The organism is Brucella thiophenivorans, from assembly GCF_002252445.1.
GTDB classification, from domain to species: Bacteria; Pseudomonadota; Alphaproteobacteria; order Rhizobiales; family Rhizobiaceae; genus Brucella; species Brucella thiophenivorans.
In genome coordinates, this window is record NZ_NNRJ01000019.1 from 284,272 (window position 1) to 399,614 (window position 115,343).

Consider the following 115,343-nt stretch of genomic DNA (forward strand, 5'->3'; position numbering starts at 1 on the left):
AGCACGACGACCCAGGTCGCAAGTGCTGCAGGCACGGCAGTTAATGCAAATTCCAAAGTTTTGGGACAATTGCCATCGACTGCAGACGGTGTGCCACTTCCTGCTGCTAGTCATACTCCGGCACCTCAGGTGCAATCGCCAGTTGCAGCTCCACAGACTGCTGCGGCAGGTGGGGGGTACACGGTCAAGTCGGGCGAATCGCTTTTCTCAATCGCGCAGAAGCATAACGTGCCGGTCGAGCAGCTTAAGCAGGCCAATGGTCTAACCAACGGTGCCATCCGTGTCGGTCAGAATCTGGTCATCCCAACCGCAGCAGGTGCAGCTACTCAGGTTGCAGCCACGTCACCTCAGTCGGTGAAGCCAGCCGCAGCAGCCCCCGTGCAAACCGCCTCAATTGCTCCAAACGAAGCATCAAACGTGAAGCCTTACACGCCGCCGCAGGCGAGCAACAAGGTCATCGAAGATGCTGAAAAGGATCAGGCCGCAGCTCCATCCTCGACAGGCATTTCGCAGATGCGCTGGCCGGTGCGTGGTCGGGTGCTCACAAGCTTCGGTCAACGCGATGGCACATCGGTTAATGACGGCATAGACATTATGGTGCCGGAAGGCACGGCCGTTAAAGCTGCCGAAAATGGCGTCGTCATCTATGCCGGCGATGGTTTGAAGGAATTCGGTCAGACTGTTCTGATCCGCCACGACAATGGCCTTGTGACTGTTTACGGCCACAACAGCCAGATCTTGGTGCAGCGTGGCCAGAAGGTCCGCCGCGGCGAGGATATTGCGAAGTCCGGCATGAGTGGCAACGCAAAATCACCGAAGCTGCACTTTGAAGTGCGTAAGAATTCGTCGCCGGTCAATCCTTCCAAGTACTTGGAAACCTGATCGAATTGAAATCTAAGAAGTAAAAAAAGGCGGGTCTCAGACCCGCCTTATTTGCATTAGAACGTTTGCCGCGCGTCTGATCCGAAAACCGCCTCACACTTTTCGGGATGCGCTCTACATCGCCTTGCCAAGTCGGCCAGCGAGATCCTGAATATATTGCCACGCAACACGTCCCGAACGGTTTCCGCGTGTGGTAGCCCAGGTCAGTGCTTCTGCATGAATTTTCTGCGGGTCATAGTCGAGCTTGTAATAGGTGACATAGCCATCGACCATGGCCAAATAGTCATCCTGACTGCACTTATGAAAACCGAGCCACAGGCCAAAGCGATCTGACAGCGATACTTTTTCTTCAATCGCTTCTGATGGATTGACCGCCGTTGAGCGTTCATTGTCGATCATATCACGTGGCATCAAATGCCGACGATTGGACGTTGCATAAAAAATCACATTGTCTGGGCGACCTTCGACCCCCCCTTCCAGCGCTGCTTTAAGCGATTTGTAGGACGTGTCATCATGATCGAATGAGAGATCATCGCAAAACAGGATGAAACGATAAGGCGTTTCCTTAATGAGGTTCATCAGGGCAGGCAGGCTGTCGATGTCTTCACGATGAATTTCGACAAGCTTGAGAGGCAGTTTGTCGACCTGTTCGGCATTGACGCTAGCCTGTGCGGCTTTGACGAGCGATGATTTGCCCATACCGCGTGCGCCCCAGAGCAGAACATTGTTCGCTGGAAAGCCATTGGCAAAGCGGCGTGTATTATCGACAAGCTGGTCTCGCACCAGATCGACGCCGCGAATAAGCCCAATATCGACGCGATTAACACGTTTAACGGCATCAAGCGTTAGTCGCTCCGGCGCCCAGACGAAGCAATCAGCCGATTCAAGATCGGGTACGCTCGGTTGTGGCGGTGCAATACGCTCAATTGCTGCGATCAGGCGGTCGAGTTTCTGGCTGAGTATGTTTTCGGTCGTCATTCCATCCCCTCATATAATGCGGAGGAGGGCTTAACATGCCACAGCTGGCAGGAAAAGTGTGCGACCTTGGCGCAGGAGTGGCTTCGCCGGTTGCAATTGGTTCACTAACCATTGTAATGCCATGAAGAATTTGTCTTCAAGACTTCAGAGGAGTTCCTAATGTTTGTAACACCGGCTTATGCACAAGCCTCCGGCGGCCTTGGCGGGCCAGACATGCTCATGAGCATTCTGCCTTTCGTTCTGATTTTTGTTATCATGTATTTCCTGATCATCCGTCCACAGCGGACTCAGATGAAGAAGCGTCAGGAGATGCTCGCAGCAGTTCGTCGCGGGGATACGGTTGTGACGGGTGGTGGCATTGTGGGTAAGGTCCAGAAGGTCCACGAAGACGGCGAACTCGACGTTGAAATCGCTGAAGGCGTTAAGATTCGCGTTCTGCGCAGCGCTCTTTCGGAAGTGCGCGTTAAGGGCGAACCAGTCGCCGATAACAAGAATAAGTAATTTTTTACCATAAAACGAGCCCCGGTAAGGATTCCATAACCGGGGCTTGTTCATTATCGTGATGCAAATTCGAAGCGATTTGCATTCATTAGGGTCAGATGGCGTCGAATAGCGATGCAGTCAGACATGCGTTCTTCCAGCCAAAACGGAATTGCTGCTCGATGCTTTATTTTTCACGTTGGAAATCGGCTCTGATCTGGTTGGCAATCATCGCCAGCTTCATCATCGCTTCGCCTAATTTTTTCTCGCGTGAAACACTGGCAAATCTGCCCGGATTTTTGCCAACGAAGCAGGTGGCACTTGGGCTTGATCTGTCCGGTGGTTCCCGGCTTGTCCTTCAGGTGCAGACTGCTGGCAGGGGCGACCTTGATCGCACCAAAGAAATTATGCGCCAGCGCCTTGAAGAACTGGGCTATGGCGATCCGATTGTTGAGGAAGAGGGACGCAACCGCATTCGTGTTGAAGTACCCGGCCTTTATGATGCGCAGCTTCTCAAAGATATTCTCAGTATTCGTGGCAATCTTTCGTTCCGTGCGGTTGATGACAGCATGTCACCCGACGACGCGATCCGCGGTACACCTCCTGCTGATAGCACCATCATCTATTCCTATGATGATCCGCCTGTCGGCTATCTCGTTAAAAACGAGCCTGTTTTCACTGGTGAGGATGTCACCGACGCTAAAGCCACACTAGCCGAAGACGATAACGAGCCCATCATTACGCTAACGCTTGATGAGAAAGGACGCAGTGCACTTGCTGCTGCGACCGCTCAGGCGACAGAAAAGACATTTGCAATTGTTGTCGATAACCAGGTCGTATCGGCCCCGGTTGTCAATGAACCGCTTGATACCGATGAATTACAGATTTCTGGTGCGTTCGACCTGCAATCAGCCAACAATATGTCGGTTGTTTTGCGTTCGGGTGCGTTGCCCAAGGCAGTAACGGTTCTTGAGGAACGCACAATCGCGTCGGCCCTCGGTGATGATTACGCAAGTGCAGCCGTTTCTGCAGCGCTTCTGGCTGCGCTCCTTGTCGGCCTGTTCATGGTGCTGTCGTATGGCATCCTTGGCGTGATCGCCATGGTCGCACTCGCAGTCAATATGATCATTCTGGTCGCGATCATATCGCTGATCGGCGCATCCATTACACTCGCAAGCGTTGCCGGTATTGTACTGATCATCGGCATGGCAGTTGATGCGAATATCCTGATTTATGAACGCGTGCGCGAAGATCGGCGCAAAGGCTATTCCGTTGTTCAGGCGATGGAATCAGGCTTTTACCGCGCGCTTTCAACGATTGTTGACGCCAATCTCACAACGATGATTGCGGCATTGGTGCTGTTCCTGATGGGGTCTGGCCCGGTTCATGGCTTTGCACTCACCGTGACGATCGGTATTCTGACAACGCTGTTTACAACGCTTACCTTCACACGCTTGCTGATCGCGCAATGGGTGCGCACGGCAAAGCCAAAGGAAATCCCCAAGCGTCGCCTGAAATTGGTGCCAACCGTCACACATATTCCGTTCATGCGTCTTCAATTCGTAACGCTTGGTATCTCGGTTCTGGCTTCCGCAATCGTTGTCGCACTTTTCGTCAATATTGGCTTCAATTACGGCATTGATTTCCGTGGTGGTTCGATGGTCGAATTGCAGGCGCGTAGCGGCGATGCAAATCTGCCCGATATTGAAGAACGCATGAGCGAACTCAATATCGACAGCGCGCGCGTTCTGCCCGCCAAATCGCCACGCTCTGCCCTTGTCATCATCGGCAGTCAGGAAGTGGGCGACGATGCCGAACAGACGGTTGCAGTGAAACTGCGGGGCGAGTTCGAGCAGGATTATTCGTTCCAGCGTGTTGAAGTGGTTGGCCCCACGGTTTCAGAGCAGCTTTCACAGGCCGGGCTTCTGGCGCTGTTCCTGTCGCTTGCCGGTATTTTCGTCTATGTCTGGGTGAGATTCCGCTGGCAACTGGCACTTGGTGCGGTGCTATCCACTTTGCACGACGTTATTATTCTGGCTGGCGTTTTCATTGTTTTCCGAATGGAATTCAATCTGTGGAGTGTCGCAGCTGTCCTCACGATTATTGGTTATTCATTGAACGATACCATCGTGATCTATGACCGCGTGCGTGAAAATCTGCGCCGTTATAGCAGTGCGCCATTGCCCGCGATTATCGATGCCTCGATCAATCAGACCCTGTCGCGTACCTTGCCGACAGCCTTTGTGACTTTCATTGCGCATATTCCGCTCTATATGTTTGGTGGAGCCGATATTCGGATGTTCGCGCTCGCATTGAGCGTCGGTATTATCGTTGCGACTTATTCTTCGATCTTTATTGCAGCACCTCTGCTTGTGCAGTTTGGCCTCAAGCCGCGTGTAGCCGATGGAGATGATACGATGGGCGATGACCTTGCGCAGTCGCTCAATCTGGAAAATTAGAGCGCATCCCGAAAAGTGTGAAACGGTTTTCGGATAAGATGCGGGTAAAATCAAAGCGCATCCCGTAAAGTGTGAAGCGATTTTCGGACAAAGATGCGCGCAAAACAAATGGATAGAGCATTTCTAATGACTCAATCTAAACTGGAAATGCTCTGAGATGGCCAAAGGCATAGAAATCCGCGAAGCCCATTTTCCGGGCCGTGCACCCATTGATGCGTATGGCAATGGCGGTTTTCGCTTTGCCGATATGTCGCATATTGGGTCTATACTTTGCCTGCCGTCTGGCATTCATGGCTGGGAGCCGCAGACACCACCGATTATTTCGCGTCACGACCTTGGTGCTATTTTAGAACAGGCAAGTGACATCGAAATTCTGTTGGTTGGCACTGGCATGGATCTGCGACGCATCCCGGAAGATGTACGTGCTATCCTTCGCGAACATCGTATTTCGTCTGATCCGATGAGCACGGGTGCAGCAGTGCGCACTTATAATGTGCTGCTCGCAGAAGATCGCGCGGTTGCGGCGGCACTGATTGCGGTAGACTGATATTCATGAACCAGAATGAGGAACATTGCCTTGCGCTTCTGCGCGAAGCGGACAAGGATCGTTATCTTTCAGTGCTTTATGCGCCGGAAGAGAAACGCGGCGCGCTCGCAGCCCTTTATGCATTCAATGCAGAAATTGCCCGCATTCGCGATCTTGTGCACGAACCATTGCCCGGCGAAGTGCGTTTGCAATGGTGGCGCGATCTCATCAATGGTGAAGAGCGTGGAAGTGCGGATGCCCATCCGGTTGCAGCAGCGTTGGTTGAGACGATCACCCGTTATGAACTGCCACGCAACGCTTTCGACAATTATTGCGAAGCACGCATTTTCGATCTCTACGACGATCCAATGCCAAGCCGCAACGATCTTGAAGGTTATTGTGGTGAAACTGCTTCTGCTCTTATCCAGCTTGCGGGCTTTATTCTCGACCGCGATGCAGCACAATCGCATACCGAGACGGCAGGTCATGCAGGGGTTGCACAATCTGTGACGGGTCTGCTGCGGCTTATGCCAATCCATCGTCGCCGAGGACAGGTCTATGTTCCAGCCGATATGTTGCAGGCCGTGGGCGTCACGCGTGATGCGTTTCTCACCAATGATGACAAGTCCGCGCATCAGCGTGTTATCAGCGTTATGACGGCTTTAGCGCGCGAACATCTTTCGGTTTTCGAGACGGCCAAAAAGGATTTGCCAAAAACTCTGGCACCGGCCTTTTTGCCAATGGCGCTTGTACCGGCATATCTGAATGCGATCGAACGAATGGGCGAAAAAGCAGTCGATGAAGTGGCCGATCTCTCGGCGTTGCGCAAACAATGGCTTATGTTTAAGGCTGGATTCTAAAAAATAGGGCCGATTTCTCGTTTAAGGAAACGGCCCTATTTTATAAATCATGATTCACTTTCAAGCCATTGCCTGAAATCTGCTAGCGCACGTGCAGACAGAGCGCGCTTTTTCGCAATCGTCTTTTCCTTGCCGCGAAGACGCTTACCTTCGGTCTTAGGAACTTCGATTGGCGGGAACAGGCCAAAATTCACATTCATCGGCTGGAACGAACGCTTGCCAGGTTCGGCATCGTCGGCAACGATGTGACCGCCAGTAATGTGGCCGAGCAGTGCGCCAAAAGCAGTGGTTACCGGTGGTGCAATTGGTGTTTTGCCAAGCTTTTCAGCCGCTGTGAAGCGTCCAGCCAGAAGACCAATGGCTGATGATTCGACATAGCCCTCGCAGCCCGTAATCTGACCTGCAAAGCGCACGCTCTCACGTGATTTGAGACGGAGCACATTATCAAGCAGCACTGGTGAGTTGAGGTAGGTATTGCGGTGCAATCCACCGAGACGCGCAAATTCTGCATTTTCCAAACCGGGAATCATCTTGAAAATGCCGGTCTGCGAGCCGTATTTAAGCTTCGTCTGGAAACCGACCATATTATAGAGCGTGCCCAACGCATTATCCTGACGCAATTGCACGACCGCATATGCTTTCACTGTAGGATTATGCTCGTTGGTGAGACCCATCGGCTTCATCGGACCATGACGCAAGGTTTCAGCCCCGCGTTCGGCCATCACTTCAATTGGCAGACATCCATCGAAATAGGGCGTACCTTCCCATTCCTTAAACTCGGTCGTGTCGCCCTCAATGAGGGCAGCAACAAAAGCCTCATACTGCTCCTTGTCCATAGGGCAGTTGATATAATCCTTGCCAGTGCCGCCCGGTCCGACCTTGTCATAACGCGACTGGAACCAGCAGACATCCATATTGATCGAATCAAAATGCAAAATCGGTGCAATAGCATCAAAAAATGCCAGCGCATCGGCGCCGGTTTGTGCCTGAATTGATTCTGCCAGTGACGGAGCGGTCAAAGGGCCGGTCGCGACAATCGACGTGCCCCATTCTTCCGGTGGCAGGCCGGTCACTTCCTCGCGCTCAATGGTGATGAGCGGATGCGCTTCGAGTTTCGAAGTCACTGCCTGCGAAAAGCCTTCGCGATCAACTGCCAGAGCACCGCCGGCCGGAACCTGATGCGCATCGGCACAAGCCATGATCAGCGAGCCTGCTAGGCGCATTTCGGCATGCAACACGCCAACGGCGTTGGTTTCAGCATCATCCGAGCGGAAAGAATTCGAGCAGACAAGCTCGGCAAGCTGCTCTGTCTTATGCGCATCGGTGCCGCGAACGGGGCGCATTTCATGCAGAATGACCGGAACGCCGGCTTGCGCGATTTGCCATGCGGCTTCCGAGCCTGCAAGGCCGCCGCCAACGATATGTACGGGGGAGAGATTTGTATCTTTTAACATGGCAAACCCAATACCGTTTTTGCCTGTCGCCTTCAATGGGAAGAGAAGCACAAAAACAAATGGCATCCGGCGCGGGAGGAGGTGCGACGGATGCCATTATTGTCAGACCGAAACTTGGGAGGGAATCCGGTCTTGTTACCGCAAAGCTTGGGAGGAGGAGTGCTTTGCGATAAACTAGGCCTGATGGGAGGAGGATTCAGGCCTAGCAAATCTGAATTTCGTTTAGCGTCCCTTGGACTTAACGACCTTTAGACTGGCGCGCTACATATGGAATGTCTGCGCGGGAAATGCCAAGGTCGTTGAGTTCGCGAGTCGAGAGCTGGTTCAGCTCGTTGACAGTATCGCGGTAACGGCGCCAGTTGTTGTAAGAGCGTACGAGGTTCATGGTATTATTCCTTCATCGTTGAGGAACTGGTTGTTCAATTCATCTTGTCTGCTGCACATTATATAACCCATTGTTTTCGCTACTTGCAGACACGAGTTTGCATAGCTGCCTTGCGGGTTCTGCACGACACGTTAAATCGATTAGACTAGTCGAGCACAAAATTGCCTTAAACTGACTTGAGCTAACTCTTTGCCGGCTGGTGAGTTTCCTATATGTTCCCAGCAACTTAAGTTTGCCTTGGTGTCAACGGATAGATTGATCGGGAGTTGTTTTGTCGTTTTCAGTTTCTGTAGAGCGCTTGGTTAAGCGTTGGCAGCAAGAAGGCCTTATCGATGCTGAAACCGCATCACGGCTGAATGCTGATCTTGAAAAACGTGGCCCCCGGTTCAGTCTGGGCTCGGTTCTTGCAACCCTTGGCGGCTTGTTGTTGGGGGCTGCAGTTATCATGCTGGTCGCTGCCAATTGGCAGGATATGCCGCGCATCATGCGCATCGGTTTAATCTTTGTGCTGATCTGGGGCTGTTATCTGGGGGGCGCGTGGCGCGAGCTGCGCGGCGACAAGGTGCTCCCACAAGCGCTCTATATAGTAGCAGCAGCATCGTTTGGTGCGGGTATTGCACTCGTGGGGCAGATGTATCACCTGTCAGGCGACGTGCATTCCGCAGCCCTTGTGTGGGCTGGTGGCGTTTTGGCCTCTGCCTTTTTGTTGCGTTCTCCGGTTTTGGCGGCTTTCGGAGCAGGCGTTGCGTGCTTTTACCTCTCCACCTTTGCATTTGATAATGATTATGGCGACATGAGCTACCGCTGGATTGCACCGATATTGGTGCTGGCTGGCGCCGGGGCTGCACGATTTACAAGGTCACGGAACGCGGCACATATCTGGTGCCTGTTCGTTCTTGGCTGGGCTGCTCTTCTTTATGCTGAACATAACAGTCGAGAAGTTCTGGGAATGATGCTGGTTGTCGGCATAGCTTTGATGCTGGCAGATGCATTCGCCCATCAAGCGCTGCAAAAGCTAACGCGTTTTGCGCATCCGCTCGCTTCGTATGGACTGTTGCTGGCATTGCTTGCGCTTGGCATTTTGCAGGTGGATATTATGGTCTCATCCGTTTTCGACCAAAATATCGCCCATGACGTTATCTATGGCATTCTCATTCTGGCGCTTTCAATCGGCGCACTTGCAGTCTGTGGGCGCGATAATGGTAGCTTGCGGGCAATCGCTTATATCGCATTCTCATTTGAGGTGCTTTATCTCGCATTCTCCACCGTTGGTTCGATGATCGGCACTTCCGGCTTCTTCCTGACAGCTGGCGTGCTTGTGCTGCTGCTTGCAGCCTTTGTGCGCCGTATGGAAAACCGGTTTGGTAAAAAACGCGGCTTGGAGGTGCGGCCATGAGTTTTGTCAAAAGCAAATGGCTCTATGCTGGTGCCGTCGCTGCTGCCGTACTCCAGACTGGTGTTCTGTATGCAAGTATCGAAAAACGCGCTTCGGTGCTGCGATCCGGTCATGAAGTCGTCCTGCAGACGCGACCGATCGATCCTCGTGATCTGATGCGCGGCGACTATGTGATCCTTGGCTACGATATTACATCAATTGACCGCAAAGACATTCAGGGCACTCCTGAAGCTGGGTCACGCACCGTCTATGTGGCGTTGAAAGCGGATGCCAATGGCATATGGCAAATCTCGCGGGCGTCTTTTGTATCATTCCCTGATCTTGGCTCGAACGAAGTGCAGATCCGCGGGCAATCAGCTTATGCAATTTCCGATTATCCCGATGGAAGTATCAATCTCCTCTATGGGATAGAGCGCTACTATGTACCGGAGGGTGAGGGGCGAGAAATCGAAGATAGCCAGCGCGATTTTGACATTACCGCGGTGGTTTCCGTCGATGATGAGGGCACGGCGGTCATGAAAGCTTTGCGTGATAATGGTCAGCAACTTTACCAGGAACCACTCTATTAATAGGCTTATAAGAAAAGGGGCTTGGCTAAGTCGCCAAGATCGCTATATAGGGGCGCAAAGCACGGAAGCGCTTCGGCTTGAATGAGCTGGCAAATCTAAGCTGGTAAAACGAGTTTTTTCCTTTGAACCGGAAAAATTGAGTGTTATAGAGACGCGCGCTTTCGAGAAGGCGGTTCAATATCTGAGACGAATTCAGTGCGTTCGGTTGAATGCACTTCGGCTTAGAAGCGGATATGGCGAAATTGGTAGACGCACCAGATTTAGGTTCTGGCGGGAGACCGTGGGGGTTCGAGTCCCTCTATCCGCACCAACTGCCTTAAGGCAAAGAATTTTTCTCCCGCGACGAGGCATATAAGGCCGGAAACGGCGGGACAATGACAAGAAGTGAAGGTTTGAACATGCAGGTTACCGAAACGCTCAATGAAGGGCTGAAGCGCGAGATTAAAGTCGTGGTTCCGGCCGGAGATCTCGAAGCCAAGCTCTCCGAGCGGCTCGAAACTGCCCGTGGTCGCGCCAAGATCAATGGTTTCCGTCCGGGAAAAGTGCCAACGACGCACCTGCGCAAGACCTACGGTAAGTCCTTCATGGCTGAGATCGTGAACGAAATCCTCAACGATTCGTCGCGCTCGATTCTTGCTGACCGCAACGAAAAATCGGCAACGCAGCCTGTTGTTTCGATGTCGGAAGACGAAAAAGAAGCTGAAAAGGTTCTCGACGGCAAGGCCGATTTTGTTTTCTCGCTGAGCTACGAAGTTCTGCCAGCAATTGAAGTTAAAGATTTCTCCAAGATCGCTGTGACTCGTGAAGTTGTCGACATTTCGGAAGAAGAAGTTGACGAACAGGTTAAGCGCATTGCGTCCTCGACCCGCACCTATGAAGCCAAAAAGGGCAAAGCCGAAAACGAAGATCGCGTAACGATCGACTATCTCGGCAAGATCGATGGCGAAGCATTTGAAGGCGGCGCAGACACAGACGCGCAACTCGTTCTTGGTTCGAACCAGTTCATTCCTGGCTTTGAAGAGCAGCTCGTTGGCTTGAAGGCTGGCGACGAGAAGGTTATCAACGTAACTTTCCCTGCTGAATACGGCGCAGCACATCTTGCTGGCAAAGAAGCGACCTTCGACATCACCGTTAAGGGCGTTGAAAAGGCTGGCGAACTCGTTCTTGACGATGAAACCGCAAAGAAACTCGGCATCGAGTCGCTTGAGCGTCTGCGTCAGGTTGTTCGTGAGCAGATTGAAAGCCAATACGGCCAGATCACTCGTCAGAAGGTAAAGCGTCAGATTCTTGACGCGCTTGATGGCGATTACGCTTTCGAAACCCCTGAAAAGCTGGTTGAAGCCGAATTCAACAACATCTGGCAGCAGATCAACTTCGACCTGCAGCAGGCTGGTCGTACGTTTGAAGACGAAGAAACCACGGAAGAAGCTGCTCGCGAAGAATATCGCAAGCTTGCTGAACGCCGCGTTCGTCTCGGTCTGGTTCTCTCCGAAATTGGTGAGAAGGCTGGCGTAGAAGTGACAGAAGAAGAACTGCAGCGCGCAGTTTACGATCAGGTACGTCGCTATCCAGGTCAGGAAAAGGAAATCTACGAATTCTTGCGCAAGACGCCGGATGCAGTTGCTAACCTTCGCGCACCGATCTTCGAAGAAAAGGTCGTTGACCACCTGCTCGCAAACATCAACGTGACCGATAAGAAGGTCTCGAAGGAAGAGCTGACTGCAGAAGACGAAGACGGTTCGGAAGCAAAGCCAGCTAAGAAGGCAGCAGCCAAGAAGAAGGCCGCTCCTAAGAAGAAGGCAGAAGAAAAGTCCGACGAGGCTTAATTCTTCCTTTGATATGATTACGAATTGGCCGCGCATTGCGCGGCCTTTTCTGTTTGACCGCACTGAATTGACTGGCCGAAAAGCTTGCATCCTATGGGGGTTTGCTCTAGCCAGTAAACAATCAGTTTTTAGCTCAATCCGAATATTTGCGAGCCAGCATGACCCTTATTGATACGCGCACACCAGAACCGAAACGATTCATCTCTGGCGCCACCGGCGACTGGGAAGTCGTCATTGGCATGGAAGTCCACGCACAGGTCACGTCCGAATCAAAGCTCTTTTCTGGTGCTTCCACATCGTTTGGCGCCGCGCCAAATGCCAATGTCTCTTTAGTCGATGCGGCCATGCCTGGCATGTTGCCGGTCATCAATATTGAATGCGTCAAGCAGGCAGTTCGTACCGGCATTGGCCTTAACGCACAGGTCAATCTGAAGTCTGTTTTTGACCGTAAGAACTACTTTTATCCTGATCTGCCGCAGGGCTATCAGATTTCGCAGTTCAAGCAGCCGATTATTGGCGAAGGCAAGATCATGATCTCGGTTGGTCCTGACAATAAGGGCCAGTTCGAAGACGTCGAGATCGGTATTGAACGTCTCCATCTGGAGCAGGATGCGGGCAAGTCGATCCATGATCAGCATCCGACTATGTCCTATGTCGATTTGAACCGTTCTGGTGTGGCGCTGATGGAAATCGTGTCCAAGCCGGACCTGCGTTCGTCTGACGAAGCGCGTGCTTATCTGACTAAGCTGCGCACGATTGTCCGCTATCTCGGCACGTGTGACGGCAACATGGACGAAGGCTCGATGCGTGCTGATGTGAATGTCTCGGTTCGTCGTCCGGGCGGTGAGTTTGGGACGCGCTGCGAAATCAAGAACGTCAATTCAATCCGCTTCGTTGGACAGTCGATTGAATATGAAGCACGTCGCCAGATTGCTATTCTGGAGGATGGAGGCTCCATTGATCAAGAAACGCGCCTGTTTGATCCGGTAAAGGGTGAAACTCGTTCGATGCGCTCCAAGGAAGAAGCGCACGATTATCGTTATTTCCCGGATCCTGATCTGCTGCCGCTTGAATTCGATCAGGCATTCGTTGATGCACTTGCTGCTGATCTGCCGGAACTGCCAGACGTCAAGAAAGACCGTTTTGTCGAAAAGCTCGGCATCTCGGTTTACGATGCGTCGATTCTGGTGAGTGAAAAGGCGATTGCTGACTATTACGAAGTCGTTTGTGACGGTCGTGATGGCAAACTGGCTGCAAACTGGGTCATCAACGATCTTCTTGGCGCACTGAATAAGGCCGGCAGAGACATTGAAGAATCGCCTGTTTCGCCAGCGCAGCTTGGTGCGATTATTGATCTGATCAAAGACGGAACAATTTCCGGCAAGATTGCCAAGGAACTGTTCGAGATTGTCTGGAACGAAGGTGGCGACCCGAAAAGCCTCGTTGAAGAACGCGGCATGAAGCAGGTTACCGATACCGGCGCGATTGAAAAGGCTGTTGACGACATCATTGCAGCCAACCCGGAAAAGGCTCAGCAGGCCAAGGAAAAGCCAAGCATGGCTGGCTGGTTTGTTGGTCAGGTGATGAAGGCAACGGGTGGCAAGGCCAACCCGCAGGCCGTCAACGATCTGGTCAAGGCCAAGCTGGAGATTGAAGAATAATGTGGGTTCGCAGCGCCAGTGAAGCCGATTTGAAGGCCGTACATGAACTGCTGGTTTCAACCTGGCATGCGACCTTTGATGACGTTCTTGGTCGGGAGACAGTGAATGCTGTTACCGGAAAATGGCATTCGATTGCGGCTTTGAAAGCCAATCTTAAGAAGCCATATTCAGAGTTCATCGTCGCCGATAACGGCGAGGGCGGCATCAACGGCATGGCATTTGCGAGCCAGACTGGTGATGGCAAGGCCTCGCTGCATCAGCTTTATGTGCGCCCTGAAGGGCAGGTGCAGGGCATAGGCACTATGCTTCTCGCGGAAGTCGAAATGGCTTTTCCGGGTGTTAACACGATGCGGCTCGAAGTCATCGAGCGCAATGCAAAGTCTATTCGCTTTTACGAGCGTAAAGGTTATGTGCAGGTTGGCCGCAGCGAAGATTGGGGCGATCCCAATTGCAAAGAACCCGTGCTGATTATGGAAAAGTCCCTCGAAGGCTGGAGTATGTAGCAACTCTTTGCTGCTGCATCATACTCTTGTGACAGCGGCAACTTGCCCCTTGCCTTGGGCCTTTGATAGGGCCATAAGCGTTCAAAACCCGGCAGTTATTCTGCCTGTGGCAATAACGGATCTGGATAGGTCATGAAAACATTTATTACGCAAGTCTTCACATGGTGGAACAGCCAGACACTCGGTACCCGCCTGCATACCTGGCGCAAAGGCGAACGGGTTGGCGAAGACGAGTTTGGTAATATCTACTATCAGGGCGGCAAAGACTCTGAAGGTCGCACGCGCCGCTGGGTCATTTTCAACGGCTATGCGGAAGCAAGCGCCATTCCTCCGGGCTGGCACGGTTGGATGCACCATCGCGTCGATACGCCGCCGAGCAAGGAAGACTACAAGCCACGCGATTGGCAGAAGCCTCATTTGCAGAACCTGACTGGTTCGCCGCTGGCCTATCGTCCAAAGGGTGCGATTGCAATTCCGGGAACGACGCCTGGGGAACGTCCGCGCGTGACGGGCGAATATGACGCCTGGACACCGGGTAGCTAAGTTTTCTGCGAAGACCGGCATGAGTTTTTCTGCCGGTCTTTTTCTTTTGCACCATAACGCAAAAGGTTTGAGGATAGATGCGCTGCACAGACGGTTGTAAAGCATTGTTGCTTGCGACCGGGCCACGAATCGTCACAATTGATGATTAGGAATTGTTGCGGCTCTATATTTAACCAGATTATACGGATATCCGTTTTGACGAAGCATTCTCCCGGCACGGTTGTTAACGGAAAGAACTGGATTACAAGCGCTGCGAAACTCGCTTTGCTTACCGTTCTCGCCGGAACATTGAGTTTCAATTCGGCCTTTGCAGAACGCATTTCTAATCCGGTTGCCGAATTTTCCGGGCTCGACAAGATCACAGGCCGCATCACGACATTCGATGTCTATATCAACGAGACTGTGCAATTTGGTGCGCTTCAGGTTACGCCAAAAGTTTGCTACTCGCGCACCGAGAATGAAGCGCCACGTACAGATGGTTTTGTAGAGGTTGATGAGATTACGCTCGACCGTAAAATTCGTCGTATTTTCACAGGCTGGATGTTTGCCGATAGCCCGGGTCTCAATGCTGTCGAACATCCGATTTATGATGTGTGGCTGAAGAACTGCAAGCAGTCGTCTGACGTTCCGCCGCCTAATCAGCGTCAATAATCAAACTTCAGAATGTTGCGCTGCCCTGAAGCGCTTCATCAAGAAGAACTTCATATTTTTTGCGCTTCACTTCAATTGCACCAAACCGTTCAAGATGCGCTGTTGTAAACTGTGTATCCAGCAGCACAAAACCTTGCTTATTCAGATGCTCGACCAGAAAAGCAAGGCAGACCTTTGATGCGTCGCGTTTACGCGTAAACATGCTTTCGCCAAAAAAAGCTCTACCAAGTGTTACGCCATAAAGCCCGCCAACGAGTTGCCCCTCGTGCCAGGCTTCGACCGTGTGGCAATGTCCGGCATCAAAGAGCTTGCCATAGGCCTCACGGATGGGAGCATTGATCCATGTTCGCGCACGTTCGCCAGAGCCACTCGCACAGCCGTCGATGACGCCCTCGAAATCACTGTCGAGCCTAATTTCAAAAACTGCTTGTCGGATGGTTTTTTGCAGGCTTTTCGGAACGTGAAAGCCGTCAAGCGGGATGATGCCGCGCTTATCAGGTCGAACCCAGAAAATCTCGGGATCGTCTGCTTCTTCTGCCATTGGGAAAACCCCGGTGGCATAGGCCCGCAGGAGCAATTCCGGGTCGATTGTATGGTCGTCCGGGGAAGCTCCTGCGGTCACTTTATTTATGCGCCCATGTTCTTATGCATTTGGGGTTTCTGACTGCTTAGCCAGATATTTTTCCAGCCAATGGATGTCGTAATCACCATTGGCAATGTCCTGATTGGAAATCAGGTCCTGGAACAGCGGTAGGGTCGTTTTCACGCCATCAACCACGAACTCATCGAGTGCACGACGCAAACGCATCATGCATTCAACGCGGTTGCGGCCATGAACAATGAGCTTGCCGATGAGGCTGTCATAGTAAGGCGGGATGCGGTAGCCGGAATAAACGCCCGAATCCACGCGGATACCAAGGCCACCCGGGGTATGATAATGGGTGATCAGGCCCGGTGAAGGCGTGAAGTTGCGTGGGTCTTCAGCATTGATGCGGCACTCAATGGCATGGCCAGAGAAACGCACGTCATCCTGCTTGACCGAAAGGCCAAGGCCAGCTGCTACGCGGATCTGCTCGTGAACAAGATCGATGCCGGTAATGGCTTCAGTGACCGGATGTTCCACCTGAAGACGGGTATTCATTTCGATGAAATAGAACTCGCCATTTTCATAGAGGAACTCGATTGTACCTGCACCCCGATAGCCCATGTCAGCAACAGCATTGGCACATATCATGCCAATCTTGTCACGTGCTTCAGCATTCAGCGCTGGTGAATTGGCTTCTTCCCAGACCTTCTGGTGGCGACGCTGCAAAGAACAATCGCGCTCACCCAGATGGATTGCATTGCCAGCGCCGTCACCCATGACCTGCACTTCGATGTGACGCGGCTTTTCGAGATACTTCTCGATATAAACAGCATCATCGCCGAAGGCCGCGCCTGCTTCGGTACGCGCAGTTGCAAGGGCAACGGCCAGATCGTCTTCGGTCTTCGCAACTTTCATGCCGCGACCGCCACCACCGGCAGAAGCCTTGATGATGACTGGATAGCCGATTTCTTTTGCGATGCGCTTGGCTTCGTTTTCGTCCGTCACGCCGCCATCTGAACCCGGAACGACTGGAATGCCGAGGCGCTTTGCGGTGCGCTTGGCTTCGATCTTGTCGCCCATGGTGCGGATATGCGCAGAGGTCGGTCCGATAAAGGTAATGCTGTGTGCTTCAAGAATCTCAGCAAATTTAGCATTTTCCGATAGGAAGCCATAACCCGGATGGATTGCATCAGCGCCGGTTATTTCACAGGCTGCAACGATTTGATGAATATTCAGATAGCTGTCGCGTGATGGAGGCGGTCCAATGCAAACGCTTTCGTCCGCAAGGCGAACATGCATCGCATCGGCATCGGCTGTGGAATGGACTGCGACCGTCTTTATGCCCAGTTCTTTACAAGCTCTGAGCACACGAAGAGCGATTTCGCCACGATTGGCTATGAGTATCTTTTGAAACATTGCGCTTTGCTGCCCGTTCATTGAATAAGCCCGGATTCTATTGACCAGATGGTCATCTTATTCGATGACGACAAGCGGTTCGCCGAATTCAACAGGCGCTGCATCTTCAATCAGAATAGCCTTGACCGTACCGGCGCGTGGTGCCGAAATCTGGTTCATGGTCTTCATGGCTTCGATGATGAGAAGGGTCTGACCTTCTTTGACCTGCGTACCAACTTCGATGAAGTTGCGTGCGCCGGGTGCTGGTGCCAGATAAGCGGTGCCGACCATTGGCGAAGGAACTGCGTTCTTCGAAATTTCTGCCTTGGTTGGCTCTGCTGCAACAGCAGCGACAGGTGCAGCAGCGACAACGGGTGCTGCCTGCATCACGGTGGCCGCAGCCTGAACCGTTACCTTGCGCGAAACGCGAATACGCAGATCGCCATGCTCGACTTCGATGTCGGTCAGGTCGGTTTCATTGAGGATATCCGCGAGATCGCGAATAGTTTCCTTGTCGATGACGGAGGTTTTGCTGGACATATTAGGCCCCTTTTAAGCTTTGCCCGTTGTTTTCTTCTTCTTTGGCAATTGCCGCGAGTGCGCGCAGGCCGAGCTGGTATCCCTCCGCGCCAAAGCCGCAGATAACGCCCTTGGCGACTGCGGAGACATAAGAGTGATGCCGGAAAGCTTCACGCGCATGAATGTTCGATAAATGCACTTCCACGACCGTAACCTTGGCCGAGCGAATGGCATCTTGAATAGCAATCGAAGTGTGGCTGTATGCAGCCGGATTGATCAGGACATAAGCGTTTTTTTCACCCGCTTCCTGAATCCAGCTCACAAGATCACCCTCATAATTGGTTTGGCGAAATTCGACGAATAAGTCCAGTTCTGCAGCGACACGTTTGCAGCTCGCTTCGATATCATCGAGCGTCGCTACACCGTAAATGCCTGGCTCACGTCTCCCAAGAAGATTGAGATTGGGGCCATTGAGAACAAAAACCGTTTTTGTCATATTCGTCCGTGATCGATAACGGGCCTATTACGAAAGTTCAATTACACTTCGCATTTCATATAGAGGGCTTGGAGGCAAGTCGAAACCCTCTAATTCAATGCATCTGATTTACCACAGCGTTTTTCCCGCTATTCTTTGTGGAATGAACACAATTTGTGGCAAAAATAGATATTCTCAGCTTTTGCTGGCAGCGCGTGCAGCGGCGATTCTTTCAATCAGACCTTCCGCACCAATTGCACCGGGAATAAGTTCGTTTCCGATGATATAGGATGGCGTGCCGGTGATGTTGAGCTTTTGAGCGAGCTGATATGTGTCCTGAAATGAACCCGTGATCGCCGGATCCTGCATCTTTTCACGAAGCTGCGCTTCATCGGCTCCGAGCTTGACTGCATCGGCAATCGCAGAAGCTTCGGTCGCGCGTTCTGGTGCGCCAAGCAGCAACTGGTGAAACTCAGCATATTTTTCAGGCACAAGCGCTTTGAAGGCCTGTGCCACGATATGCGCGCGGGTGGAATCTGGTCCCAGGATCGGCAGTTCCTTCATCACGAAACGCACATTTGGATCATGCTTGATGATCGCCTGCATATCGGGCAGAGCGCGTTTGCAATAGCCGCAATTATAATCAAAGAACTCGAATATAGTCACATCGCCCTTTGGATTGCCGAAGACGGCATCATGAGCGGGGTTGAAAAGCTGGTCCTGACTTGAGGTCAGAACATTCTTGACGTGCGCCTCTGCTGCTTCGGCCTGCTTTGTTTCAAGCGCCGTCTGCACCTCAATCATGATCTCTGGGTTTTGCAGAAGATAGTTTCGAACAATATTCTCAACGGCCTGTTCAGACGTGGCTGTTGAGGCGGCGGCCTGAATGGGCGCTGGCTGATTGACCGTGCCTGCATAATAACCCAGAGCAAGGGCTGCGGCACCAACGATCCCACCAGCCAACGACCCCAAAATCACATTCTTCATAGTCTTCACTTTCATACGTTCTGAAAAGCCGTATCGGTATTCGCTAGTATCGCGTCTTAGAGTATTCCCTGTTTTGATTGAATCATAGGAAACGCTCTAATTATTTGTCTTTCGCATTATCCCACGCAAAAAGCACACGCACTTTTGCTGGGAATGCTCAAGCTTATTACTTTTTTGTCTTCGCATTGATAATATCTTGCGCACGTAGCCAGTCCGGCGTTCCCCGTTTTAACTGCTTTTGCGCACGTATCGCAAATATCTGAGCCTGTTGTATTTTCCCGGAATAATAGTTCATGTCTGCGGTTGCAAGGTCTGCGCGTGCCATGTCGCCCGACTGACCATAGGCCTGTGCGAGAAAACCGTATCCGCCTGGAAATTCCGGGTCGGCTGCAATACCTGCTTTCAACTCTCTGATTGCTGTTGGCATGTTGGCTTTCGTGCCGGTGAGCATCAAAGCGCGGCCATAGCTCATGCGAAGGAGCGGTGATTTGCGCGTATCAAGTGAAACTGCACGCTGAAAAGCCTTGGCCGCCCCTGCAGGATTATTTGCCTTGATCAGAACTTCTCCCATCATTTCCTGAAAATACGGGTTCTTGGGCTGCTCTTTAATCAGTGCTTCGAATTTCGGCATTGCGGAGCGTGCCGAGCCGTTCAGATAAGTTGTAATTGCGCTGCCATAACGGGCAGGCAATCCTCCGGGACTGCTTCGAGATATGCGTTGCAACGCGCCCATATTGTTGGAATAGGCAGCGATTTTAACCCGCGCCATATCATGTCTAAGCTGGAGAGCCGCAGAATCCGTCTTATTATAGTTCGGGCTTTTTCTGGCAAGTTCCTCAAGATTGGCAATACGTTCACGCGGCAATGGATGGCTTATCCGATATTGATCGATTTGTGTGCCTGACAGGGAAAGGGCTGAAGCGAAACGCTGAAAGGTGTCAAGCATGCCCTTTGTCGATTGACCAGTGGCATTAAGATAGTTCACCGCCAAACGGTCCGCAGTTATCTCTTCGGTGCGCTGATAGCTAAGCAAATTGCGCATCGCCATTTCGGTACTTCCCATGGCGATACCACCACCAGCGCTTGCAGCTGCACCGCTGCCTGCCGCAGCCCCTGCAACGCCAGCGCCGACGCCAAGAAGCATACCGATGACCGCCATGGTGCGTGCGCGGCTTAGCTGCTCGCGCAAGCGATCCTGATGACCACCTGCAATATGTCCGGCTTCATGGGCAATGACACCGATGATTTCATTAGGCGTTTCTGACTGCATGATCGCGCCGGTATTGATGAAAATGCGGCGACCATCGACGAAAGCATTGAAACTTTGAGAGTTGACGAGAATGACGCGAACACCGCGCCCACCCAATCCGGCAGCTTTGAGGATTGGGGCTGCATAATCTGCAACAAGCGCTTCAATTTCTGCATCACGAACGATGGGAACGCCCCCGCCACGTGATTGCGCCTCGGCGGGCACTATGCCAGTTATAGCAATAGTGAGGGCTGCAAATGCCGCAACCGAGCGGCGCATCATATTTTGAAAAGAAAAAGCTCTGGCCGAGAAAGTTGCAGTCATGCTTCTCATAGTGCTCCTCATCTTCCCCAAACCAGACTGACGCGAATCTTAATGTCTGCCGCCACTGTAAGGATTTTACAGCAATCTTCATCGTCGTTTTTACGAAAGCATAGGCTCAAAAATCGCTTGCGATTTTTGGAAGACACGATGCGTATTTAAACTAGTTTAGAACATCTTTTATGCGTCCAATGGGACGCTTGGTACTCTATCTATCTGTTTTGCCGCATTGTCCTACGCAAAACCGCTAAGCACTTTTGCAGGAAATCCTCTAAAGCTGTTGCTTTACCAATCCGGCGATTATAGGGCGGGGGAGTTGCATCGCATTCCCTGCTTTTTGGAGGCCAAGTTGAATACTCTTTCCAACCGTAGCGCAGTCGAACCATTTCACGCTATGGATGTTCTGGCGGAGGCCAATCGTCGTCGCGCTGCGGGCCATCCGATTATTTCTATGGCAGTCGGGCAACCGGCAGATCCTGCACCACAAATTGTGCGGCTGGCTGCGGAACGCGCTCTGAAAGATGGGCGTATTGGCTACACTGATGCGCTTGGTCTTATTGAATTGCGCGAGGCAATTGCTGCGCATTATGCGCAAAATTATAGTGTAAGCGTGTCGCCTGAGCGTATCGCAATCACCACAGGGTCGTCAGCGGCGTTTAATCTGGCATTTTTGGTTTATTTTGATCTGGGTGATCGTGTTGCAATCACGCGTCCCGGTTATCCTGCCTATCGTAATATCTTGACGGCGCTTGGTCTTGAAGTGGTGGAAATAGCCAATGAAACCGGCGCATCTGGTGCGTTGACGGCTGAAGCCTTAGCTTCGGCCCATGCCGAAAAGCCGCTCAAAGGCGTGCTTTTCGCAAGCCCTGCGAACCCAACGGGCGCCGTCATCGACAAGCCGGAATTGCAGGCGATTATCGAGACTGCACGCGATCTCGGCATTCGCGTTATTTCGGATGAAATCTATCATCGTCTTTCCTATGAAGCGGAAGATGTGACCGCATTGCAGATTTCCAATGATGTTACCGTCATCAATTCATTCTCAAAATATTATTGCATGACCGGTTGGCGTATTGGCTGGATGGTTCTGCCAGAAGCCGATGTTCGCGCTGTCGAATGTCTCGGTCAAAGCCTATATATTTCTGCCCCTGAACTCTCGCAGCGCGCAGCAATCGAAGCATTCCATGCGACAGCCGAACTGGAACTTGTAAAAGACCGTTACCGTCAAAACCGCAAAATTCTGCTTGAGAATCTGCCGCACATGGGGCTAAGCCTTGCTGCACCTATGGATGGTGCATTTTATGCGTATTGCGATGTGTCGCGCTTTACCAATGACAGTATGCAATTCGCACGCCGCATGATTGCCGAAACCAATATCGCAGCCACACCTGGACGCGATTTTGATCCAGTCGACGGGCACCGCACCATGCGATTTTCGTATGCGGGCAAGGTCGAGGAGATCGAAGAAGCGGTACGTCGTCTTGAAGAGTGGCTTCCACGGCAAAAAGCCTGAAATCATAAAGCAAAAAGAAAACCGGCGTTTCCGCCGGTTTTCTTGTGTCTCAAATGAGAGATGAGCTTGGCTTAGAAGAAGCCCTTTTTCTGCCACCAGCCGCCGCGCTTCGTCTTCTTTTCCTCAGTTTCACTTGAGGTAACAACAGCCTCGGTAACTTTCTGTGGTTCTATAACTTTTTGTGGCTCAACAACCTTTTGCGGTTCTGCAACAGGTGCAGTTTCCTCTACGGTTTCTTCCACTTCAACCTTGGTTGCAGCCTTGCGAGTACGGCGCTTTGGTTTTTCCGCTTCGGCTTCTTCCTCGGCTTGAACCGCTGCTTCCACAGACGCTTCTTCTTCAACAAGCTTCTTACGTGAGCGTCCCCTGCGAGCAGGCTTTGCAGGCTCTTCGCTCGGATCAGCCGCAACGACATCGTCGTTCGCTGCTTCTTCGCTTTTCGCGGTCTTGCGACCACGTGGCTTGCGAGCTGGCTTTGACGGCTTTTCGTCTGTCTCGACAGCCACTGGAGCCTCAATCACCTCAACGCTTGCGGTTTCAACAGCAACATCCTCCGTTACGGCAGGCTTTTCTTCTGCCTTTACCGGTATCACTGGTGTGTAACCGACGAATTCAGGATCAGGCACTTTTTTGACCTGAATTTCGTCTTCACGACGGTTCTTGCGTCCACCACGACGACCGCGACGACGCTTCTTGCGACGATCTTCTTCACTCAGCGAAGCATTGCTCTGAGGGTTAGTATCCTCATCGCCTTCGTCGTCGGTACCTTCCGAACCCGCTTCGGTATTTTCGGTCTGTTCGCCGTTTTCACGATCGCGACCACCACGACGACGACGACGGCGACGCTTGTTGCGATCACCTTTTTCGCCATTCTCTTCGCGAGGCTGTGCATCGGTTTTGATTTCCTCTTCGGCCTCGTCATCCTCTAGTGGAATATCAGGGTCGTTGAGGTCATCTTCATAAACAATAGCCTGAACCGGCTGTATAGTCACAGGACGTGTCGATGGTGCGCCCTTGTCGATGACAAAATGCTGGTGACCAACACTATCGTCAGCATCAATGCTGATGTCGAGGCCGAAACGACCTTCCAGATCAGCCAGCAGCTGCCGCTTGTTGTTGAGCACGTAAAGTGCAGAAGCAACAGGCGTACGTACGGTAATATCGTAGCCCGTATGACGCAGCAGATAATCTTCAATGCCGCGAATAATATGCAGCGCCATTGAGGAATCTGAACGGACATGTCCGGTGCCGCCGCAATGCTGGCAAACCTGCATTGTGCTTTCGAGAACGGATGCACGAATACGCTGGCGCGACATTTCGAGAAGACCGAAATGCGAAATGCGGCCAACCTGAATGCGCGCACGGTCGTCTTTCAGGCAGTCCTTCATCCTTTTTTCGACAGCGCGATTGTTGCGCTTTTCTTCCATGTCGATGAAGTCGACAACGATTAGACCGGCGAGATCGCGCAAACGCAACTGACGCGCAACTTCTTCAGCCGCTTCCAGGTTGGTCTGGAGTGCCGTGTCTTCAATCGAATGTTCACGGGTCGAGCGACCCGAGTTCACATCGATGGCAACCAGAGCTTCGGTCTGGTTGATGATCAGATAACCACCGGATTTGAGTGTTACCTGTGGCACCAACATGCGATCAAGCAGCGCTTCCAGGCCGTAACGTGTAAAGATTGGAACCTGTTCGCGGTAGGGTTGAACAACTCTGGCATGGCTCGGCATGAGCATACGCATGAATTCTTTTGCTTCGCGATAACCGGTTTCACCTGAAACGAGAATCTCGGTGATGTCCTTGTTATAAAGATCGCGGATCGAGCGCTTGATCAGGCTGCCTTCTTCATAGACGAGCGAAGGTGCCATCGACTGTAGCGTTAGTGTGCGCACATTTTCCCACATACGCATCAGATATTCATAGTCGCGCTTGACTTCGGCATTGGTTCGGTTTGCACCAGCCGTACGCAGGATTACACCCATGCCCTGCGGCACTTCGAGATCCTTGACGATGTCCTTAAGACGCTTGCGATCCTGTGGACTGGTAATCTTGCGTGAAATGCCGCCACCGCGAGCAGTATTTGGCATCAAAACCGAATAACGGCCAGCCAGCGACAGATAGGTAGTCAGAGCAGCGCCCTTATTGCCGCGCTCTTCCTTAACCACCTGAACCAAAATGATCTGACGGCGCTTGATCACTTCCTGAATATTATACTGACGGCGATTGGTCCGACCATGCGAGGGAAGCTCTTCCATGGCATCTTCAGAACCAACCGATTCAACGATGTCTTCTTCGTTCTCTACGTCCGAATCATCATCATCGTCATCATCAGAGTCAACGGCTTCCGAAATGACGTTGCCGCTCTGCTTCATCAGCGCGATGGCAGGCGTGCCCGGAATGTAGTTTTCAAACGCCGGGCCAACAGGTTCTGCCGCAGGCAAACCGTTATTGGCTTGCTGATCACCATTTTGACCATCACGGCGTCCGCGACGGCGATGACGGCGCGAGCGATCGTTGCTTTTAGCCTTTGGTTCGTCTTCATCGTCTTCCGCGCGGGCAGCTTTCGCTTCCGCTTCAAGAAGGGCTAAACGATCCGCAGCCGGGATCTGATAATAATCAGGATGAATCTCGGAAAATGCGAGGAAGCCATGGCGATTGCCGCCATACTCCACGAACGCAGCCTGAAGAGATGGTTCGACGCGGGTAACGCGTGCGAGATAAATATTACCTTTTAACTGCTTCTTGTGTTCCGACTCGAAGTCGAATTCTTCAATTTTGTTCCCACGCGTTACGATAACGCGTGTCTCCTCCGGGTGGGAGGCATCTATAAGCATTTTGTTGGACATTATAATCTTTCTTACCGGCGCAAAGACGCAAGCCGCTTAAGCCTGACGAGGCCGCGAAGGCTGTCGTTCTGGCTGGGGTGCATCTGCCGAATGATATTGGGTTCGTCGGAATAAAAGCTGCTGTCCTTGCGCGCGATGGCCTCATGGCAATCACGGTCTCCAGGCTTGCAATGGTCAGTCTTGCTTGACCCATAGCTGTTCCGAACGAAACGACCTCGTATATGACCCGAAAAAGCCGGGCCGACCTGTTTGCTCTTTCAGAGCGCTGGCGACAGCGCGTATCCATGCGCAGTCGGCCGATTAAAAAACGGAGGCGGCGGGGAGCCGTATTCCGCTGAATTCTGTGCGGGTTAATGGGTGGAGATCTTACTACGCCACTGTTTTTGCTGACTTTCCTCGCGCTCCGTTTTAAAAACCGGCAAACGATTCTGGTAGCTAATCCATAACCTACCTTAGCTTTTATGGCGTAGTTCGAACTATGACAAGTATGAATATCAGTTGACACCTTGATCGTAATTTTGCCGAAAGGTGTTTATAGAGCTTATTTGAGCTCATCGTTAGCTCGGAAAGTCGGCCGAGAAGTCTTCGTTAACCATAATTTTGTACGGATAGATTTATGAAAGACATGCAATCACTGTTCGAAGTGCAAATGTCTGATCGAAAATTATTCCCTAGAGTTTAGATCGCGATTACGGATGTCTTGCGTGAACCAGAAAAGCGGCTTCAAAAAAATATTGGTGGCACCAAAACTCATCATGCTTCTGGCAATGATGTGCGCTGCTGTTTTTCACATTGGTTCCGCTAAAGCCGAAGATACTGCTCCGCTTTCAGCATTAACATATCGCATGGCAGGCGATGATTTGCGTATGCGGGTTGTGATCATGTTTGATCGCGAACCGAAATTTTCGACGCTGTTGCTAGCCAATCCGCATCGACTAATTTTTGATTTACCAGAAACCCGTTTCGGCTTTGATGACAAAAGCCTTGAGGCGAGGGGCATTGTTTCGCGTGTGCGCTATGGGTTGGTCGGCGAAAATCGCTCCCGTCTCATTCTGACACTGCGTGGCCCATTCAACGTTGAAGATATTCAGGTGCTCAAGAATGAAACTGCGCCTGGCTACCGGCTTGTCGCTGATATAGTGGCTTCATCGGATCGTGAGTTTTCTGAAAAGCTTGCTTCTCAACATGAAGTCACAGGATCGACTGAGCGCAAACAAACTGCTGGAACGGCGGTTCGAACGCCCGGTGCCGACACTACGCATCCATTCATCGTGATGATTGATCCCGGTCATGGTGGCATCGATAGCGGTGCGGAGAGCCTGAGCGGTATCAAGGAAAAAGATCTGACACTGGCTTTTGGTAAGGAATTGCGGGATCGTCTGGCGAAAGAAAAGAACATCAAGGCTCTGATGACGCGCGATGACGATACGTTTCTGCGTCTTTCAGAGCGTGTGCGCCTTGCTCGACAGCAGTCGGCAGATCTCTTTATTTCGATTCATGCAGACACGATCAATCAGGGCGATATTCGTGGGGCGACCGTCTATACAATCTCCGACAAGGCGTCGGATTCCGTTGCTCGCGCTATGGCTGAGCGTGAGAACAAGTCGGATAGTATTGCAGGCGCTGCTCCGGAAGCATTACCCGAAGTTGCCGATATTCTGCTCGATCTGACCCGCCGCGAGACGCATACATTTTCATTGAGCTTTGCCGAAAAAGTCATCCACTCGCTTCAGGGTGAAGTGAATCTTATCAACAATCCGCATCGCTTTGCTGGGTTTCAGGTTCTGCGGGCCCCGGACGTACCGTCAGTTTTGATCGAAATTGGCTATTTGTCTAATGCCGAGGACGAGAAGCTTATCAGCAATCCGGAGTGGCGCCGAAAGCTCGCAGATCGCATAGCTCTGGCAATTCGAGCGTTTGAAATTCAAAAACATCCAGATATTTTGTCAAAAGGCTGAAATAGTGTAGATTTCAGTGGGATTTAATTTCCGCGGTTACTTATAAGATGCACGCTTGCAACAGCGTTAAGTATTTTTGTCGGCCTTTTCGTATTGTGTGGGTTTAATTGGTAAAAATTGGGAAACGATCTTGCCTTTGACGCATTTGGTGGTCACTAAACCATCTGTTGGTTAAAGGGTTTTGATCGGCGGGAGATATTAGTATTGCTCCCTTGTTTTACGGATAATCTGAAGGCGGGATTCCGGGTTCATGGTAAGGCTTATCGGATATTTCTTTGGAATTGGAACGGTTCTGGCGCTTATAGTTGCCGGAGGTGTTGCCATTTATATTGGAAGTCTCACCAAGGATTTGCCTGATTACGAGGTGCTCGCAAAATACGAGCCCCCGGTGATGACGCGCGTTCATGCGTCGGACGGTAGCCTAATGGCGGAATATGCGCGTGAACGCCGCATGTATTTGCCAATTCAGGCTATACCGAACCGCGTTAAGGCGGCTTTTATCTCTGCTGAAGACAAAACTTTTTATGAGCATCATGGACTGGATTTTGGTGGTCTCGCCCGTGCAATAGTTACAAATGTCAAGAATATGGGATCAGGTCGTCGCCCGGTTGGTGCTTCCACCATTACGCAGCAGGTCGCAAAGAACTTTCTTCTCTCATCGAACCAGACTTATGACCGCAAGATCAAAGAAGCAATTCTTGCGATGCGTATTGAGCAGGCCTATTCCAAGGACCGCATTCTCGAGCTCTATCTCAACGAAATTTTCTTCGGCCTGGGTTCCTATGGTATCGCCAGTGCTGCTCTTACCTATTTCGATAAATCCGCAGGCGAACTCAGCATTGCAGACGCAGCATATCTTGCTGCTTTGCCCAAAGGCCCGAACAATTACCACCCGTTCCGTCACCCTGAACGCGCGATTGAACGCCGCAACTGGGTAATCGATCGTATGGCTGAAAACGGGTACATTACGACACAAGAAGCAGATGAAGCCAAGAAAGAGCCACTTGGTGTTAAGACGCGCACAGCGACTCATTATCTTTTTGCGTCTGAATATTTCAGTGAAGAAGTGCGCCGCCAGATAATCCAGAAATATGGCGTTGATGCGCTCTATGAAGGTGGCTTGTCTGTCCGTACGACGCTAAACCCTACTTTGCAGGTTGAGGCGCGCAAGGCGCTGCAAACCGCAATGCTCCGTTATGATGAAGCGCGGGGATGGCGTGGACCTTTGAAGCACGTTGAACTTGGCAGCGATTGGGCCGCCGCTTTTGGCGATATGCAATCTTACGAAGATGTACCGGAATGGCAGCTTGCTGTGGTGCTCAACGTTTCTGCTGCGGGCGCTGATATTGGTCTTCAGCCCGCCATTGAGGGATCAGGATCACGCAGTAGAGAGCGTACACGCGCCTTTATATCAGCCGATGATATGAAATGGGCAATGCGCGTCACCAATATTGATGGCAAGCGCGGCAGTGCGAAATCGCCGGAAGGCGTTCTGAAAGCCGGTGACATTATTTACGTCTCGAAAGCTGGTGAGGGCGACTCGCGTTTCCGTTTGCAGCAGCCGCCAAAGCTACAAGGCGCACTGGTTGCGATGGACCCGCATACGGGTCGTGTTCTGGCAATGGTCGGCGGGTTTTCCTATGGCCAGTCAGAATTCAATCGCGCCACGCAGGCGTATCGCCAGCCAGGCTCATCCTTTAAGCCATTCGTTTATGCAGCAGCCCTTGATAACGGCTACACACCTGCCTCCGTCGTTCTTGACGGTCCGTTGGAAGTCAATCAAGGCGGCGCACTTGGCGTCTGGGCTCCGAAGAACTATTCCGGCAAATTTTCCGGCCCATCGACGCTTCGCTATGGTATCGAGCAGTCGCGTAACGTTATGACTGTGCGTCTTGCTCAGGATATGGGCATGAAGACGGTTGCGGAATATGCAGAACGTTTCGGTATTTATGACAAGATGATGCCGGTTCTGTCGATGGCGTTGGGGGCTGGTGAAACCACTGTTCTGCGCATGGTGACGGCGTACTCGGTTATAGCCAACGGCGGACAAAGCATCACACCGTCAATGATCGACCGTATTCAGGATCGTTACGGTAAAACTGTTTTCAAGCATGATGCCCGTAAGTGCGAAAACTGCAATGCTCAGCAATGGTCAAATCAGGAAGAGCCGACACTGATCGATGATCGCGATCAGGTGCTGGATCCGATGACCGCCTATCAGATCACGTCAATGATGGAAGGCGTTGTGCAACGCGGTACCGCACAGCTTTTGAAGAGCCTTGATCGCCCGATTGCTGGTAAAACTGGTACGACAAACGACGAAAAAGACGCTTGGTTCGTCGGTTTCACGCCGGACATGGTTGTCGGTGTATTCATGGGTTATGATACGCCGACCCCGCTTGGTCGTGGTGGTACGGGCGGTGGATTGGCTGCGCCGGTATTCAAGGATTTCATGAGCGAGGCTCTTGCCGGAACGCCTAAGGTCGACTTCCGTGTGCCGGAAGGCATGACGCTGATAGCGATCAATCGTAAGACTGGTATGCGCACAAACCAGGGCGATCCGAACTTGATCATGGAAGCATTTAAGCCGGGCACCGGTCCGTCTGACACTTATTCGGTTATCGGTATGGATCAGTATCGTGAAGGCTCGCCCGTTCAGCCGCAGTCGCCCCAGGCCACACGGGCTATCAACTCTGGTTCGGGCGGACTTTACTAATTTACCCCCCTTTACACTGCGCCGCGTGCTAATTATGGTCCGCGGCGCTTGGATGGCTTCACGCCAGTCCAATTCAGGGTGTGAGGTTGGCTCATTTTGAGCCTCTGTTTTCTCCACATATACGCGGAATAATGAAGGAACGATTTGCCCATGCGCGCGGAAATCGAGACGTTGGTTGACGAAATTCAGCAGGCCATAAGCCTGCTGAGGAGGCATCTTTGACTGGGATCAGGCAATCAAACGTCTGGGCTATCTGAATCAGAGAGCTGAAGACCCGACCCTTTGGAATGATGCACAGGAAGCACAGAAGTTGATGCGCGAGCGCCAGCAACTGGAAGACAGCATCAACGGCATTAATGCACTCAGGCAGACGCTGAACGACAGTATCGAACTCATCGCTATGGGCGAAGAGGAAGATGACAAGTCGATCATCGCGGACGCTGAAAACACCATTCGCGAATTGAAGAAAGACGTCGATACCCGCCAGATCGATATGTTGCTTTCAGGTGAAGCAGATTCCAACGATACCTTTCTGGAAGTACATGCCGGTGCAGGCGGTACGGAAAGTCAGGATTGGGCATCGATGCTTCTGCGCATGTATACCCGCTGGGCTGAACGCAATGCGCGCAAGGTCGAAGTGATGGAAGTGCATTATGGCGAAGAAGCTGGCATCAAGTCTGCGACCATTCTGATCAAGGGCCATAACTCCTATGGCATGGCAAAAACAGAATCCGGCGTTCATCGTCTGGTTCGTATCTCGCCTTATGATTCGAATGCCCGCCGCCACACGTCCTTTGCAAGTATCTGGGTTTACCCGGTCATTGATGATAATATTGATGTTCAGGTAACGGAAGCCGATGTTCGCATCGATACATATCGTGCGTCGGGCGCGGGTGGTCAGCACGTCAACACGACGGACTCTGCTGTGCGTATTACGCATATCGCCAGCGGTATTGTTGTGCAGTGTCAGGCTGAGCGTTCGCAGCACAAGAACCGCGAAAAAGCGTGGTCTATGTTGCGTGCTCGTCTTTATGAAGCCGAGCTCAAAAAGCGTGAAGAGGCGACGGATGCAGCCAATGCCAGCAAGACTGACATTGGCTGGGGTCATCAGATTCGTTCTTACGTGTTGCAGCCCTATCAGCTCGTCAAAGACCTGCGTACGGGTGTCGAAAGCACCAATCCGCAGGAAGTGCTTGACGGTGCTGTTACACCATTTATGGAAGCGGCCCTTGCACATCGCATCAATGGCAGCGCTGAACTCATCGAAGATATTGATTGAATTTTTTAAGAGAAAACCTAAAAAACCCGGCCGTGAGCCGGGTTTTTTGTGTGATTTTAAGAATCTTTGGACGCAGCACGCAGCTTATATGTTCGCGGTCCGGTTATAATCGGATCGACCTTCTGGATCATGAGCGCGTCTTGAGGTGTAAAAAGTTCTGGCTGGGCGGAGATGCCGGGAGGTAATTCTGAAGGCATTTCTGGCAAGGGCTGCATGCGTGAAGGTTTTTTCAGCATTGCTGCAAGCTTGCTGGTGGCTTTATCAAGGCTTGGCTGATTTTCAGGCGCCTTTTCAAATCCGATATAGAGGCTTGCTCCAACGCCGAGGAAGGCAACCATAGCGCCAAGCATTGTCATGCGTGCCCATTTCGTCAAAACAGGACTATTCAAACGCGTACTGCGTTTAGTTTTATCTGTTCTGTCCCACTTTTGCGCCATGCCAGCAGTCTTCGCATCCTGGTTCTTTGATTCGATTGCATGCTAGCATGGTTAACAAAACTTATCCGAAGCTTTCGTGCTTGAAGCGTATTTCGATCTGACTGCATCAGATCGATGCTTTAAGCCTTTGCTTTAACGTGCATCTTATCTAATCGGAGCGGGGTCGAAAATTAGTCCAGTGGACTAATTTTCCAGCGTAGGCGATTCACACTTTTCGGGATGTGCTTAGAGCGCCTGAGCTGTTTCAAGCACGGCTTGCGCATGACCGTCGACTTTTACTTTTTCCCAAACCTTGGCAATTTTGCCCGCGGAATCGATCAAAAAAGTCGTGCGCTCAACGCCCATATATTTGCGGCCATACATGCTTTTCTCGACCCAAACGCCGTAAGCCTCAAGTGCTGTCTTGTCTTCATCCGCTGCCAGATCGACTGTTAGCTCATGTTTTTTACGAAATTTGGCGTGTTTTTCTGCACTATCTGGCGAAAGGCCAACGATACGTGCGCCGATTTTGTCGAATTGTGGCTTTAGCTGGGAGAAGGCAATGGATTCCTTCGTGCAACCTGAAGTGTCATCCTTTGGGTAGAAATAAAGTATAACCGGTTTGCCTTTAAGCGATGACAAAGTGATCGTATCGCTGTTGTCGGACGGCAATGTGAAGTCAGGTGCCTGATCTCCAACTTGGGGACGAGCCATATCTGCGCCTTTCTTTTATGGATAAACGGGGAAGCTGCCTGTTACACTTACATTTAAAGCTATCGCATTCGGGCTAGGCTTGTGCAACTGTTTGAGCCCGCTCAAAAGGGCCGGACTTCATCTGACGATAAAGTATCGAACAGGGTTATCAACGGTTTGGGCGATATGCAGAAATATAATAAAAGCAGGAAGATACAGAGTTTTTATCATCTGCCTTTTAAAGGTGAGTATTTGCGGAAATTAAGTGTTCGGCTGGAATATTGACAGATAAACCACGCAAAATCCGCTTCACGAAGCGGGAGATGGACAGAATCGAGCGCCTCGCTGCCGAAGGCGGTGAGAGCGGCGTGCCTGCACTCATGAGGCCCCAACGCTCAATTTTGCGATGGTGTTCGCACGCTATTCTATCCTTATGCATCATCGTTGTTCTGGTTGGCGGCGTGGCTTTTGTTATCCTTCGCGGCGGTGTGAATAGCGATCTTTTGCGTGACGAAGCTCAAAAGAGCATAACCCGAATGCTGGGCAAAGACGCTTCTGCCACCATAGGAAGTGCCGGATTATCACTAGATCAGAACAGCCTGGTTGCGATGGAGGCAAATGACGTCTCAATTGTTGATCCGCGACAGGGCATAGAAATCAAGAATATAAAATCGGTGCGGCTCGGTCTGGCACCATTACCATTGTTGACTGGAAATGTTCGTGTTGCTGAACTGGAAGTGGATGGTGCGGCTTTCGATTTGCCAGAGCAGGAAGGTGCGGGTTTCTGGAAATCGCTACCCTACGACAGTCGTGGCTATGTTGACTTCGATGCGGTTTCGGAAGAGCTTTTTTCCGCCATGCGACGCAATCTAGAATTGTTGCAGGACCAGAACACACAGGCCATCGGACTGCTCAACACCACAATCCGCTTTAAAACAGGCGATGAGCAGCAAAGTATCGAGGTTAAAAAGCTTCGTCTTGTTGAAGATTCAGGGAAAATCTCGGTCAAAGGCAGTGTCGTCTGGAAAAACAAGACAATTACGGTTGATGGCAGCATAGATCGCAAAGGCCGTCAGAATGATCTCGATGCGTTTCAGATCAAGATCAGCAATTTGCCGATTGATATGGGTTCGCCGGAGGAAGTTGCTCCGATCATTGATGGCAATCGTGCCAATCCCGCGCATTTCGATCTAAAAGGTAATGCTAGCCTTGCTCTGTCTGGCAAGGTGGCCAGTGGGGACACGCCTGAGCGCGTTACAGCGCAACTTGCTGTCGATAACATCAACATGGAACTTGGCCGCGTTACCGATCTGCGCGGCAATGCGGTGCTGCTTATTGAGCACTCGGTTGGTAGCGGCAAGATCGAAATCAAACCATCTCGCTTGCAGCTGGGCGGATTAAACGCGGTGTTTCATGGCGCTTTCGGGCCGGAGCCAGATGCAACCAACAATTCAGGTGGTCCCGATTACCGCTTTGAAGTGGTAACAAGTTCAGCCACCAGCATGCCCGCAGAATCAATTGATCCGCAATTGGCTTTTGGCGTGAAAATTGCTGGTCATTTTCTGGCTGACCAACAGCGCCTGCAATTTTCCAACCTCGATGTTCAGACCAGCAAAGGCGAACTTTACGGGCAGGGCAGCATGGGTTTTGGCAATGGTTCGCCAGAAATGATCTTCATGCTTCGCATTCCTGAAATGCCGGTCGCGGATGCCAAGCATCTATGGCCCATCGATGTTGCAGATGGTGCGCGTGAATGGGTTCTGAAAAACCTGTTTGGCGGCACGTTGAAAGACAGCCGCATCGATATTTCGCTCGCAGGCGGGCGCTTTAATGGCCCGGGTCTGCCTCCGCCACTGACAGGCGAGGAGATCAAGGCAGACTTCAATGTGACCGATACGCGTTTCGACGTGATTGGTGAATTGCCGCCCGTTCGTGATGTTGCGGGAAACATCTCTGTGCGCGGCGCACATACGACAATCAAACTGGCAAATGGCATTTCCTATACTCCGGATAATCGCAAAGCGACGGTTTCCGACGGAACATTGATTATTCCATGGGGTCCGCAGCGCCCCGTCATTGCAAACCTTGATCTGCTTGTTTCGGGCGATGCCGCGGCAATCGCCGAGATTGCCGGTAAAAAGCCGATCGACGTTTTGAAAAACGTGCCTTTTCTTCCGGAAGACGCGACAGGTGATGTCAAAGCACGTGTGAAAGTCGGTTTTGCCGTTTCCAAAGGCGCACCACCAGGAACGCTGACATGGGATGCAGATATTGGATTTACGAATCTTGCTATTTCCAAGCCCGTTGGCGGTTCGACCGTCAGCGATGCAAATGGCAGCATCAAAGTCAATCAGTCGGTAGCGCTTATCACAGCAGATGCAAAGCTTGATGGTGTTCCCGCTAAAATCTCGATGACAGAGCCTGTTGATCGTTCTGGCCCTGCCAAACGTGAACAGAAGATCAAGCTTGAGCTGGATGACGCGGCCCGCAACAAGCTGCTGCCAGGATTGAAAGACCTGTTCTCCGGCCCGATTTCCATTGATCTTGGCATGGAGGACAGTGGCAAGCGGCACGTCGTGGCCGATCTAAATAAGGCCCAAATCGATCTACCTTGGCTCGGTTGGCGCAAAGGGAGCGGTGTTCCAGCTAAAGCGACATTCGATCTGATTGAAAGCAAAGACAGTGGAGGCAAGCTCGATATTCGCAATCTGGATTTAACGGGCGATACATTTGGCGCGAAAGGCAATCTGTCCATTGTTGGTGGTGATTTTCAGTCGGCAGATTTCAGCGATATACGCCTTACGCGTTCAGATCGCATGAGCGTGAAAGCCGCTAAGGCCTCGGGCGGTTACCGCGTTACCGTGCGCGGATCGCAATTTGATGCGCGCTCAATTATTAAACAAGTATCTGATCTGCAGAAAAAAACGGAAAACTCTGGTGGCGGCAAAAGTCCACGCGTTGTCGTCAGCGCCCAGATCGATGAAGTCAGCGGCTTTAACGATGAGAAATTGCGCAACGTGGCGGTTTCATACGAGAATGCGGGAAGCAAAATTTCCGGCGTTTCGGTCAACGCGGTCACGTCTTCTGGGCAATCTTTTGTTGCAACAAACAACGATCAAGGTGATGCCAGATCTGTATCACTGCAATCTAATGATGCGGGTGCAGTGCTGCGATTCTTTGACTTTTACGACAAGATGCGCGGTGGTAAGATCACTGTCGGTCTTGCAGGGCAGGGCAATGGCCCCTTAAGCGGCCAGATCGATGCGCGTAATTTTTCAATCATCAATGAACCGCGGCTGGCAAAAATTGTTACGAGTTCTCCGAATACCGGCGGTACCAGCCTTAGTCAGGCAGCCAAACGCGATATTGACGTGTCGCGGGTTGATATTGAGCGTGGTTTTTCTCTGATCGAAAAAGGCGAAGGCTATATGAAGCTCGCCAAAGGTGTTGTGCGCGGCCCCTCGGTTGGGACCACTTTTCAGGGAACGCTGTACGATCCGCGTGGAAATATGTCCATTACCGGCACATTCATGCCGGCCTACGGTGTGAATCGTATTTTCGGAGAAGTACCAATCTTTGGTGCGCTCTTGGGTAACGGACGTGATCGCGGTCTTTTGGGCATCACGTTCAAACTTGAGGGAACTGCCAAGGCGCCGCAGGTGATTGTGAACCCAATCTCTATTATCGCGCCGGGTATTTTCCGTTCGATCTTTGAGTTTTAAAGCGCAATAAAAAAGCCGGGCTGAACCCGGCTTTTCTTAGTTTTCAATTTCGATCACGCAGGGCGGATGAGCACATGGCGCTTCTTGCCGAGTGATACCTTGATCACGCTTTGCTCATTCAAAGCCGTTGCATTGATGCTCAGGCGCGGGTCAGTGACTATTTCATCATTGATGCGAACCGCGCCGCCTTCGATGTGACGGCGTGCTTCGCCATTGGTGGCGCAGAGTTCTGCAAGCACCATCAATGCCAAGACCCCGATGCCGTCATTAAGCGTTGCCTTATGCACGCCAACGGTCGGAAGATTTTCCGAAAGTTCACCGTCTTCGAAAGTCTTGCGAGCAGTATCAGCGGCTTCTTCGGCAGTGTCGCGGCCGTGCAGAATTGCAGTAATCTCGGTTGCGAGGATTTTTTTCGCTTCGTTGATTTCTGAACCGCCGAGCGCTGCAAGCTTCGCAATCTCATCCAAAGGCAGCGTTGTGTAGAGCTTAAGGAAGCGTTCGACGTCTGCATCTTCCGTATTGCGCCAGTATTGCCAGAAGTCATAGGCGCTGAGCATATCGGCATTGAGCCAGATAGCACCGCCCAGCGATTTACCCATCTTCTGGCCTGATGCTGTGGTGAGCAAAGGCGAGGTGAGGGCGTAAAGCTGTGGCGTACCCATACGGTGACCGAGATCGATACCGTTGATGATATTGCCCCATTGATCTGAACCGCCCATTTGCAGGCGCATGTCGTAGCGCTTGCTGAGTTCAACGAAATCGTAGGCTTGCAGGATCATGTAGTTGAATTCGAGGAACGACAATGACTGTTCGCGATCAAGACGGGTCTTAACCGAATCAAACGACAACATGCGGTTGACCGAGAAGTGGCGTCCGACATCACGCAGGAATTCGAGATAATTAATATCCCGCAACCAGTCGGCATTGTTGACCATAAGCGCGTCGGTTGGGCCATCGCCAAAGGTCAGGTAATTTGCAAAGACACGTTTGATACCCGCTATGTTTTCGGCAATGGTATCTTCAGTCATCAGCTTGCGTGCTTCATCCTTGAAGGACGGATCGCCAACCATGCCGGTCCCGCCGCCCATAAGAGCAACTGCGCGATGGCCAGTCTGCTGGAGCCAGTGCAACATCATGATCTGGATCAGACCGCCAGCGTGAAGGCTCGGCGCTGTCGGATCAAAGCCAATATAGGCCGTCACGGTTTCCTTGACCAACAATTCATCGAGGCCGCTTTCATCAGACATTTGATGAATAAAGCCGCGCTCGGAAAGCGTGCGAAGAAAATCGGATTTGAAACCGGACATGCCCTTTTCCTGACTGATTAGGCGAGAATGGAAACAACGGTAAGTAAGTGCTTACCACCTTATGATAATTTGCCTTTAGCATCATTCAAGCGGGAATAACAAGGAAACTCCGGTATGGTCGATTTGAAACGCGCAATTGGATTGATGAGCGGCACGTCGATGGATGGTATCGATATTGCGCTTGTCAACACCGATGGCGATAATTTCGTCGAACGCGGACCATCAAGTGCAGTTTCTTATTCTGATGGATTTCGTGCGCGGTTGAGGGCAGCACTTCTTGATGCGCGTAGCATTAGTGATCGCAATGAGCGTCCTGGCATTCTCAAGCAACTCGAACATGATCAGACGCTTCTGCATGCGATAGCTATTCAGGACTTTCTCTATGAACATTCGTTGAAGCCGGAAGAGATCGATGTGATAGGGTTTCATGGTCAGACCGTGCTGCATCGCCCGCGCGAGGCGCTCACGGTGCAGATTGGAGATGGAGCATTACTTGCTGCCGAAACAGGCATTGCGGTCGTTTATGACATGCGTGCTGAAGATATGCGACATGGCGGAGAGGGCGCGCCATTGATCCCGGCTTATCATGCGGCACTCGCTGCCAACTTGCCTTCAAGTCTTGAAGGTCCGGTCGTCTTCGTCAATATCGGCGGCATATCCAACCTCACTTATGTCGATGAAGCAGGTAGGCTGATGGCTTATGATAGCGGGCCGGGCAACATGCTGATTGATCAGTGGATGGAACTGCACGAGCAGGGTAGCTTTGATCCGGCCGGCATAACGGCAATGAGCGGTGTCGTCGATGAAGCTTTGGCCGCTCACTATCTCGATCATGAGTTTTTCAAAGGGAATCACCGTCGGTCACTGGATCGTGGTGATTTTATCGTGCCCGCAAAAGGCGCTACGGATTTGGCAACAGGTGCGCGAACGCTGGCTTATGTGAGTGCTGCGGCCATTCTGCGATCAGCTTCGCATTTACCGTCACGACCGCGTAGCTATGTAGTGAGCGGCGGTGGGCGTAAGAATGCAGCGATCATGGCTGAACTAAGCGCTTTGGCAGAACGCGAAGGCGCAAGTGTGCTTGATGCTGACAATGCTTGTTTTGATGGTGATGCAATGGAGGCGGAAGCCTGGGCTTATCTGGCTGTGCGTTCCATGCGCGGATTGCCGCTGACTTATCCGACGACCACCGGCTGCGATAAGCCTGTGTCGGGTGGTGTTCTGGTCCTTTCACCAAAATAAAAGCCCGACGAGGATACGCGCCGGGCTTGTATAAAGCTAATTTTGTAAAGCGTTTAACGTAGACGCTTCTGGCGCACTTCAACCAGTTCGCCAGCGAGACGGCGATCCAGATATTCGGTGCACTCATCGATCAGAAGATCACCTTGGCCAGTGAAGAAGTGGTTCGCGCCCGGCATTGTGTTCTGGGTGATCGTAATCCCCTTCTGTGTCTTGAGCTTATCGACAAGCACCTGCACATCCTTTGGCGGAGCAACCTTATCCTGATCGCCATGAATGATCAGGCCTGATGAAGGACAAGGTGCGAGGAATGCAAAGTCGTAAGTATTTGGCTGCGGTGCAACCGAGATAAAGCCCTCGATTTCTGGGCGGCGCATCAAAAGCTGCATACCGATCCATGAACCGAAGGAATAACCGGCAACCCAGCAATTTTTGGAATCTGGATGAAGTGCCTGCACCCAGTCGAGTGCGCTTGCCGCATCGGACAATTCGCCCGCACCATGGTCGAACTCGCCTTGGCTGCGGCCGATGCCGCGGAAGTTGAAGCGAAGCGTAGTAAAGCCGCGGCTCTGGAACATGTAAAACAGATCATAGACGATCTTGTTGTTCATGGTTCCACCGAACTGCGGATGCGGATGCAGGATGAGCGCAATCGGTGCGTTCTTTTCGCGGGAAGGCTGATAACGGCCTTCAAGGCGTCCGGCTGGGCCGTTGAAAATGACTTCTGGCATGTATACTCCGCTGGTGATCGGAAGGCCGGCTCTAGATTGGCGAACTTGACGTGGCAGTGCGCCGCTTCTAGAACCGATTTGAAATTTCGTTAGACTGGACCGTAGTTCAGTACCTGATGTGGCTTAATAGGCTTTTCCTGACTGAAAATTCAAGAAAATTGCGCTTAACGCCACTTAAAGGCTTCGCTTAGGAGATAGTATCGGTGATCGGAACCGGCAAGAGGCTCTATCTGGACTATAATGCCAGTGCGCCGTTGCTCGATGAAGCACGCAATGCGGTCATCGAGGCATTAGGCATTACCGGAAACCCGTCATCTGTGCACCTTGAAGGTCGCGCCGCTCGTGCACTGGTCGAATCGGCGCGGCGCAGTGTTGCTGTACTTGTGAATGCTAAGTCAGATCATGTCTTCTTCACATCGGGTGCTACGGAAGCCGCATCCACACTTCTGACGCCAGTTTACATGATGGGGCGTTCGCCGGTGCGTCTGTCGCATCTTTATGTAAGCGCGACTGAGCATCCCTGTATGCTTGCAGGTGGACAGTTTGCGCCGGACAACATCACGGTTCTTGCCGTTGATGAAAATGGAATTCTGCGGCTTGATGCTTTGGAGCAGGCGCTGAAAGCGCATGACAAGAGTGCGGGCTTGCCACTTGTGGCTGTTCAGGCAGCCAATAATGAAACCGGCGTCATTCAGCCGATCCGCGATATTGCAGCAGTTGTCAAAGCGTCCGGCGGCGTATTCGTCGTTGATGCGGTGCAGGCCGCAGGTCGTATTAAATTAGATATTACAGATAATTGTGGTGATTATCTGATAATCTCGTCGCATAAGATCGGTGGACCCAAGGGGGTCGGTGCTGTGATCACAATCTCTGATCTTATGATGCCAAAAGCGCTGGTTCGTGGTGGCGGTCAGGAAAAAGGCCATCGGGCTGGCACCGAAGCACTGCCACTTATTGCAGGCTTTGGTGCTGCCGCAGATATTGCGCATGCACGTCTGAACGGCAATGGCTGGTCGTTGGAAGCGCGAGACCGGCTGGAGGCCGGTCTTATGGAGATCGCGCCGAGTGCGACAATCCATGGCAAAGCTGTTGATCGTTTGCCGAACACGACGTTTTTCTCGCTGGATGGGCAAAAGTCTGAAACCGTTCAGATCGCATTCGACCTTGGCGGAATAGCTCTCTCAGCAGGATCAGCATGCTCTTCAGGGAAGGTCGGTCCAAGTCATGTGCTGGCTGCTATGGGCCTTGTGGAAGGGCCGGGCGCGATCCGTGTTTCGCTCGAACCGAATGCTCCAATAGAATCTGTTGATCAGTTTCTCGACGTTTTGCGCAAAATCGTCGCTCGCCATGAATGCTCCAAAGCCAGTTGAAACTGAAATCAGCCGTAAGCTGTAAATTATTCTTGAATTTTACTGGCAAATTTAAAGCTGGGCTTGAAATTGAGTTTAGAAAGGTTTTAAAGAAGCGTCACGCACACTATATTGTGGCGACGATAACAGCTATCATCGCCCTGACGTTTGCAACTGTCGGACCTTGAATTCGACGAGGATGGAGAACGCCAATGCCTGCAGTGCAGGAGACCATTGATCAGGTTCGCGGCTTGGACGTGGACCAGTATAAATACGGATTTGAAACAACTATCGAATCCGAAAAAGCCCCTAAAGGCCTTAACGAAGACATTATTCGCTTCATTTCCGCAAAAAAAGACGAGCCGGAATGGATGCTGGAGTGGCGTCTGAAAGCTTATGAACGCTGGCTTACCATGGAAGAGCCAACGTGGGCGCGTGTCGATTATCCGAAGATCGACTTCCAGGATCTTTATTATTACGCAGCGCCGAAGAATCAGACCGGCCCGAAGTCGCTCGATGAAGTCGACCCGGAACTTTTGCGTACTTACGAAAAGCTTGGCATTCCTTTGCGTGAGCAGGAAATCCTTGCTGGTGTGCGCAAGCAGGGCGATCCAAGCGAAATCGACGGCAATCCATCGGACAATGTCTATGCATCGGGTCGCGTTGCTGTTGATGCCGTGTTCGACAGTATTTCCGTTGTCACGACTTTTAAGGCAGAACTTGCAAAAGCTGGCGTGATCTTTTGTTCGATTTCGGAGGCCATCCGCGAGCATCCTGAACTGGTTCAGAAGTATCTTGCTTCCGTGGTTCCTGTTTCAGACAACTATTATGCGACGCTGAATTCGGCTGTCTTTACAGATGGTTCGTTTGTTTATGTGCCGAAGGGCGTTCGCTGCCCAATGGAGCTTTCGACCTATTTCCGTATCAATGAAAAGAATACGGGTCAGTTTGAACGCACGCTGATCATCGCGGAAGAGGGCGCTTACGTGTCCTATCTAGAAGGTTGCACAGCGCCACAACGCGACGAAAACCAGCTTCACGCAGCGGTTGTTGAACTGATCGCGCTTGATGATGCCGAGATCAAATATTCAACCGTTCAGAACTGGTATCCGGGCGATGTCAACGGCAAGGGCGGCATCTATAACTTCGTGACCAAGCGTGGCGATTGCCGTGGCGACCGCTCCAAAATTTCGTGGACACAGGTTGAAACCGGCTCGGCTATTACCTGGAAATATCCTTCCTGCATTCTTCGTGGTGATGATTCACGCGGCGAATTCTACTCGATTGCTGTTTCCAACGGCTATCAGCAGATCGACAGCGGCACCAAGATGATTCACCTCGGCAAAAACACGTCGAGCCGCATCATCTCCAAGGGTATTTCGGCTGGTAACTCCAACAATACCTATCGCGGACAGGTTTCAGCGCATCGCAAAGCGTCCAATGCCCGCAACTTCACCCAGTGCGATAGTCTCTTGATCGGCAATGATTGTGGAGCGCATACAGTGCCCTATATTGAGGCAAAGAATGCCACGGCACAGTTTGAGCACGAGGCAACCACCTCTAAGATTTCCGACGACCAGCTGTTTTACGTCATGCAGCGCGGCATTCCGCAAGAGGAGGCAATTGCCCTCATCGTCAATGGTTTTGTGAAGGAAGTTATTCAGGAACTGCCAATGGAATTCGCCGTTGAGGCGCAGAAGTTGATTGGCATTTCGCTCGAAGGCAGCGTCGGTTAACCCGACGCTTGCCTGACTGCTTTATCGCATCCGATTTTCTGGCCAGCTCTTTAACTGGCAATAGCAGCCCTTCGATGAGGCTGCGTTGAGAGACAAGGTTATACCCATGCTTGAGATCAAAAACCTTCATGCAAAGATCGCTGACACGGATACTGAAATTATCCGTGGTTTGAACCTCACCGTGAATAAGGGCGAAGTCGCCGCCATTATGGGCCCGAACGGCTCCGGCAAGTCGACACTGTCCTATATCCTTGCAGGTCGTTCTGACTACGAAGTGACCGAAGGTGACATTCTTTACAACGGCGAATCGATCCTTGAATTGGATCCTGCTGAACGCGCTGCTAAGGGCATTTTCCTTGCGTTTCAATATCCTATGGAAATCCCAGGCGTTGCTACGATGGAATTTCTCAAAGTTGCGATGAACAGCCAGCGCAAGGCACGTGGCGAAGCTGAATTGAAGATTCCTGAATTCATCAAGCGTGTCAAAGACGTTGCTGGCGGCCTTAATATTGATATGGCCATGCTCAAGCGTCCTCTGAACGTAGGCTTTTCGGGTGGCGAAAAGAAGCGCGCTGAAATTCTTCAGATGCAGCTTTTAGAGCCAAGCCTCTGCGTGCTCGACGAAACCGATTCCGGCCTCGACATTGATGCGCTGAAGATCGTTTCGGATGGCGTGAACGCGCTGCGTTCGCCAGATCGCGCGGTCATTGTGATCACCCACTATCAGCGTTTGCTCGATTACATTGTGCCGGATAGCGTGCATGTTCTTTACAAAGGACAGGTCATCAAATCAGGCGATAAGACTCTTGCAAATCATCTTGAAGAAAATGGCTATGCCGACATCATCGGCGAAGTAGCCTAAGGAGGCGGATTATGAATATCCAGACCTCAAAGCCAAGAACTCCGGCTGAAAGCGCACTGATCGACAGCTTTGCCATTCGTATGGGCGAGCTGCCGGGCAATGGTGACGTTGTCATTGCACGTGATAACGCGCTTGAAGAGTTGAAAGTTCACGGCCTTCCGTCGCGCCGCATTGAAAGCTGGCACTACACGGATTTCCGTACGCTTCTGAAAAGCGTGCCGGATTTCAATCCGACTGCTGGCACTAATGCGCTTCCAGCGTTGCTTGCAGGTTCGACAATTCTTGCTGCAAGCAATGGTGCAGCGCTTACTGCAAAGGCTCCCGAAGGCGTGACGCTGACTGCAGTGCGTGATGCGCTGGCTGATGGATCTCTCGTTTCAGGACTGGCGGTTCGTGGCACGGACGACACGATTGGTCAGATCAACGCTGCCTATGTTAGCGATGGCTGGGCTGTTTCGATTGCTGATGATGTTGAGCTTGAAGCACCGCTTGAAATTCAGAACATCCAGAAGAGCGGCCAGAGCCATACACGCTTTCCGGTTGAAATTGGCTCGAATGTCAAGGCAACTATCATTGAGCGTCAGACGGGCGGCGAGGGCGATGCTTTCTCGACTTCTGTCAGCCATGTGACCGTTGGCGATGGCGCCGATGTCATATGGGTTATTTTGCGTGATTTCGGACAGTCGACACAGCTTGCGCAGTTCAATGCAACGATTGGTGCAGGCTCCAAGCTTACGCTTTTCATCGTCAATGCTGGTGGCAAGCTGATCCGTCAGGAAGTGCATCTCAATGTTGCAGGTGAAGATTCGGACTTCGAACTCCGTGGTCTCAATCTGCTCGCAGATGATTCCCACACTGACATCACCATGACCGTTGCGCATCTGGTTGAGAACACACGTTCGACCCAGATCATCCGCAACGTGGTCAAAGATCGCGCGCGTGGTGTGTTCCAGGGCATGATCCGTGTCGCACAGATCGCTCAGAAGACCGACGCCCGCATGGCTTGCAACACGCTGCTGTTGTCTGACGATGGCGAGTTTGATGCAAAGCCTGAGCTGGAAATCTTTGCTGATGACGTGGCTTGCGGTCACGGTGCAACGGTTACTGAGTTGTCGAAAGACTATCTCTTCTATTTGATGGCCCGCGGTATTTCTGAAAACGAAGCCCGAGGCCTGCTGATTAAAGCGTTCATCGCCGAGATCATTGAAGAGCTGGAAAATGAAGCTCTGGTCGAGGCGCTGGAAGAAGTGCTTTCGAACTGGCTCTCAGCCCACGCTTGATTGAACAAGGCGGAGTGAGTTTTTCACTTCGCCTTTTCTGCCTGAATGGTAGAAGGAACGATCATGGATCAGAAGAATCCGCTTGTAGCAGCCTATGATGTCGATGCGATCCGCAACGATTTCCCCATCCTGTCACGACAGGTTCATGGCAAGCCGCTTGTTTATCTGGATAATGGCGCTTCCGCGCAAAAACCGCAAAGCGTTATCGACGCCATAAGCCATGCTTATTCAAATGAATATGCAAATGTGCACCGTGGTCTGCATTTTCTCTCCAATGCTGCGACAGACGCTTATGAAAAATCGCGCGAAACAGTTCGCCGCTTTCTGAATGCTGGCTCTGTTGACGAAATTGTCTTCACGAAAAACGCGACCGAAGCGATCAATACGGTCGCTTACGGCTATGGTATGCCGCATATCGGCGAGGGCGACGAAATCCTCCTGTCGATCATGGAGCATCACTCCAATATAGTGCCGTGGCATTTCATCCGCGAACGACAGGGCGCTAAGCTTGTCTTCACGCCGGTTGACGATGAAGGCGTGTTCCATATTGAGGAATTCGAAAAGCGTCTGACCGAGCGCACAAAGCTTGTCGCTATTACGCATATGTCTAACGCGCTTGGCACAGTCACGCCGATCAAGAAGATTGTGGAACTGGCCCATGCACGCGGCATTCCGGTGCTGGTCGATGGCAGTCAGGGTGCGGTGCATCTGCCGGTTGACGTGCAGGATCTTGGTTGTGACTGGTATGTCTTTACTGGCCACAAGGTTTATGGTCCTTCAGGCATCGGCGTTCTTTACGGCCGGGCTGAAATGCTCGAAAAGATGCGCCCGTTTCAGGGCGGTGGCGAAATGATTGAGGAAGTAACGGAGGAAAACGTCACTTACAATCATCCGCCGCATCGCTTTGAGGCCGGCACGCCGCCAATCGTGCAGGCAATCGGGCTTGGTGCTGCACTTGAATATATGGAAAAGATCGGCCGCCATGCGATCCTCGCTCATGAGGAAGATTTGCGCGACTATGCGCATGAGCAGTTGTGCAAGATTAATTCGCTGCGTATTTACGGCAATGCACCGGGCAAGGGTGCTATTATTTCGTTTGCGTTAGAAGGCATTCACGCGCATGACGTTTCGATGGTAATAGACCGGGCAGGCGTTGCTGTGCGTGCAGGCACACATTGCGCACAGCCGCTCTTGAAACGTTTCGGCGTCACCTCTACATGCCGTGCTTCATTCGCACTATATAATACACGCGATGAAGTGGATGCGTTGGCAGAAGCCTTGGAAAAGGCAAGGAAGTTTTTCGGATGACCGAGATCGAACAAAAAGTTCAGGAACAGACTGAAACTAAAGCGGATGATGCGAGCGCATCAACGGAAACGAAGTCTGCGTTCTCCGCTTCTTTGATACCGCAGGAAGAACTGCTGCGCTTAACCGATGACATCATCGCGGCACTCAAGACCGTTTATGATCCTGAAATCCCTGCCGACATCTACGAGTTGGGTCTTATCTACAAGATCGATATTGAAGATGACCGCACGGTGAAAATCGAAATGACGCTGACAGCTCCCGGATGCCCTGTTGCAGGCGAAATGCCGGGCTGGGTTGAGAACGCCGTTGGCACCGTTGAAGGTGTTTCCATGGTCGAGGTATCAATGACCTTTGATCCACCGTGGACTGCTGATCGTATGTCCGAAGAAGCGCAGGTCGCTGTAGGCTGGTACTGATATTCAAAGAAAAGCCCCGCATTGCGGGGCTTTTTATTCGACATCAGTATCCGGTGGTATTCGCATAATGCAGTGAATTCTTGCCGAAGCAGCCTTGCAGCAGGCCGACCAGCCCGCCGAGAGCCGTTGCGGCTGAAACAACGCCCTGACCACCTCTGAATGGAATCGAGAGGGATGCGCCTAAAAATTTGAACGCACGGCCAGCAATTTTAAGCGGCAGCTTTTTCAGTGTCTTGTTTGGATTTTCTCGATAACGCGCACCAAATTCAGTGATGTTATGATCGCGATTACGGCGATAATGATAGCTTAGCGTCAAACGCGACGATGGTACGGTCTCATAGACAATCGCATCACAGGCCCAGCCGGTTCGGGCACCCAGTGATTTCGCCTTGGCCCATAAGTTCCAGTCTTCGCCACCGGTAAGGCCGAAATGGGAATCGAAGCGCAGACCCGTATTGCGGAAAAAATCGAGCCGCCCCATCCAACTACCTGTAGCAACCTTGATCGAATCGCCACGACCTGCCGCACATTTGCGCTGGCATTTCTTTTCAGACTTATATCCGCTTCGCTCAATGCCAGACCAGACAAGTCGCTGCACAAGAGTGAGATTGTCGTCAAAGGGTTTTGGTCTAACAGGAGAGCCAACGATGTCGAGATCAAGCCGGTCGCGTTCGGCAAGCAGTTTTACGAGCCATTCTGGCTCTACGAACTCATCATCGTCTACATAGACAAGAAAATCAAAACCCTGTTCTATAGCGTGATTGAGTGCACGGTTTCGCGCTGCGGATATGCCTGGAATGTCTTCGACTATATAGGCTATCTGATGATCAGGTATAAGTGCGCGGAAACTCGTGACCGTTTCGTCAAGCGTTGCAGAGGCATTATTCTCAACAATAAGAAATGATACATCTGCACTGTCAGGCTTGTGAATAGTAGCCAAAGACAAGAAAAGGTTACAGAGCATCTTAGGTCTGTTTCGAGTGACGACGGAAATGCAGATGCGCCGTTGAGACATGATTTAATAAACCTAAAAAGATCATCTGATATATTTAGTATGCTTAATATGTAATTATCATGAAAGCAATAGTTGTAATATAGCTAAATAGCACTCGCAATAACTAGCAAGTACTGCTGCTATTTTAAGCCTATCACGATTTTATATAAAAAATAATACAGTGTTCATAAACGACTGTTGAAGGTGGTGCCCCCAGAGAGACTCGAACTCCCGACCCCCTGATTACAAATCAGGTGCTCTACCAACTGAGCTATAAGGGCATCACAGGCGTCGAATTAGCATAATTCTGGCGCGTGTAAAGCGAAAATTCACATTGAACGGGTGATAGTCAGCAAGTTTTGCATATGATAGCCATCAAGCCTGTGGAAACTGCACCTTTTTGGGCGCATGGGGACGGATTAATATGAGCGATATATCTTTGGCGCTTCACTTCTTATCATCGGGAACAGAAGAATCACTCGATGCTCAGAAAGAGCTGGTGAAGCGCTATGGTCATGTCGCGGCTGAGGATGCTGATGTTGTTGTGGCGCTTGGCGGTGACGGCACCATGTTGCAAGCATTACGCGATTTCATGAACAGTGGCGTACCCGTTTATGGCATGAATCGCGGTTCCGTCGGGTTCCTGATGAATGAGTTCAGCGTTGAGGATTTGCCTGCACGAATTCTCGCTGCACAGAAAGAAACGATCCGCCCGCTTGAAATGATTGCCGAGACTGAAAATGCTCCGCCGTTTAAAGCGCTGGCAATCAATGAGGTATCACTTTTCAGGCAGTCCTATCAGGCGGCAAAGGTTCGGATCACTATTGATGGCAAGATGAGACTCGAGGAACTTGTTTGCGATGGAGTCATGGTCGCAACGCCCGCAGGCTCTACAGCCTATAATCTTTCGGCACAGGGACCAATTCTGCCGCTTGAGGCGCCCTTGCTCGCGATAACGCCGGTCAGTCCGTTTCGTCCGCGCCGGTGGGGTGGCGCGCTCTTACCGAAGCACGTAACTGTGCGGATGGATCTGCTTGAAACAGAAAAGCGACCGGTGAATGCTGTTGCTGACAATAATGAAGTTAAATCAGTTAAATCGGTAACTGTGCGTGAAGACCCGGATAGTCAGGTTGCTATTTTATTTGATCAAAATCATTCCTGGGATGAACGAATTTTAACAGAACAGTTCAGGCATTAAAACGTGTTGGTTTTATCGTATTCATATCACAGAATTTAATTCTTTGTTTTTACGCATGTCTTTCACTCAAAACCGGTTTCCACTTTTGGAAGACATGCTCTCGTTATTTGTGAATTCAGTAAATTGGCTCATTAGCTTTGGGTGAAACACAATAAAATACAGCTAAATAGGTGTTTCTATATTCTTAGCGGGTATTTTAGTTGACTTTTGCACGCTGGGGACGTAGGCGATGCTACAAGAAAACGCTTATTGCGTTGCAGACGCCTTTTCCTGCCTTGGTTCCTGCGCCGATTGACGCGGCTGTCATTAACAGGATGGGTGGAATTCATTTCCAAAAAAAGAGAGCTGCGCCTCCATTGACGACATTTGCCGAACTCGGTCTTTCCCCGAAAGTGCTCGCTGCTGTTGAAGCTGCGGGATATACTGCACCTACACCTATTCAGGCTGGAGCTATTCCTCCTGCGCTTGAGCGCAAGGATGTGCTTGGCATCGCCCAGACGGGCACGGGTAAGACTGCATCTTTTGTTCTGCCGATGCTGCATCTTCTGGAAAAGGGCCGTGCACGTGCCCGCATGCCACGGACCCTTATTCTTGAACCGACGCGCGAACTCGCAGCGCAGGTCGAAGAGAATTTTGTAAAGTATGGCGTTAATCATAAGGTCAACGTGGCACTTTTGATTGGCGGCGTATCTTTTGACGAACAGGAACGTAAGCTGGAACGCGGCGCAGATGTGTTGATCGCGACGCCTGGTCGACTTCTGGATCATTTCGAGCGTGGTAAGCTACTTCTGACTGGCGTGGAAATCCTGGTTATTGATGAAGCTGATCGTATGCTTGATATGGGCTTCATTCCTGATATTGAGCGCATCTGCAAGATGATACCGTTCACCCGACAGACATTGTTTTTCTCGGCAACTATGCCGCCGGAAATTACCAAGCTGACCGAACAGTTTTTGCATTCGCCAACGCGTATTGAAGTGGCGAAGGCCTCTTCGACGGCAAAGACTGTCGCGCAGCGTCTGGTTAAATCGGGGCGTAAGGATTGGGACAAGCGTGCTGCGCTGCGCGATCTGATCCGCGCCGAAGGCGATGCGATCAAAAATGCGATTATTTTCTGCAATCGCAAAAAAGATGTTTCTGAGCTTTTCCGTTCGCTTGTTCGTCATGAATTTGATGCCGGTGCCTTGCATGGCGATATGGATCAGCGTGCGCGCATGGCCATGCTTGCCAGTTTCAAAGAAGGCAAGTTACGGCTTCTCGTTGCATCTGATGTTGCGGCACGCGGCCTCGATATTCCTGATGTCAGCCATGTCTTCAATTATGATGTTCCGATTCATGCGGAAGATTATGTGCACCGTATCGGACGTACGGGACGCGCAGGACGTTCCGGTCAAGCCTTTACGCTCGTGACGTCTTCCGACACGAAGTACTTATCGGCAATCGAATCTATGATTGCTGAAAAAATTGAATGGCACGATGGCGATCTTTCAACCTTGCCAGCAGCAGACGAATCTGACGATACGTCACGCAAAGGCAAGAATGCTCGTGGCAAAGCTAAAGACGCCAAGGGCAAGTCAAAAGATAAGCAGAAGGTCGAAACACCTGTGATTGTTCAGGCAGATGAGCCGCAGCCGGTAATTACCGAAATCAAAGAGCGCCGCGATGCGATCCGAACGTCAAATGATGATCGTCGGGGCAGGCCGCAAAACGATCATCACAAGCGTCGTCGTGATCGTGATGACGATGATGGTCCGGTACCGATTGGCTTCGGTAACGATATTCCAGCATTCATGCTGATCCCGACAGGGGTATAATTTTAAACAAATAATCAAAACGCCGATCTGATTACTCGGATCGGCGTTTTACTTTTTGGGTTGATGTTCTAAAGTATTTCCAGCAAAAGTGCGAAGCGGTTTTGCGTAGGATAATGCGCTCAAACAAATAGATAGAGCGGTTCTTAAAATTCTATTTAACGAGAACCGCTCTAAGACTTGCAGCAAATGCGAGACGTGCCCAATCCGTCATGATTTCAGGATCGTCATAGGCATTATCCGGTACGCTCCAGTAAGGCATTGCAACAGGTTTTCCGGTTTTTTTACCATTATATCTCCATTGCCTTGAACCAGCTTCCATGAAGGCCGGTGCGGATTCAGCATCGGCCTTCAGCAATAGCTCATCCTGAACGACAAGCGCTATGATCAAACCCTGATGATAAATGCCTTTGCCGCCAAACATGCGGCGAATGCTGATTGCACCCAAACCTTCAAAAAGTTCTCGAAGTGATTGGTCGTCCATTTATATTTAGAGCGCGTTTCGATCTGATTTCACCATATCGGCGCGTCTCAACTCCTTTTACTTTAAGCATAATCTTATCGATCCTCGTTTCACTCCGGTCGGATTATGCTCTAAGCTGCACCCTGAATATGACGCAGGCTTTCGGCGGATGCAGGCTGTATCTCGACAGATTCCCCGCAACCACAAGCCGATGTCTGGTTCGGATTGTTGAAAACAAATCCGGTGCGCAATGTTGTGACTTCAAAGTCCATTTGCGTGCCGAGCAGAAACAACACGGCTTCCGGCGCGATATAGACCTTAGCACCGTCTTTTTCGACGGCATCATCACCGGCTTTTGGCTCTGTGACGAGGTCAATCGTATATTCCATACCGGCGCAGCCACCTTTTTTCACGCCGACGCGAATGCCCAACGCGCCCTCACGGGAGGCCATGATTTCGTTAACGCGCGCTGCGGCTGCATCGGTAAGCGTCAAGACGGAGAAACGGCCCATTTTTATATCTTCCGGTGTTATGCTGGTTTGTGACTGCAGAATCATTCAGTCTGTCTGCAGCAAAGCGCTTTTGTTCGCGATTGCCACGTTTTTACTATAGTTAGTGTTGTAACATCATTACTGCAAGACGCCAAATCGGAGTGCCGCCGTAACGGGCTTACACAACTTGGTGTGCTGCAACAAAAAATTGCTGGAAGAGGAAAAGCGAATGTCGATAAAGCGCATGAAGCCTTTGATACGTGCCGGAGTTGCGGGCGTTTTCAGCACGATTGTTTTGATGTCTGCTGCTTCAGCACAGGATGCGCCGAAAAAGGCGGCTCCTGCTCAGGAACAGGTGAAGCCTGTCGAGGAAACTAAACCATCGGAGCAAACACAGGACGCTTCGGATGGCGTTATAGTGCCTGATTATCGCGATGATCGATCAACACCGCAGGCACTGATCGAGTCCTATTACAATGCGATCAATCGCAAGGAATATACGCGCGCTTACGGATATTATTCGGAAGAGGGGCGGGAACCGGACTTTAAGACATTTGCCAAAGGCTATGAGGGTACCAAGAGTGTTAAGGTAGCTGTGCGCAAGACGGATCCAGATCCGGGTGCAGGACAGATTTACTGGAGCCTGCCAATCGCAATTGAGTCTGAGAGTGAAGATGGCAACAAGCAGGTGTTTACCGGCTGCTACACGATCCGTATGACCAATCCGGGGATGCAGGAAGAACCACCATATAAGCCTATGCAGATTATGACCGGCTCTTTGACCAAATCGCCTATGGAAATCGAAAAGAGTGTGCCGGAAAGCTGCGAAGCTCCTTAGAACCCGTTTCGATCTGATTTTATCAGACCGGCGCTCTAAAGTCTTTTGCGTTGATCACATTCGTGTTGATCCTCGTTTCGCTCAGGTCGGATTATACACCAATGAAAATGTCTGCTTGACCTTACCACGATGGAAAGCTGCATAGTGGCTTCCGTTCAAGCAAGGAGTAATTTGAATGGTCGTTTTTTCTGTTCCTAAGATGAACTGCGGCGGCTGCGCTAAAAGCGTTACGAGTGCTTTGCATCAGATTGATAAAACAGCGTCGGTCACGATTGATCTCGACAAGAAAGAGGTCGCCTTCGACAGCGTTGCGTCGCAGCAAGACGCACTCAATGCGCTAGCCGCTGCGGGTTATTCGGCGACGATCACGCGATAATGTGATTTGTAAGATAGACACTCGAAGCATAATTGCCGGGCTGATAAATGGTCCGGCTTTTTGGTAAAGATTATACGGGACAGGCGACCAAGTGTTGCAGTGCCCAATGGGTTTCTTGTGTTTGATTGACTGCAAGGCTGATTTTTGCCACATCATCGGCAAATCTCATTTATGGTGCTCGTAAAGGGGACCAGATCAAACTCATCGCATGGTTGCGATAAAGAAGGATGTAAGGCATGGCTATGGTAGCCGATTTCCAGGATCTTCGCACGAAGATGGTCGATAATCAGATACGCACCACGGATGTTACGGACCTCCGGGTCATTGATGCTTTTCTGACCGTTCCGCGTGAAGCTTTTGTGCCGGTCAACCGTCAGGTTCTCGCCTATATCGACGAAGATCAGCTGCTTGAAAGCGAAGGCACCGCTCCACGCTATCTGATGGAACCATCACCTTTTGCAAAGCTGGTACAGCTTGCAAAAGTGAGCAAGAACGATGTCGTTCTCGATGTTGGTTGTGGCACAGGATACTCTTCGGCAATCTTTTCTGAGCTTGCAGGTTCGGTCATTGGCCTGGAAAGTGATTCCGCATTATCGGCCGTAGCGACGTCTCGTTTGCAGCAACTCGGTCATGACAATGTTGTGATCGTTTCAGGTGCTTTGAATGCAGGCTACCCTTCGGAAGCGCCTTACGATGTAATTTTCATTGAGGGTGCAGTTGATTTTGTCCCTGAAGTACTTTTCAATCAGCTCAAAGAGGGTGGCCGTCTGGTCGTCGTCGAAGGGCGTGGAAATGCCGGAATTGCGCGGATTTATGTAAAAGAAAACGGGATTGCTTCGGGGCGTACTGTTTTCAATACGGCAGTTCGTCCGCTCCCTGGTTTTGAGCGAATTGAACAGTTCGAGTTTTAATCCAGCGCGTGGGGCAATTCTGCAACGATGCGGAAATTGTTTGTGAAAGCACTGGCGGGAAAGATGGAAATAACGGAATTTACACGTTATTAAGTCTTCCCGAACCGGCTGGTTCGATTATAGATTCGTTTGTTCTGATATGAGGTATACGGTGTTCAAAGCGTGCAAAGGACTTATGGCAGCGGCAATCCTTCTGTCGGGCACCGTATTATCGGGACAGGCTGCTTTGTCAGAGACGCTGACCGGCGCTCTTATCAAGGCTTATAAAAACAATTCCACGCTTAACTCTTCGCGAGCAGGCGTGCGCATTCAAGATGAAAATGTTGCAATTGCAAAATCGGGCTATCGTCCGCAGGTCACCGGCAATTACAATGTTGGTCGTGGCAAAACACCTGTAGGTGGCACGCGAACCACTGGTACTTATGGCATTGAACTAAACCAGATGCTGTTCGATGGCTTTCAGACGAAGAATAACGTCGCAGCTGCAGAAACAACCGTTTTTGCGCAGCGAGAAAATCTTCGCAATGACGAGCAAAACACACTTCTGGAGGCTGTTCAGGCCTATATGAATGTTTATCAGCTTCGTCAGATCGCAGCCCTTCGTGAAAAGAACCTTGCAGCGTTGAACGAGCAAGTGCGTGCGTCTCGTGCGCGCCTTGACGTTGGTGAAGGCACGCGGACCGACGTCGCACAGTCTGAATCGCAACGCTCGACCGCTGTCGCACAGCTTAATTCAGCACGTGCAGACGTGAAGTCAGCCGAAGCAACCTATGTTCAGATTATTGGCGCTCAGCCGGATCGTCTTGCTGTCGCGCCTGCTGCAAAAAACCTGCCACGTTCTCCTGATGCAGCTTACGCAAATGCGGTTTCGATCCATCCAGGCATTCTGGCTACACAATATGCAGTTAATGCGCAGGGTTACAACGTGAAGGCTAAGGAAGGCGCTTTGTTGCCAACTGTTGGCCTGACGGCAAGTGCCAGCCACCTTGATACCTATGCTGGCACAAATGCTGGCGATGGTAACTCTGCTTCGGTTGGCGTAGGCGTAAGCATTCCAATTTATACGGGCGGTCGTTCATCGGCGCAGGTGCGTCAAGCGAAAGAACAGCTTGGTCAGGCGCGTATCGAAGTTGACATCATTCAGGACCGTGTCCGTCAGGCAATTAGTTCCGCCTGGTCGCAGCTTGAGGCAGCGCGCGCTTCCGTCAAGGCAAACCGCGACGCAATTTCTGCAGCACAACTGGCTCTTGATGGTGTCATTGAAGAACGGAAAGTTGGTCAGCGCACCACGCTTGATGTATTGAATGCACAGAATGAACTTGTGACCGTTGAGATTGCACTTGTTCAAGCTGAACATGACTCGATTGTTGCAAGTTATGCTCTTCTGAATGCAAGTGGCCGTATGACTGCGCAGGATATGCAGTTGCAAGTTGCACAGTATAAGCCTGAAGAGCATTACAATGCTGTCAAAGACAAGTGGTTCGGATTGCGCACGCCAGATGGTCGTTAAGGCACAGGTGTGATGAGCAATACAAATACGGCGCCAATGGCGCCGTTTTTTGATTCGTACGGCAACTGGCAATTCTTAATAAAATGATAAAGCTGTGGGTTCGGATTGCACATGCCTGTGCAGGGATTCTCAAATCACCGAAGGTTCTGTACCCTTAATCCATTGATTCTTTGCCTGTGTAGGCAATTGACAATAAGGGAAGACGGACAGCTATGGCACAAACATCGAGCGCAGCGCGTGAACCGTCAATGGAAGAAATTCTTGCTTCCATTCGCCGTATCATTGAAGATAGCGACGTCTCGCGCCATCCCCTTGTTGCTCCGCCTTCGTTTTCGACACGTAGCGAAGTTGCAAAATTTCGTAAGCCCGTAACTGTTCAGGACATTCAGCCAGATACGGGTATCTTCTCTGGGGAAATGACATTGCGCGGCCCGATTGAAGAGCCAGCGCTGAAGGACGTCCTCACAGACGAAGTACCTGAGGCAGATGAAGAAGAAGACGATTTCGTTCTCGACGCACAAAATGACGACAATCGCAGCGAAGTTTTGGAACCTGTGGCGGGAGCTGATAATCCGACGACTCTTGAAACGGAGATTGCATATGAAGCTCCGCAGCCTGATGACATGCGCCAGCAACAAGTTGAAGCCAAACCTGCAGACTTGAAAGCACATATCGCGGCACATATTTTGTCGGAAGGCACTGAGCGCAAAGTTTCTGCAGCATTTCAGGATTTAAATCACGCAGTTCACGCAGAACCGCGTCGTTCTTTTGATGAGATCGCTTCTGAACTGCTTCGCCCGATGCTGCAAGATTGGCTAGATAGCAATCTGCCGCCGCTTGTCGAAAGACTTGTTCGCGAAGAAATCGAACGTGTGGTGCGAGGCGAACGCTAGTCCATCTGCATCATATTAAACCAATTGACCCGTCTGTCTCACAGGCGGGTTTTCACTTTTTGGGTGATTTGTCGGCTGTTAGTTGCTATTGAGCCGTCAATCAATTCATTCCGCATAATGACCGGATATTTCCATGCTTGAGAAGACTTACGACGCCGCGGCCGTGGAGCCGAAAATCGCTGAACGCTGGGAAGACGCTGGGGCGTTCAAGGCGGGTGCGGGTGCAAAGCCTGGCGCTGATCCTTTTGCTGTTGTCATTCCACCGCCAAATGTAACCGGTTCGCTGCATATGGGCCACGCGCTCAACAATACGGTTCAGGACATTATGGTCCGTTTCGAGCGTATGCGCGGCAAAAACGTTCTGTGGCAGCCCGGCATGGATCATGCGGGCATTGCCACGCAGATGGTTGTAGAGCGCCAGCTGATGGAAAGGCAGGAGCCGAACCGCCATGCCATGGGGCGTGAGAAGTTCATTGAGCGTATCTGGCAGTGGAAATCTGAATCGGGCGGCATGATTTCCAATCAGCTGCGTCGTCTTGGTGCGTCTTGCGATTGGTCACGTGAGCGCTTCACAATGGATGAGGGGCTGTCCCGTGCAGTTCTCGAAACCTTTGTCTCTCTCTACAAGCAAGGTCTGATTTATCGTGACAAGCGTCTGGTGAACTGGGACCCGAAGCTTCTGACCGCGATTTCCGACATTGAAGTCGAATCCCGCGAGATTAAAGGTCATCTCTGGCATTTGCGTTATCCTCTGGAGAATATTCCTTTCGATCCCGAGAATCCGCATACCTTTATCGTCGTTGCAACAACGCGTCCTGAAACCATGCTTGGTGACACAGGTGTTGCGGTTAACCCGAAAGATGAGCGTTATCACGCCTCGGTTGGCAACAACATTGTTCTGCCGCTCGTTGGCCGACGAATTCCTATTGTTGCCGATGATTATGCTGATCCTGAATCGGGTTCTGGTGCGGTTAAGATTACACCTGCGCACGACTTCAATGACTTTGAGGTCGGCAAGCGCAACGAACTGCGTACAATCAATATCCTGACGCCTTCGGCTGCAATCACGCTGAAAGACAATGTTGATTTCCTGGAAGGTTTGGAACTGACACAGGAGCTCAATGCTGTCATCAAAGAGTTTGACGGACTTGATCGCTTTGCAGCGCGTAAGCGTCTTGTCGAAATTCTTGATGAGCAGGGTTATCTGGAAAAGATTGAAGATCACACGCACGCGGTCCCGCACGGTGATCGTGGTGGCGTACCGATTGAGCCATATCTAACCGATCAGTGGTATGTGAACGCTGCCGAGCTTGCAAAGCCAGCCATGGCTGCTGTTCGTGATGGACGCACGCAGATTGTCCCCAAAAACTGGGAAAAGACCTATTTCGAGTGGATGGAAAACATCCAGCCGTGGTGCGTTTCGCGCCAGCTCTGGTGGGGACATCAGATTCCGGCATGGTACGGCCCGGACGGTCAGTGGTTTGTCGAAAAAAGCGAAGAAGAAGCCAAGGCGGCAGCGTTTACCCATTATGGCGAAGAAACGACTCTCGAACGCGATACCGATGTTCTGGATACATGGTTCTCGTCTGGTCTATGGCCATTCTCCACGCTTGGCTGGCCGGATAAAACACCGGAACTGGCGACTTATTATCCGACCAGTGTTCTGGTAACAGGTTTCGATATTCTGTTCTTCTGGGTTGCCCGCATGATGATGATGGGCATGCATTTGATGGAGGAAGTTCCCTTCCATACAGTCTATCTCCATGCTCTCGTGCGCGATAAGCACGGCGCCAAAATGTCGAAATCCAAAGGCAATGTCATTGATCCTATCGAGTTGATGGATGAGTATGGCGCGGATGCTCTGCGCTTCACGCTTGCCATCATGGCGGCACAAGGGCGAGACGTTAAACTCGATCCGGCACGTATTGCCGGTTATCGCAATTTCGGCACCAAGCTTTGGAATGCGACACGTTTTGCGCAGATGAATGGCGTAAAGCTTGATCCGAATTTCAAGCCTGATGATGCAAAGCTTGCGGTCAATCGCTGGATTTTGACGGAACTGACGAAGGCAACAAAATCTGTAACCGATGGCATTGTGACTTACCGTTTCAATGATGCGGCCAGTGCTGCCTATCGTTTCGTCTGGAACCAGTTCTGTGATTGGTATCTGGAGTTGCTAAAGCCGATTTTCATGGGCGATGATGAGCTTGCTAAGGCTGAAGCACAGGCAACTGCAGCCTATTGTCTGGATCAGGTCTATAAGCTTTTGCATCCTTTCATGCCATTCATGACCGAAGAGCTATGGACGCTGACCGCAGGTGAAGGAACAAAGCGCGCTACGGTTCTGGCGTTGGCGCAATGGCCGGAGTTGTCGTTTGAGGATGAGGAATCGGCAACTGACATCAACTGGTTGGTCGATCTCGTGATGGGCATACGCTCTGTCCGCGCAGAAATGAATGTTCCTGCGGGAGCTGTGGCTCCAATCGTCGTTCTGGAAGCGAATGCTACGACTGTTGATCGTTTCGCGCGTCACGACGCTGCAATCAAGCGTCTTGCGCGTGTGGAAACTGTGTCGTTTGAACAGGAAGCGCCAAAAGGCTCGGCGCAACTGGTGCATGGCGAAGCAACGATCTGCCTTCCACTTGGCAGCCTGATTGATCTTAAGGCTGAAGCAGCGCGCATGGCCAAGGAAGCAGGCAAGATTGCTGCCGAGATGGAAAAAATCGATAAGAAACTCTCAAATGAGAAGTTTGTGGCTAACGCCAAGGAAGAGGTCGTTCAGGCTGAACGCGAACGTCTTGCAGAGCTAAAAGACGCTGCTGCACGCGTCGCGACGGCTGAAGCGCGTATTCGCGAAGCAGGCTGATTTAAGTCTTCGAGTTGAGAGCATATCGAATCATGCGCCCGGCAATTTTGTATTGCCGGGCGTTTTTAATTAACGCGCCGACAAATATCGCAATTTATAGTTCTCAGGCGCTGATCGAACTGCTGTTTCGATTGTTTTTTAGCGTTGTTGCGCTTTGGCAACAAGCTCCAAAACAGGCTAAAAAGCGGCAAAAAATGGCCTTAAATTTGGGAAGTCAGCTTAGAAAATTAGAAGAATTGGAAATTGTACCTATCTTTTGGGGATTTTCGAATAAACGTGGGTTCTTTACCCATCTGCTGGTCAATTAAAGCATCTTGCAGGGTGCAACATTCCTGTCTTACGTTTGCGTCAAAGTAAAAATAGCGGGTTCACTTTAATTTGTTCGGGAGGACGTTTCATGATGGCTAAGAGCCTGAAAGTAGCAGGTATTGCAACCGCTCTGCTGGGGAGCGCCATCGGTGCGCATGCAGGTGGCTTTGAGCGCAGTTCACAGGACTTCGATATACTGTTTGAACAAGGCACAGTCATCGACACGACGGGCACATTCGTATCACCACAGCGTAAGCTGAAAAATATTCGTGGTCCAATTGGTACCGCGACGGGTGGCATCAACCCGATAACAAGGCAGCCCTATGCTACTGAAGTGGATGAGGCAAAAAGCTATTGGGTACCAAAGTTCTCTGCCAAAGTTGATCTGACAGATGATCTTGCCTGTGCTGCCCAGTATCGCCAGCCTTGGGGCATCGAGACAGATGTTGGCACTGACAACATTCGAATGTTCACGGCCATTGAGCAGAAGATTTCATCGCATGACTATGGCTTGAACTGTTCTTATCGCTTCAACGCGGGCGAAAAAGGCTTTTTTCGTATTCTTGGCGGTGTGAGCTATCAGGAGTTGAAGGGTGAACAGACCCGTATGATTCCAGGCGTAAACCCACTTAATAATCCAACAAACTTCCCGTTCCCAGGTAATTTCCGTATTGCTTCGCTCGATGTGGAAGACAAGGCTGTCGGTTGGCGCCTTGGTGCAGCGTACGAACTTCCTGAATATGCAATTCGCGCGAGTATCGTTTACCAGTCCGAGGTAAAGTACAATCTGTCAGGTAGCATTGACAACCTCGCAGTCAATCCTTTCACCCAGCAGTCGATTTCGATTCCGGTTGAAAGCGACGTTGCGACGCCGCAGTCGGTAGAACTTAAGCTCCAGACCGGCATTGCACCTGATTGGCTTGCTTTTGGTTCGATCAAGTGGACAGATTGGTCGAGCATTGAACGCGTTTCGTTTAATGCTTCGAGCAATGTTCAGGTCGTGCCGGGTAGAGTTGTCCCGCAGGGAGCTAACATTACCAATTTGAACCTGTACTATCAGGATGGCTGGACTGTTAGTGGCGGTGTTGGACATAAGTTCAACGAACAATGGTCGGCTGCTGGAACCATTACGTGGGATCGCGGAACAACCACAGGTCTAACTTCGCAGACTGATATTTGGCTGTTCGGACTGGGGACGAACTATAAGGCTACCGAGAACTTCGAAGTTCGTCTCGCCGGTGCCGCAGGTTGGCTGACCTCTGGCGAAATGGATGATACCGTGATCAATGGCGTACCAAATGCCACTGGTTCTAAAGGTGAATTCGGCAATGACTTTGTAGGCGCATTGTCGCTGACAGCCAAGGTCAAGTTCTGATCTTATAAACAAGATGAGAAAAAGCCCGGTCTCCCGACCGGCTTTTTCGCTTTTTTAGAAGATTATTTCTCAAGACGTTTAAGCAGTGACGAAGTATCCCAGCGTCCGCCGCCAATCGTCTGAACTTCCTTATAAAACTGATCAACAAGGGCTGTTACGGGCAAAAGCGCACCATTGCGGTCTGCTTCATCGAGGCAAATTCCCAGATCCTTGCGCATCCAGTCGACAGCAAAGCCAAATTCATATTTGCCTTCATTCATAGTGTTATGGCGATTTTCCATCTGCCATGAACCTGCTGCGCCCTTTGAAAGAACGGCAATCAGCTTCTCAATATCAAGACCTGCTTTTTTACCGAAATGAATGCCTTCGGCCAGTCCTTGCACAAGACCGGCAATGCAAATCTGATTGACCATCTTTGCCAATTGGCCTGAACCGGCAGGCCCCATCAGGCCGACGGACCGTGCATAGGCGTCTATAATCGGTTTGGCGCGATCAAATGTTGCTACATCTGCACCAGCCATCACGGTAAGAACGCCATTCTCCGCACCGGCTTGACCTCCGGATACCGGTGCGTCGACAAAGTGAAAGCCACGGCTTTTTGCTTCTGCATAAAGTTCACGCGCAACCTCAGCAGAGGCTGTCGTGTTGTCGATGAAAACAGCCTCTTTTTTCATCGTTGAAAATGCACCATCTGTGCCGATTGTCACTTGTCTCAGATCATCATCATTGCCGACACAGCAGAAAATAAAATCTGCATCTCGCGCGGCTTCTGCTGGCGTGGCGGCATGCTTGCCGCCGAATTGTTCTGCCCATTTTACAGCTTTTGCCTGGGTTCGATTATAGACCGTAACGTCGTAGCCGCCCTTATTTTTAAGGTGACCTGCCATGGGATAGCCCATCACGCCGAGGCCGAGGAAGGCCACTTTAATTGTAGTCATTGTCAGATGCCTCCGGAGGAAATGCTTATGCTTAAGAACAGACAAGGTCGCTGTCAGCGCGTGTTGCAGGTGAGGAGAGTCACGATAGCCTGTGCTATAACTCCATATATTTAAAGCAGATCGCCCCCGGTCGCTGCAAGGCTGCTGGGGGCGATAAATTTTCTTTTATTTGCCGAATTCTCAGACCGATTTAACGGATGAGATGTCGTGTCAGCCGCCGTTCGAGGAAGTCCCAGATATGTCTCAGGCATTCGACAATCAGCAGATAGATGACAGCTGCCCAGATATAGGTCTGGAAGTCGAATGTGCGTGAATAGGCACGGCGCGTTTCACCCATCAGATCAAGCACGGTGATAATGGCAACAATTGCCGATCCCTTGATCATCAGAATGATTTCATTGCCATAAGGCCGCAAGGCAACGATGAGTGCCTGTGGCAGGATAACTTTCCAGAATGTCACGCGCTTTGAGATGCCAAGTGCCGCAGCACCTTCCCACTGGCCTAATGCGACGCTCTGAATGGCTCCGCGCAGGATTTCCGCCTGATAGGCTGCAGTGTTGAGTGAGAAGGCAAGAATTGCGCAGTTCCAAGCATCGCGGAAAAATACCCAGAGGCCGACGCTCTCAAGAAACGGTCGGAACGTGCCAAAGCCGTAATAAATCAGGAATGTTTGCGCAAGCAGTGGCGTTCCACGAAAGAAATAGACATAGCCGAATGCAATACCACGCAAGACGGGATTGTGAGACATACGCATCGCTGTGATCGGGAGCGATAACAATGCGCCAATCACGATCGAGATCGCGACCAGTTTTAATGTGACGAGCAATCCGGACCAATAGCGCGGTCCATAGGTCTCAAAGAGATCAATGCGCCAGGTGTTGTAGAGATAAATTGCAAGTCCGACAAACATCAGGGCCCAGAAGGCAACGATGATATGACCGGCAATTCGTGTGCCAGTCCACGCTCGTCTGACGGGAGGCGGTGCTAAAACTTTTACAGAGCTCGGAGAGATTACTTCACTCATGATCAGGCTCCCCGTGACGCATTATTACCGGCATCAGCCCAGCGAGCGATGCGGTTAATAAAATAAGAGGAGATGATTGCAAGTGACAGATAAAGCAGGCAGGCGACGCCAAAAAACAGGAATGGTTCTTTGGTGACGCGTGCAGCAATCGATGTCTGACGCAGAATATCCGAAAGCGTGATTACCGAAACCAGCGATGTGTCTTTGAGCAGAACCAGCCAAAGATTTGCGAGACCAGGAAGCGCAATGCGGATCAGTTGGGGCAGGACGACTTTGAACATTGTCTGCCAATATGAAAGACCAACCGCATAACCGCCTTCATATTGTCCACGCGGGATAGCGCGGAAAGCCGACAAGAAGACTTCGCTCGAATAAGACGAAAACACGAAGCCCAGCGCAATCATGCCTGCCACAAAAGCATTGATCTCGATATTCGCATTGATATTGAAAAAGCTCAGCAATTGCTGAAGCAGGAGCGAGGCACCGAAATAGACAAGAAAAAGCGTCAGAAGCTCCGGTAGGCCGCGAAAAATTGTCGTGTAAATATTGCTGGCCAGTCGCATCGAGGATTCGCTTGATTGCTTACCCAGAGCAACAATGAAACCCAGAATCAGACCTAAGGGCAACGTTGCAAGCGCTAGGCTAATTGTAACGACAAGCCCCCAAGCAATACTTTTACCCCAGCCCTCGGGACCAAAGCTTAATAATGTGGCGTAGTGTTCCATGCGCCTAATCTCTTCCTGAGGGCTTCAAATCGATAGCGAAAACGCGATTTGATAAGTTTTGAAAGTTTCTCATTATAGCCCAAATAATTACGCCGGTTTACGTGGGAGTAAACCGGCGCTTAAATATTAAAAACTCTTAGTTTTCCGCGCCATAGGCATCGAAATCAAAGTACTTGTCGTTGATTTCCTTGTACTTGCCATTCGTGCGGATTGCCTTGATGGCTTCGTTGAACTTTTCAACCAGCTCAGGGCGCCCCTTTTTGAAGGCAACACCTGCACCTGGACCGTGAATCTCGATCACTGGTGGGAATGTGCCAACCATTTTGCAGCATGCGCCATCTGGCGTCTTTAGCCATTCGCCCAGCGTCACGCTATCGTCGTTGACAGCATCAAGACGACCATTTGCGAGATCAAGACGATATTCTTCTGCCGTTGGATAAGACTTGATCGTGCTGTCGGTAAAGGTCTTTTCCGAATAATTGGCATGTGTGGTCGAAACCTGTACACCAATCGTCTTGCCTGCGAGGTCTTCTTTGGTCACACCTTTAATGTCGGTGTCCTTGGGAGCGACAATGCCGGGAGGCGTGTTATAATACTTGTTCGAGAAATCGACCTGCTTCTTCCGCTCATCCGTAATGGACATAGAAGCGATGAAAGCATCGAACTTGCCGGACTGAAGCGCAGGGATTGCACCATCCCATTCTTGTGTCACAAATTCACACTGTGCTTTCATTTCGTCGCAAAGTGCCTTGGCAATATCAACGTCAAAACCGGTCAGCGTGCCGTCGGGCTGGATCATGTTGAAGGGAGGGTAGGCACCTTCGGTACCGATTTTGAGCTTCAGAGGTTCCTGAGCATTGGCAATGCCCGCGTTCATGCCGCTCAGTGTGATTGCAAGTGCTGCTACAGATGTCGCCGCAGCGATACGCTTAATAACGCGCATTCTTAGTCCTCTCGTTTTGTTTTTGGCTGGTTCCCTGATTATTCTTCTGGTTCAGCCGCATTTAAGGAACACTATCGACGTGGAATTTTCGGCCGCAGGTCTGATAATGTGTTCCCTGATTTCTACAACTTATATGAGAGCTGACAACGCGCAATATTTTTTCTCGTCTATGCCCATTCATCCGCCCGTAAAGCTATAATCCCACCATTTTTTACCGAATGGCAAGATGCTTTGCGTAATTTAATTGTGCATGTTGAAAGGGTATTTTCAAAGAAAAGGCTTGATCAAAGCAGGCTTAACCGTGCTTTCTGCGCTCATACGAGCAATCAGTAGTGAAACCCTCAAAGTGCCATGGTTTGTTCAACGAAGTCTGCAATTTTCTCAATTTCGTCGAGTTGAAATACCGGCAATCTTTCGTGGCTCAGTATATGATCACTGGCAATGGCGACAATGTTGGAATCATCATTGCAAAGCAGTGGGCCGTCATGACCACCAGACCGCCTAAGCTCAATCTTCTTATGAGATTCGCGCTTGTAACCTTCAATCAGAACCAGATCACAAGGCGCTACCTTGCCGACAATCGCTTGCAGTGAAGGTTCTTCTTCGCCCAAATTTTCGTGCATGATGGCGTAGCGCGCTGATGAGACGATTGCGACTTCTGCAGCACCTGCATTGCGGTGCCGCCAGGAATCCGTGCCGACGTGATCAATGTCGAAATTATGATGGGCGTGCTTAACCGTCGAGATGCGATAGCCTCGTTTGGTCAACTCCTGAACAAGCCTCTCAGTCATTGTGGTTTTGCCGGAATTTTTCCAGCCGGTGATCCCGAATAGCTTTTGGGTCATTTGATTGCCTCATTTAGCAGCTTTGCTTCAACAAGATCGTCGGGTCTATTGATGTTGAAGAACGGGTCATAGGTTTTGCCATCAGGTGAAATTTCCACCAGTGGAAACTCGACCTCCTCAAATCCAACATGGCGCGCAAAAGCAAATACACTGGCTTTTTCGCTTTGTGCCAGCCAATCAATAAGTGGTTGCAATAGTTCCGTTTTCCAAAGGCCAAAAATTGGATGCACGCGACTATTGGAACTGGCAAGCACAATGCTGGCATTGGTTTTCTCTTGCTGTTCATGAAGTCGCAATACAAGATTGAGCGGCAGGAATGGACTATCGGCTGCAACACTTGATAGCAGCGGAAAATCAGCTGCATATGCGAACGCGGTTTTCAGTCCTACAAGCGGTCCGCCATGCGAAGAAATGGAATCTGCGACCGTTGTGATATTGAGTTTCGGGAGACGCTCATGATGGCTATTGGCATTGAGAAAGATCTGGTCGACCTGCGGTGAAAACCGCTTTGCAACATGCTCAAGGATTGTTTGAGAGCCAAGCTTTTGCAGAAATTTATCACCTGACAGGCCGCCCGCTTGCATGCGGCTGGATTGACCTCCCGCAATGATGACACCAGCGATGCGGGGCATCTTTTCTGTCACGACGGCTCTACTCCGGTCGGCGTGGTGGCTAAGGTGCTCTTGTTGCGCTCACGCTTTTTTAGAATGTTTTCGCGGTAAACCATATAGATACCGCTGCCCACGACAAGAATTGATCCGACGATTGTGTAAGAATCTGGCGCCTCACTGAAAATCACAGTGCTCAAAAGGATCGCCCATAGCAGGCTCGAATAGCGGAATGGCGAAACAAATGATATTTCGCCTTCTCGCATCGCCATGATGATGAAATGATAGCCGATCAACAAAAGCGCTGCCGCTAAAACCATGAACAAAATCGGCTCGATGCCAACGGGTTGCCAGCCGCCCATTGGTATGGTGAGCGCTCCACCAGTAAGTGCAATCGCCCCGGCGGTAAATGTCGAGAGATAAAGTGTTGGGACGTGAGCCGGCACACGGCGTGTTGCAATATCGCGCATGGCTGCAAAGCAGACGCTGGAAAGCAAAATCCCTACGGCTGCAATGCTTGTAGAGGTATCTGCTCCCGGTCGAATGATAATCAAAACTCCGATCAGGCCAAATGAAATGCACATCCAGCGCCGCCAGCCGACCTTTTCGTTCAGAAAAAGCACCGCACCAAAAGTCACGACTAGCGGCGTTGCCTGAAAAACGGCGGAACAGAATGCCTGCGAAAGATGTCCGAGCGAATAAATATATGTGACGGTTGCCAGCACTTCGCCAAGCACACGCAACAGCGTCATCTTATCCATCGACAGGTTACGCAGCGCTCCGTTGCGCCATGCGAGCAGGCCGATTGCAATCGTTGCAAATATTCCGCGAATGAACATGTACTGGCCACTGTTCATATGGATCAGCAAATATTTGGTAATGGAATCGCCAATGGTGAATGTGCCCATGGCGAGAAGCATGAAAACGCTTGCACGAAAATTTGCTGACTGCGGCACGATATAGAATCCGATTTCGAGCATTTCCAGCAAAAGTGCGAAGCGGTTTTGCGCAGGATAATGCGTAAAAATAAGGAGATAGAGCGTTTCTAATGATTCAATCAAATCGGGAAGCGCTCTATTATCCCATATCGCTATCGTATGATTTGGATGAGGTCCAATTCATATGTGTTGCCAATAGATTTAAATTATTTATCCGCCTGTAAGGCTCATGTGGCGCGCAACAGCCGGGCGATTGTGATCGCGGTCGATGATGAAATCGTGGCCTTTGGGCTTGCGCGAGATAGCCTCATCAATGGCAGCGCTCAGCACAGTGTTGCTCTCGCTTGAACGAACAGCACTTCGCAGATCCGCATCGTCATTCTGGCCAAGGCACATGTAAAGCATGCCGGTACAGGTCAGGCGCACGCGATTACAGCTTTCGCAGAAATTATGTGTAAGCGGCGTTATAAAGCCAAGACGTCCACCAGTTTCCTTAATCGTGACATAGCGGGCAGGGCCACCAGTGCGGTAGGAGTTATCAGACAGTGTGAACTGCTTGCCAAGATCAGCGCGAAGCTGTGAAAGCGGTAGATATTGATCCGTGCGATCAAAGTCTATTTCGCCCATCGGCATGGTTTCGATGAGCGTCATATCCATGTCGCGGCCATGCGCCCAACGGATCAGCTCGGGTATCTCGAATTCATTGAAGTTCTTGAGCGCAACTGCGTTGATCTTAACGCGAATGCCAGCCTTTTGCGCCGCTTCAATCCCTTCAATGACGCGATTAACATCGCCCCAGCGGGTTATGGTGCGGAACTTATCAGGATCGAGCGTATCAATAGAGACATTAATTCGCCTCACGCCGCATCCGGCCAACTCATCCGCATAACGCACAAGCTGTGAACCGTTGGTGGTGAGGGTGAGTTCTTCCAAAGCGCCGGTTTTGAGGTGACGCGCCAGTCCGCGGATCAAATGCATGATGTTCTTACGAACCAGCGGCTCACCGCCTGTCAGACGCAATTTACGAACACCCTTGTCTATAAATGCGCTGCAAATCCGATCAAGCTCTTCCAGCGTCAGAAGATCTTTCTTTGGCAGAAACGTCATATGTTCTGCCATGCAATAGGTGCAGCGGAAATCGCATCGATCGGTCACCGAAACGCGCAAATAGGTGACAGCGCGCCCAAACGGATCAATCATTTCTCCGGTTTGAGAAACAACAGGCAGTGTTTGAGAACCTTGCATTAAATAAGCCATTGTTTCCACACGATACAGAGCCCATTCTGCACCTTGGTTATAGAGATAGGTTTCCTTGAACGCTTTGTCCAGTTTATGCGCTTATGAAGCAGCTTCAACCTTTTTGACTTCTCTTAACCGCTGAAGATCAATATCTCATTGATTTGACGCAATTCTGAAGCGTGCAAACGTGATCTATTATTGCGCAAGTCATAGCCGCCCAAATGACGGAGAACAAATATGAGTGATGTCTGGCCGACCGAGTTGCGCGTTTCCAAAGACCGCAGACTTTTGACGGTGGCCTTTGATAGCGGCGAGAGATTTGAACTCACAGCCGAGTTTTTGCGTGTACTGTCCCCATCTGCAGAAGTGCAGGGACATTCGCCCGAACAGCGTGTGACCGTGGGCGGTAAACGCAATGTCGAAATCATGCGCATGGACCCGATTGGCAATTACGCCGTGCGCATTACCTTTGACGATATGCATGATACCGGCCTGTTTTCATGGACATATCTCCACAAGCTTGGCAGCGGCAAAGACGCACTTTGGCAAACCTACCTTGATGAACTTGCGGAAAAAGGTCTGAAACGCGATCCGAGATAGAGAAAGGGGCGGTTTTAGCGCATCCCGAAAAGTGTGAAGCGGTTTTCGGATTAGATGCGCGTTATAATAAAGTCGCCCCTTTTTAGTTAGCCAAGATTGAGTTCTTTGAAGAAGTCATTGCCTTTGTCGTCGATCACGATGAAGGCAGGGAAGTCTTCAACTTCAATGCGCCAGATGGCTTCCATGCCAAGTTCCGGGTATTCAACCACTTCGACCTTCTTGATGCAGTCCTGTGCAAGACGCGCTGCCGGGCCACCGATAGAGCCGAGATAAAAGCCACCATGTCTGCCACAAGCTTCGCGCACCTGTCGTGAGCGATTGCCCTTGGCGAGCATCACCATTGAGCCGCCAAACGACTGGAACTGATCGACATAGGAATCCATGCGGCCAGCCGTGGTCGGTCCGAAAGAACCCGAAGCATAACCGGCGGGTGTCTTGGCCGGTCCTGCATAATAGACCGGATGGTTTTTGAAATAGTCCGGCATGGCTTCGCCGTTTTCCAGGCGCTCGCGAATTTTCGCATGGGCTATATCGCGTGCTACGATGATCGAACCTGTCAAGGATAGCTGTGTCTTTACAGGGTGTTTTGACAGTTCCTTAAGTATCTGCTCCATCGGTTGATTGAGGTCGATTTTGACCACATGCGATGAGAGTTTTTCTTCGTCAATCTCTGGCATATATTGTGCCGGATTGGTTTCAAGCTGCTCGAGGAAAATGCCTTCCTTGGTGATTTTACCCTTTGCCTGACGATCTGCAGAGCAGGAAACACCAAGACCGATTGGCAGCGATGCACCATGGCGCGGCAGGCGAATGACGCGCACATCGTGGCAGAAATATTTGCCGCCGAACTGTGCGCCGACGCCAAGTGACTGTGTCAGCTTATGGATTTCGGCCTCCATTTCCAGATCACGGAAAGCATGCCCCGCTTCCGAACCCTTGGTGGGGAGATTATCGAGATAGCGGGTGGATGCCAGCTTCACCGTCTTGAGGTTCATTTCAGCAGAGGTGCCGCCGATAACGATCGCCAGATGATAGGGCGGGCAGGCCGCAGTACCGAGGCTCAGGATCTTATCCTTGAGGAACTCGATCAGGCGGTCATGCGTCATCAGCGATGGCGTGCCTTGATAAAGGAACGTTTTGTTGGCGGAACCGCCACCTTTGGCTACAAACAGAAACTTATAAGCGTCTTCGCCTTCTTCATAAATATCGATCTGCGCGGGTAGATTGTTCCTGGTATTCTTCTCCTCGAACATCGACAGCGGCGCAAGTTGCGAATAGCGCAGGTTCTTCTTGTTATAGGCATCCAGAACACCAGCAGCCAGAGCATCGGTGTCACCACCTTCTGTCCAGACGCGACGACCTTTCTTGCCCATAATAATCGCAGTGCCTGTATCCTGACACATCGGCAAAACGCCGCCAGCTGCGATATTGGCGTTTTTCAGAAGATCATAAGCCACGAAACGATCATTATCGGTGGCTTCCGGGTCTTTCATGATATTGGCAAGTTGCTGCAAATGGCCGGGGCGCAGCAGGTGATTAATATCGGCAAAGGCGGCTTCCGAAAGAATGCGCAGGCCTTCAGCATCGACGCTTAAAACTTCCTGCCCCTTGAATGTATCGACCGACACGTGATCCGAAGTCAGTTTGCGATAAGGGGTATTGTCTTCGCCAAGTGGAAAAAGATCGGCGGCGCTTGCTTCTGCCATTCCGGTACCTCGCTTGCCCGTAATATAATCTGCGGGGCTTTTAGCGTGATGCAGAAGCGATTCCACTGCGGCACTTTGTGCAGATCGGGAATTAATCGTTTCGTATGTGTCCTCAAAAACGCTTTTCAATAAAAATTGATAAAAGCGCATCCCGAAAAGTGGTTACCGGTTTTCGGATTAGATGCGCGTTAAAACAAATGCTTGCGACGCGTGATCTGATAAAATCAGATCGAAACGCGTCTGAAGCAACATAAAAAAATTGGGAGATTGCGTTAACGTTAAAAGATTCTATACGAGATTCATCAATTCTATGGGCAAAGATTGACGCGACTTCGCGGTCGCACTGAATTGGCGGTTAGAATGCAGTTCTCCAGACATTTCTATCGAGATTTGAATAATCATCGCAAAAGCGGTCCTTATCTGCGCAATGCGTTAGCATTTGCACTCGCTGCATCGACGCTTTTCTCAACAGCGCAAGCGAACGCCGCAAATTCTCTGCTAGAATTGTTTCAGCAGCGCCGTCAGCAACAGGTTCAGCCGCCCGCACAGCCTCCGGTTCAGGTTGCTCCTCCAGCACCTGTCACGAACACAGTGTCTGTTCCGAGAACTGTAGCGCCCACTCAGCGGGTTACTGTCAAAGGACCGCAGGTCTATGATTATAAACCCGATACGCTGATCAAAGTCGATTTCACAGCTCTTGATATGCAGGTGACGGCAGCGGTTGAACCCACGCAGATTGACCCGCTGACATCTGGCATGTCGCCAATCCGTGTGGCAAAAAAAGCGGACGAAACAGAAGGTCGACGCGCCTTTGATGCCGCAATGGATTATCTCAAGAATGTCGATGTGAAGGCCGAAAAGCAAATCGCTGAAGCCATCGTCAGTTTCTATTCTGAAAACCGCGCATTCCTTTGGTCAGCCGATAACAAGGCCGTCGATAAAGCGCGCAATGTCGCTGCCTTCTTTGCGCAGTCGGATGAAGATGGTTTAAATCCCGAAGAGTATGCTGTTTCCATTCCCGGTGATCATTTTGATGAAGCACAGCTTGCAGATCGCCAGCAGAAACTAACAGATTTTGAAATCCGTATGTCGGCGCGCGCTTTGCGTTATGCCATTGACGCAGGCGAGGGTCGTATTGTTGCAGACCGCCTGAGCGGTTTCCACGATCTTCCCCGCAACCGCATCGATCCAAAGGCCGTGCTTGCAAAGCTTGCATCTGAACGCGATCCTGTTGCTTACCTGAAGAGCCTTCAGCCAAATAACGAAGCTTATGCCGCTTTGAAGCGCGAATTGGCCAATATAGAAGCACCAGTGGGCGAGCCGATCCGCATTTCGCTCGACAAGGCAATTCGTCCCGGCGATACCAGTGATCAGCTTTCCAAGATTGTAGCCCTTATCACGCGTCACGCGCCTTCGAGCTACATTGAGCAGCATCGCGGTGTGTTGCAGGCGCATGCCGATCGGAATATTTACGATCCCGAACTGGCAGCAGCCATCAAGGATTATCAAACACTTTCGGGTAGTACGCCTGATGGGATCATCGGTAAGAATACAATTGCAGCGCTTCAGGGCGAACAGGATTCAATCAAGCGAGATCGAATTCTCTATTCGATGGAACGTCTGCGCTGGCTACCGCATGATTTCGGTTCGCGCTATGTGCTGGTCAATCAGCCATCCTATCGCGCTGAATATTTTGAAGATGGCAAAGAAAAACTGGCGATGAATGTGGTGATCGGTTCACCGACACATCAGACCTATTTCTTCTACAACAAGGTGCAAACTGTTGTCTTCAACCCATCCTGGGGCGTGCCGCGTTCAATCATTCTGAACGAAATGCTGCCCAAGGTCATGCGCGATACCAGCTATCTCGACCGCAATGGCTATGAAGTCTATGTCGGTGGCAAGAAGGTTTCGGCCAGTGCAGTAAACTGGAATGCTGTTGCCGCAGGCAAGGCGCATGTTGGCATCCGGCAGAAGCCGAGCCTTGATAATGCATTGGGCGAGCTTAAGATTTTGTTCCCCAACGAGCATGACATTTATATGCACGATACACCGGCGAAATCCTATTTCAGCCGCGATATGCGCGCCTTGAGCCATGGTTGTATTCGTCTGGAACGTCCGCGTGATATGGCAGCCGCAGTTCTCGGTAAACCGGTGGAAGAGTTGAGCAAATATTTCGGCAAGAATGAACGTGGACTGAAAGTTGCCGATCCAGTTCCGGTCTACATTGCCTACTTCACTGCATGGCCTGACGCGTCAGGAACTGTACGTTTTTTTAATGACGTATACGACCGTGATTCAGGCCTGCAAAAAGCATCTGACAAAACCGCTGCATCTCGTTTGGCTGCGCTTTAATATTAGCCGTTTAAAATGGCCTGCTTTGTGTAATCACAGCGCAGGCCATTTCGCTTTTTGACAGCACGAATAGCATTCATAGAATTCAGAATATAAACGGCTGCTTGCGCTAACGCGATAATAGCCCCCGCCTTTATTTTACTTTGTTATTCCCTTTTTCGAGTGAATCCGCAAAAGTGCGCTCGAATATTTATCGTCAGCAAGGTCGTTTGAAATGCATGGTGAATATAAGGTCCACGGTGGTAAGCTCGTCGTTATCGATCTGGAGGTTCAGGACAACAAACTAACCAACGTTCAGGTTGCCGGTGATTTTTTTCTTGAGCCGGCTGAAGCCCTTGACGATATTCGCGATTCACTGTTCGGTTTGCCAGCAACCGCATCCGCTGAAGAGATTGCCGATGCAGTGCGTAAAGGCTTGCGAACTGATGCCTTCATGATCGGTTTCAGCCCGGAGGCAGTAGCAATCGCTGTTCGTCGCGCTCTCGGTGTTGCACGCACATGGCGCGATTACGAATGGCAGATCATCGATATTCCGCCACTAAGCCCTACAATGCATCTTGCACTTGATGAAGTGCTGGCACGCGAAGTTGCTGCCGGACGTCGTGCACCGACTTTGCGTTTTTGGGAATGGGAACGCCCTTCGATCATCATTGGCGCGTTTCAGTCGCTGCGCAATGAAGTGGATATGGAGGCGACTAAAGAAATGGGCGTTGAAACTGTGCGCCGCGTGACCGGTGGTGGCGCCATGTTTGTTGAGCCGGGCAATACGATCACTTATTCGCTTTATGCGCCGGGCGATCTCGTCCGCGATATGAGCTTTGCCGATTCCTATGCATTTCTCGACGAATGGGTGCTGAAATCGCTGAATTCACTCGGAATTGATGCCTTCTATAAACCATTGAACGACATTGCGAGCTCAAAGGGCAAGATTGGCGGCGCGGCGCAAAAGCGCTATTCCGGCGGAACTGTGCTGCATCATGTGACCATGGCTTACGATATGGACGCTGAGAAAATGGTGAAGGTTTTGCGCATTGGGCGTGAAAAACTCTCCGACAAAGGCACGGCAAGTGCCGTCAAGCGCGTTGATCCCGTGCGCAGTCAGACCGGCTTGCCACGCCGCGAAGTCATTGATCGGATGACGGAGACGTTCATCTCACTCAATGGTGGCGTCAGCGGCACCATCACGCCAGAAGAATTTGCAGCCGCTGAGCAACTTGTTGAGGAGAAATTCGCAACGGAAAAGTGGCTGCATCATATTCCGTAAGCAAAGAATGGCCGCAAGCTCCACACCTCTGCGTGACAGCGGCGTCAAGCCATGCCATAGGGAGGCCAAGTTTTCACAAGGCCTCCAGCGCACATGATCCGTATCGACAACGTTAGTAAGTCCAACAGCCATCGCATTTTGTTTATCGAAACCTCTGCCGCTTTAAACCGTGGCGAGAAGATTGGCCTCGTTGGTCCGAATGGCGCTGGCAAGACCACGCTTTTTCGTATGATCACTGGCGAAGATTTGCCGGATGAAGGGCAGGTTACTGTCGAAAAAGGCGTAACGATTGGCTATTTCAACCAGAATGTTGGTGAGATGGGCGGCCGGTCCGCTGTTGCAGAAGTGATGGACGGGGCAGGGCCTGTTAGTTCTGTTGCGGCTGAATTGCGTGAACTCGAAGCTGCCATGTGCGATCCGGATCGTCTTGACGAGATGGATGCCATCATCGAGCGCTATGGCGAGGTGCAGGCGCGCTATGAAGAGCTGGACGGCTATGGTCTGGATGGTCGTGCGCGTGAAGTTCTGGCCGGTCTGAGTTTCAGTCAGGAAATGATGGACGGCGACGTCGGCAAATTGTCTGGCGGCTGGAAGATGCGCGTGGCGCTTGCCCGAATTCTGCTGATGCGTCCCGACGTCATGCTTCTCGACGAGCCAAGCAACCATCTTGATCTCGAAAGCCTGATCTGGCTCGAAGCCTTTCTCAAGAACTACGACGGTGCACTGCTTATGACTTCGCATGACCGCGAGTTCATGAACCGTATCGTGACAAAAATCATTGAAATTGATGGCGGTTCGCTTAATTCTTACAATGGCGATTATGGTTTTTATGAAAGCCAGCGTGCGCTCAACGAAAAACAGCAACAGGCGCAGTTCGAACGCCAACAAGCAATGCTTGCTAAGGAAATCAAGTTCATCGAACGTTTCAAGGCGCGCGCGTCCCATGCATCGCAGGTGCAGAGCCGCGTTAAGAAACTGGAAAAGATCGACCGTGTTGAGCCGCCACGCCGCCGCCAGACGGTAGCTTTCGACTTTGCGCCGGCACCGCGCTCTGGCGAAGATGTGGTCAGCCTCAAGGGTGTCAAAAAAACCTATGGTAGCCGCACGATCTATGACGGCCTGGACTTTATGGTTCGCCGCCGTGAACGCTGGTGCATCATGGGCGTGAACGGAGCAGGCAAGTCGACACTGCTTAAACTCGTGACCGGCGCGACCGATCCCGATCAGGGCATTGTAAACCTTGGTGCGAGCGTAAAGCTTGGCTATTTTGCCCAGCACGCCATGGATATTCTCGATGGTGACAGCACCATTCTTGAGTGGCTGGAACATCGCTTTCCAAAGGCCGGACAGGCACCATTACGCGCATTGGCTGGTTGCTTTGGCTTTTCAGGTGATGACATTGAAAAGAAATGTCGCGTGCTTTCCGGTGGTGAAAAAGCGCGACTGGTGATGGCGGCAATGCTGTTTGATCCACCGAACTTCCTCGTGCTCGACGAGCCTACCAACCATTTGGATCTCGACACCAAGGAAATGCTGATCAAGGCGCTTTCAGCCTATGAAGGCACAATGCTGTTCGTGTCGCATGATCGTCGTTTTCTGGCTGCCTTATCCAACCGCGTGCTGGAACTTACACCCGATGGCATTCAGCAATATGGCGGTGGGTACACTGAGTATGTGGAGAGCACCGGGCAGGAAGCCCCGGGTCTGCATGCAGGATAAAACAAAGGCGGGACATTCCCGCCTTTTCTTTTGCGCCTTTATCCAGAGATCGAAACGGCTCTAACGCAATGGCCTTTTCATTATGAGAGGGCCTTCCGATTTCGGTTCCACATAACGCATGACAATACGCACCGTCCGGGAGCGAACAGAAGTGTTGCTGGCACACTTTAAAATCGCATCTTGAGCCGACACGGCGAAGTCTTCGCCTGCTTTCCTGACCGGCTGAAATTCAACAGTTATAATGCGTGTGAGTTCGCCCTGTCCGTCGTAAGTAACTTCGAACGTTGCGGAGGCTCGGCTGTAGTTCGTGCCTTCCGGCAATTGCCAACACTTTGTCGCCATCTCTGTTACAATTTCGGCGTCAGTTGCCGATCTGGCAATTGTTGGAGTAAGCCAAAGCGCGAAAACTACAAATCCGATTAACTTTTTCATCAGTCTCCCAAGCGGTTAAGTCTCAGCCCTTGATTTAAGATAGGTCTTCAGAAGATAAAATGCCAATTTCAGGCACGTATTTGTTCCTCAGCGGCGAGATAGCATTCGCGCTGGTGAGACCAAGAAGAATTAGTTGATCTGAAAATAAATGATCGCGCTCCCTTGGTTCGTCGCTAGCCGTAAAAGCATCGTTGATTTCACTAATGTTTCACGGCCACCATCGCAAAGGTATCTGCATAGTGATGGCATGCAGATGATGAACTAGGACTTCATCACCCGTATGGCCGTTGCTCATGCGCATTTCGAGGGGTGCATCCGTTCCGCGATGGCAACGGTCGTGTCGGTCGTCTGCTGCTTCCCGTGATGATGGCGGACGAAGGCCACGAGCCCGTCTACCTATCCTCCTTCATTGAGGAGAACAAGCAACGGTATTACGATGGCCTTAAAGCAGCACAGCAGCGCATGGACTACTCACCTCTTGTCGTGTTCATGGCCAACGCAATCAAGGAGTCGGTCTACGAATTGAAGCGACTTCGAAGCGATCTCGCTGAATTGCGTGACGACTGGCTGCAGCGCGACAAGTGGCGCGCAGGATCAACCGCCGTCCGCGCATTGGAAATTCTGCATGAGTACCCTGTTCTGACCGTCGGTCGCCTGGCTTCGCTCCTCGATGTCTCTTTCCAATCGGCCTCAACTGCCATGAAGAACTTGGTCGATACGGGAATTCTGTCGGAGAAGACCGGGTACACGCGTAACCGCGTCTTCACAGCGCCCGAAGCCGTGGCCCTGCTGAACAGACCGTTCGGAGAGTACGAGCCCGATGGTTATGACATGTAGGGTGTCGGACAAATGCGTTGACAACACCGTCATATCTGTTATTCTGGATATATGGATAATACGTCAGCAATCACCGCGCTTTCTGCGCTAGCCCAGACCACACGATTGGAAACCTTCCGGCTTCTGGTACGGCACGAGCCTGATGGCGTCCCCGTCGGTGAATTGGCAAAGCTGCTCGATGTGCCGCAAAATACTATGTCCGCACACCTTGCCACGCTTTCCCGGGCAGGCCTTGTGAAGGGCGAGCGGCAAAGCCGGTCGATCATCTATCGCGCCGATCTCAGTGGGCTCCGGGACCTCACTCTCTTTCTGGTAAAAGATTGCTGTGGCGGCTCAACGGAGCTTTGTGCGCCGCTGATCGCCGAGCTTACAGCATGCTGCACTCCAGTGGAGACGCTGTCATGACATCTGTTCGCTTGGAAAGCATCTCCAGTGACCTCAGTGATCTGACACAGGCGCTATCTTTGTCTGGTTTGCCGACAGAGGATATCACTGAGCCACTCCGGAGGTTCTTCCGAGCGGTCGGGCCAGACGGCAACACGGTCGGTTACTCGGGTGTCGAACAATGCGGCGAGGACGCTTTGCTACGGTCATTGGTCGTGCTGCCGGGTTGTCAGGGAAAGTCGTTCGGTAGGATGATCGTCGTCGAGACTCTCCGGTCGGCTCCGGTAGCCGGTACCGTCTACCTTGCGACGACAACGGCAGCACCATTCTTCTCTAAATTCGGAATTGACGTGGTTGACCGCGTGGAGGTGCCGAGCGCGGTTCTTGCTACCCGCCAGCTTTCGGGCATCTGCCCCGCATCCGCAACAATCATGAAACTGAACAAACCTCCGACCTAACAACGGACGATCACCATGACCGCGAAAATCTACAACGTGCTCTTTTTGTGCACGGGCAATTCCGCTCGCTCTATTCTTGCCGAATACATCCTGAATAAGGAAGGACTAGGGCGTTTCAAGGCGTTCTCGGCCGGTAGCCATCCAAAGGGCGAGGTCAATCCGCATGCCTTGAAGGAGCTTCAGGCACTGGGGTATCCGGCGACAGACTTTTCGTCGAAGAGCTGGGATGTCTTTTCTGAACCTGGCGCTCCCGAAATGGATTTTATCTTCACCGTCTGCGACAGCGCGGCTGGAGAAGCGTGCCCGGTGTGGATTGGCCATCCTATGACCGCACACTGGGGTGTTGAAGACCCAGCAGCCGTCAGTGGTTCCGAGGTCGAAATCCAGCGCGCCTTTGCTCAGGCTGCAAGATTTTTGAAGAACCGCATTACTGCATTCCTCAGCCTTCCCACGGAATCCATCGACCGGTTGGCACTGCAAACCAAGCTCCGACAAATCGGGGCGATGGAAGGTTCTACCAAACCACAGGATCGGAGCGCCTGATGTCGACGTTCGAGCGCTACCTCACGATTTGGGTCTTCCTGTGCATCGTCGTAGGCGTTGCACTCGGTCACCTGATCCCTGGCGTGTTCCAGACTATCGGTGCTGCCGAGATCGCCAAGGTCAACATTCCCGTCGCGATCCTCATCTGGCTGATGATCATCCCGATGCTGGTCAAGATTGATTTCCGTTCGTTGAGCCAGGTCAGCACGTTTTGGCGAGGCATCGGCGTTACGCTGTTCATCAACTGGGCGGTGAAGCCGTTCTCGATGGCGCTGCTTGGATGGCTGTTCATTGGATACCTGTTCAGGCCGTACCTGCCCGCTGATCAGATCGACTCCTACATTGCGGGCCTTATTATCCTGGCGGCAGCACCGTGCACTGCGATGGTGTTCGTCTGGTCCAACCTGACGAAGGGAAACCCGCTTTTCACATTGTCCCAAGTTGCGCTGAACGATGCGATCATGATTGTTGCCTTCGCACCTATCGTCGGTCTTTTGCTCGGCCTCTCTGCAATAACAGTCCCTTGGGATACACTGGTCATATCGGTCGGTCTCTACATCGCGGTGCCCGTGGTGATCGCTCAGGTGCTGCGCAGCAGGCTTACCGCTGACGGAACCACCGACGGGCTCGACAGGATATTGGAGAAGCTGCAGCCGATCTCCCTTCTGTCCTTGCTTGTCACACTGGTCCTGCTCTTCGGCTTCCAAGGTGAGCAGATCATCGCCCAGCCGACCATCATCGCGCTGTTGGCCGTCCCGATCCTGATCCAGGTCTATTTCAACTCCGGGCTCGCCTATCTGTTGAACCGGATGTCAGGTGAGCAGCACTGTGTTGCTGGTCCGTCAGCATTGATCGGAGCCAGCAACTTCTTCGAACTCGCCGTCGCTGCCGCCATCAGCTTGTTCGGATTCCAATCTGGAGCGGCGTTGGCAACCGTTGTCGGGGTCCTCATCGAGGTCCCCGTCATGTTGTCCGTCGTCTGGATCGTGAACCGCTCGAAGGGTTGGTACGAGTCCGCCCCCTCCGTCTCCCAAAACACCGCCACCGAAAGACGCTGAAATGAACGTCACCATCTATCACAACCCCGCCTGCGGAACGTCCCGCAACACGCTCGAACTCATCCAGCACGCTGGCATCAAACCGACCGTGATCGAATACCTGAAGACACCGCCTTCACGTGAGCAGCTCGTCAGAATGATTGCGGGTGCCGGTCTGACGGTTCGTCAAGCGATACGGGAAAAGGGCACGCCCTACGCCAACCTCGGTCTCGACAATCCAGCCCTGACCGACGACGAACTTCTCGACGCCATGCTCCAGGACCCGATCCTGATCAACCGTCCGTTTGTGTTGACGCCCATGGGTACGCGCCTATCCCGCCCATCCGAGGTCGTGCTCGACATCCTGCCTGCCGATGCATTCAAAGGGCCGTTTACAAAAGAATACGGAGAACAGGTTCTTGACGAAAAGGGGCAGCGCATTGTCTGAAACATTTCCTGCGGCATCGCCGGCGCATTTTCGCCAGCCCGATCTCGACGCCCTTCGCCCGACATTTTCGACGCATAAGCCGCGCATCCTGATCCTGTACGGTTCGCTGCGGGAGGTATCCTACAGTCGGCTTCTGGCCCATGAAGCTCGCCGTCTGCTGGAGCATTTCGGGTGCGAGGTCAGAGTATTCGACCCGGCAGGTCTGCCGTTGCCCGATGAGGCTCCCGTCAGCCATCCAAAGGTTCAGGAGCTGCGCGATCTTTCAGCGTGGTCGGAAGGTCAGGTTTGGGTGAGCCCGGAGCGCCACGGCTCGATGACCGGCATCATGAAGGCTCAGATTGACTGGATTCCGCTTTCCCTTGGCTCGGTGCGCCCCACTCAGGGCAAGACTCTGGCTGTCATGGAGGTTTCCGGAGGCAGCCAGTCCTTCAATGCCCTCAACCAGATGCGCATTCTCGGTCGCTGGATGCGCATGATAACGATTCCAAACCAGAGCAGCGTCGCTAAGGCGTTTCAGGAATTCGATGCCGACGGCCGCATGAAACCGTCTTCCTACTACGACCGCGTCGTCGACGTCTGCGAGGAGCTGGTGAAGTTCACGCTGCTGACGCGCGATGCCTCCTCGTATCTGACGGACCGCTACAGCGAGCGAAAGGAAGAGGCAGTGAAACTCGAACAGCGGGTTCAGTTGAAGTCAATCTGACCTCATGTATGCCGCCAGACCTTGACCGCCGAAAGCAGAAGGATGACCGCGAGGGCTGGCAGTAGAAAACCAGTCTGCACAATGCCAAGCAGCCTACCGCCGATGAAGGTTCCTAAGATTGACCCAGCTGCCATGACGACGACAAACGCCTTATTGCGGCCGAGAACAGAGAAGCTCTGATCTCGGCTGTAGCGCGAGAAGCCGACGAGCATAGTCGGCAGGCTTACAGCCAAGGAACGAGAACCTGCCAATTTGATATCCGCGCCAAAAAGCAGAACCAGCGTCGGGATGAGCAACTCTCGCCCGCTACGCCCAACAGGGATGCCACGATCCCGATAATGAAACCCGCGATAACGCCTGCGGTGCGCTGCGCTACGCCGGTCAGAAGAGGCTGTCCGGCACTGGCATCGTGACCAATAACCAAAACCACCGCTATAGTGACGAGCAGCACGGATATCACCTTGTACAGGGTTTCCGACTTCAGACGAGTTGCCCAGCCTGCACCGAACCATGCACCGGCAAGGCTACCTGCCAACAGGTTCAAATATGATCGGCCAATGAGCCGCAATCTCTTGAAAAGGCACGGTCGCAGCGCGGAACGGCAAGGCGGACGCGACCACGACTAAGCTCATTGCTTTGTTGAGGGTTACCGCCTCCAAAGCAGCAAAATTGACGACGCCGATTAAAAGCGGGAGGCGGAATTCCGCACCACCCAGGCCGATCAATCCGCCGAGGGCTCCAATGGCCGCTCCACCGGAGAAAGCGGCGGGCTTGTTGCGCGACAATGGAGCATTCGCAGAAATTGTCATGACCGATGTATTTCCTCGAACATCACGAAGTTGATAGACTTATGCTTGTGATACCGGTCGATGCAAGTGGCAAGGCCCTGCTGATGTGAGTTGCTTGGCAGAGGCTTTCCCCAAGTTCAGTAAACGCAACGAGTATCTCAGCGCCCATTCAAGATCGACGTGGCGCGATGGACTGCCCCTGCGTCATCGGTCGACAATATTCCCTGAGGACTTCAACTCCCTGACCGCGCTTGAAGCTGACATCTTGATCACGCATGAAGCATCGTCGACCCATAAATATGGGCACACTGAAATCGATGACCTCGCGGAGGTGCTGGGCGTAAAGACCATTGTACATGGTCACCTTCACCAGGACTATCGCGCTACGCTTTCCAACGGCATCAAAGTGATCGGCTTGCCGAAAGCGGGCGTTCTCGTCACGTCGTTCTCAGCGCTGATCGGGTAGCAGAAGAGCCATCATCCCCCCTTCGGCTATTGCGACCTGGCCCCGGATTTCAACACCACCATCTGCGAAGTAGCGCTGAACTGGGCAGTCAGCGAACAACCATGTGCCCAAAACCTAATGACGCCGTCAGCCTCTCGGGCCACGTGATCCGCAACTCGGAAATTTCTATCAGAGCGGATAGCCTACGCCAGCGCTCATAGCGACGAACCAAGGGAGAGCAATCAATAAAAGGACGAGATTTTCGTCTAAAAATTGATTTTATGGCGCACCCGACTGGATTCGAACCAGTGACCTCTGCCTTCGGAGGGCAGCACTCTATCCAGCTGAGCTACGGGTGCATCGCCGGGAGGCATACCGCCTCAATCAATCGCGTTTCTAGCCGAACCATGCCATGTCTTCAATGGCTTATTTGGTAAAACAGCCATGAAAAGTCCAAGCCTTGCTATCTGCGCTGTGAAACGCTCTCGATAAATTGACAGCCTCGTGCTTGACCGGTAAATTTTGACTTAATTGAGCCTGTATCTGGGCGCAATATTTCCTCGCGGGGACAAGAGCCAGGCACAGTAAGTGCCGCTATCCTAATGAGGAGGACTTGTCGTGAAAAGAATACTCGCTTCGCTTGCTATATTGGCTTTCACTTCCGTCAGCGCGCTCGCCGCTCAACCTGCAATGATGGGCGATTCTTCGGCGGGCAAAATGCTTGTCACGTCGAAGGGCATGACGCTTTACACCTTCGACAAGGATATGATGGGTAAGTCGGAATGTGATGCGAAGTGCCTGAAAATGTGGCCTGCATTCTATGCCGATAAATCCGCAAAATCTGACGGTGATTTTACGGTCGTAAAAGCTTCTGATGGCAAGAATATGTGGGCTTATAAGGGCATGCCACTTTATCGTTATCATGATGATAAAAAAGCTGGCGATATGATGGGTGATGGCAAAGGTGGAGTTTGGCACATCGTGAAATAAACACACGTTTAATTTCCACATTTTCAATAACGAGCGGCCCTGACAGTTAGTGCGCCCGAATAGTAAGCGCGCAAAGGGCCGCTTTTCTATTACAGAAGCAATAAATCCAATAGCTGAGAATGAAGGAAATTTCGGTCACAAGCATTCCTCTATGAAGAGAGGAATGGCGCGAGTGACGGGGCTCGAACCCGCGACCTCCGGCGTGACAGGCCGGCACTCTAACCAACTGAGCTACACCCGCGCATTGTTCCGATGTCTTTCGACTGGGAACGTTGCTCATGTATGCGGGAACGTAGTCAGCGTCAATCGTTTCCGCACATAAGACGATAAAAAAATCGGATAATTCTAATTTAAGTCCACAACTGTGGAAAACGCTCGGGTTTTGCTGATTGTTGCAATGAAAAGCGGCACCTGAGAGGAGAGTGCCGCTCATTTTGAGTTTCGTTAGCGAACAGATTCGCCGGTCTTAGGATCGATTTTAATTTCGACCTTCGCGCCATTTTTCATGAAATATTCGATTTCATAATAACCACGATCATTCCAATCGACTTCGTCAATATATTGAATGTCCGGTGTTTGTTCGATCTTGGCAATTATTTCCGAAAGCTTCGTCCCTTCCGGCGCGGCGGCAAGTGCGCCTGCGGAAGTTGCGGTGAGAAGAATGGCGGCTAACACTGTGCGCATGAAGAACTCCTTCCATTGTTGCAGCTTTTACTTAAGGCTACAAAACCGGAGATCAAGGTTACGCATTGCTAATATTCTCTATTGCCATGCACCGAAATGCGTCTGCAAAAAGCAGCCGAATACAAGGAAGGCAACGATGGCCAAGGCGAACAAGAGAATCTTCATATTATGATCATCTGCATTATTGAGATCACAAACAAGAAAACTCTATGTGATCTCAACCCGCACAAAGGCTGATATTTTCGTAAGAATCGCAGCGCGTTGCCACCAGAACATTAAAAGCGTTAAAAAGATTTCATAAGCGTTCCCATTGATATCCGAAATTCCATCGCCATTTGCGATGTTCAATATCTCAAATTTAATGTCTCAACGGGTACAAATGGCAAAACCCTCTAAACGCCGCGCTTTGCTGATCGTCAATCCGAAAGCCCGCAATGGTAAAGGGTTCAATTCGGATATGCGCTCAATACTCGAAAACGGAGGCCTCTCTCTCGTAGAAAAGACAGCCAGCGGCGATGAAACTATATCGGATGTCATTCGTGCGAACACCGATGTGGATATGGCTATCGTTGGCGGTGGCGACGGTACGTTGAATGCAGCAGCACAGGGGCTTGTCGAAACAAAGCTGCCGCTAGCCATATTGCCGCTTGGTACTGCCAATGATTTCGCGCGTACGATTGGCATTCCTGCCGATCCGACAGAAGCGACTAGGCAAATGCTGACATATGACAAGCACCCCATCGATCTGGGTGAGGTCAATGGCCATCTCTATTTCAATGTTGCAAGCATTGGATTTAGCGCAGAACTTGCGCAAAAACTTAGCGCTGATGCCAAGAAAAAATGGGGCAAGCTCGGATATGCAATTGCCGCAGGCCGCATTCTCATGCGTTCGGAATTGTTCACGGCTTATCTTGAACACGATGGCATTACAGAGCAGATCAAGACACTTCAGGTCTCGGTCGGAAATGGCAAGTTTTACGGTGGCGGCATGGCTGTCGAAAAAGACGCCGCAATTGATGACGGCAAGCTTGATTTTTACAGTCTGGAAGTTGATCACTGGTGGAAATTGCTGCGTCTGCTGCCAAGCTTGCGTCAAGGAACGCAGTCAAAATGGGATGATGTTCGCGCTTTTCCTACAACGGAAGTGATCATTCGGACAAGAAAGCCTCGTCCTGTCAACACGGATGGAGAGCTTTCCACTTGGACGCCAGCGCATTTTCGCCTGCATCGCGAAGTTATCAGCGCCTATCGCCCTTCTTCTTTTTAAGAACATAAAAAATGGCCCGCTCTGAAAAGAACGGGCCCAATTCATGACGTTAGGTGAGTGGCTCGGAGGTCATAAGAGCCGTATATGTAACGGGCGAGGTGCCCAAACGTTCCATCATCAGAAGAAAAAGTACCAGATAAATAGTACTGCGATGAATGGTACGCCAAGAAGCCAAAGAATGAGTGCGCGGAACATGTTGTCTCTCCTTCATGTTGTAATTTCAACGCTCTGGCGAGATTTTGGTTCCCGAAATTTCATAGATTTGCAGCCGGTCCGGCTCGACTCATTTCAAGCAATTTGCAATACTTTAATGATCCGTCAATAATTCGGTGACATCACTATTTTCTAAAAGATAAGTTCGATCTCTCGATCATAGAAGAATTGCGGGCGTGTGGCGTATGAGTTCTAACGGGTGGCGAAACCGTGCTGAAAGTGCGGAACTGTCGATGAAGCGCGATAAACGCGCACCGGCAGCTATGTTGACTTTTCTGGCGCTGGCTTTGGCGCTTGCGGGTTGTGCAAGTGCGCCGCAGCCAAAATCGAAGAAAAAGCACCCGAAAGAATATTTTGCTGAATCCAAATATGGCGTGAAAGCCAGTCCGCGCGTGACAAATGTACAGGGCAAGCCTTTACCGCGTGGTGGCGGTCGTAATCAGACCGGCAAACCTTATAAGGTCAAAGGCAAATGGTATTACCCAAAAGAAAATAAGAATTACGCCTCAAGAGGCCGCGCCTCCTGGTATGGTAGCGCCTTTCATGGACGCCTGACCGCCAATGGTGAAATTTACGACATGACGCATTTGACTGCTGCGCATCCGACAATGCCGCTTCCAAGCTACGCACGCGTCACAAACATGTATAATGGCAGCTCGGTTATTGTTCGTGTGAATGATCGTGGCCCGTTTGAACGTGATCGCGTTATTGATCTGTCGCAGAAAGCTGCTGAAATGCTGGACTATCAGCATCACGGCACTGCCGATGTTAAGGTCGAATATGTCGGTCGTGCGCCACTTGATGGACAGGATGATGCTTATTTGATGGCATCCTATCAGCCGGGCAATGCTGATCCGATTGGGCAACCCGCCACGGGCGTTATGATGGCGATGAATGCACCAACGCCGACACCGGCGGGCATTGCAGCAATGCCGGTTCCGCAAAACTCACCGTTTGAAGTCAATCCGGCCTATGGTGATGGTGAAGTGCCTCTGCTTCCTGCCAATGTACCTATTCCTTCTCGCCGTCCCGCAGACAGTTTTGGCGTTGCCAATGCTGCCAATGTCAGAGGACTTGCGGGCTACGCGTCTGATCGTCTCGCAGCGTCTGCCTATGCGGAAGAGCGCACCTATGGCAGTATTTTGACTGAAAGTGCTATTTCGGACGCATGGAAGCGCAGAGAAGCAGAAGAACAGCGTGAATATGTCGAGCTCGGCATGTTCAATACGCTTGAAGATGTTGCAAAGCTGGAAAAGGCTCTGTCGCACTTTGCGCGTTTTACACGAACAAAGATTCCGACAGAAAATGGCGATGTTTTTGAGCTGACGGCCTTCGCTGAAAAAGGCAATAATGACGATCTACTGCGCGCGGCATGGAAAGCCGGAGCGACTGATGCTTTTGTCGTTCGTGCGGACTGATTTTCGCGGGAGTTCAGTCCAAGCATCACGGGTGTAACATGGGGCGTAGTTCAATCAGCATAAAATTTGTAGCGGCTGTTTTCGTTGCTGTTTCGTTTGCTATGCCGAGCTATGCACAGACACTGCAGGCAGCTTTCGCCGCCAAAGCGCCACAGGTTCTTTTGCTGGATGATAAAAGCGGCACTGTTCTTCTTTCCAAGAATCCTGACTTAAAAATTCCGCCCGCTTCCCTGGCAAAGCTGATGACTGCGGAAGTCATTTTTGAAGCGCTGGAAAAGGGCGAAACGACACTAGAAACAACTTATCCGGTGACTGAATATGCCTGGCGCACTGGCGGTGCTCCTTCCGGCACGTCGACTATGTTTGCAGCCATCAAATCAACGCCAACGGTTGCTGATCTTCTGCAAGGCATGATCGTGCAGGCTGCAAATGATGGCGCGATCATTCTTGCCGAGGGACTTTCCGGCAGCGAAGACGCTTTTGCAAAGAAGATGAATGAGCGGGCGAAGGAACTGGGTTTGACCAGCTCGACCTTTGTCAACTCAACCGGCTTGCCAGCAGCGGGGCAGGCGGTAACACTGTCCGATCTTATAAAACTGGCGCGTCATATTCATAGCGCGCATCCACAACGCTACAAATATTACGCACAGGACGCGTTTACCTGGAACAAGATATTTCAACGCAATCGAAACCCGCTTCTGCGGCTCGATATTGGCGCAGATGGCATGGGGACGGGATATACGGAAGCATCCGGTTATGCTCTGGTTGGCTCGGCGGAGCAGAAAGGACGCCGACTTTTTCTCGCAATGAGCGGTCTTACCAGTATCAAGGAACGCGAGGAAGAAGCCAAAAGGCTTATCCAGTGGGGAATGACAGCCTTTGATGGGGTAAATATTTATTCGGCTAATGAAGATGTCGGCGCAGCACAGGTTTTTGGCGGTTCGCAGTCGAGTGTGCCGTTGAAAGTCAGGGATGAGGTGGAGTTGCTTCTGCCAAAGGACGGGCGCGATAAGTTGAAAGCGCGAATCTCCTATGAAGGTCCATTGACTGCTCCCATTCAGGCGGATACGCAAATCGGAACTCTGGAATTTGAACTCAATGGCAATATTGTCCAGCAATTTCGGCTTTATACCGCGCAGTCCGTTCCTGTCGGTACACTTTCGCAGCGCGCAATGGGCGCAGTGTTCGAACTTTCGACCGGTTGGTTGAGGAAATATCTTTAAAGTGCTTACCCAAAAAAAGGGGGGCGGTTTTTCGATAAGATGCTCGCTGAAAAATATCCGGAGCGCCGTTCTGATGTAATGAGATCGAAAAGTACGCCAGATACTCGACGTTCCGCATAAACGCCGATAAACAGAACAAAGATTGTTTTATCGGAACTCAATTTTTCGGAAGCCAGTGTGTCTGGATTATTCATTACATTCGAGGGTGGGGAAGGCGCTGGCAAATCAACCCAGATCGCCTTGCTGGCTGAGCATCTGCGTGCGCTTGGCTTTGATCCGCTGATAACCCGCGAACCGGGTGGTTCTGCGGGTGCTGAGGCTGTTCGGCATGTGATTCTCAGCGGCAATGCCGAAAGCTATGGCCCCGCGATGGAAGCTCTGCTTTTCGCTGCTGCCCGCGCCGATCACGTCGATCAGTTGATCCGTCCGGCGCTTGCCGAAAACCGTATAGTGCTTTGCGACCGCTTTATCGATTCGAGCCGCGCCTATCAGGGCGTAACTGGTAATCTCGATGCCATCTATATGGCAGCCATTGAACGCATTGCGATTGATGGCGCCATGCCTGATCTCACCATCATTCTCGATATTCCTGCCGAGAAGGGGCTGTCGCGAGCGAACAAGCGACGCGGGAGTGATGTGGCAGATCGTTTCGAGAAAGAAGCGATAGCGGTACATGAGGCACGCCGCCAAGCTTTTCTCGCTATCGCCAAAGCTGAGCCTGATCGCTGCAAGGTGATCAATGCTGATCGCGATCTAGACGCTATTTCCGCTGATATGATTGCTGTTACTGATGAAATTTTGAAGAAAAGGGGACTTCTATGATTGAAGAACTCGACGTCCCCAAAGCCCATGATTCCATTGAAGGCGTAGCCGAACCTTCCGCCAGTGATTACCTCGCAGGTCACAGTGAAATTGCTTCGTTCCTTGCGCAGGCCTATCGCGAAGGGCGCATGCATCATGCGCTGTTATTTGAGGGTGAGCAGGGCATCGGTAAAGCAACGCTGGCCTTTCATCTGGCTGGCCACATGCTTGCGAATAGTGATCATGTATCCGCGCCTGAAACCATCAGTGCACCTGATTTCAGCAAACCGCTGTGGCGACAGATCGCGGGCGGTATGCATCCAGCAGTCCTGCATATAAATCGTCCGTTTGATCAGAAGACGGGTAAGTTCAAAACTGGCATTCCGGTTGAGGAAATTCGTCGCGTCACGCATTTTCTGACACGCACGGCATCGGACGGCGCATGGCGTATTGTCATTGTCGATCCTGCCGATGACATGAACCGCAATGCTGCCAATGCGCTGCTTAAAACGCTGGAAGAACCGCCAGCGCGCGCGATGTTTATTCTGATTTCGCACTCATCGGGGCGGCTTTTGCCAACGATCCGGTCACGCTGCCAGAGCATACAGTTTAAACCGCTTGGCGATGGGCCACTCACAGATGCGCTTACGCATATCGGGCTAAGTATCGGTCTGGGTGTTGGGGAAATAACGCCGTCTCTTCTCCAACGTTCGGAAGGCAGTGTGCGCAAGGCTTTGCTACTGGTTGCACATGGTGGCCTTGAAATCTCCGATACGGTCGATAAAATTTTGCAAGGTCAGACATTCGATCTTCCGAAAGCGCAAGCGCTTTCCGGTGTTCTGAATGGCCGCGAAGCGGAAGTTCAATATGAGTTGTTCCGCGATTATCTGATGGGGCTTATCGCCGATGAAGCGCGTCGCTATGCAGATTCGGGGCAAACGCGCGAAGCCGACCAGTGGTCGCGCTATTGGAGCGAGCTTACCCGCGAAATTACCAACGCTGAAACCTATAATCTCGACCGCAAACAGGCAGTTATGATCCTTTTGGAAAAAACGCATCGCGCTTTTCGATCTGGTAAGCCTACGCTTACGTGACATGCCGCCTGACATGCGTTATGTCACCGCTAACGTTTTTTGAAAACCACAGTTGAAGAAGCCGGATTTCTGATGAGCCGCGAAAAATTCTACATCACTACCGCAATTGCTTACCCGAATGGAAAGCCGCATATCGGTCATGCTTATGAGTTGATTGCGACCGATGCTATGGCGCGTTTTCAGCGTCTGGATGGTAAGGATGTTCACTACCTCACCGGCTCGGATGAACATGGTATCAAGATGTTGCAGAGCGCGCGTAAGGAAGGCATCACGCCACGTGAGCTTGCAGATCGCAACACCGCTGCTTTTCAGCGTATGGGCGAGTTTCTGAACAGCTCGCACGACGATTATATCCGCACCTCCGAAGAGCGCCATTACAAGGCCAGTCAGGCGATCTGGCAGGCGATGTCGGCCAGTGGCGACATTTATAAGGGCGGTTACGCGGGCTGGTATTCGGTTCGTGACGAAGCCTATTATGGCGAAGAAGAAACCGAAGTCCGTGCCGACAATCTTCGCTATGGTCCACAGGGAACAGTGGTCGAATGGGTTGAAGAAGAAAGCTATTTCTTCCGCCTATCAAGCTATCAGGACAAGTTGCTTGAACTTTATGAAAACAATCCCGGCTTCATCATGCCTGCGGAGCGTCGCAACGAGATCGTCAGCTTTGTGAAATCTGGCCTGAAAGATCTGTCGATTTCGCGTACGACATTCGACTGGGGCATTCCTGTTCCCGGCGATGAAAAGCACGTCATGTATGTGTGGGTCGATGCGCTGACCAACTATATTACTGCGCTCGGTTATCCTGATATGACCGACGAGAAATGGGCTTACTGGCCAGCCGATGCACATATTATCGGCAAGGATATCTCGCGTTTCCATGCGGTTTACTGGCCAGCATTTCTGATGTCTGCAGGCATTCCGTTACCAAAACGCGTCTTCGCGCATGGCTTCCTGTTCAACCGCGGCGAAAAAATGTCGAAGTCTCTCGGCAATGTCATCGATCCGTTTGAACTGGTCGAACGCTACGGCCTTGATCAGCTGCGTTACTTCCTGATGCGTGAAGTGCCGTTCGGTCAGGATGGCAGCTACAGCCACGATGCAATCGTCAACCGCACCAATGCCGATCTCGCTAATGATCTTGGCAACCTCGCACAGCGTTCGCTGTCGATGATTGCAAAGAACTGCGAAGGCAAGGTTCCGGTTCCGGGTGCATTTTCAGATGCCGATAAGGCCATTCTCGATCAAGCTGATGCTGCATTGGAAACCGCGCGCAAGGCCGTCGGCGATCAGGCATTGCATATTGCACTTGGCAGCATTTTTGCAGTTGTTGCCGAAGCTAACCGTTATTTTGCAGGGCAGGAGCCTTGGGCGCTGCGCAAGACCGATCTGGAACGTATGGGCACGGTGCTTTATGTGACGGCAGAAGTAATCCGCCGCGTTGGTATCATGGTGCAGCCGTTCATTCCGCAGTCAGCTGAAAAGCTGCTCGATATTCTGGCAATCCCGGCAGATCAGCGTCAGTTTTCTGACGTGAGCGCGCATCCACTTGTTGGCGGTGCAGAACTGCCAGCACCACAGCCGGTTTTCCCGCGCTATGTGGAACCAGAAGAGCAGAACTGAGTCGAATATGCTTGTCGATAGTCACTGCCATCTCGATTTTGCAGATTTCGAGCCAGAGCGCGATGCGATTGTGCAACGTGCGCTTGATGCTGACATCAAACGTATGGTCACGATCTCAACGCGTGTGCGCAAGTTCGATACGATCCTCGCACTCACCGAGAAATACGAGAGCGTTTATTGTTCGGTTGGCACTCATCCGAACAATGCACATGAGGAATTGGATGTAACAGCCGACGATCTGGTGCGATTGGCTGAACATCCTAAAGTCGTCGCCATAGGCGAGGCGGGGCTTGATTATCATTATGATTATGCGCCGCAGGAAGCCCAGCGTCAGGGTTTCCTTGTTCATATTGAAGCCGCCCGCCGCACACAATTGCCATTGGTGATCCATGCACGCAGCGCGGATCAGGATATGGCTGATATTCTGGAAAATGAGACGGCCAAAGGTGCATTTCCTTTCATCCTGCATTGCTTCTCATCAGGCAAAGCACTGGCTGAAAAAGGCGTCGAGCTTGGCGGCTATGTGTCGTTCTCCGGCATTCTGACGTTCAAGAACTCAGCCGATATTCGCGAAATAGCGCAGATTGTTCCGCGTGAGCGTTTGTTAGTTGAGACAGATGCGCCTTATCTCGCGCCCATGCCGCATCGCGGTCAGCGCAATGAGCCGTCATTTGTGCAACACACGGCGGCGGTTCTGGCTGAAACGATTGGTGTGAGCAGCGACGAAATCGCTGACATTACCAGCGAAAATGTCTTCCGGCTTTTCTCCAAAATGCCAAAGCCAGCCGGGGAGTAGTCATCGTGAGTTCTCCTCGCAATTGTCTGCGGTTTACAATTCTTGGGTGCGGTTCTTCGCCCGGAACGCCGCGCATCAATGGCGATTGGGGCAATTGCGATCCGCAAAACCCTAAGAACAAGCGCCGTCGTGCTTCACTGCTTGTCGAGCGCTTTGATAATACTGGCAAAAGCACGGTCGTCGTCATTGATACCGGGCCGGATTTCCGCGCCCAGATGATTGATGCAAATGTGCGTTCACTTGATGCTGCCGTCTATACCCACCCACATGCTGACCACATTCATGGTATCGACGATCTGCGCACCTATGTTGTCGAGAACAAGCGGCTGATGGATGTCTATGCCAACCGGCTGACACGCAATCGACTTTATGACGCTTTCGGCTATTGTTTTGAGACGCCAGCGGGATCGAACTATCCGCCGATCTTGTCAATGCACGACATCATGGCTGAAACGGCATTCTACATCACTGGTGCGGGTGGACCGATCCACTTTGAACCATTTAGTCAGGTGCATGGCGATATTGAATCGCTCGGCTTTCGCATCGGCAATGTCGTCTATTGCACCGATGTCAGCGCGTTTCCCGACGAAAGCCTTAAACATATCCGCCATGCGGATATTCTGATTATCGATGCGCTGCAATATCGCCCGCATCCGAGCCATTTTTCGCTTGAACAGGCGCTTGAGTGGATTGAGTTTTTTGGACCCAAACGCGCAATCCTGACCCATATGCATGTGCCGCTCGATTACGACACGGTCATGCGTGAAACGCCCGATCATGTCGAACCCGGCTATGACGGGTTAAGCTTTGAAGTATCGATGGCATAAAAAAGGCCCGTTTCGGGCCTTTTTCTTTATTGGTTAGCTCGATTAGGCAACTGAACCCTTGACCGGGAACTGCATGACATTGCTTGCTTCAGCTTCTTCCTCGTCAGCTTTTGCTGACTTGTCTTCAAGCTGCAAACCGCCAGCGCGAAGCAGGTCTGAGAAGCGTCCACCGCGCGCAGCCAGTTCATCGAAGCTGCCGCGCTCGACCAGATGCCCCTTGTCCATGAACAGCACAATATCGGCAGAACGGACAGTCGACAGACGGTGCGCAATGATAAAGGTTGTGCGGTTTTGGCTCAGATCATCGACAGCCTGCTTGACCTTTTCTTCGGTCTCGACGTCGAGCGCACTGGTCGCTTCGTCAAGCACGAGGATTGGTGAGTCTTTCAGGATAGCACGGGCAATCGCCAGGCGCTGACGTTCACCACCCGAAAGCTGCGAACCGCGTTCACCGACAACTGTATCGTAGCCATTGCCTTTGGCGAGAATGAAGTCGTGGGCAGCAGCAGCCTTGGCTGCGGCATGAACCATGTCTGAAGAAGCATCTTCGTTGCCGACACGAATGTTATCTTCAACCGAACGATTGAACAGACCAGCATCCTGAAACACGGTTGCAATGGCGTGACGCAGCGAACGACGGCTGATGGTGCGTGTATCGGTGCCATCGATCAAAATGCGACCAGCTGCCGGATCAAATACGCGCTGAAGAATATTGATCAGCGTGGTCTTGCCCGCACCTGTTGGCCCAACAATAGCGACAGTCTGGCCGGGCTTCACTTCAAACGACACGTCATAAACGCCCTGACCCGAATTCGGGAACTCAAAAGTCACATTGTCGAAAACAATATCGCCCTTGACGTTTTCAAGATCGGTCGCGCCCTGTTGTTCCTGACGTTCAGCGGTCGCATCTTCCATCTCGAAGAATTCTTCAAGCTTGGCACGCGCGGTTACTGTCTGGTTGATAAAGGCGCTGATCTGGTCCAGACGACCGATCATAAGCTGTGCGAAGCCGATAAAGGCAATCACGTCACCCACGCGCATCTGACCCTTGGTCACAAAATATGCACCGAGCAGCAGCACAATAACCATCGACAGTGTCGAGGCCATGCGGTTCAAACCGCTGGCGAGCGCCCACCAGTTAAGGACTGGAAACTGAACATTTTCGAGGTTCTTGGCATATTCACGCAGCGACTTCGTTTCTGATGAAATGCGATTATAGCTCTGTACGACCGAAACGTTGCTGATTGTATCGCTTACATGCTCGAACAGCTTATGATGATGCTTTTCGACAGCGGCCTGACCGTCCTTGGTCTTGCGCATGACGAGCTGGCCAATCATCACATAGATGACGCCAAGCACGATCAACACCATGGACATGCGCATATCCATCGTCATCGCGACAGGAACAAGCGCAACCAGAGCCACAACAGTGGTCAGGTGCTGGCGCATGAATTCGAGCCACAGCGTAAAGAGCGAGTCTGTTGCACGGATCAGCGTGTGCAAGGCATTCGATGTGCCGCGCTTCTGATGCCACGATAAAGGCATGGTGATGATGCGCTCATAAGAGTCAATCATCACGCCAAGACGGCGGCGATGGGCGAGGCGGTCAGCCCCACGCGCCACAAACACCGCTGCAATGATGTTAAATCCACCAAGGGCTGCCCACATAGCGAGCTGCGTAACAATATCGCCCTTATCCGAGATAGCCTGAATGACCTGACCGAAAAGGATCGGCTCAGCCAACATAACAAGGGCAACCAATACGCTTGCAATACACATGGTGATCGTTGCAGCTTTCTCCGCCGCAAGATATTCCATGGCACGCCAGTAGATTTTGAGCAATGACACCTTAGCACTCCCGCTCGTTCTATTTCAGAAGACTACATGGTGCAGTCACCTTATTCTATCAATATGCAATGATGGCAAGAAGTGGCGAATAGGTGACAAGGTTGACCATAAATTAAAAACAGATGTAACCGAGCGTGAAGATTACAGGGCGCTTTTGTGACTACCCCTTATGCTTTTATGCCTAGTAATCCGGCGTTGGCACGTCTATTGACAGTCATAAAAGAGCGGCACGCAAGGCTTGTGCCCCAAAAAAGTATCGATCGGGTTTTTCCATGGCAGGCATTGAACAAAAAATAGTGGCTACAGACGAGGCGGGCATGCGTCTCGATCGCTGGTTTAAAGTCCATTTGCCGGGATTGGCTTTCGGTCATTTGCAAAAGCTGCTGCGTTCCGGTCAGGTCCGCGTTGATGGCGGTCGTGCAAAGTCAGACACACGCTTGCAAGCCGGACAGTCAGTTCGTATTCCGCCCATTGGTGTAGAAGAAACACCATCTGGCCCAATGACGGCTCGCACCATCCGCAGTCAGGATGACGGTGACGTTCTCAAACAGATGCTGATCTATGAGGACGAGAAGGTTTATGTTTTTAACAAACCTGCCAGCCTGGCAGTGCAGGGCGGATCAGGTCTTGTCCGCCATGTAGATGGCATGTTGGAAGCATGGCGCAATAAGCGTGGTGAAAAGCCACGGCTGGTTCATCGTATCGACCGTGATACGTCGGGATGTCTTGTTGTTGCGAAAACACGCGGCGCTGCACAGGCTTTGACCGCTTCGTTTCGCGAGCGAAGCACCAAGAAAACATACTGGGCTTTGGTGAAGGGCGTTCCGCGCAAGCGCGAAGATAAAATTTCGACGTGGCTTGTTAAAGAGCAGACACCTGACGGTGATCGTATGCGCGTCTGCCAGCATGGTGAGCCGGATTCGGATCACGCTGTGTCTTATTATAAGATCATCGAAAAAAGTGGTAATAGCCTGACATGGCTTGAGATGGAGCCATATACAGGACGCACCCACCAGCTTCGCGTTCATGCTGCCCATATTGGTCATCCGATCCTTGGCGATCCAAAATATTTTGAAGCTGACGACAACTGGGATTTCCCCGGCGGTATTCAGCGAAAGCTGCATCTGCATGCACGCCGTATCCGCATTCCCAATCCGGCTGGCGGCATCATTGATGTCACAGCGCCACTGCCGCCGCATATGGTGCAAACGTGGAACTTGCTGGGCTTCGATGAGACTGAAACGGAAGATTAAAAATGTCAGGCATGGCGGGAGGGACGACTCAAGGTCGTGCTGCATTTGATGGTTTTGCCATCGCGCTTGTCATGTTCATCATGTTCACATGGGGGCTTAATCAGGTTGCCATCAAGATAGGCAATCGTGGTTTTAATCCCATGCTTATGGCCGCCGGGCGTTCTGCGTTGGGCGGACTTTGTGTTTTCCTTTGGTGTTATTGGAAGCACATTCCGCTTTTCAGGCGCGACGGAACATTAAAGCCGGGCATTCTGGCTGGGCTTTTGTTCGGCGTTGAGTTCGTTCTGATCTTTCTGGCGATGGAACTGACAAGCGTCGGTCGCGTCGCGCTTTTGATGAATGTCATGCCGTTTTGGGTGGCTATAGGCAGCCATTTTCTCTTGGGCGAGAGGATGTCGATGCGCGCCTTCATCGGCATGTGTGTTGCATTCTTCGGTGTCGTTATCGTGTTCGCCGACAATAGCAGCCGGCCCGGACCTTACGCGCTCTATGGTGATATTCTGGCTCTGATATCAGGTATATTATGGGGCATGACAACGATTGTTATCAAACGCTCGAAGCTTGCAAGTGCTGCACCTGAAAAGACCTTGCTTTACCAGTTGGCCGTGGCTGCAATCGTGCCGTTGCCATTCATGTTTCTGAGCGGCCGATTGATCCGCGAACCTGATTTGCTTTCGGTTCTGTCATTTCTGTTCCAATCGATGTTCGTGGTGGCTGTTACCTATCCGCTGTGGTTCTGGATGATAAGTCGTTACCCCGCTTCCAAATTGTCAAACTTTGCATTTCTGACACCTGCGTTTGGCGTGTTGTTAAGCGGACTGCTACTCAATGAAACACTCGGCTGGAAAATCTTTGCAGCACTGGCTCTGATCGGACTTGGCCTTATTATTATCAACCGACGCGCAAAAGCCGGAGCAACTTAATGAAACTCGTTCTGTTTGATTGCGACGGCACGCTTGTCGATAGTGGCGACACTATCCATCATTGCATGGCTGCAAGTTTTAAAGATGCCGGACTGACTCCGCCGGAAATTGCGCAGACGCATTCGATCATTGGTCTTTCATTACCCATTGCTATTGCGCAATTGCTCGGTCGCGAAGTTGACGAACAGGCGCATTGGCTAACACAGCGTTATAAAGAAAATTTTGTAAAATACCGCCAGAACCCCAATTTTGCCGAGCCGCTTTATGACGGTATTCTGCCACTTCTGACTGAGCTTGGTAGCCGCGACGATCTGTTACTGGGTATTGTCACAGGCAAGTCGCAGCGCGGAGTACGTTCGATCTTTGAACGTCATGGGATTGGGCATCATTTCATGAGTGTTCGTACTGCCGATGATTGCCCGTCCAAGCCGCATCCAGCCATGGTGCTTGAATCCTGTGCCGAAATGGGGATAGAACCAGAGCGAACAATCGTAATTGGCGATGCGATTTACGATATGCAAATGGCCCGTTCAGCGGGTGCGCGTGCCGCGGGTGTTTCGTGGGGCTATCATAAGCCGAACGCACTGAAAGATGCAGGCGCTCATCATGTCATGAACAAGCCTGAAGAACTCCATGCGATTCTGCATGAAATGGATGCTATCGCATCCTGATCTATAACAATTGGACATTATTATGCGCGACACACTGAGCGATCCCCAAGCTGAAATGCCGATTTCGCAAACCGACCCGGTTAAGCGCTCACAGGAACTGATGCGCACACCTTTGCCGAAGCGTTTTTATGAAAAGGCCGAAGTGGCTGAGACCGAAGGCGGTTTCACTGTGCATTTGGATGGTCGCCCGGTTAAAACGCCAGCGCGTGCTGTTCTGCTTTTGCCAACAGCGGATACCGCTGAAATCATCGCTGAAGAATTTCGTGCGCAGGTAGAAGTTATCGACCCTTCCAAAATGCCTGCAACGCGTTTGGTGAACACAGCCATTGACGGCATTGCACAAGACCCACAGGCTGTATTTGAAGATATTCTGCGTTTCGCTGGCACGGACATGATCTGCTATCGCGCTGCAGGCCCGAAAGAACTGGTTGCTCGCCAGACCGAACAATGGGACCCGCTGATCGACTGGGCCGAAGGCATTGGTGCGCGTTTTGCACTCGCTGAAGGCGTGATGCATGTCGAACAGTCCCGCGAAGCAATCACCGCTTTTGGCGTGCACCTATCGGCTTTCAATAATCCAATCGCTCTGGCGTGTCTTCATACGATGACTACATTAACGGGGTCCGCATTGATCGCATTGGCAATTGCCAAAGATGAAATTACAGTTGAAGACGGCTGGAATCGTGCGCATCTCGATGAAGACTGGACGATTGAGCATTGGGGCGAAGACGCAGAAGCACATGCTCGTCGCGCGAAGCGTCATATCGAAATGACGGTGTCTGCACGTATGTTGCAGACGCTCTAATTTTTGATTAGCTAATAAATATAATATATTGATATTAATAGAAAACCCGGCTTTCGCCGGGTTTTCTTTTGCGCGCCTTATGGCACGTCGTTCCCCTCGGTAACTTGCATAAGCAGAAGGGGTGGCAATCTTTGAATGCCACCCGCGATCCTGATTAAACCGAGTAGTACATGTCGAATTCGACTGGATGTGGCGTTGTTTCGTAACGCAGCACTTCAGCCATCTTGAGTTCGATGAAGCTGTCGATCTGATCGTCTTCGAACACGCCACCAGCCTTGAGGAACTCGCGATCCTTGTCGAGCGACTGAAGGGCTTCACGAAGCGAACCGCAGACGGTTGGGATCTTCTTGAGTTCCTTTGCAGGCAGATCGTAAAGATCCTTGTCCATAGCCTGACCTGGGTGAATCTTGTTCTTGATGCCGTCAAGACCAGCCATCAGCAGGGCTGAGAAGCAGAGATATGGGTTTGCCGATGGATCAGGGAAGCGAACTTCAAGACGCTTAGACTTCGGCGACGAGCCGAAAGGAATACGGCAGGAAGCCGAACGGTTACGAGCCGAGTAAGCCAGCAGGACAGGAGCTTCATAACCCGGAACCAGACGCTTATAAGAGTTGGTCGATGGGTTGGTGAAAGCGTTTACAGCCTTGGCATGCTTGATAACGCCGCCGATAAAGAACAGGCAGTTTTCCGACAGACCAGCATATTCATTACCCGCGAAGGTCGGCTTACCGTCTTTCCAGATCGAGAAGTGGACGTGCATACCCGAGCCGTTGTCACCGAAGATTGGCTTTGGCATGAAGGTTGCAGTTTTGCCATAGGCGTTAGCAACCTGATGCACGACATATTTCTGGATCTGCATCTTGTCGGCATTGCGTACAAGCGTGTCAAATTTCGTGCCCAGCTCGTGCTGCGCCGAAGCCACTTCGTGGTGATGCTTTTCAACGGTCACGCCCATTTCGGTGAGAACGGTGAGCATTTCAGAACGCATGTCCTGAAGGCTGTCTACTGGTGGAACCGGGAAATAACCGCCCTTTACGCGTGGACGATGGCCCATATTGCCGGTTTCATAATCGGTGTCGTCGTTCGACGGCAGTTCGGTCGAGTCGAGCTTGAATCCTGTGTTGAATGGATCAACCTTGAACTTCACGTCGTCAAATACGAAGAATTCAGCTTCCGGGCCGACATAAACAGTGTCGCCAATACCAAGCGACTTCATATAGGCTTCAGCCTTCTTTGCAGTCGTGCGTGGATCGCGGCCATAAGCTTCGCCCGAAATCGGATCAAGAATGTCGCAGAGAATGACCAGCGTTGACTGAGCGAAGAATGGATCGATATGTGCGGTTTCTGGATCAGGCATCAGAACCATGTCGGATTCATTGATGGCCTTCCAGCCGCCAATCGAAGAACCGTCGAACATGACGCCGTCTTCGAACATTTCTTCGTCTACGAGGCCAATATCCATCGTAACGTGATGCAGTTTGCCCTTAGGGTCTGTGAAGCGGAGATCAAGAAACTTAACGTCGTTGTCTTTGATCTGTTTCAGAATGTCATTGGCAGTCGTCATTTTAATATCCTGTTTGCACGACGATGTTCGGTAGGCTGGTTTTATCAGATCGCATCCACGCCGGATTCACCGGTACGAATGCGGATAACTTCTTCGATATTGGAAACGAAAATCTTGCCGTCACCAATGCGCCCTGTCTGGGCTGCCTTGCGAATAGCTTCAATGGCGCCATCGACGGTTTCATCGGCGACGATAACTTCGACTTTCACCTTGGGAAGAAAATCGACGACATATTCCGCACCGCGGTAAAGCTCCGTATGGCCTTTCTGTCGGCCAAAACCCTTGGCTTCAATTACAGTAATACCCTGCAAACCAACTTCCTGAAGGGCTTCCTTCACTTCATCGAGCTTGAAAGGCTTAATGATGGCTTCGATCTTTTTCATCAGAGAATGGTCTCCGCTCTTGTTCGGAAATGGGCATCGTGCCCGTTTCGCTGATATAGAAGCATGAACTGTGCCAACTCGATAAGTGCTGGCCATTTTTTTTTAAGTTCTGCATAGTTTCAGGCAAATTTTCCCGAAATTTATGCATAAAACTTAGTGTGACGCCCGCTAATATGGACGCTAGCGCATTTTAAATGATTTCAGAAGTCCAACTTTCTTTGCCACAGAGTGGCATTTTTATTGGCATTCAAGCAAGGCGGTCTGCATGAAAGATTTTCGATAGAGCTTTGACAGGATGTCTGGTGATTAAAAAATAGACAAAATGCCGTGAACTTAATCAGACTTGCATCTAAGTGAATGGCGCGCAATTAATCACGCAACGATTAAGGGGAAGGGTGAGCCATGCTGGAACTGCTGACACCGGAGCAAATGTCACGGGCAGATCGAATAACAATCGATAGCGGCGCGCGTGACGGCTTTTCCCTGATGTTGGCAGCGGGCCATGCGGTGGCAGATGTCGCCCAGCGTATGTTTAAGGTCAAAGGCTCTATAGCTGTTCTTTGCGGCCCCGGAAATAACGGCGGTGATGGTTATGTGGCAGCGCAATTGCTTGTCGAGGCTGGGTACAGTGTCATGTGTTTCGGCACAGCCCAGCCGCGTCAGGGAACTGACGCGATGCGTGCACTGCTTTTTTATAAAGGCGAGGTGCGGCGCATCAGTGCATTTGCCGCCAAAGACTTCGTTGGCATTATTGATGCAATTTATGGTGCGGGTCTGGCGCGACCAGTCGAAGGTGCTGAGGCGCACGCGATTGAATCCGTTAATGCATTGAATATTCCGGTGCTGGCGGTCGATTTGCCAAGTGGCATATCTGGCCGGAACGGGCAGGTTTTAGGCACCGCAATTGCTGCGACATCAACCATAACTTTTTTCCGCAAAAAACCGGGACATCTTTTGCAGCCGGGCCGAGCGCGTTGCGGCGTGTTGCATGTTGCCGAAATTGGTATTTCCGATGATGTGCTTAAACAAATCGCTCCCAACACATTTCAAAATGCACCAGAGCTTTGGCGCGAGCATCTGCCAACGCTTTCAATCAATGCGCATAAATATAGCCGTGGCCATGCGGCAGTCTTCTCTGGACCAGCGCATTCAACGGGTGCGGCACGCTTATCGGCAAGGGCAGCGGCGCGCAGTGGTGCGGGGGCGGTGACATTGCTTTCGCCACCCGATGCAGTCCAGACCAATGCTGCGCATCTGACCAGTATCATGCTGCGTGAAACACGCAGCATGAAAGATGTCGAAGCTTTTTTGATTGATAGAAAAGTGGCGGCTTGCGTGCTTGGGCCCGGCTATGGCAGTCCATCATTCGCCAGAGATCATGCCTTGATGCTGTTGACAGCTGTAAATGGTCGCGCGGAACACTTCAAAGGATTAGTTCTGGATGCTGATGGCATCACGGCGTTTGAAGATAATCCAGAAAAGCTTTTCACAGCGAACAGAAATACTGATACCGCACTGGTGCTCACGCCTCATGAAGGCGAGTTTAGACGTCTATTTCCTGATATTGCAGCCGAAAACGGCACATCAAAGGTTGATAAGGCACGCAAAGCGGCAAACCGCGCCAATGCGATTGTGATCTATAAGGGGCCGGATACGGTTATTGCCGCTCCTGACGGACGCGCTATCATCAATGCGAATGGCTCACCATTTCTGGCGACAGCAGGATCGGGCGATGTGCTTGCTGGCATCGTCTGCGGATTGCTTTCACAGGGAATGCCAGCTTTCGAGGCGGCGAGTGCCAGTGTCTGGATCCATGCCGATGCGGCTCGGCGCTTCGGTCCTGGGCTTATTGCTGAGGATTTACCGGAGCAGTTGTCCGCTGTATGGAGTTCGCTCTAAGGCATGTCGCGGAAAAGTGGGAACCGGTTTTCCGATAACGATATGCGTAAAAACAAAAAGTTAAAGCGTGTTTTATGAAACGATAAAATAACAAGCGGTGGGTTCTAGCGTCCGGAAATCCGACTGTTGCCACTTCCCACATCGACTGTAACACTACCTGAAACCGACACGTCCGTATTGCCGACGCGAAAACTTTTCCAGCTCCCTGCTGGCTGACTATTGGGTTCAGGCGCAGGCGGTGGTGCTGACACGATAGGCTTTTGCGGTTTCACGCCCGGAAGTCCCGTTGGCGACGGTTCGTTTGCAAAAGCGCCTGCTGATAATGCCATTGAGAAAACAGCGGTAAACATAAGAAATTGCTTCATAATCATATTACCTTGTTTCAGACTTTATCTGCAACGGCTTCCAAAAGCTGATCAGCCATTTCAAGCGTGAATTGATCGTAATGCGAAATGACGCGGCTCGGTTCATAATGTTGGACCGGCAAATCAGTATAACCGAAATCAACCGCAACGACAGGAATGCCTGCCGCCTTTGCCGTATCAATATCCGTGCGGCTGTCTCCAACCATAATTGCGCGGTCACGGTTACCGCCTGCCTTGGCGATTGTTTCAGTCAGATGGCGCGGGTCAGGCTTACGGAATGCGAACGTGTCCGCACCACAAATTGCCGCGAAGCGATGCGCTTCACCCATTGCTGTCAAAAGCTTGACAGACAGCGCCTCAAATTTGTTGGTGCATACGGCAAGAACATATCCATCTGAAGCAAAGCGATCCATAGCCTCTAAAACACCAGGATAGAACGTTGAATCGCCAGGCATGTGCGCTGCATAATGCTCAACAAACTCCTTAACCAAATGATCGAGCTTTTCATCGTCAACCTGTCTTTGCTGTGCAGCAAAAGCCCGTTCGATCATAACGCGACCACCCTGACCGACAAAACGGCGAAGCGAATCGCGATCTGCGGTCTGCAGTCCGGAAATCGCGAGGCAGTGATTTAAACTATCCAGAAGGTCCGGTGCTGTTTCAACCAATGTGCCATCGAGGTCGAAAACAATAATGGGCTTGGAATTCGCAGCGGACATTTGGCTTCCTTCGGGAATTGATCAGTTGGGCAGCATTGCTACCCGATCTTTCAGATAGGCTCAAGTTTATGCCTTCTCAAGACGATTATGAAATAAGAGTTCATCGCAAAAATAACGATAATTTGTATTGAGAGCTTTGTCGCGCTGCTTACGCATGCTAGAGGCGTTGCCGGAGGCAGATGCAAATCTGCGGAGAAGACAGGAATTCGGGCATGGATGAAGCGCGTAAGCTGAAGATCGCCGCTGCCGCCGAGGCGTTGACACACGTCAAGGATGGAATGCGTCTGGGAATTGGTACAGGCTCCACGGCAGAAGAATTCGTACGTTTGCTCGCTGAAAAAGCGAATGCTGGTTTTAAAATTATCGGTGTTCCGACATCTGAACGCACCGCCGAGCTTTGCACCGAATTGGGTGTTTCACTTACTACTCTGGACGAAACACCGCATCTTGATCTGACCATTGACGGTGCGGATGAGGTGAATGCGGATCTGACCCTCATCAAAGGTGGCGGTGGCGCCTTGCTGCGCGAGAAGATCGTTGCGGCAGCATCCGACTCAGTTATCGTTATTGCAGACGGATCGAAGGTCGTTGAAACGCTTGGCCGTTTTCCGCTACCCATTGAAGTCAATGGTTTTGGTCTTGGCGCAACTTTACGCGCTATAGAAATAGCCGCATCACAATGCGGTCTTGCAGGTCCGTTGGTCCTGCGGTTAAAAGATGGCTCGCCATTTGTAACGGATGGTGGACATTATATCGTGGATGCATCTTTTGGCCGCATTCCCGATCCAAAGATTCTATCTGACGCTCTCTTCGCCATACCGGGCGTTGTCGAGCACGGACTTTTTATCGGACTGGCACGCGCGGCAATTATTGCAGGCGCTGACGGTATCCGAACTATGACCCGGCCTTAATCCGCCAATAAGAATTGTTTGAACGGAGTACCGACCACATGATCCCGGCAACTGGCTTCCGCCGTCTGATTGCACCGTTTTCCGCACTCGTCCTGCTCTCGGGCGTTCATGCGGCTCTCGCACAGGAAATTTCTGCTTCGCATCTGGATGCTGCCCGCGCGGCCATCGCGTCCATTCAGGCGACTGAACAGTTCGATGAAATCTTGCCAAGTGCCGCTCGTGCGCTCAAGGGTGAGCTTATTCAGAAAGACCCCAATCTCGAAGCACTCATCACCAAAACGGTTGATGACAAGGCGATTGCTTTGGCTGCACGTCGTGCAGACCTCGAAACTGAATCTGCCCGCGCTTATGCCAATGCATTTAGCGAAGATGAACTCAAAGCAATTTCAGCTTTTTACACGTCGGAAGCAGGCAAGAAGCTTCTTGCTGAGGGCCCGATTGTAACGCGCGAAGTCGTCAAGGCTGCAAATATCTGGCAGAATGGCATTGCTCGTGATCTGGCCACATCGGTTGCAGAGGTTCTCGCGGCACAGTCAGGCGCTACAGCTACTCCTGAGCAGCCTGCTCAGTAATATTTGCTATTATCACGCAGAATTTAAAAGCCCGGCAACTTGGCCGGGCTTTTTCTTTTGGTTACATACATATTAGACAGCCCAGCTAAACGGAGAATCCCATGGCCGAATATGATTATGATCTTTTTGTTATCGGCGGTGGCTCCGGTGGTGTGCGGGCAGGGCGTCTAGCAGGCGCTATGGGTAAAAAGGTCGGTTTGGCCGAAGAATATCGCATGGGCGGCACCTGCGTCATTCGTGGTTGCGTCCCTAAAAAGCTTTTCGTTTACGCATCGCAATTCCCAGAACATTTTGAAGATGCAGCCGGTTATGGCTGGGATGTCGGCAAATCGAGCTTTGACTGGACGAAGCTGATTGAAGCGAAAGATAAAGAAATTGATCGACTAGAAGGCCTTTATCGCAAAGGTCTGGAAAACTCGAAGGTCGATATTTTCGCAAGCCGCGCAGAGCTGATCGATGCACACACAATCGAACTGAAGGTTGATGGTCGACGCGTGACTGCCGATCAGATTCTGATCGCGACAGGCGGACATCCGAGCACACACGATGCTTTGCCAGGTGCAGAATATTGCATCACGTCCAATGAAGCCTTTCATCTGGATGAACTGCCAAAATCAATTGTAATTGCTGGTGGCGGCTATATTGCTGTCGAGTTCGCCAATATTTTCCATGGTCTTGGCGTTGAAACCACGATTGTCTATCGCGGCAAAGAAATTCTCTCGCGTTTTGATCAGGATCTTCGCCATCTTTTACATGAAACCATGGAAGCCAAAGGTATTCGCATCATTTGCGGCGCGGTTTTCAATAGGGTTGAAAAGCAGACTGATGGAACATTGAATGTATCGCTGAGCAATGGCGACGCATTACATGTCGGGCAGGTCATGATGGCAATTGGGCGCAAGCCGAATACCACAGGACTTGGGCTTGAAAAGGCGGGCATCAAAACCGATGCGCAGGGCGCAATCGAAGTCGATGATTACTCCCGCACCAGCGTTTCCAACATCTGGGCGGTTGGCGATGTCATCAATCGCGTTCAGCTTACGCCGGTCGCGATCCATGAGGCGATGTGCTTCCTCGAAACAGTCTTCAAGAACAATCCGACGAAACCTGATCATGATCTGATTGCAACGGCGGTCTTCTCGCAGCCCGAGATAGGAACCGTTGGCCTTGCCGAAGATGAAGCGGCGAAGAAATACGCTGAACTCGAAATCTATCGCGCGCTTTTCCGGCCGATGAAGAACACCCTTTCAGGCCGTAATGAAAAGATGCTGATGAAGCTTATCGTGGATGCTGAAAGCCGTAAGGTCGTCGGCGCGCATATTATGGGGCCAGATGCAGGTGAAATGGCACAGTTGCTGGGTATTTCACTGAAAGCCGGCGCAACGAAAGACGACTTTGATCGCACCATGGCCGTGCATCCGACGGCAGCCGAAGAGCTGGTGACTATGTATAAGCCGACCTACCGCGTGGTGAATGGAGAAAAGCGCGAAAGCTGAACTTTCGTATCACTCCGATCCTGTTAACGATTCTTGCTGGTATAAAGTGAGCGTCTGCATTATATCAACGCGATCACGCGTGCTGGTTTGCGTTCAAAGACATTCAATTGTCTTGCTTTAACGGATTCCGGCTTTCGTGCAAGGAGGAACTAATCCGAGAGAAATCGCGCGGATAATTAAAACAGGTGTGAAATGACGAAGAACTGGACCCCGAATTCCTGGAGAAACAAACCGATCAAGCAAGTGCCGTTTTATCCAGACGCACAGGCTTTGACCGATGTTGAGGCTCGCCTTCGTACCTATCCACCGCTCGTTTTTGCAGGTGAAGCGCGAAAGCTTAAATCACAGCTTGCAGCTGTTGCCGAAGGCAAGGCATTTCTGCTTCAGGGCGGCGATTGCGCTGAAAGCTTCGCAGAGCATGGCGCGGATAACATTCGCGACTTCTTCCGCGTCTTTTTGCAGATGGCCGTTGTACTGACATTCGGTGCATCCAAGCCCGTTGTTAAGGTTGGCCGCATCGCGGGGCAGTTCGCCAAGCCGCGTTCTTCCGATATGGAAACGCTTAATGGTATTGAACTGCCTTCATACCGTGGCGACATCATCAACGGCATCGATTTCGATGGAGCTTCGCGTATCCCTGATCCGCAGCGCCAGGACATGGCGTATCGTCAGTCAGCGGCAACGCTAAACCTGTTGCGTGCATTCGCGCAGGGCGGTTATGCGAACCTTGAGAACGTGCATCAGTGGATGCTCGGCTTTGTTGGCAAAAGCCCACAGGCAGAGCGTTATGCAGCACTGGCTCAGCGCATTTCCGAAACCATGAACTTTATGAGCGCTATCGGAATCACATCCGACAGCAACCACTCGCTGCGTGAAACCGATTTCTACACCAGCCATGAAGCTTTGCTGCTTGGATATGAAGAAGCGCTCACACGCGTCGATTCGACCTCGGGCGACTGGTACGGCACTTCAGGTCACATGATCTGGATTGGCGACCGCACACGTCAGGCCGATCATGCGCATATCGAATATTGCCGTGGCATCAAGAACCCGCTTGGTCTGAAATGCGGTCCATCGCTGCAGCCGGATGATCTCATTCGTCTGATCGACCAGCTCAACCCCGAAAATGAAGCAGGTCGTCTGACGCTCATCGCTCGTTTCGGTTACGACAAGGTCGGCGATCATCTGCCGCAGCTTATCCGCGCAGTTGAACGTGAAGGCCGCAAGGTCGTCTGGTCTTGCGACCCAATGCACGGCAATACGATCACCGCAGGCGGTTACAAGACGCGTCCGTTCGATCGTATCCTCAAGGAAGTGGAATCTTTCTTTGCGATCCATCGCGCCGAAGGTTCGCATCCCGGTGGTATCCATATCGAAATGACCGGCAAAAACGTCACCGAATGCACCGGCGGCGCACGCGCTATTTCGGCGGAAGATCTGCATGACCGTTACCACACGCATTGTGATCCACGTCTCAATGCCGATCAAGCGCTTGAGCTGGCCTTTCTTCTGGCAGAGCTGCTGAAGAAGGAACGTGATTTGGGTGCCGAAAAGCAGGCGGTTAACGCCTGATCGAACAAAACCACTTTTGATTATCCGCAGGGCGGAGAATTCATTCTCCGCCCTGTTGTAATTCGGATAAATTCGCTTATTGATCGTCACGGAAACTCATGTTGGGGGCATCGATGAAGCGAATATTGCTAGCGTTTCTTAATTCAATGCGTGCTCTCAGACACTTGGCAAAGCATGAAAAGGCCGTTCAGCAGGAACTGGTTCTCTTTTTGCTGTCGCTTCCAATCGCGTTCTTGATTGCCCCAAGCTGGCTGGCATTTCTTCTCATGACAGGATCAATCCTGTTCCTCATTCTGGTTGAAGTGCTCAACACGGGTATTGAAGCCACGTGCGATGCGGTCTCCCGCGATTTCCATAAAGAGATACAAATTGCCAAGGACTGCGGTTCGCTGGCAGTGTTGATCGCATCTATTTTTGCCGCCACAGTGTGGGGTTATATTCTTTTTACAACCTATCTGATCTGACAAAGAACGGCAGTTCTTCAACACCATCCGTTGCAATTAATTGCACAAGCGCGCTAAAGCTTGAGCATGATCAGCGTTAGCGAGAATCTTGATATGCTTCGTATAGCCGTTGCACAGCTCAATCCTATTATGGGCGATATTGCCGGAAATCTTGCAAAGGCGCGGGCGGCGCGTGCAACAGCCACCCAAATGAACGCCGACCTTGTCATGTTCACCGAGTTGTTCATTGCTGGCTATCCGCCTGAGGATCTGGTTTTAAAGTCTGCTTTTGTTGCCGCGTGTGAAAAGGCCGTTGGTGAACTTGCCAAAGATACCGCTGATGGCGGACCGGGCGTCATTATCGGCACACCCATGCGACGCGACGCTGGCCTGCATAATGCAATTGCCGTTCTTGATGGCGGCGAAATCATTGCGGAACGCTTCAAGGTTGATTTGCCCAATTATGGCGAGTTCGACGAAAAGCGTGTTTTTCAGCCCGGCCCAATGCCTGGACCTGTTAATTTTCGCGGCATTCGTATCGGTATTCCGATCTGCGAAGATATTTGGGGCGAACTTGGTGTTGCAGAAACGCTTGCCGAGAGCGGCGCTGAGATTTTGCTCGTGCCCAATGGCTCGCCCTATCATCGCGACAAGATCGACCGCCGTTATCAGGTTGTCTTGAAGCAAGTCATCGAAACTGAACTTCCCATGCTTTATGCCAATCAGATGGGCGGGCAGGACGAACTGGTGTTTGATGGTGGCTCATTTGCATTCAACGCTGATAAAAGTCTTTGTCTGCAAATGCCGCAATTTGTAGAACAAATCACGCTGACGGTCTGGACGCGCGAAGGCGACGGCTGGCGCTGCGAAGACGGCGAGAAAGCAAAACTACCGCAAGATCTCGAAGCTGATTATGCGGCGTGCATGTTAGGCTTGCGTGATTACGTCAACAAAAACGGCTTCAAAGACGTGGTGCTTGGTCTTTCAGGGGGCATCGACTCGGCTATCTGCGCAGCTCTGGGCGTCGATGCGCTTGGCAAGGATCGTGTGCGCTGCGTGATGCTGCCTTATCGCTATACATCGGAAGAATCGCTCAAAGACGCTGCTGATTGCGCCAAGGCGCTCGGCGTGCGTTACGATATTGTGCCAATTGCAGAACCCGTCGAAGGTTTCCTCTCAGCACTCAAGCCACTATTTGAAGGCACTGAAACCGGCGTTACCGAAGAGAACCTGCAAAGTCGCGCACGCGGCACCATCCTCATGGCTATCTCCAACAAATTCGGCTCCATGGTTGTGACAACAGGCAACAAGTCGGAAATGTCAGTCGGCTATGCAACGCTTTATGGCGACATGAATGGTGGCTTCAATCCCATCAAGGACGTCTACAAAATGCAGGTCTATGCATTGTCGGAATGGCGCAACAGCCATGTCCCGACAGGCAGCCTCGGTCCTTCTGGAGAAGTGATTCCACAAAATATCATCGCAAAAGCGCCATCCGCGGAATTGCGCGAAAATCAGACCGACCAGGATAGCCTCCCGCCTTATCCGGTGCTTGACGATATTCTGGAATGCCTCGTCGAAAACGAGATGAGCAATGCCGAAATTGTTGCGCGTGGCCATGTTCTGGAAACAGTACAACGCATTGAGCATTTGCTTAATCTGGCTGAATATAAGCGCCGACAATCGGCGCCGGGTGTCAAAATTACCAAGAAGAATTTCGGACGTGATCGTCGTTACCCAATAACGAACCGCTTCCGCGACCGCTGAAAGATTTATAATGACCGTTACAGTTCGTTTTGCACCGTCACCGACGGGTTATATTCATATTGGTAACACGCGCACCGCGCTTTCAAACTGGCTCTACGCCAAGAAGAACGGCGGGAAATTCATTCTGCGTTACGATGATACGGACGTTGAGCGCTCGAAGCAGGAATACGCCGATGCCATCGCCGTTGACCTCGCATGGCTCGGCGTGACACCTGATCGCGTTGAATATCAGTCGAAGCGTTTTAATGTTTATGCAAAAGCTGTCGTGAAGCTGAAAGAGGCAGGGCTTCTTTATGCCTGCTATGAAACAGCCGAAGAGCTTGAGCGTCGTCGCGGGCTGCGACTGGCTCGTCGCCTTCCACCGGTTTACGGGCGTGAAGCGCTTAAGGTGACAGATGAGGAAAAGGCAGATTTTGAAGCCGAAGGCCGCAAGCCACATTGGCGTTTTCTGCTGCCGAACTTCGAGAGCAATCCATTTGTAACCACCCGCACCGAAGTGCATTGGGACGATCTGGTTCGCGGCCCACAGACCGTCGATCTTGCCTCAATGTCCGATCCTGTACTGGTTCGTGAAGATGGAACTTACCTTTATACGCTGCCATCTGTCGTCGATGACATTGATCTTGGTATCACGCATATCATTCGCGGCGACGATCATGTCACCAATTCAGGCGTTCAGATTGCAATCTTCAAAGCGCTGGGTGCTGAGCCGCCTGTCTTCGGTCACCACAACCTGTTGACCACGGTTTCTGGCGAAGGTCTTTCCAAGCGCTCTGGCGCATTGTCTGTCGGCTCACTCCGCGAAAGCGGTTATGAGCCGATGTCGGTTGCTTCACTGGCTATTCTGATCGGAACCTCTGAATCTGTTTCTGCAGCAACCGACATGGATGCGCTTGCAGAACGCTTCGATCTCGCTGCGATTTCAAAATCATCGGCAAAGTTTGATCCATCAGAACTCGATACGCTCAATCGCACATTGCTGCATGAAATGCCTTACGAGACGGCGAAAAACCGCCTCGAAACGTTAGGTATCAGCGGTGATCAGGCAGAGCAATTCTGGCTGTCCGTGCGCGGTAATCTTGAACGCTTCAATGATACAACCCACTGGTGGCAGATCATCAATGGTGATTTGCCCGAAAAACCTGACCTGTCTGAAGAAGATCAGGCTTTCGTGAAAGAGGCCTTCACATTACTCCCCCAAGCCCCGTGGGACAATCAGACGTGGAAAAGCTGGACAGACGCGGTCAAAGCTGCAACTGGCCGCAAGGGCAAGACGTTGTTTATGCCCTTGCGTTTGGCTCTTACGGGGCAGGCGCATGGTCCGGAACTTGCGGACCTACTGGTTTTGATTGGTCCGGAAAGAACGAAGAGCCGATCACTCTAACCTTTGCACTGTGCGAATAAACCCGTTCAAGAGGCGGTGTCGCTGCAACTGGCGCTATGTACTTTGGAGCTAGCGATACTGGCTGATGCGATGGTGTATAAGCAACAGGTTCTGGCGTGCTTGACCGGTAAGACGAATAGGCCGGCACCACGTAATCCTCGACGGGAAGACCTGCGGTGTGCGGAGCCTTAGTCGCCGGCTTTGCGGCGGCCTTGACCGGCACTTTGACCAATTTTCTGGCTGGTGCCGGTTTTTGCGCACTTCGTTTCGGCAACCAGCTTGCCGAGCATGATTTCACATGCTGCCCGGCATGGGGCTTTCCGGCAATGGCTGAGTTTATTTCTACAAGTCTCTCCGAAAGAGTTTGGCTGTCCGACACAAGCTTTTGTTCCTGTGTTTTCAGTCTCTCGCATTGAGAAGATTTACTTGCTGGCGAAAACAAACTTCCATTGCAACGTTCTTTTGCCAGATCAACTCGAATACGAGAAAGTTGGTTCTGGTTTCTGTCAAGTCGTGCCTTTGTAGGCGCGATATGTGCGTTCAATCGTGCAGCTTCCTGAGTGCTACAAGGTTGTAAAGATTGCGTTGTTGTGCATCCACTCAATAAACCAACTGTCGCGACAGTGAATAATGCTGCAGGTAAATTTATAAATGTCTTAAAAACAGTCATCATAGAACAAGCCCATCCCGTTGTTCGTATGTGTGAATGTTTATTTATTACAGTTAAAAAATCGTAAACGCCAAGTATTATTTAAATACTTGGCGTTTTCATTATCCTTATATTACTTATATATTTGTTTCTTAATTACGCTTTCTGGTTGATTTCACCTGATCTTTGCAGTGCTTCAACAACAGCAAGTGCCGTCATGTTGACCACGCCACGCGAAGTAACAGAAGGTGTAAGAATATGTGCAGGGCGTGCTGTACCTAGCAGGATAGGGCCAACATGCAGCGCATCTGTGACGGTCTTGACCACGTTAAGCGTGATGTTTGCCGCATCAAGATTAGGGAAAACCAGCAGATTGGCTTCGCCTTTCAAGCGCGAATTCGGGAACACACGGTCCCGAAGCGCTTGTGACAGTGCCGAGTCACCATGCATTTCACCATCGGACTCAAGGTCCGGTGCCTTCTCTGCGAGAAGGGCTGCGGCTCGGCGCATCTTCTCCGCGCTTGCAGATTCCTTTGAGCCGAAGTTCGAATGTGAAACCAGTGCAACCTTTGGTTCAATACCAAAACGGCTGATTTCTTTTGCGGCCAAAATTGCCATTTCGGCAAGGTGTTCGGGTTCTGGTTCCACGTTCACATAAGTATCGGTTAGGAAAAGTGCGCCGCGCTGCGAAATGAGCAGGCTCAATGCGGAATAATCGCTGATGCCCGGCAACTTACCGATAATCTGCTTTACAACGCGCACATGGCGCTCAAAACGGCCTTCCAAACCGCAGATCATCGCTTCCGCTTCATCGCGCATCACAGCCAGGGCTGCAATTGCGGTCGAATTCGTACGAACGATTGTACGTGCTGCTTCAGGCGTTACACCCTGACGACCGGTATAGGACAAATAAAGATCAACATAATCACGGTAACGCGGATCGTCTTCGGGGTTGATCAGTTCGAAATCCTTGCCCGCACGAATTTTCAAACCATAGCGATTCAAACGTGTTTCAATAACATTCGGACGACCAACAAGGATTGGCGAAGCGATACCTTCTTCAATAACCACCTGTGCTGCGCGCAATACGCGTTCATCTTCACCATCAGCATAGATCACGCGCATCGGCTTTTTCTGTGCACGCGCTGCGGCAAAAACTGGCTTCATGATGAGGCCCGAGCGGAAAACAAAACGATTGAGCCTGTCCATATAGGCTTCCCAATCGTCGATTGGACGTGTGGCAACGCCGCTTTCCATTGCAGCCTTGGCGACGGCAGGCGCTATGCGCAGAATCAGACGCTGATCAAACGGCGAAGGAATAATGTAGTTTGGTCCGAAAGTCGGTGTATCTCCGGAATAGGCGCGGGCAGCAACATCCGAAGGCTCTTCGCGAGCAAGCGATGCAATAGCGCGAACAGCTGCAAGCTTCATTTCCTCGTTGATCGCAGTCGCACCCACATCAAGCGCGCCACGGAAAATATAAGGGAAGCAGAGAACGTTGTTCACCTGGTTTGGATAGTCTGAACGCCCGGTGCAGATCATCGCGTCGGCACGTACTTCGCGTGCGGCTTCCGGCATGATTTCAGGATTCGGGTTGGCAAGCGCCATGATAAGCGGCTTGTCAGCCATCTGCTTGAGCAGTTCAGGCTTGAGAACGCCAGCAGCAGAAAGTCCGAGAAACACATCTGCACCACCGATAACATCGGCAAGAACGCGCGCGTCAGTCTTCTGTGCGTAAACTTCCTTCCAGCGGTCCATAAGCGTGTTGCGGCCGTCATAGACCACGCCTTCGAGATCGCAGACCCAGATATTCTCGCGCTTTGCGCCGAGATTAACCAGCAAATTGAGGCAGGCAAGGGCAGCAGCACCCGCGCCAGACGTTACAATCTTTGCATCCGAAATAGTTTTACCAGCCAGTTCCAGACCGTTCAAAACGGCCGCGGCAACGATGATTGCGGTTCCGTGCTGGTCGTCATGGAAAACCGGAATATTCATCTTGGCGCGAAGCTGTTCTTCAACTTCAAAACATTCAGGTGCCTTGATGTCTTCAAGATTGATTCCGCCGAAAGTCGGCTCAAGTGCCGAGACCACATCGACCATACGATCGATTTCAAGTGCGTCGATTTCAATGTCGAATACGTCGATGTCTGCGAACTTCTTGAAGAGGACTGCCTTGCCCTCCATCACTGGCTTTGATGCAAGTGCGCCGATATTGCCAAGCCCTAAAACCGCCGTACCGTTGGAAATGACCGCAACCAGATTACCGCGCGCCGTATATTCGGCAGCGCATGCAGGATCATCGTGGATCGCAAGGCAAGGGGCTGCAACGCCGGGCGAATAAGCAAGTGCCAAATCGCGCTGATTGCCAAGAGGCTTTGTGGCCTGAATTTCCAGCTTACCAGGCTTTGGATAGCGGTGAAAGAACAGGGCCGCTTCATCAAAATCTGAACGCGTTGAAGTGGAGGGGGTCTTCTTGTTGGTCATTTTAGCATCGCTTTCCAATTCATACGCGCAGTCGGAGTCAAACCGCGCATTGACGCTTATTCGCGCCTTTTCAGCCAATATCGTTATTATCTCAATCTATCAAATCACTATAGGCCCGATTTTGAGAAGCAGTTGTTCCGCAATTGAACAGCATTTCGAACGAAACTGCTCTTTTCATGGCGGTAGACATGCCATCAAGCCAATGCAGCAATCAACTGGATTCTGGTTGACGCGCGGAAATGTCCAACAGTTACTCACTCCCCAAAGCCCGTCATATGCCTGTGACATGAATCGGGTTTTCTGCGCTCAAATGCGGGTTGCCAGACGAAAGGACAACCAAATGAGCGAAGAACCGATCGAACCAAACAAATATCGCACTCTGTTTATTTCGGATGTGCATCTTGGTTCCAAAGCGGCTCAGGCCGAACTTCTTCTGGATTTTCTGCGCTGCCATGAGGCCGAAACGATCTATCTGGTTGGCGATATTGTCGATGGCTGGCGTCTGCGTCGCAACTGGCACTGGCCGCAGGAACACAATGATGTTGTGCAGAAGCTGCTGCGCAAAAGCCGCAAGGGCGCAACGATCATCTATATCGCCGGCAATCACGATGAATTTCTGAGAAATTTTCAGGGTACGCATTTTGGCGGCATAGAAGTGATGAACCGAGCGATCCATGAAGCCGCCGATGGTCGCAAATTTCTGGTCATCCATGGCGACCAGTTCGACGTGGTCGTGCGCAATGCACGCTTCATCGCCTATCTCGGTGACTGGGCCTATGACACCGCAATCTGGATCAACACGGTCATGAGCCGTGTGCGTGCGATGTTCGGATTGCGCTATTGGTCCTTTTCGGCATGGGCAAAGTTTCGTGTCAAAAAGGCTGTTAATTTCATCGGGAAATTCGAAGATGTAGTTTCCGAAGAAGCACAGCGCATCGGTGTGGATGGTGTCATCTGCGGTCATATTCACCACGCAACCATCGGCAAGATGAATGGCGTTGAATACATCAATACAGGTGACTGGGTTGAAAGCTGTACGGCCGTTGTCGAGCATTTTGATGGGCGGATGGAACTACTGGAATGGACTGAACGTCTCGGACAAAAGCCAGCTGTTCCGGCTGTGCAGGAAAGCGGCAGAATAATCAGGCTTCCCAGAGCAACCAGAAAAACGGTGAATGGCAGCAGATGAAGAAACTCGTCATCGTTACCGATGCCTGGCATCCGCAAGTCAATGGCGTGGTCAGAACGCTGGCGAAATGCTGTGAACTGATGACGGCACGCGGCTATGAGGTGACTGTTGTCTCGCCGCAGGATTATCGCTCCGTTCCTTGCCCAACCTATCCTGAAATCCGTCTGGCAATGACGACACCGTCCGCTTTCCGGCGAAGGCTTGTTGAGTTACAGCCCGATTACGTACATATCGCCACCGAAGGCCCACTTGGCTTTATGGCGCGCAGGGCATGTCTCAAAATGGGCTGGAGCTTTACGACAAGCTTTCATACGCGTTTTGCAGAATATGTCAGGGATCGCTTCCCGATTCCGCTCAGTTGGACCTATAGTTTTCTCCGCCGTTTCCACAATGCTGCGTCGCACACACTGGTTCCGACCCAAT

Annotated in this window: 102 protein-coding genes, 4 tRNA genes and 3 pseudogenes (2 of these 109 only partly in view); 71 read left to right on the top strand and 38 right to left on the bottom strand. The window is 51.4% G+C overall.

Annotation, left to right across the window (positions count from 1 at the left end; genetic code table 11):
• On the top strand, window positions 1-882 hold the 3' portion of the coding sequence (gene dipM / locus CEV31_RS10910; RefSeq protein WP_094507073.1) for a cell division endopeptidase DipM. Its footprint begins 351 nt before the window's first position; only the last 882 of its 1,233 coding nucleotides appear in the window; the start codon falls outside the window, past its left edge; it ends in the stop codon at window positions 880-882.
• 114 nt (window positions 883-996) lie between these two features.
• Here dipM and CEV31_RS10915 read toward each other — a convergent pair whose 3' ends face one another.
• Window positions 997-1,860, bottom strand: coding sequence for an ATP-binding protein (locus CEV31_RS10915; RefSeq protein WP_094507074.1), 864 nt, complete (start codon window positions 1,858-1,860; stop codon window positions 997-999).
• Between the two features lie 159 nt (window positions 1,861-2,019).
• On the opposite strand from CEV31_RS10915, the gene yajC reads away from it, so the two are divergent.
• The 4 genes from yajC (at window position 2,020) to CEV31_RS10935 (ending at window position 6,185) form a co-directional block, all read left to right on the top strand.
• Window positions 2,020-2,361: a preprotein translocase subunit YajC gene (yajC, locus tag CEV31_RS10920; protein WP_094507075.1), complete on the top strand. Its 342-nt coding sequence runs from the start codon at window positions 2,020-2,022 to the stop codon at window positions 2,359-2,361.
• Window positions 2,362-2,459: 98 nt separating this feature from the next.
• Window positions 2,460-4,799 (top strand): protein translocase subunit SecDF, encoded by a 2,340-nt coding sequence (secDF, locus tag CEV31_RS10925; RefSeq protein WP_094507076.1) that lies wholly within the window; start codon window positions 2,460-2,462, stop codon window positions 4,797-4,799.
• A gap of 157 nt (window positions 4,800-4,956) precedes the next feature.
• Window positions 4,957-5,346, top strand: a complete 390-nt coding sequence (locus tag CEV31_RS10930) for an Mth938-like domain-containing protein (RefSeq protein WP_094507077.1) — start codon at window positions 4,957-4,959, stop codon at window positions 5,344-5,346.
• 5 nt (window positions 5,347-5,351) lie between these two features.
• Window positions 5,352-6,185 carry a phytoene/squalene synthase family protein gene (locus CEV31_RS10935; protein ID WP_094507078.1) on the top strand — a complete coding sequence of 278 codons (834 nt, stop codon included), beginning with the start codon at window positions 5,352-5,354 and terminating at the stop codon, window positions 6,183-6,185.
• Window positions 6,186-6,232: 47 nt separating this feature from the next.
• Here CEV31_RS10935 and trmFO read toward each other — a convergent pair whose 3' ends face one another.
• Window positions 6,233-7,639: a methylenetetrahydrofolate--tRNA-(uracil(54)-C(5))-methyltransferase (FADH(2)-oxidizing) TrmFO gene (gene trmFO, locus CEV31_RS10940; protein ID WP_094507329.1), complete on the bottom strand. Its 1,407-nt coding sequence runs from the start codon at window positions 7,637-7,639 to the stop codon at window positions 6,233-6,235.
• Window positions 7,640-7,877: 238 nt separating this feature from the next.
• The gene (locus CEV31_RS10945; protein ID WP_094507079.1) at window positions 7,878-8,024 is read right to left on the bottom strand and encodes a DUF1127 domain-containing protein; all 147 of its coding nucleotides are present in this window, start codon (window positions 8,022-8,024) and stop codon (window positions 7,878-7,880) included.
• 271 nt (window positions 8,025-8,295) lie between these two features.
• Between CEV31_RS10945 and CEV31_RS10950 the strand changes: the two genes are divergently transcribed.
• The 8 genes from CEV31_RS10950 (at window position 8,296) to CEV31_RS10985 (ending at window position 15,173) form a co-directional block, all read left to right on the top strand.
• Window positions 8,296-9,420, top strand: coding sequence for a DUF2157 domain-containing protein (locus CEV31_RS10950; RefSeq protein ID WP_094507080.1), 1,125 nt, complete (start codon window positions 8,296-8,298; stop codon window positions 9,418-9,420).
• The gene (locus tag CEV31_RS10955) at window positions 9,417-9,989 is read left to right on the top strand and encodes a GDYXXLXY domain-containing protein (RefSeq protein ID WP_094507081.1); all 573 of its coding nucleotides are present in this window, start codon (window positions 9,417-9,419) and stop codon (window positions 9,987-9,989) included. The genes CEV31_RS10950 and CEV31_RS10955 overlap by 4 nt, the downstream gene beginning before the upstream one ends.
• A 227-nt stretch (window positions 9,990-10,216) precedes the next feature.
• Window positions 10,217-10,299: transfer RNA gene (locus CEV31_RS10960), tRNA-Leu, on the top strand.
• Between the two features lie 88 nt (window positions 10,300-10,387).
• Entirely contained in the window at window positions 10,388-11,815 is a 1,428-nt protein-coding gene (gene tig / locus CEV31_RS10965) for a trigger factor (RefSeq protein WP_268876336.1), read from the top strand.
• 158 nt (window positions 11,816-11,973) lie between these two features.
• Window positions 11,974-13,476: an Asp-tRNA(Asn)/Glu-tRNA(Gln) amidotransferase subunit GatB gene (gene gatB, locus CEV31_RS10970; RefSeq protein ID WP_094507083.1), complete on the top strand. Its 1,503-nt coding sequence runs from the start codon at window positions 11,974-11,976 to the stop codon at window positions 13,474-13,476.
• Window positions 13,476-13,979, top strand: coding sequence for a GNAT family N-acetyltransferase (locus CEV31_RS10975; RefSeq protein WP_094507084.1), 504 nt, complete (start codon window positions 13,476-13,478; stop codon window positions 13,977-13,979). Before gatB ends, CEV31_RS10975 begins: the two co-directional genes overlap by 1 nt.
• 132 nt (window positions 13,980-14,111) lie before the next feature.
• Entirely contained in the window at window positions 14,112-14,522 is a 411-nt protein-coding gene (locus CEV31_RS10980; RefSeq protein WP_094507085.1) for an NADH:ubiquinone oxidoreductase subunit NDUFA12, read from the top strand.
• Between the two features lie 180 nt (window positions 14,523-14,702).
• On the top strand, window positions 14,703-15,173 hold the full coding sequence (locus CEV31_RS10985; RefSeq protein ID WP_094507330.1) for a DUF2155 domain-containing protein: 471 nt from the start codon (window positions 14,703-14,705) through the stop codon (window positions 15,171-15,173).
• A gap of 7 nt (window positions 15,174-15,180) precedes the next feature.
• Here the strand turns inward: CEV31_RS10985 and aat are convergent, their stop codons facing one another.
• From aat to CEV31_RS11015, 6 genes are all read right to left on the bottom strand, one after another.
• Window positions 15,181-15,750 carry a leucyl/phenylalanyl-tRNA--protein transferase gene (aat, locus tag CEV31_RS10990; protein ID WP_235818081.1) on the bottom strand — a complete coding sequence of 190 codons (570 nt, stop codon included), beginning with the start codon at window positions 15,748-15,750 and terminating at the stop codon, window positions 15,181-15,183.
• Between the two features lie 66 nt (window positions 15,751-15,816).
• Window positions 15,817-17,175, bottom strand: coding sequence for an acetyl-CoA carboxylase biotin carboxylase subunit (gene accC / locus CEV31_RS10995; protein ID WP_094507331.1), 1,359 nt, complete (start codon window positions 17,173-17,175; stop codon window positions 15,817-15,819).
• 57 nt (window positions 17,176-17,232) lie between these two features.
• Window positions 17,233-17,694, bottom strand: coding sequence for an acetyl-CoA carboxylase biotin carboxyl carrier protein (gene accB / locus CEV31_RS11000; protein ID WP_094507087.1), 462 nt, complete (start codon window positions 17,692-17,694; stop codon window positions 17,233-17,235).
• Window position 17,695: 1 nt separating this feature from the next.
• A complete protein-coding gene (gene aroQ / locus CEV31_RS11005) occupies window positions 17,696-18,169 on the bottom strand; it encodes a type II 3-dehydroquinate dehydratase (protein ID WP_094507088.1) in 474 nt (157 codons plus the stop codon).
• A 174-nt stretch (window positions 18,170-18,343) separates the two neighbouring features.
• Window positions 18,344-19,135 (bottom strand): DsbA family protein, encoded by a 792-nt coding sequence (locus CEV31_RS11010; RefSeq protein WP_094507089.1) that lies wholly within the window; start codon window positions 19,133-19,135, stop codon window positions 18,344-18,346.
• Between the two features lie 166 nt (window positions 19,136-19,301).
• Window positions 19,302-20,717: a M48 family metalloprotease gene (locus tag CEV31_RS11015; protein WP_094507090.1), complete on the bottom strand. Its 1,416-nt coding sequence runs from the start codon at window positions 20,715-20,717 to the stop codon at window positions 19,302-19,304.
• Window positions 20,718-21,054: 337 nt separating this feature from the next.
• Between CEV31_RS11015 and CEV31_RS11020 the strand changes: the two genes are divergently transcribed.
• Window positions 21,055-22,218, top strand: coding sequence for a pyridoxal phosphate-dependent aminotransferase (locus CEV31_RS11020; protein ID WP_094507332.1), 1,164 nt, complete (start codon window positions 21,055-21,057; stop codon window positions 22,216-22,218).
• Between the two features lie 71 nt (window positions 22,219-22,289).
• Here the strand turns inward: CEV31_RS11020 and CEV31_RS11025 are convergent, their stop codons facing one another.
• The gene (locus CEV31_RS11025; RefSeq protein WP_094507091.1) at window positions 22,290-25,064 is read right to left on the bottom strand and encodes an Rne/Rng family ribonuclease; all 2,775 of its coding nucleotides are present in this window, start codon (window positions 25,062-25,064) and stop codon (window positions 22,290-22,292) included.
• A gap of 5 nt (window positions 25,065-25,069) precedes the next feature.
• On the opposite strand from CEV31_RS11025, the pseudogene CEV31_RS11030 reads away from it, so the two are divergent.
• The 4 genes and pseudogenes from CEV31_RS11030 to prfB form a co-directional block, all read left to right on the top strand.
• Window positions 25,070-25,252 (top strand): annotated as a pseudogene (locus CEV31_RS11030) (hypothetical protein); the annotation flags it as partial.
• 507 nt (window positions 25,253-25,759) lie between these two features.
• A complete protein-coding gene (locus CEV31_RS11035; RefSeq protein WP_094507092.1) occupies window positions 25,760-27,022 on the top strand; it encodes an N-acetylmuramoyl-L-alanine amidase in 1,263 nt (420 codons plus the stop codon).
• Window positions 27,023-27,272: 250 nt separating this feature from the next.
• Window positions 27,273-29,738, top strand: coding sequence for a penicillin-binding protein 1A (locus CEV31_RS11040; RefSeq protein WP_094507093.1), 2,466 nt, complete (start codon window positions 27,273-27,275; stop codon window positions 29,736-29,738).
• Window positions 29,739-29,888: 150 nt separating this feature from the next.
• Window positions 29,889-31,017, top strand: a protein-coding gene (gene prfB, locus CEV31_RS11045) for a peptide chain release factor 2 (protein ID WP_143850917.1) whose coding sequence is annotated in 2 segments (ribosomal slippage) — window positions 29,889-29,957 and window positions 29,959-31,017 — 1,128 coding nt in all. Because the reading frame shifts where the segments join, the coding sequence is not laid out codon by codon here.
• A 56-nt stretch (window positions 31,018-31,073) separates the two neighbouring features.
• On the opposite strand, the gene CEV31_RS11050 is transcribed toward prfB, so the two are convergent.
• Window positions 31,074-31,373 (bottom strand): hypothetical protein, encoded by a 300-nt coding sequence (locus CEV31_RS11050; protein WP_094507095.1) that lies wholly within the window; start codon window positions 31,371-31,373, stop codon window positions 31,074-31,076.
• Window positions 31,374-31,679: 306 nt separating this feature from the next.
• Window positions 31,680-32,147, bottom strand: a complete 468-nt coding sequence (gene bcp, locus CEV31_RS11055) for a thioredoxin-dependent thiol peroxidase (RefSeq protein ID WP_094507096.1) — start codon at window positions 32,145-32,147, stop codon at window positions 31,680-31,682.
• Window positions 32,148-32,449: 302 nt separating this feature from the next.
• On the opposite strand from bcp, the gene CEV31_RS11060 reads away from it, so the two are divergent.
• A complete protein-coding gene (locus tag CEV31_RS11060) occupies window positions 32,450-35,848 on the top strand; it encodes a DUF3971 domain-containing protein (protein WP_094507097.1) in 3,399 nt (1,132 codons plus the stop codon).
• Between the two features lie 53 nt (window positions 35,849-35,901).
• On the opposite strand, the gene tyrS is transcribed toward CEV31_RS11060, so the two are convergent.
• Window positions 35,902-37,155: a tyrosine--tRNA ligase gene (gene tyrS, locus CEV31_RS11065; protein ID WP_094507098.1), complete on the bottom strand. Its 1,254-nt coding sequence runs from the start codon at window positions 37,153-37,155 to the stop codon at window positions 35,902-35,904.
• A 114-nt stretch (window positions 37,156-37,269) separates the two neighbouring features.
• On the opposite strand from tyrS, the gene CEV31_RS11070 reads away from it, so the two are divergent.
• The gene (locus CEV31_RS11070; RefSeq protein ID WP_094507099.1) at window positions 37,270-38,397 is read left to right on the top strand and encodes an anhydro-N-acetylmuramic acid kinase; all 1,128 of its coding nucleotides are present in this window, start codon (window positions 37,270-37,272) and stop codon (window positions 38,395-38,397) included.
• Window positions 38,398-38,450: 53 nt separating this feature from the next.
• On the opposite strand, the gene CEV31_RS11075 is transcribed toward CEV31_RS11070, so the two are convergent.
• Entirely contained in the window at window positions 38,451-39,125 is a 675-nt protein-coding gene (locus CEV31_RS11075; protein ID WP_094507100.1) for an alpha/beta hydrolase, read from the bottom strand.
• A 203-nt stretch (window positions 39,126-39,328) separates the two neighbouring features.
• Here CEV31_RS11075 and CEV31_RS11080 point away from each other — a divergent pair, with 203 nt between their 5' ends.
• From CEV31_RS11080 to CEV31_RS11110, 6 genes are all read left to right on the top strand, one after another.
• Window positions 39,329-40,495, top strand: a complete 1,167-nt coding sequence (locus CEV31_RS11080; RefSeq protein ID WP_094507101.1) for a cysteine desulfurase family protein — start codon at window positions 39,329-39,331, stop codon at window positions 40,493-40,495.
• Between the two features lie 191 nt (window positions 40,496-40,686).
• On the top strand, window positions 40,687-42,210 hold the full coding sequence (gene sufB, locus CEV31_RS11090) for a Fe-S cluster assembly protein SufB (RefSeq protein ID WP_094507103.1): 1,524 nt from the start codon (window positions 40,687-40,689) through the stop codon (window positions 42,208-42,210).
• 106 nt (window positions 42,211-42,316) lie between these two features.
• Window positions 42,317-43,072 (top strand): Fe-S cluster assembly ATPase SufC, encoded by a 756-nt coding sequence (sufC, locus tag CEV31_RS11095; RefSeq protein WP_094507104.1) that lies wholly within the window; start codon window positions 42,317-42,319, stop codon window positions 43,070-43,072.
• Between the two features lie 11 nt (window positions 43,073-43,083).
• The gene (gene sufD, locus CEV31_RS11100) at window positions 43,084-44,352 is read left to right on the top strand and encodes a Fe-S cluster assembly protein SufD (RefSeq protein ID WP_094507105.1); all 1,269 of its coding nucleotides are present in this window, start codon (window positions 43,084-43,086) and stop codon (window positions 44,350-44,352) included.
• Window positions 44,353-44,415: 63 nt separating this feature from the next.
• Window positions 44,416-45,660 carry a cysteine desulfurase gene (locus CEV31_RS11105; protein ID WP_094507333.1) on the top strand — a complete coding sequence of 415 codons (1,245 nt, stop codon included), beginning with the start codon at window positions 44,416-44,418 and terminating at the stop codon, window positions 45,658-45,660.
• The gene (locus CEV31_RS11110) at window positions 45,657-46,076 is read left to right on the top strand and encodes an SUF system Fe-S cluster assembly protein (RefSeq protein ID WP_094507106.1); all 420 of its coding nucleotides are present in this window, start codon (window positions 45,657-45,659) and stop codon (window positions 46,074-46,076) included. Before CEV31_RS11105 ends, CEV31_RS11110 begins: the two co-directional genes overlap by 4 nt.
• A 43-nt stretch (window positions 46,077-46,119) precedes the next feature.
• On the opposite strand, the gene CEV31_RS11115 is transcribed toward CEV31_RS11110, so the two are convergent.
• Both CEV31_RS11115 and CEV31_RS11120 read right to left on the bottom strand, forming a co-directional pair.
• Window positions 46,120-47,091 (bottom strand): glycosyltransferase family 2 protein, encoded by a 972-nt coding sequence (locus CEV31_RS11115; protein WP_094507107.1) that lies wholly within the window; start codon window positions 47,089-47,091, stop codon window positions 46,120-46,122.
• Window positions 47,092-47,275: 184 nt separating this feature from the next.
• Window positions 47,276-47,351: transfer RNA gene (locus CEV31_RS11120), tRNA-Thr, on the bottom strand.
• A gap of 143 nt (window positions 47,352-47,494) precedes the next feature.
• Between CEV31_RS11120 and CEV31_RS11125 the strand changes: the two genes are divergently transcribed.
• Window positions 47,495-48,268, top strand: a complete 774-nt coding sequence (locus CEV31_RS11125) for an NAD kinase (protein WP_094507108.1) — start codon at window positions 47,495-47,497, stop codon at window positions 48,266-48,268.
• 356 nt (window positions 48,269-48,624) lie between these two features.
• Entirely contained in the window at window positions 48,625-50,082 is a 1,458-nt protein-coding gene (locus CEV31_RS11130; RefSeq protein ID WP_094507334.1) for a DEAD/DEAH box helicase, read from the top strand.
• Between the two features lie 151 nt (window positions 50,083-50,233).
• Here the strand turns inward: CEV31_RS11130 and CEV31_RS11135 are convergent, their stop codons facing one another.
• A complete protein-coding gene (locus tag CEV31_RS11135) occupies window positions 50,234-50,563 on the bottom strand; it encodes a TfoX/Sxy family protein (RefSeq protein WP_094507109.1) in 330 nt (109 codons plus the stop codon).
• A gap of 110 nt (window positions 50,564-50,673) precedes the next feature.
• On the bottom strand, window positions 50,674-51,054 hold the full coding sequence (sufA, locus tag CEV31_RS11140; protein ID WP_094507335.1) for a Fe-S cluster assembly scaffold SufA: 381 nt from the start codon (window positions 51,052-51,054) through the stop codon (window positions 50,674-50,676).
• A 208-nt stretch (window positions 51,055-51,262) separates the two neighbouring features.
• Between sufA and CEV31_RS11145 the strand changes: the two genes are divergently transcribed.
• The 8 genes from CEV31_RS11145 to CEV31_RS11180 all read left to right on the top strand — a co-directional run bounded on the left by CEV31_RS11145 (window position 51,263) and on the right by CEV31_RS11180 (window position 60,111).
• Window positions 51,263-51,871 (top strand): Cif family virulence factor, encoded by a 609-nt coding sequence (locus tag CEV31_RS11145; protein ID WP_094507110.1) that lies wholly within the window; start codon window positions 51,263-51,265, stop codon window positions 51,869-51,871.
• A gap of 175 nt (window positions 51,872-52,046) precedes the next feature.
• Window positions 52,047-52,247: a heavy-metal-associated domain-containing protein gene (locus tag CEV31_RS11150; RefSeq protein ID WP_094507111.1), complete on the top strand. Its 201-nt coding sequence runs from the start codon at window positions 52,047-52,049 to the stop codon at window positions 52,245-52,247.
• A 242-nt stretch (window positions 52,248-52,489) separates the two neighbouring features.
• A complete protein-coding gene (locus CEV31_RS11155) occupies window positions 52,490-53,158 on the top strand; it encodes a protein-L-isoaspartate O-methyltransferase family protein (RefSeq protein WP_094507336.1) in 669 nt (222 codons plus the stop codon).
• 139 nt (window positions 53,159-53,297) lie between these two features.
• Window positions 53,298-54,668 (top strand): TolC family outer membrane protein, encoded by a 1,371-nt coding sequence (locus CEV31_RS11160; RefSeq protein WP_094507112.1) that lies wholly within the window; start codon window positions 53,298-53,300, stop codon window positions 54,666-54,668.
• A 212-nt stretch (window positions 54,669-54,880) separates the two neighbouring features.
• Window positions 54,881-55,561: a PopZ family protein gene (locus CEV31_RS11165; protein ID WP_094507113.1), complete on the top strand. Its 681-nt coding sequence runs from the start codon at window positions 54,881-54,883 to the stop codon at window positions 55,559-55,561.
• A gap of 133 nt (window positions 55,562-55,694) precedes the next feature.
• Complete coding sequence (locus CEV31_RS11170; RefSeq protein WP_094507114.1) at window positions 55,695-58,427, top strand: valine--tRNA ligase; 2,733 nt, start codon at window positions 55,695-55,697, stop codon at window positions 58,425-58,427.
• 32 nt (window positions 58,428-58,459) lie between these two features.
• Entirely contained in the window at window positions 58,460-58,735 is a 276-nt protein-coding gene (locus tag CEV31_RS11175; protein WP_094507115.1) for a hypothetical protein, read from the top strand.
• A 92-nt stretch (window positions 58,736-58,827) separates the two neighbouring features.
• Window positions 58,828-60,111: an OmpP1/FadL family transporter gene (locus tag CEV31_RS11180; RefSeq protein ID WP_268876337.1), complete on the top strand. Its 1,284-nt coding sequence runs from the start codon at window positions 58,828-58,830 to the stop codon at window positions 60,109-60,111.
• 62 nt (window positions 60,112-60,173) lie between these two features.
• On the opposite strand, the gene CEV31_RS11185 is transcribed toward CEV31_RS11180, so the two are convergent.
• The 8 genes from CEV31_RS11185 to moaA all read right to left on the bottom strand — a co-directional run bounded on the left by CEV31_RS11185 (window position 60,174) and on the right by moaA (window position 67,377).
• A complete protein-coding gene (locus CEV31_RS11185; protein ID WP_094507116.1) occupies window positions 60,174-61,049 on the bottom strand; it encodes an NAD(P)-dependent oxidoreductase in 876 nt (291 codons plus the stop codon).
• Between the two features lie 190 nt (window positions 61,050-61,239).
• Entirely contained in the window at window positions 61,240-62,073 is an 834-nt protein-coding gene (locus CEV31_RS11190; RefSeq protein ID WP_094507117.1) for an ABC transporter permease, read from the bottom strand.
• 2 nt (window positions 62,074-62,075) lie between these two features.
• Entirely contained in the window at window positions 62,076-62,798 is a 723-nt protein-coding gene (locus CEV31_RS11195; protein WP_094507118.1) for an ABC transporter permease, read from the bottom strand.
• A gap of 136 nt (window positions 62,799-62,934) precedes the next feature.
• On the bottom strand, window positions 62,935-63,741 hold the full coding sequence (locus tag CEV31_RS11200) for an ABC transporter substrate-binding protein (RefSeq protein WP_094507119.1): 807 nt from the start codon (window positions 63,739-63,741) through the stop codon (window positions 62,935-62,937).
• A gap of 341 nt (window positions 63,742-64,082) precedes the next feature.
• Window positions 64,083-64,586 (bottom strand): molybdopterin-guanine dinucleotide biosynthesis protein B, encoded by a 504-nt coding sequence (gene mobB / locus CEV31_RS11205; RefSeq protein ID WP_094507120.1) that lies wholly within the window; start codon window positions 64,584-64,586, stop codon window positions 64,083-64,085.
• Window positions 64,583-65,218, bottom strand: coding sequence for a molybdenum cofactor guanylyltransferase (gene mobA / locus CEV31_RS11210; RefSeq protein ID WP_094507338.1), 636 nt, complete (start codon window positions 65,216-65,218; stop codon window positions 64,583-64,585). The genes mobB and mobA overlap by 4 nt, the downstream gene beginning before the upstream one ends.
• An 8-nt stretch (window positions 65,219-65,226) precedes the next feature.
• The gene (locus CEV31_RS11215; protein ID WP_094507339.1) at window positions 65,227-66,114 is read right to left on the bottom strand and encodes a DMT family transporter; all 888 of its coding nucleotides are present in this window, start codon (window positions 66,112-66,114) and stop codon (window positions 65,227-65,229) included.
• Between the two features lie 228 nt (window positions 66,115-66,342).
• Complete coding sequence (gene moaA / locus CEV31_RS11220; RefSeq protein WP_094507340.1) at window positions 66,343-67,377, bottom strand: GTP 3',8-cyclase MoaA; 1,035 nt, start codon at window positions 67,375-67,377, stop codon at window positions 66,343-66,345.
• A 231-nt stretch (window positions 67,378-67,608) separates the two neighbouring features.
• Between moaA and CEV31_RS11225 the strand changes: the two genes are divergently transcribed.
• Entirely contained in the window at window positions 67,609-67,971 is a 363-nt protein-coding gene (locus CEV31_RS11225) for a gamma-butyrobetaine hydroxylase-like domain-containing protein (protein ID WP_094507121.1), read from the top strand.
• A gap of 86 nt (window positions 67,972-68,057) precedes the next feature.
• On the opposite strand, the gene CEV31_RS11230 is transcribed toward CEV31_RS11225, so the two are convergent.
• Entirely contained in the window at window positions 68,058-69,677 is a 1,620-nt protein-coding gene (locus CEV31_RS11230) for a fumarate hydratase (RefSeq protein WP_094507341.1), read from the bottom strand.
• 360 nt (window positions 69,678-70,037) lie between these two features.
• Here CEV31_RS11230 and CEV31_RS11235 point away from each other — a divergent pair, with 360 nt between their 5' ends.
• From CEV31_RS11235 to CEV31_RS11245, 3 genes are all read left to right on the top strand, one after another.
• Window positions 70,038-72,032, top strand: a complete 1,995-nt coding sequence (locus CEV31_RS11235; protein ID WP_094507122.1) for a L,D-transpeptidase family protein — start codon at window positions 70,038-70,040, stop codon at window positions 72,030-72,032.
• Window positions 72,033-72,246: 214 nt separating this feature from the next.
• Window positions 72,247-73,296, top strand: a complete 1,050-nt coding sequence (locus CEV31_RS11240) for a lipoyl protein ligase domain-containing protein (RefSeq protein WP_094507123.1) — start codon at window positions 72,247-72,249, stop codon at window positions 73,294-73,296.
• Window positions 73,297-73,389: 93 nt separating this feature from the next.
• Window positions 73,390-75,015 carry an ABC-F family ATP-binding cassette domain-containing protein gene (locus tag CEV31_RS11245; RefSeq protein WP_094507124.1) on the top strand — a complete coding sequence of 542 codons (1,626 nt, stop codon included), beginning with the start codon at window positions 73,390-73,392 and terminating at the stop codon, window positions 75,013-75,015.
• Window positions 75,016-75,075: 60 nt separating this feature from the next.
• Here CEV31_RS11245 and CEV31_RS11250 read toward each other — a convergent pair whose 3' ends face one another.
• Window positions 75,076-75,447, bottom strand: coding sequence for a hypothetical protein (locus tag CEV31_RS11250; RefSeq protein WP_094507125.1), 372 nt, complete (start codon window positions 75,445-75,447; stop codon window positions 75,076-75,078).
• 303 nt (window positions 75,448-75,750) lie between these two features.
• On the opposite strand from CEV31_RS11250, the pseudogene CEV31_RS11255 reads away from it, so the two are divergent.
• From CEV31_RS11255 to arsH, 7 genes and pseudogenes are all read left to right on the top strand, one after another.
• Window positions 75,751-76,284: pseudogene (locus CEV31_RS11255) on the top strand (Fic family protein); the annotation flags it as partial.
• Window positions 76,285-76,335: 51 nt separating this feature from the next.
• Window positions 76,336-76,689 carry an ArsR/SmtB family transcription factor gene (locus CEV31_RS11260; protein WP_094507127.1) on the top strand — a complete coding sequence of 118 codons (354 nt, stop codon included), beginning with the start codon at window positions 76,336-76,338 and terminating at the stop codon, window positions 76,687-76,689.
• Entirely contained in the window at window positions 76,686-77,126 is a 441-nt protein-coding gene (arsN2, locus tag CEV31_RS11265; RefSeq protein WP_094507342.1) for an arsenic resistance N-acetyltransferase ArsN2, read from the top strand. The genes CEV31_RS11260 and arsN2 overlap by 4 nt, the downstream gene beginning before the upstream one ends.
• Before the next feature lie 15 nt (window positions 77,127-77,141).
• Window positions 77,142-77,669: an arsenate reductase ArsC gene (locus CEV31_RS11270; RefSeq protein ID WP_094507128.1), complete on the top strand. Its 528-nt coding sequence runs from the start codon at window positions 77,142-77,144 to the stop codon at window positions 77,667-77,669.
• Complete coding sequence (gene arsB / locus CEV31_RS11275) at window positions 77,669-78,727, top strand: ACR3 family arsenite efflux transporter (RefSeq protein WP_094507129.1); 1,059 nt, start codon at window positions 77,669-77,671, stop codon at window positions 78,725-78,727. Before CEV31_RS11270 ends, arsB begins: the two co-directional genes overlap by 1 nt.
• Window position 78,728: 1 nt before the next feature.
• Window positions 78,729-79,154 (top strand): arsenate reductase (glutaredoxin), encoded by a 426-nt coding sequence (arsC, locus tag CEV31_RS11280; protein WP_094507130.1) that lies wholly within the window; start codon window positions 78,729-78,731, stop codon window positions 79,152-79,154.
• On the top strand, window positions 79,081-79,857 hold the full coding sequence (gene arsH / locus CEV31_RS11285) for an arsenical resistance protein ArsH (protein WP_235818077.1): 777 nt from the start codon (window positions 79,081-79,083) through the stop codon (window positions 79,855-79,857). Before arsC ends, arsH begins: the two co-directional genes overlap by 74 nt.
• Window positions 79,858-79,859: 2 nt before the next feature.
• Here arsH and CEV31_RS11290 read toward each other — a convergent pair.
• Window positions 79,860-80,666 (bottom strand): annotated as a pseudogene (locus CEV31_RS11290) (sulfite exporter TauE/SafE family protein).
• An 85-nt stretch (window positions 80,667-80,751) separates the two neighbouring features.
• Here CEV31_RS11290 and CEV31_RS11295 point away from each other — a divergent pair.
• A complete protein-coding gene (locus CEV31_RS11295; RefSeq protein WP_143850918.1) occupies window positions 80,752-81,111 on the top strand; it encodes a hypothetical protein in 360 nt (119 codons plus the stop codon).
• 261 nt (window positions 81,112-81,372) lie between these two features.
• Here CEV31_RS11295 and CEV31_RS11300 read toward each other — a convergent pair.
• Window positions 81,373-81,449: transfer RNA gene (locus CEV31_RS11300), tRNA-Arg, on the bottom strand.
• A 259-nt stretch (window positions 81,450-81,708) separates the two neighbouring features.
• Between CEV31_RS11300 and CEV31_RS11305 the strand changes: the two genes are divergently transcribed.
• Complete coding sequence (locus CEV31_RS11305) at window positions 81,709-82,080, top strand: COG4315 family predicted lipoprotein (protein WP_094507133.1); 372 nt, start codon at window positions 81,709-81,711, stop codon at window positions 82,078-82,080.
• Between the two features lie 164 nt (window positions 82,081-82,244).
• On the opposite strand, the gene CEV31_RS11310 is transcribed toward CEV31_RS11305, so the two are convergent.
• Window positions 82,245-82,321 (bottom strand) — tRNA-Asp (locus CEV31_RS11310).
• Between the two features lie 203 nt (window positions 82,322-82,524).
• Window positions 82,525-82,764, bottom strand: a complete 240-nt coding sequence (locus CEV31_RS11315; RefSeq protein ID WP_094507134.1) for a PepSY domain-containing protein — start codon at window positions 82,762-82,764, stop codon at window positions 82,525-82,527.
• Window positions 82,765-83,143: 379 nt separating this feature from the next.
• Between CEV31_RS11315 and CEV31_RS11320 the strand changes: the two genes are divergently transcribed.
• The 8 genes from CEV31_RS11320 to CEV31_RS11355 all read left to right on the top strand — a co-directional run bounded on the left by CEV31_RS11320 (window position 83,144) and on the right by CEV31_RS11355 (window position 92,023).
• Window positions 83,144-84,031, top strand: coding sequence for a lipid kinase (locus tag CEV31_RS11320; protein WP_094507135.1), 888 nt, complete (start codon window positions 83,144-83,146; stop codon window positions 84,029-84,031).
• A 398-nt stretch (window positions 84,032-84,429) separates the two neighbouring features.
• The gene (locus tag CEV31_RS11325; RefSeq protein WP_094507136.1) at window positions 84,430-85,662 is read left to right on the top strand and encodes a septal ring lytic transglycosylase RlpA family protein; all 1,233 of its coding nucleotides are present in this window, start codon (window positions 84,430-84,432) and stop codon (window positions 85,660-85,662) included.
• A 38-nt stretch (window positions 85,663-85,700) separates the two neighbouring features.
• Window positions 85,701-86,885: a D-alanyl-D-alanine carboxypeptidase family protein gene (locus CEV31_RS11330; RefSeq protein WP_094507137.1), complete on the top strand. Its 1,185-nt coding sequence runs from the start codon at window positions 85,701-85,703 to the stop codon at window positions 86,883-86,885.
• A gap of 177 nt (window positions 86,886-87,062) precedes the next feature.
• Window positions 87,063-87,707 carry a dTMP kinase gene (gene tmk / locus CEV31_RS11335; protein WP_094507138.1) on the top strand — a complete coding sequence of 215 codons (645 nt, stop codon included), beginning with the start codon at window positions 87,063-87,065 and terminating at the stop codon, window positions 87,705-87,707.
• On the top strand, window positions 87,704-88,780 hold the full coding sequence (locus tag CEV31_RS11340; RefSeq protein ID WP_094507139.1) for a DNA polymerase III subunit delta': 1,077 nt from the start codon (window positions 87,704-87,706) through the stop codon (window positions 88,778-88,780). The genes tmk and CEV31_RS11340 overlap by 4 nt, the downstream gene beginning before the upstream one ends.
• Window positions 88,781-88,852: 72 nt before the next feature.
• A complete protein-coding gene (gene metG, locus CEV31_RS11345) occupies window positions 88,853-90,400 on the top strand; it encodes a methionine--tRNA ligase (protein ID WP_094507343.1) in 1,548 nt (515 codons plus the stop codon).
• A 7-nt stretch (window positions 90,401-90,407) separates the two neighbouring features.
• Window positions 90,408-91,196, top strand: coding sequence for a TatD family hydrolase (locus CEV31_RS11350; RefSeq protein WP_094507140.1), 789 nt, complete (start codon window positions 90,408-90,410; stop codon window positions 91,194-91,196).
• Between the two features lie 5 nt (window positions 91,197-91,201).
• Window positions 91,202-92,023 carry an MBL fold metallo-hydrolase gene (locus CEV31_RS11355; protein WP_094507141.1) on the top strand — a complete coding sequence of 274 codons (822 nt, stop codon included), beginning with the start codon at window positions 91,202-91,204 and terminating at the stop codon, window positions 92,021-92,023.
• Window positions 92,024-92,065: 42 nt separating this feature from the next.
• Here CEV31_RS11355 and CEV31_RS11360 read toward each other — a convergent pair whose 3' ends face one another.
• Window positions 92,066-93,871 (bottom strand): glucan ABC transporter ATP-binding protein/ permease, encoded by a 1,806-nt coding sequence (locus CEV31_RS11360; protein ID WP_094507142.1) that lies wholly within the window; start codon window positions 93,869-93,871, stop codon window positions 92,066-92,068.
• Window positions 93,872-94,143: 272 nt separating this feature from the next.
• Here CEV31_RS11360 and CEV31_RS11365 point away from each other — a divergent pair, with 272 nt between their 5' ends.
• Genes CEV31_RS11365 through CEV31_RS11380 form a run of 4 tightly spaced genes read left to right on the top strand, consistent with a single transcriptional unit; the run spans window position 94,144 to window position 97,523 of the window.
• Window positions 94,144-95,124 carry an RluA family pseudouridine synthase gene (locus CEV31_RS11365; protein ID WP_094507143.1) on the top strand — a complete coding sequence of 327 codons (981 nt, stop codon included), beginning with the start codon at window positions 94,144-94,146 and terminating at the stop codon, window positions 95,122-95,124.
• Between the two features lie 2 nt (window positions 95,125-95,126).
• Window positions 95,127-96,047 carry a DMT family transporter gene (locus CEV31_RS11370; protein WP_094507144.1) on the top strand — a complete coding sequence of 307 codons (921 nt, stop codon included), beginning with the start codon at window positions 95,127-95,129 and terminating at the stop codon, window positions 96,045-96,047.
• Window positions 96,047-96,718 carry an HAD-IA family hydrolase gene (locus CEV31_RS11375; RefSeq protein WP_094507145.1) on the top strand — a complete coding sequence of 224 codons (672 nt, stop codon included), beginning with the start codon at window positions 96,047-96,049 and terminating at the stop codon, window positions 96,716-96,718. The genes CEV31_RS11370 and CEV31_RS11375 overlap by 1 nt, the downstream gene beginning before the upstream one ends.
• Before the next feature lie 22 nt (window positions 96,719-96,740).
• Window positions 96,741-97,523: an ATP12 family chaperone protein gene (locus CEV31_RS11380; RefSeq protein ID WP_094507146.1), complete on the top strand. Its 783-nt coding sequence runs from the start codon at window positions 96,741-96,743 to the stop codon at window positions 97,521-97,523.
• 154 nt (window positions 97,524-97,677) lie between these two features.
• On the opposite strand, the gene glnA is transcribed toward CEV31_RS11380, so the two are convergent.
• Window positions 97,678-99,087 carry a type I glutamate--ammonia ligase gene (gene glnA, locus CEV31_RS11385; RefSeq protein ID WP_094507147.1) on the bottom strand — a complete coding sequence of 470 codons (1,410 nt, stop codon included), beginning with the start codon at window positions 99,085-99,087 and terminating at the stop codon, window positions 97,678-97,680.
• A gap of 44 nt (window positions 99,088-99,131) precedes the next feature.
• Window positions 99,132-99,470, bottom strand: a complete 339-nt coding sequence (locus tag CEV31_RS11390) for a P-II family nitrogen regulator (RefSeq protein WP_007874909.1) — start codon at window positions 99,468-99,470, stop codon at window positions 99,132-99,134.
• Between the two features lie 402 nt (window positions 99,471-99,872).
• Between CEV31_RS11390 and CEV31_RS11395 the strand changes: the two genes are divergently transcribed.
• A complete protein-coding gene (locus CEV31_RS11395) occupies window positions 99,873-101,369 on the top strand; it encodes an NAD(P)H-hydrate dehydratase (protein WP_094507148.1) in 1,497 nt (498 codons plus the stop codon).
• A 104-nt stretch (window positions 101,370-101,473) separates the two neighbouring features.
• Here CEV31_RS11395 and CEV31_RS11400 read toward each other — a convergent pair whose 3' ends face one another.
• Both CEV31_RS11400 and CEV31_RS11405 read right to left on the bottom strand, forming a co-directional pair.
• Window positions 101,474-101,740 carry a hypothetical protein gene (locus CEV31_RS11400; protein WP_374846876.1) on the bottom strand — a complete coding sequence of 89 codons (267 nt, stop codon included), beginning with the start codon at window positions 101,738-101,740 and terminating at the stop codon, window positions 101,474-101,476.
• Between the two features lie 11 nt (window positions 101,741-101,751).
• Entirely contained in the window at window positions 101,752-102,453 is a 702-nt protein-coding gene (locus CEV31_RS11405; protein WP_094507149.1) for an HAD family hydrolase, read from the bottom strand.
• 212 nt (window positions 102,454-102,665) lie between these two features.
• Between CEV31_RS11405 and rpiA the strand changes: the two genes are divergently transcribed.
• From rpiA to gltX, 7 genes are all read left to right on the top strand, one after another.
• Complete coding sequence (gene rpiA / locus CEV31_RS11410) at window positions 102,666-103,364, top strand: ribose-5-phosphate isomerase RpiA (RefSeq protein ID WP_094507150.1); 699 nt, start codon at window positions 102,666-102,668, stop codon at window positions 103,362-103,364.
• 38 nt (window positions 103,365-103,402) lie between these two features.
• On the top strand, window positions 103,403-103,936 hold the full coding sequence (locus CEV31_RS11415; protein WP_094507151.1) for a DUF2059 domain-containing protein: 534 nt from the start codon (window positions 103,403-103,405) through the stop codon (window positions 103,934-103,936).
• A 101-nt stretch (window positions 103,937-104,037) separates the two neighbouring features.
• Window positions 104,038-105,432: a glutathione-disulfide reductase gene (gene gor, locus CEV31_RS11420; protein WP_094507152.1), complete on the top strand. Its 1,395-nt coding sequence runs from the start codon at window positions 104,038-104,040 to the stop codon at window positions 105,430-105,432.
• A gap of 192 nt (window positions 105,433-105,624) precedes the next feature.
• Entirely contained in the window at window positions 105,625-107,004 is a 1,380-nt protein-coding gene (locus tag CEV31_RS11425; RefSeq protein WP_094507153.1) for a class II 3-deoxy-7-phosphoheptulonate synthase, read from the top strand.
• Between the two features lie 113 nt (window positions 107,005-107,117).
• Complete coding sequence (locus tag CEV31_RS11430; protein WP_094507345.1) at window positions 107,118-107,468, top strand: diacylglycerol kinase; 351 nt, start codon at window positions 107,118-107,120, stop codon at window positions 107,466-107,468.
• Between the two features lie 66 nt (window positions 107,469-107,534).
• A complete protein-coding gene (locus CEV31_RS11435; protein WP_374846884.1) occupies window positions 107,535-109,214 on the top strand; it encodes an NAD+ synthase in 1,680 nt (559 codons plus the stop codon).
• Between the two features lie 10 nt (window positions 109,215-109,224).
• Window positions 109,225-110,598 (top strand): glutamate--tRNA ligase, encoded by a 1,374-nt coding sequence (gene gltX / locus CEV31_RS11440; RefSeq protein ID WP_094507154.1) that lies wholly within the window; start codon window positions 109,225-109,227, stop codon window positions 110,596-110,598.
• A gap of 805 nt (window positions 110,599-111,403) precedes the next feature.
• Here the strand turns inward: gltX and CEV31_RS11445 are convergent.
• Window positions 111,404-113,731, bottom strand: a complete 2,328-nt coding sequence (locus CEV31_RS11445; protein ID WP_094507347.1) for an NADP-dependent malic enzyme — start codon at window positions 113,729-113,731, stop codon at window positions 111,404-111,406.
• 340 nt (window positions 113,732-114,071) lie between these two features.
• Between CEV31_RS11445 and CEV31_RS11450 the strand changes: the two genes are divergently transcribed.
• Entirely contained in the window at window positions 114,072-114,920 is an 849-nt protein-coding gene (locus tag CEV31_RS11450; protein ID WP_094507155.1) for a UDP-2,3-diacylglucosamine diphosphatase, read from the top strand.
• Window positions 114,917-115,343 carry the start of a glycosyltransferase family 4 protein gene (locus tag CEV31_RS11455; RefSeq protein WP_094507156.1) on the top strand. Its footprint extends 635 nt past the window's final position, so 427 of the gene's 1,062 nt are visible here — the first part of the coding sequence; the start codon lies at window positions 114,917-114,919; its stop codon lies beyond the right edge, outside the window. Before CEV31_RS11450 ends, CEV31_RS11455 begins: the two co-directional genes overlap by 4 nt.

Bases quoted from the DNA above. Each gene is read 5' to 3' on its own strand.
- CEV31_RS10915 (WP_094507074.1), bottom strand. From the start codon at position 1,860: ATGACGACCGAAAACATACTCAGCCAGAAACTCGACCGCCTGATCGCA.
- yajC (WP_094507075.1), top strand. From the start codon at position 2,020: ATGTTTGTAACACCGGCTTATGCACAAGCCTCCGGCGGCCTTGGCGGG.
- secDF (WP_094507076.1), top strand. From the start codon at position 2,460: ATGGCGTCGAATAGCGATGCAGTCAGACATGCGTTCTTCCAGCCAAAA.
- CEV31_RS10930 (WP_094507077.1), top strand. From the start codon at position 4,957: ATGGCCAAAGGCATAGAAATCCGCGAAGCCCATTTTCCGGGCCGTGCA.
- CEV31_RS10935 (WP_094507078.1), top strand. From the start codon at position 5,352: ATGAACCAGAATGAGGAACATTGCCTTGCGCTTCTGCGCGAAGCGGAC.
- trmFO (WP_094507329.1), bottom strand. From the start codon at position 7,639: ATGTTAAAAGATACAAATCTCTCCCCCGTACATATCGTTGGCGGCGGC.
- CEV31_RS10945 (WP_094507079.1), bottom strand. From the start codon at position 8,024: ATGAACCTCGTACGCTCTTACAACAACTGGCGCCGTTACCGCGATACT.
- CEV31_RS10955 (WP_094507081.1), top strand. From the start codon at position 9,417: ATGAGTTTTGTCAAAAGCAAATGGCTCTATGCTGGTGCCGTCGCTGCT.
- tig (WP_268876336.1), top strand. From the start codon at position 10,388: ATGCAGGTTACCGAAACGCTCAATGAAGGGCTGAAGCGCGAGATTAAA.
- gatB (WP_094507083.1), top strand. From the start codon at position 11,974: ATGACCCTTATTGATACGCGCACACCAGAACCGAAACGATTCATCTCT.
- CEV31_RS10975 (WP_094507084.1), top strand. From the start codon at position 13,476: ATGTGGGTTCGCAGCGCCAGTGAAGCCGATTTGAAGGCCGTACATGAA.
- CEV31_RS10980 (WP_094507085.1), top strand. From the start codon at position 14,112: ATGAAAACATTTATTACGCAAGTCTTCACATGGTGGAACAGCCAGACA.
- accC (WP_094507331.1), bottom strand. From the start codon at position 17,175: ATGTTTCAAAAGATACTCATAGCCAATCGTGGCGAAATCGCTCTTCGT.
- accB (WP_094507087.1), bottom strand. From the start codon at position 17,694: ATGTCCAGCAAAACCTCCGTCATCGACAAGGAAACTATTCGCGATCTC.
- aroQ (WP_094507088.1), bottom strand. From the start codon at position 18,169: ATGACAAAAACGGTTTTTGTTCTCAATGGCCCCAATCTCAATCTTCTT.
- CEV31_RS11010 (WP_094507089.1), bottom strand. From the start codon at position 19,135: ATGAAGAATGTGATTTTGGGGTCGTTGGCTGGTGGGATCGTTGGTGCC.
- CEV31_RS11015 (WP_094507090.1), bottom strand. From the start codon at position 20,717: ATGAGAAGCATGACTGCAACTTTCTCGGCCAGAGCTTTTTCTTTTCAA.
- CEV31_RS11025 (WP_094507091.1), bottom strand. From the start codon at position 25,064: ATGTCCAACAAAATGCTTATAGATGCCTCCCACCCGGAGGAGACACGC.
- CEV31_RS11035 (WP_094507092.1), top strand. From the start codon at position 25,760: ATGTCTTGCGTGAACCAGAAAAGCGGCTTCAAAAAAATATTGGTGGCA.
- CEV31_RS11040 (WP_094507093.1), top strand. From the start codon at position 27,273: ATGGTAAGGCTTATCGGATATTTCTTTGGAATTGGAACGGTTCTGGCG.
- CEV31_RS11050 (WP_094507095.1), bottom strand. From the start codon at position 31,373: ATGACAATGCTTGGCGCTATGGTTGCCTTCCTCGGCGTTGGAGCAAGC.
- bcp (WP_094507096.1), bottom strand. From the start codon at position 32,147: ATGGCTCGTCCCCAAGTTGGAGATCAGGCACCTGACTTCACATTGCCG.
- CEV31_RS11060 (WP_094507097.1), top strand. From the start codon at position 32,450: ATGGACAGAATCGAGCGCCTCGCTGCCGAAGGCGGTGAGAGCGGCGTG.
- tyrS (WP_094507098.1), bottom strand. From the start codon at position 37,155: ATGTCCGGTTTCAAATCCGATTTTCTTCGCACGCTTTCCGAGCGCGGC.
- CEV31_RS11070 (WP_094507099.1), top strand. From the start codon at position 37,270: ATGGTCGATTTGAAACGCGCAATTGGATTGATGAGCGGCACGTCGATG.
- CEV31_RS11075 (WP_094507100.1), bottom strand. From the start codon at position 39,125: ATGCCAGAAGTCATTTTCAACGGCCCAGCCGGACGCCTTGAAGGCCGT.
- sufB (WP_094507103.1), top strand. From the start codon at position 40,687: ATGCCTGCAGTGCAGGAGACCATTGATCAGGTTCGCGGCTTGGACGTG.
- sufC (WP_094507104.1), top strand. From the start codon at position 42,317: ATGCTTGAGATCAAAAACCTTCATGCAAAGATCGCTGACACGGATACT.
- sufD (WP_094507105.1), top strand. From the start codon at position 43,084: ATGAATATCCAGACCTCAAAGCCAAGAACTCCGGCTGAAAGCGCACTG.
- CEV31_RS11105 (WP_094507333.1), top strand. From the start codon at position 44,416: ATGGATCAGAAGAATCCGCTTGTAGCAGCCTATGATGTCGATGCGATC.
- CEV31_RS11110 (WP_094507106.1), top strand. From the start codon at position 45,657: ATGACCGAGATCGAACAAAAAGTTCAGGAACAGACTGAAACTAAAGCG.
- CEV31_RS11115 (WP_094507107.1), bottom strand. From the start codon at position 47,091: ATGTCTCAACGGCGCATCTGCATTTCCGTCGTCACTCGAAACAGACCT.
- CEV31_RS11125 (WP_094507108.1), top strand. From the start codon at position 47,495: ATGAGCGATATATCTTTGGCGCTTCACTTCTTATCATCGGGAACAGAA.
- CEV31_RS11135 (WP_094507109.1), bottom strand. From the start codon at position 50,563: ATGGACGACCAATCACTTCGAGAACTTTTTGAAGGTTTGGGTGCAATC.
- sufA (WP_094507335.1), bottom strand. From the start codon at position 51,054: ATGGGCCGTTTCTCCGTCTTGACGCTTACCGATGCAGCCGCAGCGCGC.
- CEV31_RS11145 (WP_094507110.1), top strand. From the start codon at position 51,263: ATGTCGATAAAGCGCATGAAGCCTTTGATACGTGCCGGAGTTGCGGGC.
- CEV31_RS11150 (WP_094507111.1), top strand. From the start codon at position 52,047: ATGGTCGTTTTTTCTGTTCCTAAGATGAACTGCGGCGGCTGCGCTAAA.
- CEV31_RS11155 (WP_094507336.1), top strand. From the start codon at position 52,490: ATGGTAGCCGATTTCCAGGATCTTCGCACGAAGATGGTCGATAATCAG.
- CEV31_RS11160 (WP_094507112.1), top strand. From the start codon at position 53,298: ATGAGGTATACGGTGTTCAAAGCGTGCAAAGGACTTATGGCAGCGGCA.
- CEV31_RS11165 (WP_094507113.1), top strand. From the start codon at position 54,881: ATGGCACAAACATCGAGCGCAGCGCGTGAACCGTCAATGGAAGAAATT.
- CEV31_RS11170 (WP_094507114.1), top strand. From the start codon at position 55,695: ATGCTTGAGAAGACTTACGACGCCGCGGCCGTGGAGCCGAAAATCGCT.
- CEV31_RS11175 (WP_094507115.1), top strand. From the start codon at position 58,460: ATGCGCCCGGCAATTTTGTATTGCCGGGCGTTTTTAATTAACGCGCCG.
- CEV31_RS11180 (WP_268876337.1), top strand. From the start codon at position 58,828: ATGGCTAAGAGCCTGAAAGTAGCAGGTATTGCAACCGCTCTGCTGGGG.
- CEV31_RS11185 (WP_094507116.1), bottom strand. From the start codon at position 61,049: ATGACTACAATTAAAGTGGCCTTCCTCGGCCTCGGCGTGATGGGCTAT.
- CEV31_RS11190 (WP_094507117.1), bottom strand. From the start codon at position 62,073: ATGAGTGAAGTAATCTCTCCGAGCTCTGTAAAAGTTTTAGCACCGCCT.
- CEV31_RS11195 (WP_094507118.1), bottom strand. From the start codon at position 62,798: ATGGAACACTACGCCACATTATTAAGCTTTGGTCCCGAGGGCTGGGGT.
- CEV31_RS11200 (WP_094507119.1), bottom strand. From the start codon at position 63,741: ATGCGCGTTATTAAGCGTATCGCTGCGGCGACATCTGTAGCAGCACTT.
- mobB (WP_094507120.1), bottom strand. From the start codon at position 64,586: ATGACCCAAAAGCTATTCGGGATCACCGGCTGGAAAAATTCCGGCAAA.
- mobA (WP_094507338.1), bottom strand. From the start codon at position 65,218: ATGCCCCGCATCGCTGGTGTCATCATTGCGGGAGGTCAATCCAGCCGC.
- CEV31_RS11215 (WP_094507339.1), bottom strand. From the start codon at position 66,114: ATGCTTCTCGCCATGGGCACATTCACCATTGGCGATTCCATTACCAAA.
- moaA (WP_094507340.1), bottom strand. From the start codon at position 67,377: ATGCAAGGTTCTCAAACACTGCCTGTTGTTTCTCAAACCGGAGAAATG.
- CEV31_RS11225 (WP_094507121.1), top strand. From the start codon at position 67,609: ATGAGTGATGTCTGGCCGACCGAGTTGCGCGTTTCCAAAGACCGCAGA.
- CEV31_RS11230 (WP_094507341.1), bottom strand. From the start codon at position 69,677: ATGGCAGAAGCAAGCGCCGCCGATCTTTTTCCACTTGGCGAAGACAAT.
- CEV31_RS11235 (WP_094507122.1), top strand. From the start codon at position 70,038: ATGCAGTTCTCCAGACATTTCTATCGAGATTTGAATAATCATCGCAAA.
- CEV31_RS11240 (WP_094507123.1), top strand. From the start codon at position 72,247: ATGCATGGTGAATATAAGGTCCACGGTGGTAAGCTCGTCGTTATCGAT.
- CEV31_RS11245 (WP_094507124.1), top strand. From the start codon at position 73,390: ATGATCCGTATCGACAACGTTAGTAAGTCCAACAGCCATCGCATTTTG.
- CEV31_RS11250 (WP_094507125.1), bottom strand. From the start codon at position 75,447: ATGAAAAAGTTAATCGGATTTGTAGTTTTCGCGCTTTGGCTTACTCCA.
- CEV31_RS11260 (WP_094507127.1), top strand. From the start codon at position 76,336: ATGGATAATACGTCAGCAATCACCGCGCTTTCTGCGCTAGCCCAGACC.
- arsN2 (WP_094507342.1), top strand. From the start codon at position 76,686: ATGACATCTGTTCGCTTGGAAAGCATCTCCAGTGACCTCAGTGATCTG.
- CEV31_RS11270 (WP_094507128.1), top strand. From the start codon at position 77,142: ATGACCGCGAAAATCTACAACGTGCTCTTTTTGTGCACGGGCAATTCC.
- arsB (WP_094507129.1), top strand. From the start codon at position 77,669: ATGTCGACGTTCGAGCGCTACCTCACGATTTGGGTCTTCCTGTGCATC.
- arsC (WP_094507130.1), top strand. From the start codon at position 78,729: ATGAACGTCACCATCTATCACAACCCCGCCTGCGGAACGTCCCGCAAC.
- arsH (WP_235818077.1), top strand. From the start codon at position 79,081: ATGCATTCAAAGGGCCGTTTACAAAAGAATACGGAGAACAGGTTCTTG.
- CEV31_RS11315 (WP_094507134.1), bottom strand. From the start codon at position 82,764: ATGCGCACAGTGTTAGCCGCCATTCTTCTCACCGCAACTTCCGCAGGC.
- CEV31_RS11320 (WP_094507135.1), top strand. From the start codon at position 83,144: ATGGCAAAACCCTCTAAACGCCGCGCTTTGCTGATCGTCAATCCGAAA.
- CEV31_RS11325 (WP_094507136.1), top strand. From the start codon at position 84,430: ATGAGTTCTAACGGGTGGCGAAACCGTGCTGAAAGTGCGGAACTGTCG.
- CEV31_RS11330 (WP_094507137.1), top strand. From the start codon at position 85,701: ATGGGGCGTAGTTCAATCAGCATAAAATTTGTAGCGGCTGTTTTCGTT.
- CEV31_RS11340 (WP_094507139.1), top strand. From the start codon at position 87,704: ATGATTGAAGAACTCGACGTCCCCAAAGCCCATGATTCCATTGAAGGC.
- metG (WP_094507343.1), top strand. From the start codon at position 88,853: ATGAGCCGCGAAAAATTCTACATCACTACCGCAATTGCTTACCCGAAT.
- CEV31_RS11350 (WP_094507140.1), top strand. From the start codon at position 90,408: ATGCTTGTCGATAGTCACTGCCATCTCGATTTTGCAGATTTCGAGCCA.
- CEV31_RS11365 (WP_094507143.1), top strand. From the start codon at position 94,144: ATGGCAGGCATTGAACAAAAAATAGTGGCTACAGACGAGGCGGGCATG.
- CEV31_RS11370 (WP_094507144.1), top strand. From the start codon at position 95,127: ATGTCAGGCATGGCGGGAGGGACGACTCAAGGTCGTGCTGCATTTGAT.
- CEV31_RS11375 (WP_094507145.1), top strand. From the start codon at position 96,047: ATGAAACTCGTTCTGTTTGATTGCGACGGCACGCTTGTCGATAGTGGC.
- CEV31_RS11380 (WP_094507146.1), top strand. From the start codon at position 96,741: ATGCGCGACACACTGAGCGATCCCCAAGCTGAAATGCCGATTTCGCAA.
- glnA (WP_094507147.1), bottom strand. From the start codon at position 99,087: ATGACGACTGCCAATGACATTCTGAAACAGATCAAAGACAACGACGTT.
- CEV31_RS11390 (WP_007874909.1), bottom strand. From the start codon at position 99,470: ATGAAAAAGATCGAAGCCATCATTAAGCCTTTCAAGCTCGATGAAGTG.
- CEV31_RS11395 (WP_094507148.1), top strand. From the start codon at position 99,873: ATGCTGGAACTGCTGACACCGGAGCAAATGTCACGGGCAGATCGAATA.
- CEV31_RS11400 (WP_374846876.1), bottom strand. From the start codon at position 101,740: ATGATTATGAAGCAATTTCTTATGTTTACCGCTGTTTTCTCAATGGCA.
- CEV31_RS11405 (WP_094507149.1), bottom strand. From the start codon at position 102,453: ATGTCCGCTGCGAATTCCAAGCCCATTATTGTTTTCGACCTCGATGGC.
- rpiA (WP_094507150.1), top strand. From the start codon at position 102,666: ATGGATGAAGCGCGTAAGCTGAAGATCGCCGCTGCCGCCGAGGCGTTG.
- CEV31_RS11415 (WP_094507151.1), top strand. From the start codon at position 103,403: ATGATCCCGGCAACTGGCTTCCGCCGTCTGATTGCACCGTTTTCCGCA.
- gor (WP_094507152.1), top strand. From the start codon at position 104,038: ATGGCCGAATATGATTATGATCTTTTTGTTATCGGCGGTGGCTCCGGT.
- CEV31_RS11425 (WP_094507153.1), top strand. From the start codon at position 105,625: ATGACGAAGAACTGGACCCCGAATTCCTGGAGAAACAAACCGATCAAG.
- CEV31_RS11430 (WP_094507345.1), top strand. From the start codon at position 107,118: ATGAAGCGAATATTGCTAGCGTTTCTTAATTCAATGCGTGCTCTCAGA.
- CEV31_RS11435 (WP_374846884.1), top strand. From the start codon at position 107,535: ATGATCAGCGTTAGCGAGAATCTTGATATGCTTCGTATAGCCGTTGCA.
- gltX (WP_094507154.1), top strand. From the start codon at position 109,225: ATGACCGTTACAGTTCGTTTTGCACCGTCACCGACGGGTTATATTCAT.
- CEV31_RS11445 (WP_094507347.1), bottom strand. From the start codon at position 113,731: ATGACCAACAAGAAGACCCCCTCCACTTCAACGCGTTCAGATTTTGAT.
- CEV31_RS11450 (WP_094507155.1), top strand. From the start codon at position 114,072: ATGAGCGAAGAACCGATCGAACCAAACAAATATCGCACTCTGTTTATT.